The organism is Amycolatopsis alba DSM 44262 (assembly GCF_000384215.1).
Taxonomy (GTDB): domain Bacteria; phylum Actinomycetota; class Actinomycetes; order Mycobacteriales; family Pseudonocardiaceae; genus Amycolatopsis; species Amycolatopsis alba.
In genome coordinates this window covers 5,003,608-5,118,950 of the sequence record NZ_KB913032.1, presented here as the reverse complement: position 1 = coordinate 5,118,950, position 115,343 = coordinate 5,003,608, and the positions used below count along the sequence as shown (strand labels likewise).

General features: G+C 66.9%; 101 protein-coding genes, 2 tRNA genes, 3 rRNA genes and 1 other RNA gene (1 of these 107 running past the window's edge). 48 read left to right on the top strand and 59 right to left on the bottom strand.

Features of this window, described 5'->3' with window-relative positions; genetic code table 11:
* Positions 1–130 precede the first annotated feature (130 nt).
* A complete protein-coding gene (locus AMYAL_RS49320; RefSeq protein WP_020633912.1) occupies positions 131–304 on the bottom strand; it encodes a hypothetical protein in 174 nt (57 codons plus the stop codon).
* A gap of 380 nt (positions 305–684) precedes the next feature.
* On the opposite strand from AMYAL_RS49320, the gene AMYAL_RS46065 reads away from it, so the two are divergent.
* Together AMYAL_RS46065 and AMYAL_RS0124555 are read left to right on the top strand one after the other, a co-directional pair.
* Entirely contained in the window at positions 685–1,269 is a 585-nt protein-coding gene (locus tag AMYAL_RS46065; protein WP_020633911.1) for a hypothetical protein, read from the top strand.
* The gene (locus AMYAL_RS0124555; RefSeq protein ID WP_020633910.1) at positions 1,259–1,582 is read left to right on the top strand and encodes a hypothetical protein; all 324 of its coding nucleotides are present in this window, start codon (positions 1,259–1,261) and stop codon (positions 1,580–1,582) included. The genes AMYAL_RS46065 and AMYAL_RS0124555 overlap by 11 nt, the downstream gene beginning before the upstream one ends.
* A 6-nt stretch (positions 1,583–1,588) precedes the next feature.
* Here AMYAL_RS0124555 and AMYAL_RS0124550 read toward each other — a convergent pair whose 3' ends face one another.
* On the bottom strand, positions 1,589–2,047 hold the full coding sequence (locus AMYAL_RS0124550) for a hypothetical protein (RefSeq protein WP_020633909.1): 459 nt from the start codon (positions 2,045–2,047) through the stop codon (positions 1,589–1,591).
* A 155-nt stretch (positions 2,048–2,202) separates the two neighbouring features.
* Between AMYAL_RS0124550 and AMYAL_RS0124545 the strand changes: the two genes are divergently transcribed.
* The gene (locus AMYAL_RS0124545) at positions 2,203–3,099 is read left to right on the top strand and encodes an ABC transporter ATP-binding protein (RefSeq protein WP_020633908.1); all 897 of its coding nucleotides are present in this window, start codon (positions 2,203–2,205) and stop codon (positions 3,097–3,099) included.
* The gene (locus AMYAL_RS0124540; RefSeq protein WP_020633907.1) at positions 3,089–3,913 is read left to right on the top strand and encodes an ABC transporter permease; all 825 of its coding nucleotides are present in this window, start codon (positions 3,089–3,091) and stop codon (positions 3,911–3,913) included. The genes AMYAL_RS0124545 and AMYAL_RS0124540 overlap by 11 nt, the downstream gene beginning before the upstream one ends.
* Positions 3,914–3,972: 59 nt before the next feature.
* Here AMYAL_RS0124540 and AMYAL_RS0124535 read toward each other — a convergent pair whose 3' ends face one another.
* Genes AMYAL_RS0124535 through AMYAL_RS0124525 form a run of 3 tightly spaced genes read right to left on the bottom strand, consistent with a single transcriptional unit; the run spans position 3,973 to position 6,028 of the window.
* The gene (locus AMYAL_RS0124535; RefSeq protein ID WP_020633906.1) at positions 3,973–4,830 is read right to left on the bottom strand and encodes an oxidoreductase; all 858 of its coding nucleotides are present in this window, start codon (positions 4,828–4,830) and stop codon (positions 3,973–3,975) included.
* Positions 4,827–5,585, bottom strand: coding sequence for a TetR/AcrR family transcriptional regulator (locus AMYAL_RS46060; protein ID WP_020633905.1), 759 nt, complete (start codon positions 5,583–5,585; stop codon positions 4,827–4,829). Before AMYAL_RS46060 ends, AMYAL_RS0124535 begins: the two co-directional genes overlap by 4 nt.
* Before the next feature lie 29 nt (positions 5,586–5,614).
* Positions 5,615–6,028: a PGPGW domain-containing protein gene (locus AMYAL_RS0124525; RefSeq protein ID WP_020633904.1), complete on the bottom strand. Its 414-nt coding sequence runs from the start codon at positions 6,026–6,028 to the stop codon at positions 5,615–5,617.
* A 147-nt stretch (positions 6,029–6,175) separates the two neighbouring features.
* On the opposite strand from AMYAL_RS0124525, the gene AMYAL_RS46055 reads away from it, so the two are divergent.
* Both AMYAL_RS46055 and AMYAL_RS0124515 read left to right on the top strand, forming a co-directional pair.
* Complete coding sequence (locus AMYAL_RS46055; RefSeq protein ID WP_020633903.1) at positions 6,176–7,405, top strand: MFS transporter; 1,230 nt, start codon at positions 6,176–6,178, stop codon at positions 7,403–7,405.
* Positions 7,405–7,746, top strand: a complete 342-nt coding sequence (locus AMYAL_RS0124515) for a YciI family protein (RefSeq protein ID WP_020633902.1) — start codon at positions 7,405–7,407, stop codon at positions 7,744–7,746. Before AMYAL_RS46055 ends, AMYAL_RS0124515 begins: the two co-directional genes overlap by 1 nt.
* Before the next feature lie 117 nt (positions 7,747–7,863).
* On the opposite strand, the gene AMYAL_RS0124510 is transcribed toward AMYAL_RS0124515, so the two are convergent.
* Both AMYAL_RS0124510 and AMYAL_RS0124505 read right to left on the bottom strand, forming a co-directional pair.
* Positions 7,864–8,442: an FMN reductase gene (locus AMYAL_RS0124510; RefSeq protein WP_020633901.1), complete on the bottom strand. Its 579-nt coding sequence runs from the start codon at positions 8,440–8,442 to the stop codon at positions 7,864–7,866.
* Positions 8,439–9,515 (bottom strand): LLM class flavin-dependent oxidoreductase, encoded by a 1,077-nt coding sequence (locus tag AMYAL_RS0124505; protein ID WP_020633900.1) that lies wholly within the window; start codon positions 9,513–9,515, stop codon positions 8,439–8,441. Before AMYAL_RS0124505 ends, AMYAL_RS0124510 begins: the two co-directional genes overlap by 4 nt.
* Before the next feature lie 134 nt (positions 9,516–9,649).
* Here AMYAL_RS0124505 and AMYAL_RS0124500 point away from each other — a divergent pair, with 134 nt between their 5' ends.
* Positions 9,650–11,074 (top strand): glycoside hydrolase family 76 protein, encoded by a 1,425-nt coding sequence (locus AMYAL_RS0124500; RefSeq protein ID WP_020633899.1) that lies wholly within the window; start codon positions 9,650–9,652, stop codon positions 11,072–11,074.
* On the opposite strand, the gene AMYAL_RS0124495 is transcribed toward AMYAL_RS0124500, so the two are convergent.
* Positions 11,058–11,951, bottom strand: a complete 894-nt coding sequence (locus AMYAL_RS0124495) for a hypothetical protein (protein ID WP_245193022.1) — start codon at positions 11,949–11,951, stop codon at positions 11,058–11,060. The two genes, AMYAL_RS0124500 and AMYAL_RS0124495, sit on opposite strands and share 17 nt — an antisense overlap.
* 349 nt (positions 11,952–12,300) lie before the next feature.
* Between AMYAL_RS0124495 and AMYAL_RS0124490 the strand changes: the two genes are divergently transcribed.
* The 6 genes from AMYAL_RS0124490 (at position 12,301) to AMYAL_RS0124465 (ending at position 21,679) form a co-directional block, all read left to right on the top strand.
* On the top strand, positions 12,301–14,352 hold the full coding sequence (locus AMYAL_RS0124490) for a DNA gyrase/topoisomerase IV subunit B (RefSeq protein ID WP_020633897.1): 2,052 nt from the start codon (positions 12,301–12,303) through the stop codon (positions 14,350–14,352).
* A 29-nt stretch (positions 14,353–14,381) separates the two neighbouring features.
* Complete coding sequence (locus tag AMYAL_RS0124485; RefSeq protein ID WP_020633896.1) at positions 14,382–16,868, top strand: DNA gyrase/topoisomerase IV subunit A; 2,487 nt, start codon at positions 14,382–14,384, stop codon at positions 16,866–16,868.
* Positions 16,869–17,290: 422 nt separating this feature from the next.
* The gene (locus AMYAL_RS0124480) at positions 17,291–18,298 is read left to right on the top strand and encodes an FkbO/Hyg5 family chorismatase (RefSeq protein WP_026467404.1); all 1,008 of its coding nucleotides are present in this window, start codon (positions 17,291–17,293) and stop codon (positions 18,296–18,298) included.
* Complete coding sequence (locus tag AMYAL_RS0124475) at positions 18,295–19,752, top strand: class I adenylate-forming enzyme family protein (protein ID WP_026467403.1); 1,458 nt, start codon at positions 18,295–18,297, stop codon at positions 19,750–19,752. The genes AMYAL_RS0124480 and AMYAL_RS0124475 overlap by 4 nt, the downstream gene beginning before the upstream one ends.
* Positions 19,749–20,645, top strand: a complete 897-nt coding sequence (locus tag AMYAL_RS0124470) for a DMT family transporter (protein WP_020633893.1) — start codon at positions 19,749–19,751, stop codon at positions 20,643–20,645. The genes AMYAL_RS0124475 and AMYAL_RS0124470 overlap by 4 nt, the downstream gene beginning before the upstream one ends.
* Entirely contained in the window at positions 20,642–21,679 is a 1,038-nt protein-coding gene (locus AMYAL_RS0124465) for a 3-deoxy-7-phosphoheptulonate synthase (protein ID WP_020633892.1), read from the top strand. The genes AMYAL_RS0124470 and AMYAL_RS0124465 overlap by 4 nt, the downstream gene beginning before the upstream one ends.
* Before the next feature lie 50 nt (positions 21,680–21,729).
* Here AMYAL_RS0124465 and AMYAL_RS0124460 read toward each other — a convergent pair whose 3' ends face one another.
* The 5 genes from AMYAL_RS0124460 to AMYAL_RS0124440 are packed head-to-tail and all read right to left on the bottom strand — an operon-like array spanning position 21,730 to position 26,303.
* Positions 21,730–22,938, bottom strand: coding sequence for an acyl-CoA dehydrogenase family protein (locus AMYAL_RS0124460; RefSeq protein ID WP_020633891.1), 1,209 nt, complete (start codon positions 22,936–22,938; stop codon positions 21,730–21,732).
* The gene (locus AMYAL_RS0124455) at positions 22,935–23,804 is read right to left on the bottom strand and encodes an SDR family oxidoreductase (protein ID WP_020633890.1); all 870 of its coding nucleotides are present in this window, start codon (positions 23,802–23,804) and stop codon (positions 22,935–22,937) included. Before AMYAL_RS0124455 ends, AMYAL_RS0124460 begins: the two co-directional genes overlap by 4 nt.
* An 11-nt stretch (positions 23,805–23,815) precedes the next feature.
* Positions 23,816–24,661: a MaoC/PaaZ C-terminal domain-containing protein gene (locus AMYAL_RS0124450; RefSeq protein WP_020633889.1), complete on the bottom strand. Its 846-nt coding sequence runs from the start codon at positions 24,659–24,661 to the stop codon at positions 23,816–23,818.
* Entirely contained in the window at positions 24,658–25,089 is a 432-nt protein-coding gene (locus AMYAL_RS0124445; RefSeq protein WP_020633888.1) for a type II toxin-antitoxin system Rv0910 family toxin, read from the bottom strand. Before AMYAL_RS0124445 ends, AMYAL_RS0124450 begins: the two co-directional genes overlap by 4 nt.
* A 20-nt stretch (positions 25,090–25,109) precedes the next feature.
* Complete coding sequence (locus AMYAL_RS0124440) at positions 25,110–26,303, bottom strand: thiolase C-terminal domain-containing protein (protein ID WP_020633887.1); 1,194 nt, start codon at positions 26,301–26,303, stop codon at positions 25,110–25,112.
* A gap of 181 nt (positions 26,304–26,484) precedes the next feature.
* Here AMYAL_RS0124440 and AMYAL_RS0124435 point away from each other — a divergent pair, with 181 nt between their 5' ends.
* Together AMYAL_RS0124435 and AMYAL_RS0124430 are read left to right on the top strand one after the other, a co-directional pair.
* On the top strand, positions 26,485–27,435 hold the full coding sequence (locus tag AMYAL_RS0124435) for a hypothetical protein (protein WP_245193019.1): 951 nt from the start codon (positions 26,485–26,487) through the stop codon (positions 27,433–27,435).
* A 9-nt stretch (positions 27,436–27,444) separates the two neighbouring features.
* A complete protein-coding gene (locus tag AMYAL_RS0124430; RefSeq protein WP_020633885.1) occupies positions 27,445–28,152 on the top strand; it encodes an RraA family protein in 708 nt (235 codons plus the stop codon).
* 132 nt (positions 28,153–28,284) lie between these two features.
* Here AMYAL_RS0124430 and AMYAL_RS0124425 read toward each other — a convergent pair whose 3' ends face one another.
* Positions 28,285–29,100, bottom strand: coding sequence for a ThuA domain-containing protein (locus AMYAL_RS0124425; RefSeq protein WP_020633884.1), 816 nt, complete (start codon positions 29,098–29,100; stop codon positions 28,285–28,287).
* 3 nt (positions 29,101–29,103) lie between these two features.
* Positions 29,104–30,933: a glycoside hydrolase family 3 protein gene (locus tag AMYAL_RS0124420; protein ID WP_020633883.1), complete on the bottom strand. Its 1,830-nt coding sequence runs from the start codon at positions 30,931–30,933 to the stop codon at positions 29,104–29,106.
* Between the two features lie 132 nt (positions 30,934–31,065).
* Between AMYAL_RS0124420 and AMYAL_RS0124415 the strand changes: the two genes are divergently transcribed.
* Positions 31,066–31,944 carry a LysR family transcriptional regulator gene (locus tag AMYAL_RS0124415; RefSeq protein WP_020633882.1) on the top strand — a complete coding sequence of 293 codons (879 nt, stop codon included), beginning with the start codon at positions 31,066–31,068 and terminating at the stop codon, positions 31,942–31,944.
* Positions 31,945–32,015: 71 nt separating this feature from the next.
* Here AMYAL_RS0124415 and AMYAL_RS0124410 read toward each other — a convergent pair whose 3' ends face one another.
* A complete protein-coding gene (locus tag AMYAL_RS0124410; protein ID WP_026467401.1) occupies positions 32,016–32,810 on the bottom strand; it encodes a DsbA family protein in 795 nt (264 codons plus the stop codon).
* A 2-nt stretch (positions 32,811–32,812) separates the two neighbouring features.
* Positions 32,813–33,301: a MauE/DoxX family redox-associated membrane protein gene (locus AMYAL_RS0124405; RefSeq protein ID WP_020633880.1), complete on the bottom strand. Its 489-nt coding sequence runs from the start codon at positions 33,299–33,301 to the stop codon at positions 32,813–32,815.
* Positions 33,302–33,392: 91 nt separating this feature from the next.
* On the opposite strand from AMYAL_RS0124405, the gene AMYAL_RS0124400 reads away from it, so the two are divergent.
* On the top strand, positions 33,393–34,223 hold the full coding sequence (locus tag AMYAL_RS0124400; RefSeq protein WP_020633879.1) for a glutamate ABC transporter substrate-binding protein: 831 nt from the start codon (positions 33,393–33,395) through the stop codon (positions 34,221–34,223).
* Positions 34,220–36,610, top strand: a complete 2,391-nt coding sequence (gene hrpB, locus AMYAL_RS0124395) for an ATP-dependent helicase HrpB (protein WP_020633878.1) — start codon at positions 34,220–34,222, stop codon at positions 36,608–36,610. The genes AMYAL_RS0124400 and hrpB overlap by 4 nt, the downstream gene beginning before the upstream one ends.
* A gap of 4 nt (positions 36,611–36,614) precedes the next feature.
* Here the strand turns inward: hrpB and AMYAL_RS0124390 are convergent, their stop codons facing one another.
* Positions 36,615–37,403 (bottom strand): ion transporter, encoded by a 789-nt coding sequence (locus tag AMYAL_RS0124390; protein ID WP_020633877.1) that lies wholly within the window; start codon positions 37,401–37,403, stop codon positions 36,615–36,617.
* Positions 37,404–37,537: 134 nt separating this feature from the next.
* Here AMYAL_RS0124390 and AMYAL_RS0124385 point away from each other — a divergent pair, with 134 nt between their 5' ends.
* From AMYAL_RS0124385 to AMYAL_RS0124375, 3 genes are read left to right on the top strand one after another with little or no spacing between them, the layout of a single operon-like run.
* Positions 37,538–38,455 carry an ABC transporter ATP-binding protein gene (locus tag AMYAL_RS0124385; protein WP_020633876.1) on the top strand — a complete coding sequence of 306 codons (918 nt, stop codon included), beginning with the start codon at positions 37,538–37,540 and terminating at the stop codon, positions 38,453–38,455.
* Positions 38,452–39,495 carry an alpha/beta hydrolase family protein gene (locus AMYAL_RS0124380; RefSeq protein ID WP_020633875.1) on the top strand — a complete coding sequence of 348 codons (1,044 nt, stop codon included), beginning with the start codon at positions 38,452–38,454 and terminating at the stop codon, positions 39,493–39,495. The genes AMYAL_RS0124385 and AMYAL_RS0124380 overlap by 4 nt, the downstream gene beginning before the upstream one ends.
* Positions 39,492–40,238, top strand: coding sequence for an ABC transporter permease (locus AMYAL_RS0124375; RefSeq protein WP_026467400.1), 747 nt, complete (start codon positions 39,492–39,494; stop codon positions 40,236–40,238). The genes AMYAL_RS0124380 and AMYAL_RS0124375 overlap by 4 nt, the downstream gene beginning before the upstream one ends.
* Positions 40,239–40,468: 230 nt before the next feature.
* On the opposite strand, the gene AMYAL_RS0124370 is transcribed toward AMYAL_RS0124375, so the two are convergent.
* Positions 40,469–41,014 (bottom strand): TetR/AcrR family transcriptional regulator, encoded by a 546-nt coding sequence (locus tag AMYAL_RS0124370; RefSeq protein ID WP_020633873.1) that lies wholly within the window; start codon positions 41,012–41,014, stop codon positions 40,469–40,471.
* Positions 41,015–41,057: 43 nt separating this feature from the next.
* Here AMYAL_RS0124370 and AMYAL_RS0124365 point away from each other — a divergent pair, with 43 nt between their 5' ends.
* Positions 41,058–42,179 (top strand): FAD-dependent monooxygenase, encoded by a 1,122-nt coding sequence (locus AMYAL_RS0124365; RefSeq protein ID WP_020633872.1) that lies wholly within the window; start codon positions 41,058–41,060, stop codon positions 42,177–42,179.
* Here AMYAL_RS0124365 and AMYAL_RS0124360 read toward each other — a convergent pair.
* Both AMYAL_RS0124360 and AMYAL_RS0124355 read right to left on the bottom strand, forming a co-directional pair.
* Positions 42,124–42,798, bottom strand: a complete 675-nt coding sequence (locus AMYAL_RS0124360) for a response regulator transcription factor (protein ID WP_020633871.1) — start codon at positions 42,796–42,798, stop codon at positions 42,124–42,126. The genes AMYAL_RS0124365 and AMYAL_RS0124360 overlap by 56 nt on opposite strands.
* Complete coding sequence (locus AMYAL_RS0124355) at positions 42,773–44,377, bottom strand: sensor histidine kinase (protein ID WP_020633870.1); 1,605 nt, start codon at positions 44,375–44,377, stop codon at positions 42,773–42,775. The genes AMYAL_RS0124360 and AMYAL_RS0124355 overlap by 26 nt, the downstream gene beginning before the upstream one ends.
* 125 nt (positions 44,378–44,502) lie before the next feature.
* Here AMYAL_RS0124355 and AMYAL_RS0124350 point away from each other — a divergent pair, with 125 nt between their 5' ends.
* Positions 44,503–44,712, top strand: a complete 210-nt coding sequence (locus AMYAL_RS0124350) for a hypothetical protein (RefSeq protein WP_005168441.1) — start codon at positions 44,503–44,505, stop codon at positions 44,710–44,712.
* A complete protein-coding gene (locus AMYAL_RS0124345) occupies positions 44,709–45,467 on the top strand; it encodes a hypothetical protein (protein ID WP_020633869.1) in 759 nt (252 codons plus the stop codon). The genes AMYAL_RS0124350 and AMYAL_RS0124345 overlap by 4 nt, the downstream gene beginning before the upstream one ends.
* Positions 45,468–45,492: 25 nt before the next feature.
* Here AMYAL_RS0124345 and hutI read toward each other — a convergent pair whose 3' ends face one another.
* Genes hutI through hutH form a run of 5 tightly spaced genes read right to left on the bottom strand, consistent with a single transcriptional unit; the run spans position 45,493 to position 52,324 of the window.
* Positions 45,493–46,659: an imidazolonepropionase gene (hutI, locus tag AMYAL_RS0124340; RefSeq protein ID WP_020633868.1), complete on the bottom strand. Its 1,167-nt coding sequence runs from the start codon at positions 46,657–46,659 to the stop codon at positions 45,493–45,495.
* Positions 46,647–47,951, bottom strand: a complete 1,305-nt coding sequence (locus AMYAL_RS0124335) for a formimidoylglutamate deiminase (RefSeq protein WP_020633867.1) — start codon at positions 47,949–47,951, stop codon at positions 46,647–46,649. The genes hutI and AMYAL_RS0124335 overlap by 13 nt, the downstream gene beginning before the upstream one ends.
* A complete protein-coding gene (locus AMYAL_RS0124330) occupies positions 47,948–49,144 on the bottom strand; it encodes an allantoate amidohydrolase (protein ID WP_020633866.1) in 1,197 nt (398 codons plus the stop codon). Before AMYAL_RS0124330 ends, AMYAL_RS0124335 begins: the two co-directional genes overlap by 4 nt.
* On the bottom strand, positions 49,141–50,793 hold the full coding sequence (gene hutU, locus AMYAL_RS0124325) for a urocanate hydratase (protein WP_020633865.1): 1,653 nt from the start codon (positions 50,791–50,793) through the stop codon (positions 49,141–49,143). The genes AMYAL_RS0124330 and hutU overlap by 4 nt, the downstream gene beginning before the upstream one ends.
* Before the next feature lie 4 nt (positions 50,794–50,797).
* Positions 50,798–52,324 carry a histidine ammonia-lyase gene (gene hutH / locus AMYAL_RS0124320; protein ID WP_020633864.1) on the bottom strand — a complete coding sequence of 509 codons (1,527 nt, stop codon included), beginning with the start codon at positions 52,322–52,324 and terminating at the stop codon, positions 50,798–50,800.
* Between the two features lie 175 nt (positions 52,325–52,499).
* Here hutH and AMYAL_RS0124315 point away from each other — a divergent pair, with 175 nt between their 5' ends.
* On the top strand, positions 52,500–53,285 hold the full coding sequence (locus AMYAL_RS0124315; RefSeq protein WP_020633863.1) for an IclR family transcriptional regulator: 786 nt from the start codon (positions 52,500–52,502) through the stop codon (positions 53,283–53,285).
* On the opposite strand, the gene AMYAL_RS49315 is transcribed toward AMYAL_RS0124315, so the two are convergent.
* A complete protein-coding gene (locus AMYAL_RS49315) occupies positions 53,273–53,488 on the bottom strand; it encodes a hypothetical protein (RefSeq protein WP_037345970.1) in 216 nt (71 codons plus the stop codon). The two genes, AMYAL_RS0124315 and AMYAL_RS49315, sit on opposite strands and share 13 nt — an antisense overlap.
* An 878-nt stretch (positions 53,489–54,366) precedes the next feature.
* On the opposite strand from AMYAL_RS49315, the gene AMYAL_RS0124305 reads away from it, so the two are divergent.
* The 6 genes from AMYAL_RS0124305 (at position 54,367) to AMYAL_RS0124285 (ending at position 62,449) form a co-directional block, all read left to right on the top strand.
* Positions 54,367–55,863 carry an ATP-binding protein gene (locus AMYAL_RS0124305; RefSeq protein WP_020633861.1) on the top strand — a complete coding sequence of 499 codons (1,497 nt, stop codon included), beginning with the start codon at positions 54,367–54,369 and terminating at the stop codon, positions 55,861–55,863.
* A complete protein-coding gene (locus AMYAL_RS46050; RefSeq protein ID WP_020633860.1) occupies positions 55,860–56,855 on the top strand; it encodes a PD-(D/E)XK motif protein in 996 nt (331 codons plus the stop codon). Before AMYAL_RS0124305 ends, AMYAL_RS46050 begins: the two co-directional genes overlap by 4 nt.
* A 2-nt stretch (positions 56,856–56,857) precedes the next feature.
* Entirely contained in the window at positions 56,858–59,731 is a 2,874-nt protein-coding gene (locus AMYAL_RS0124295) for a Z1 domain-containing protein (protein ID WP_143267743.1), read from the top strand.
* Between the two features lie 91 nt (positions 59,732–59,822).
* On the top strand, positions 59,823–61,097 hold the full coding sequence (locus AMYAL_RS0124290) for a DNA cytosine methyltransferase (protein ID WP_051137544.1): 1,275 nt from the start codon (positions 59,823–59,825) through the stop codon (positions 61,095–61,097).
* Positions 61,067–61,840 (top strand): DNA mismatch endonuclease Vsr, encoded by a 774-nt coding sequence (gene vsr, locus AMYAL_RS50975; protein ID WP_342364864.1) that lies wholly within the window; start codon positions 61,067–61,069, stop codon positions 61,838–61,840. Before AMYAL_RS0124290 ends, vsr begins: the two co-directional genes overlap by 31 nt.
* Before the next feature lie 9 nt (positions 61,841–61,849).
* The gene (locus tag AMYAL_RS0124285) at positions 61,850–62,449 is read left to right on the top strand and encodes a hypothetical protein (RefSeq protein ID WP_063712243.1); all 600 of its coding nucleotides are present in this window, start codon (positions 61,850–61,852) and stop codon (positions 62,447–62,449) included.
* A gap of 157 nt (positions 62,450–62,606) precedes the next feature.
* Here AMYAL_RS0124285 and ssrA read toward each other — a convergent pair.
* Positions 62,607–62,979, bottom strand: a transfer-messenger RNA (tmRNA) gene (gene ssrA, locus AMYAL_RS48210).
* Between the two features lie 156 nt (positions 62,980–63,135).
* On the opposite strand from ssrA, the gene AMYAL_RS0124280 reads away from it, so the two are divergent.
* From AMYAL_RS0124280 to AMYAL_RS0124260, 5 genes are all read left to right on the top strand, one after another.
* Positions 63,136–63,831 (top strand): sensor domain-containing protein, encoded by a 696-nt coding sequence (locus tag AMYAL_RS0124280; RefSeq protein WP_020633856.1) that lies wholly within the window; start codon positions 63,136–63,138, stop codon positions 63,829–63,831.
* Positions 63,828–64,967, top strand: a complete 1,140-nt coding sequence (locus AMYAL_RS0124275; protein WP_020633855.1) for a sensor histidine kinase — start codon at positions 63,828–63,830, stop codon at positions 64,965–64,967. The genes AMYAL_RS0124280 and AMYAL_RS0124275 overlap by 4 nt, the downstream gene beginning before the upstream one ends.
* A 52-nt stretch (positions 64,968–65,019) precedes the next feature.
* The gene (locus AMYAL_RS0124270) at positions 65,020–65,661 is read left to right on the top strand and encodes a response regulator transcription factor (protein ID WP_020633854.1); all 642 of its coding nucleotides are present in this window, start codon (positions 65,020–65,022) and stop codon (positions 65,659–65,661) included.
* An 82-nt stretch (positions 65,662–65,743) separates the two neighbouring features.
* A complete protein-coding gene (locus AMYAL_RS0124265) occupies positions 65,744–65,995 on the top strand; it encodes a hypothetical protein (RefSeq protein WP_020633853.1) in 252 nt (83 codons plus the stop codon).
* A gap of 93 nt (positions 65,996–66,088) precedes the next feature.
* Positions 66,089–67,414: an acyltransferase family protein gene (locus AMYAL_RS0124260; protein ID WP_020633852.1), complete on the top strand. Its 1,326-nt coding sequence runs from the start codon at positions 66,089–66,091 to the stop codon at positions 67,412–67,414.
* On the opposite strand, the gene AMYAL_RS0124255 is transcribed toward AMYAL_RS0124260, so the two are convergent.
* The 8 genes from AMYAL_RS0124255 to AMYAL_RS0124220 all read right to left on the bottom strand — a co-directional run bounded on the left by AMYAL_RS0124255 (position 67,404) and on the right by AMYAL_RS0124220 (position 73,302).
* Positions 67,404–68,300, bottom strand: a complete 897-nt coding sequence (locus tag AMYAL_RS0124255; RefSeq protein WP_020633851.1) for an amidohydrolase family protein — start codon at positions 68,298–68,300, stop codon at positions 67,404–67,406. The two genes, AMYAL_RS0124260 and AMYAL_RS0124255, sit on opposite strands and share 11 nt — an antisense overlap.
* Positions 68,297–68,779 (bottom strand): SsrA-binding protein SmpB, encoded by a 483-nt coding sequence (smpB, locus tag AMYAL_RS0124250; RefSeq protein ID WP_020633850.1) that lies wholly within the window; start codon positions 68,777–68,779, stop codon positions 68,297–68,299. The genes AMYAL_RS0124255 and smpB overlap by 4 nt, the downstream gene beginning before the upstream one ends.
* 52 nt (positions 68,780–68,831) lie before the next feature.
* On the bottom strand, positions 68,832–69,725 hold the full coding sequence (gene ftsX / locus AMYAL_RS0124245) for a permease-like cell division protein FtsX (protein ID WP_020633849.1): 894 nt from the start codon (positions 69,723–69,725) through the stop codon (positions 68,832–68,834).
* Positions 69,726–69,776: 51 nt separating this feature from the next.
* Positions 69,777–70,466, bottom strand: a complete 690-nt coding sequence (ftsE, locus tag AMYAL_RS0124240; protein WP_005168409.1) for a cell division ATP-binding protein FtsE — start codon at positions 70,464–70,466, stop codon at positions 69,777–69,779.
* Positions 70,467–70,601: 135 nt separating this feature from the next.
* Positions 70,602–71,705, bottom strand: coding sequence for a peptide chain release factor 2 (gene prfB / locus AMYAL_RS0124235; RefSeq protein ID WP_020633848.1), 1,104 nt, complete (start codon positions 71,703–71,705; stop codon positions 70,602–70,604).
* A 66-nt stretch (positions 71,706–71,771) separates the two neighbouring features.
* The gene (locus AMYAL_RS0124230; protein ID WP_020633847.1) at positions 71,772–72,272 is read right to left on the bottom strand and encodes a PadR family transcriptional regulator; all 501 of its coding nucleotides are present in this window, start codon (positions 72,270–72,272) and stop codon (positions 71,772–71,774) included.
* A 279-nt stretch (positions 72,273–72,551) separates the two neighbouring features.
* A tRNA-Met gene (locus AMYAL_RS0124225) sits at positions 72,552–72,625 on the bottom strand.
* 83 nt (positions 72,626–72,708) lie between these two features.
* Positions 72,709–73,302 carry a TetR family transcriptional regulator gene (locus tag AMYAL_RS0124220; RefSeq protein WP_020633846.1) on the bottom strand — a complete coding sequence of 198 codons (594 nt, stop codon included), beginning with the start codon at positions 73,300–73,302 and terminating at the stop codon, positions 72,709–72,711.
* A 93-nt stretch (positions 73,303–73,395) separates the two neighbouring features.
* On the opposite strand from AMYAL_RS0124220, the gene AMYAL_RS0124215 reads away from it, so the two are divergent.
* On the top strand, positions 73,396–74,853 hold the full coding sequence (locus AMYAL_RS0124215; RefSeq protein WP_020633845.1) for an FAD-dependent monooxygenase: 1,458 nt from the start codon (positions 73,396–73,398) through the stop codon (positions 74,851–74,853).
* Positions 74,854–75,088: 235 nt separating this feature from the next.
* On the opposite strand, the gene AMYAL_RS0124210 is transcribed toward AMYAL_RS0124215, so the two are convergent.
* Positions 75,089–75,162 (bottom strand) — tRNA-Met (locus AMYAL_RS0124210).
* 67 nt (positions 75,163–75,229) lie between these two features.
* Complete coding sequence (locus AMYAL_RS0124205) at positions 75,230–78,223, bottom strand: UPF0182 family protein (RefSeq protein ID WP_039794101.1); 2,994 nt, start codon at positions 78,221–78,223, stop codon at positions 75,230–75,232.
* A 156-nt stretch (positions 78,224–78,379) separates the two neighbouring features.
* Here AMYAL_RS0124205 and AMYAL_RS0124200 point away from each other — a divergent pair, with 156 nt between their 5' ends.
* Complete coding sequence (locus AMYAL_RS0124200; protein ID WP_020633843.1) at positions 78,380–78,928, top strand: PPA1309 family protein; 549 nt, start codon at positions 78,380–78,382, stop codon at positions 78,926–78,928.
* A gap of 126 nt (positions 78,929–79,054) precedes the next feature.
* Here AMYAL_RS0124200 and AMYAL_RS0124195 read toward each other — a convergent pair whose 3' ends face one another.
* Positions 79,055–80,059, bottom strand: a complete 1,005-nt coding sequence (locus tag AMYAL_RS0124195; RefSeq protein ID WP_209447319.1) for a YlbL family protein — start codon at positions 80,057–80,059, stop codon at positions 79,055–79,057.
* Between the two features lie 203 nt (positions 80,060–80,262).
* On the opposite strand from AMYAL_RS0124195, the gene AMYAL_RS0124190 reads away from it, so the two are divergent.
* Positions 80,263–81,612, top strand: a complete 1,350-nt coding sequence (locus tag AMYAL_RS0124190; RefSeq protein WP_020633841.1) for a zinc-dependent metalloprotease — start codon at positions 80,263–80,265, stop codon at positions 81,610–81,612.
* Positions 81,613–81,618: 6 nt separating this feature from the next.
* Here AMYAL_RS0124190 and AMYAL_RS0124185 read toward each other — a convergent pair whose 3' ends face one another.
* Positions 81,619–82,182 (bottom strand): M48 family metallopeptidase, encoded by a 564-nt coding sequence (locus AMYAL_RS0124185; RefSeq protein ID WP_020633840.1) that lies wholly within the window; start codon positions 82,180–82,182, stop codon positions 81,619–81,621.
* A gap of 163 nt (positions 82,183–82,345) precedes the next feature.
* Here AMYAL_RS0124185 and AMYAL_RS0124180 point away from each other — a divergent pair, with 163 nt between their 5' ends.
* From AMYAL_RS0124180 to AMYAL_RS0124170, 3 genes are all read left to right on the top strand, one after another.
* Positions 82,346–83,380, top strand: a complete 1,035-nt coding sequence (locus AMYAL_RS0124180; protein ID WP_020633839.1) for a hypothetical protein — start codon at positions 82,346–82,348, stop codon at positions 83,378–83,380.
* A 77-nt stretch (positions 83,381–83,457) separates the two neighbouring features.
* Complete coding sequence (locus tag AMYAL_RS0124175; protein WP_020633838.1) at positions 83,458–84,798, top strand: ABC1 kinase family protein; 1,341 nt, start codon at positions 83,458–83,460, stop codon at positions 84,796–84,798.
* A gap of 142 nt (positions 84,799–84,940) precedes the next feature.
* A complete protein-coding gene (locus tag AMYAL_RS0124170) occupies positions 84,941–85,852 on the top strand; it encodes a hypothetical protein (RefSeq protein ID WP_020633837.1) in 912 nt (303 codons plus the stop codon).
* 5 nt (positions 85,853–85,857) lie between these two features.
* On the opposite strand, the gene AMYAL_RS0124165 is transcribed toward AMYAL_RS0124170, so the two are convergent.
* From AMYAL_RS0124165 to AMYAL_RS0124140, 6 genes are all read right to left on the bottom strand, one after another.
* Positions 85,858–86,037, bottom strand: a complete 180-nt coding sequence (locus AMYAL_RS0124165; protein WP_020633836.1) for a hypothetical protein — start codon at positions 86,035–86,037, stop codon at positions 85,858–85,860.
* On the bottom strand, positions 86,034–86,903 hold the full coding sequence (locus AMYAL_RS0124160) for a class I SAM-dependent methyltransferase (protein WP_026467397.1): 870 nt from the start codon (positions 86,901–86,903) through the stop codon (positions 86,034–86,036). The genes AMYAL_RS0124165 and AMYAL_RS0124160 overlap by 4 nt, the downstream gene beginning before the upstream one ends.
* Positions 86,904–87,006: 103 nt before the next feature.
* Positions 87,007–87,264 (bottom strand): hypothetical protein, encoded by a 258-nt coding sequence (locus tag AMYAL_RS0124155; RefSeq protein WP_020633834.1) that lies wholly within the window; start codon positions 87,262–87,264, stop codon positions 87,007–87,009.
* Entirely contained in the window at positions 87,261–87,644 is a 384-nt protein-coding gene (locus AMYAL_RS0124150; protein ID WP_020633833.1) for a WhiB family transcriptional regulator, read from the bottom strand. Before AMYAL_RS0124150 ends, AMYAL_RS0124155 begins: the two co-directional genes overlap by 4 nt.
* Positions 87,645–87,812: 168 nt before the next feature.
* On the bottom strand, positions 87,813–88,079 hold the full coding sequence (locus AMYAL_RS0124145) for a hypothetical protein (protein ID WP_020633832.1): 267 nt from the start codon (positions 88,077–88,079) through the stop codon (positions 87,813–87,815).
* 216 nt (positions 88,080–88,295) lie between these two features.
* A complete protein-coding gene (locus tag AMYAL_RS0124140) occupies positions 88,296–90,383 on the bottom strand; it encodes an ATP-dependent DNA helicase UvrD2 (RefSeq protein ID WP_026467396.1) in 2,088 nt (695 codons plus the stop codon).
* 63 nt (positions 90,384–90,446) lie between these two features.
* Here AMYAL_RS0124140 and AMYAL_RS0124135 point away from each other — a divergent pair, with 63 nt between their 5' ends.
* Together AMYAL_RS0124135 and AMYAL_RS0124130 are read left to right on the top strand one after the other, a co-directional pair.
* Positions 90,447–91,175 carry a DUF4191 domain-containing protein gene (locus tag AMYAL_RS0124135; protein WP_020633830.1) on the top strand — a complete coding sequence of 243 codons (729 nt, stop codon included), beginning with the start codon at positions 90,447–90,449 and terminating at the stop codon, positions 91,173–91,175.
* A gap of 304 nt (positions 91,176–91,479) precedes the next feature.
* Positions 91,480–92,235, top strand: coding sequence for a hypothetical protein (locus tag AMYAL_RS0124130; protein ID WP_245193017.1), 756 nt, complete (start codon positions 91,480–91,482; stop codon positions 92,233–92,235).
* Between the two features lie 67 nt (positions 92,236–92,302).
* Here AMYAL_RS0124130 and AMYAL_RS0124125 read toward each other — a convergent pair whose 3' ends face one another.
* Positions 92,303–92,788 (bottom strand): RDD family protein, encoded by a 486-nt coding sequence (locus tag AMYAL_RS0124125; protein ID WP_245193015.1) that lies wholly within the window; start codon positions 92,786–92,788, stop codon positions 92,303–92,305.
* Positions 92,789–92,960: 172 nt separating this feature from the next.
* Between AMYAL_RS0124125 and glnA (AMYAL_RS0124120) the strand changes: the two genes are divergently transcribed.
* Positions 92,961–94,385 carry a type I glutamate--ammonia ligase gene (gene glnA / locus AMYAL_RS0124120; RefSeq protein ID WP_026467394.1) on the top strand — a complete coding sequence of 475 codons (1,425 nt, stop codon included), beginning with the start codon at positions 92,961–92,963 and terminating at the stop codon, positions 94,383–94,385.
* An 88-nt stretch (positions 94,386–94,473) separates the two neighbouring features.
* On the opposite strand, the gene AMYAL_RS0124115 is transcribed toward glnA (AMYAL_RS0124120), so the two are convergent.
* The 5 genes from AMYAL_RS0124115 to AMYAL_RS0124095 all read right to left on the bottom strand — a co-directional run bounded on the left by AMYAL_RS0124115 (position 94,474) and on the right by AMYAL_RS0124095 (position 100,634).
* Positions 94,474–94,908 (bottom strand): acyl-CoA thioesterase, encoded by a 435-nt coding sequence (locus AMYAL_RS0124115; protein WP_020633826.1) that lies wholly within the window; start codon positions 94,906–94,908, stop codon positions 94,474–94,476.
* Between the two features lie 130 nt (positions 94,909–95,038).
* Entirely contained in the window at positions 95,039–98,011 is a 2,973-nt protein-coding gene (locus tag AMYAL_RS0124110; protein WP_020633825.1) for a bifunctional [glutamine synthetase] adenylyltransferase/[glutamine synthetase]-adenylyl-L-tyrosine phosphorylase, read from the bottom strand.
* Between the two features lie 108 nt (positions 98,012–98,119).
* Positions 98,120–99,238 (bottom strand): inorganic phosphate transporter, encoded by a 1,119-nt coding sequence (locus tag AMYAL_RS0124105; protein ID WP_020633824.1) that lies wholly within the window; start codon positions 99,236–99,238, stop codon positions 98,120–98,122.
* Between the two features lie 106 nt (positions 99,239–99,344).
* Positions 99,345–100,100: a type 1 glutamine amidotransferase gene (locus tag AMYAL_RS0124100; RefSeq protein WP_026467392.1), complete on the bottom strand. Its 756-nt coding sequence runs from the start codon at positions 100,098–100,100 to the stop codon at positions 99,345–99,347.
* An 87-nt stretch (positions 100,101–100,187) separates the two neighbouring features.
* The gene (locus AMYAL_RS0124095; protein ID WP_020633822.1) at positions 100,188–100,634 is read right to left on the bottom strand and encodes a rhodanese-like domain-containing protein; all 447 of its coding nucleotides are present in this window, start codon (positions 100,632–100,634) and stop codon (positions 100,188–100,190) included.
* 107 nt (positions 100,635–100,741) lie between these two features.
* Here AMYAL_RS0124095 and AMYAL_RS0124090 point away from each other — a divergent pair, with 107 nt between their 5' ends.
* On the top strand, positions 100,742–101,188 hold the full coding sequence (locus AMYAL_RS0124090; protein WP_020633821.1) for an Lrp/AsnC family transcriptional regulator: 447 nt from the start codon (positions 100,742–100,744) through the stop codon (positions 101,186–101,188).
* Between the two features lie 125 nt (positions 101,189–101,313).
* Here the strand turns inward: AMYAL_RS0124090 and rrf are convergent.
* The 6 genes from rrf to AMYAL_RS0124060 all read right to left on the bottom strand — a co-directional run bounded on the left by rrf (position 101,314) and on the right by AMYAL_RS0124060 (position 111,140).
* A 5S ribosomal RNA gene (gene rrf, locus AMYAL_RS0124085) occupies positions 101,314–101,430 on the bottom strand.
* An 84-nt stretch (positions 101,431–101,514) separates the two neighbouring features.
* Positions 101,515–104,651: ribosomal RNA gene (locus tag AMYAL_RS0124080) — 23S ribosomal RNA — on the bottom strand.
* 318 nt (positions 104,652–104,969) lie between these two features.
* A 16S ribosomal RNA gene (locus AMYAL_RS0124075) occupies positions 104,970–106,486 on the bottom strand.
* Together the 16S, 23S and 5S rRNA genes form the textbook arrangement of a ribosomal RNA operon.
* Positions 106,487–106,885: 399 nt before the next feature.
* Positions 106,886–108,448, bottom strand: a complete 1,563-nt coding sequence (locus tag AMYAL_RS0124070; protein ID WP_020633820.1) for an amidase — start codon at positions 108,446–108,448, stop codon at positions 106,886–106,888.
* Positions 108,449–108,462: 14 nt separating this feature from the next.
* Positions 108,463–109,806: a type I glutamate--ammonia ligase gene (gene glnA / locus AMYAL_RS0124065; RefSeq protein WP_005168007.1), complete on the bottom strand. Its 1,344-nt coding sequence runs from the start codon at positions 109,804–109,806 to the stop codon at positions 108,463–108,465.
* 50 nt (positions 109,807–109,856) lie between these two features.
* A complete protein-coding gene (locus tag AMYAL_RS0124060) occupies positions 109,857–111,140 on the bottom strand; it encodes an MFS transporter (RefSeq protein WP_020633819.1) in 1,284 nt (427 codons plus the stop codon).
* A gap of 89 nt (positions 111,141–111,229) precedes the next feature.
* Here AMYAL_RS0124060 and AMYAL_RS0124055 point away from each other — a divergent pair, with 89 nt between their 5' ends.
* Entirely contained in the window at positions 111,230–111,898 is a 669-nt protein-coding gene (locus tag AMYAL_RS0124055) for an LppX_LprAFG lipoprotein (protein ID WP_020633818.1), read from the top strand.
* Between the two features lie 121 nt (positions 111,899–112,019).
* On the opposite strand, the gene AMYAL_RS0124050 is transcribed toward AMYAL_RS0124055, so the two are convergent.
* Positions 112,020–113,591, bottom strand: coding sequence for an alpha/beta hydrolase (locus AMYAL_RS0124050; protein WP_209447318.1), 1,572 nt, complete (start codon positions 113,589–113,591; stop codon positions 112,020–112,022).
* Between the two features lie 149 nt (positions 113,592–113,740).
* Between AMYAL_RS0124050 and secA2 the strand changes: the two genes are divergently transcribed.
* Positions 113,741–115,343, top strand: partial view of an accessory Sec system translocase SecA2 gene (gene secA2, locus AMYAL_RS0124045; RefSeq protein WP_020633816.1) — the 5' portion only. The gene runs 725 nt beyond the window's last position; only the first 1,603 of its 2,328 coding nucleotides appear in the window; it begins with the start codon at positions 113,741–113,743; the stop codon falls past the right edge of the window.

Genomic DNA, 115,343 nt, shown 5'->3' with positions numbered 1-115,343 from the left:
TCGGGCCTCACGGATGACCTCGGGATGCTTCAACTCAATCACAACCACTGAACTATGACAACACACGCAGTAGCCGGAAGAAGCCCGGCCGCCGAACAGTTCTGCGGCCGGACCTCCTTCGAATCCCGGATCAGGGAGTCGGCGGCGGGCTCTGTACACAGCCGCCCGAACATTCCAGCAGCTTGTCACGGTAGTGATCACAGTCCGGGCTGTGCTGGTGTTCTCCCTGGTCGGGCTTGGGCTGAGCCGGGTCGACCGGCTCCTCCTCACCGATGGGGTCCTTGACGTCCGTAGGCGTCGACATTCGACGATCTCCTCCCCTGCTGATCTTTCTTTGTCGTACCAGGCAGCCCAAGAAACGCCGGGCCCCCTCTGTTCACAGGCCCTCTTCCTGCGAACGGGGCAATAGTGCCACAACGGAGCAGTGATCGGGAGTTTTTACCTACACTGAGTCATCGGCGGCACCCAAAAGAGGGACGCCTGGTTAGCGAGCCTCACGACCTGTGCCGAATGGCCGACAAGCGCTTGCACCTCTCTTCCGGACAGCGGCGAACGCGACCAGTTCACTGCGCCATCCGGCCTAAGATCCAGAACTTCTTGTGACACAAGGGTTTCCGCGCACAAAGGCCGGGGAACTCACGGCCCGTCGGGGGATGACCGGCAAGAAATCCGGAGGAGATAACGATGTCCACGTGGTTGGTCATCATCATCGTCGTCGCCGCGGTCCTGGTAGTGGGCGCGGCCGCTTGGTTCGTCATCGCGGGACAGCGCAGGCGGCGGTTGCGGGAGACGTTCGGGCCCGAATACGACCGGGCCGTCAAGGAACACGAAAGCCCGAGGGAAGCCGAACGTGAGCTTTCGTCACGGGTGAAACGCCATTCGGATCTCGACATCCGGCCGCTGCCCGCGACCACCAAGGACCGCTACGCCCAGGAATGGGCGCTGATCCAGGAGCAGTTCGTCGACCGCCCGGCAGGCGCCGTCGTCGAGGCGGACCGGATGCTGGTCTCCTTGATGGCCGAGCGCGGATACCCCACCGAAGGGTACGACCAGCAGCTCGCGGATCTGTCCGTCCGGCACGCGAACGCGTTGCGGCATTACCGCGCCGGACACGAAACACTGGAAATCCACAAGGAATCCGAAATGTCCACGGAGGACATGCGCGAGGCTATGAAGCACTACCGCGCGGTGTTCGAAGATCTGTTGACCGAAGGAGTGAAGAACGATGGAAAGCAGGCCTCTGGAAACCGAGGACTTGGTGATCGCTGAACCCGTCACGGACGAGCCCGCTCCGGAAGAGTCCTCCGAGGACGGTGAGCACACCCTGTTCGGCGGCGGCGACGTCGAACGGTTCCGCGACAGCTGGCAGGGCGTCCAGGCGGCCTTTGTGGACGATCCGCGGCGAGCGGTCAAGGAGGCCGACGAACTCGTCGCCGCCGTGATCCAGAATCTGGCGTCGACCTTCGCGGACCACAAGAAGGAACTGGAATCCGCCTGGAGCCAAGGCGAACCGGCCACCGAAGACCTCCGGATCGCGCTGCGCCGCTACCGGTCGTTCTTCAACCAGCTGCTGAGGGCGTAGCCGTCTTCAAGCACCGGTGGTCGAACCGGGCCGCACGATCATCAAGACCGTCACCACGGCCCAGAGCAGGTTGAACATCCCGGTGTACATCGCGACGCGGCCCGCCGTGACCGGTTCCGTCGGCGGCTCGGCGTCGAGCGCCGCGAGGATGGCGTTCTGCCCCGGCAGCACCACCAGCGCCAGCACGCCGGCGGCCGCGGCGGTGAGCGCGATCGACACGATCACCCACCCGTCGCCGAACACCCGCATGCTCCCCGCCGTCGCCAGCCCGAAGAACGGCACCGCCAGCCCGAAAATCGCGTAGACGCGGCAAATCCGGTTCACCATGCGAAGCACGGACAGACCGGAACCCGGTTCGGCGAACGCCTTACGGGCGGCGGCGGGGAACATGCCGGCCGCGACGGTGACCGGGCCGATCGCGATGACGGCGGCGAGGACGTGGAGGATCAGGAGAACTTTCGACACGCCGCCGAGCCTATGATCACCACCCCGACGTCCGACACAGGTGTTTTCGACGGATGTCACAGGATTCCGGCCAGGCGCTACGTCCGGCGACGTACGCCGAGTGCCGCCTGGGAACGGATGTGGCGAGGGCCTCTCGCGAGACACCATTCGTCACCATGAACCTTCCTGTGGACACAGACGAACTCACGAAACGGTATGGCGAGCACCTCGCCGTCGACCGGATGAAACTGACCGTTCTGCCCGGCGAGGTCTACGGCTTCCTCGGCCCGAACGGCGCGGGCAAGACGACGACGCTGCGGATGCTGCTGGGCCTGGTCCGGCCGACTTCCGGCAGCGTGCGGCTGTTCGGCGGGCCACCCGGCGACCTCGACGGGGTCGGCGCGCTGATCGAATCTCCGGGGTTCTACCCGTACCTGTCCGGCGCGGACAATCTCAAGGTGCTGGCCCGCTACAGCGGAACGGATCCGCTCCGGGTCGGCGAGGTGCTCGCGATGGTCGACCTCGCCGATCGCGGCAAGGACCGGTACTCGACCTACTCCCTCGGCATGAAGCAGCGGCTGGGGGTCGCCGCGGCGCTGCTGAAGGATCCGCGGCTGCTGATCCTCGACGAGCCGACCAACGGGCTCGACCCGGCGGGGATGGCCGACATGCGCGTACTGATCCGGCGGCTCGGCGCGGAAGGCTGCACCGTGCTGCTGTCGAGCCATCTGCTGGGCGAAGTCCAGCAGATCTGCGACCGGGTCGGCGTCGTCTCCCGCGGCAGGCTGGTCGCGGAGAACACGGTGGCCGAACTCCGCGGCGGCACGGTGCTGCATGTCGAGACCGACGAGAACCTGCGGGCAGCCGATCTGGTGCGGCGCTGGATCGGCGCCGAGAACGTGCGAGTGGGCGGAACCGGGCTCGATCTGACCGTCGACCCGGAACGCGCGTCGTGGCTGAACCGCGAACTGGTCACGGAAGGGATCGCGGTGCGCGAACTGCACGTCCGAGAACGGGATCTGGAGCAGGTCTTCTTCGAGCTCACCGGAGAGGTGGCAAGTCATGTGGGGTAGCTGCACCGCCGAGCTGGCGAAACTCGTCCGGCGCCCGGCGAACTGGTTCATGCTGGGGATCGCGGTCGTGCTCGGCCTGACCTTCACCTATCTGCTGCCGCTCGCGGGCGCCGCGGGGTCGTCGAGCGGGGCGCCCGGCACGGATCGCGGGCTGGCCTCGACCATGCCGTCGAACCTGGTCGGCAACTCGATCGGCGGGCTGCCGGTGTTCCTCGGCGCGATCATGCTCGTGATCGGGGTGCTGGCCGTCGGCACCGAATACGGCTGGGGCACGTGGAAGACCGTGCTGACACAGGGTCCCTCGCGACTGACCGTCTACAGTGGAAAGTTGTTCGCGCTCGCCGTCGCGACCCTGACCGTCGTGCTGACGAGCTTCGCGACCGGCGCCGTCACGAGCGCGATCATCGCCTCCTCGGAGGGCGAGCCGATGAACTGGCCGTCGTCCGGCTCGCTGCTGACGGGAATCGGCGCGGGCTGGCTGATCGCGATGACCTGGGCGTCGTTCGGCGCGGTGCTCGCCGTCGCGATGCGCGGGGTGGCGCTGCCGATCGGGCTCGGCCTGGTGTGGCTGCTGGTCGTCCAGAACCTGCTGTTCGGGGTCGCGGCCCCGCTGCTGGACTGGGTCGACACCCTGCAGCGGGCGCTGCCGGGGGCCAACGCCGGTTCGCTGGCCGCGTCACTCGGCGCCTCCGGTGGGACGCCGGGGATCGGGGAACTCGTCGGCGTCTCCCAGGCGACGCTGGTGGTGGCCGGGTACCTGGTGGTCTTCGCCGTTCTCGGTGGCTGGCTGCTCCGGCGCCGGGATGTCCTCTGAAAGTCCGTGAAGGCCTCCTTCCCTACCTTGAGAGTAGGGAAGGAGGCCTTCACGGATCGCTAGGCGAGAGCGTCGAGGTCCGCGACGACGTCGGCGGGCAGTTTCAGGTCCGCGGCGGCGATGTTCTCGCGCAGGTGCTGCGGCGACGACGTGCCAGGGATCAGCAGGATGTTCGGCGACCGCTGGAGCAGCCACGCGAGCGCGACCTGCATCGGCGTCGCGTCGACACGGCGGGCGCAGTCGTCGAGCACGCCGGACTGCAGCGGGGTGAACCCGCCGAGCGGGAAGTACGGCACGAACGGGATGTTGATGGCCGCGAGCGCGTCGAGCAGGCCGTCATTGGCGCGGTTCGCGACGTTGTACTCGTTCTGCACGCAGACGACCGGCGCGATGGAACGGGCTTCCTTGACCTGCTCCGCCGAGACGTGGCTGAGGCCGAGGTGCCGGATCAGGCCCTGCTGCCGGAGTTCGGCGAGGACCTCGAACGGCTCGGTGATCGACACCGGGATCGGGAAGACGCCGTGCTCCCCCGCGAGCCGCAGGTTGACGACGTCGAGCACGTCGACGCCGAGGTTGCGCAGGTTGTCGTGGACCGCGGAGGTGAGCTCCTCACGCGAGAGCGCCGCGGGCCAGCCCTTGTCCGGCGTCCGCTTCGCGCCGACCTTCGTGACGATGTGCAGGCTGTCCGAGTACGGGTGCAGCGCCTCGCGGATCAGCTCGTTGGTCGCGTGTGGGCCGTAGAAGTCGCTGGTGTCGATATGAGTCACGCCCAGCTCGACGGCCTCGCGGAGGACGGCGATCGCGGTGTCGCGGTCGCTCGGCGGCCCCCAGATGCCGGGGCCGGACAGCCGCATGGCGCCGTAGCCCATCCGGCTCACGGTGAGATCGCCGAGGGTGTGGGTGCCGCCTGGGCTCATGATCGCTCCTTGTACGAGTGGGTTCCGCTCACCTTATGCAGCTCGGGCCGGTCCTGCGCGTGCGGGAAGGGAGCAAGGGACCTTTGCTCTCGCCCATGGCTCTGACCTGCGCGAACGACCAGGCCGACCAGCTGGTTCGCCAGTCCCTCGGTCAGCCCGTCGACGAACATCTCGCGGCCGGCTGGCGCTCCCCGTTCGGCCAGGACCGTCGCCACGGCCTCGCCAGGGTTCGCGTAGGGCCACAGTCCCGCGACAAGGATGAAGACGGCCTTCGCGAAATGCTGAGCCGCTTCGGCGCCCAACGGGACGCGGGCGCGGACGAGGTCGGCGAGCCGTTCGGTCCGTTCACCGGCCTGGGTCTTGAACGTCCTGGCGGTCTCCACGGAGATGTTGCGTTCGAGCACGGCGGCCATGGTGCTGATCAGCTCGCACAGCAGCCGCTGCCGCGAGATCGACTTCGCGATGACCGTCGCGACGTGCTCGTGATCGGCGTCCTCAAGCGCGCCCAGCTCGCCTTCGAGCTCGTCGAGCCACGCGACCCAGACCGAGTCGAGGACCTCCAGGAAGATCGCCTCACGGCTGTCGAAGTACCGAAGCACGTTCGACTTCGCCAGACCGACACGGTCACTCAGTTCGCGCAGGCTGATCCGGGAGACGGGCCGCTCGGCCAGGAGTTCACGCGCCACCCCGAGGATCGCCGTGCGCCGGGCCTCCACCTGTTCCGGCCGCCGCGCGCGCTGGAAGTCGGGGGACACGCGCCGCACGGTACCAGACCACCCGGCTGTTATTCGGCGTTGGCGGCCCTCCTGGCCTGCACCCGCTTGTAGCTCCAGATCAGCAGGGCGAACAGGATCAGCCCGGACAGGATCAGGCTCGAACCGGTGCTCCAGCCGGCGAGCGGCAGTCCGGGCACGACGCCCCAGACGACCCCCGCGGCCAGCAGGCCCAGCCCGGCCAGCACCGAACCCGCGATCCGCAGCGGAGACGAAACGCTGTCCTCGGCCGCCTTCATCGCCCTGTCGCGGATGGGGTCGACGTACTTCTCCACCGCCGGGAACTCCGAAGCCAGCACGAGCAGCCCCGCGAGCACCAGCAGCAGACCCGGTCCCGGCAGCACGAGGAGCGCGATGCCGACCAGCAGGAGAATGCCGCCCGCGACCAGGATCAGCGCCTGTTTCACGGGTTTTCCGATGCCCACGTCTTCTCCTCGCCGTCGTTCTTCGGACCGATTGTGCCGGGAACGCGCTGGTCCCGCCTGATCTGAAAACTCTCGGCCGGACCTGTCGGTTCCCGGCGAAGCCGTTCGTCGGTGGGGTGAACCACCCACCGAAGGACGGAGGCACGCATGCACCCCGACCCGCGCCGATGGCGAGCGCTGGCCCTGCTCTGCACGGCCAACTTCATGGTCATCCTCGACTCGCAGATCGTCGTGCTCGCGGTGCCGTCGATCGAGCGGGACCTCGGATTCGACGGCGGCGGGACACACTGGGTGCTCAGCGCGTACCTGCTGAGTTTCGGCCTCCTGCTCCTGCCGGGCGGTCGCGCCGCGGATCTGCTCGGCCGCCGCCGGACGTTCTCGGCAGGCACCGCGTTGTTCCTGCTCTCCTCGCTGTGGTGCGGGTTCGCGTGGAGCGACGACGTGCTGATCGCCGCACGGGTCCTCCAGGGGATTTCGGCGGCGCTGATGGCACCTAGCGCGCTCGCGCTGGTGATGACGACGTTCACCGACGACGGCGAACGCACCAAGGCACTCGCCGCGTGGTCGGGCGTCGGCGGCTTCGGCGCCACGGCCGCGCTGCTCATCGGCGGGACGTTGACGCGGGCGTTCGGCTGGGAGTGGGTGTTCTTCCTGAACGTCCCGGTCGCGCTCGTCCTGCTCGCGGCCACCCCGGTCCTGCTCACGGAAAGCCGTGACGTGTCACGCCGCGGGGCGCCGCTGGTCCCGCTGCGGATCTTCTCGTCGCGGATGCTCACCGGCGGCAACCTGGTGATGCTCACCAGCGCGATGGGCGCGTTCGCGGTCTCGTACCTGATCTCGCGCTACGCGCAGGAGGTGCTCGGTTATTCGCCGCTGCTGTTCGGCGTCGCGACGGCGGTGCTGCCGGTGATGGCGGTCTTCGGAGCCTACGGCGGACAGGCGCTGATCCCCAGGATCGGCGTCCGGGGCCTGGCCGTCGCGGGCACGGTCCTGCTGGGCGCCGGTTGCCTGGCGCTGGCCGGTGTCTCGCCGGACGGCGCCTACCTGACCGATCTCCTGCCCGGTCTCGCCGCGTTCGGCCTCGGGCTGGGCGCGGCCACGGTCGCCGGGCCGATGGCCGCGCTGGGCGGCGTCGACGCCGGGGACACCGGGCTCGCGTCCGGGATCACCACCGCCGCCTTCCAGCTCGGCGGCGCGTTCGGCGTCTCGGTAGCCTCGGCCGTGTCGGCGGCCGTCACCGGCACCGCGACGTCGGCGGAAGCCGTGACCGGCGGTTTCCGCGTGGGATTCGTGACAGCCGCCTGCTTCGCGGTACTGGGCCTGGCAATCGCTCTTTCGGCGCTGCGGCCCGGAAAAGCCCTGGTGTTGGAGGACTGATGCGCTACATGTTGCTGATCTGCGGGAACCCTCATCCCGGCGCGGACGGCTGCGACGACCCGCTCGACGAAAAGACGCAGGCGTGGGTCGACGAGATGACCGCTCGGGGGGTGCGGCTGTCCGGCAGCAGGCTCCGGTCGACGGCCACCGCGACCACCGTGCGGCACCGCGACGGCGACCTGCTCGTCTCGGACGGGCCGTTCGCGGAGACGAAGGAACAGATCCTCGGCTACGACCTGATCGAGTGCGCCGACCTCGACGAGGCGATCGAGGTCGCGTCGAAGCATCCGGTCACGAAGTTCGCGACCATCGAGATCCGGCCGATCTGGCCGACCCCCTGACGCCCTTTGCTCGGTCCGTGAAGGCCTCCTTGAGGGACTCTGAGTCCCTCAAGGAGGCCTTCACGGACTTGCACCCTAGGGACCCAGCGCAGGTGATAGCAAAGGTCCCTTGCTCCCTCACCCACCGGCCAGCAGCTGCTCGAAAGGCACGAAACCGCTGGCAGGAGGGATGGCAGGCGAGGACGAAAGCCGCGAAGCGAACTCCCGCCCGGCCCGCGAAGCCCGCGCGTCGAGATCCCCCGGAGAAGCCCAGTCCGACGAAGCCGCGTACACCGCCGTCGCGACAGGCTCGGCGCGAAGGTAGGCGAAGAGCGGACGCAGTGCGAAGTCGAGCACCAGCGAGTGCCGTTCGGTTCCGCCGGTGGCACCGATCAGCACCGGCTTCCCGTCGAGCGTCTTCTGCTCCAGCACGTCGAAGAACGACTTGAACAGCCCGCTGTACGAAGCGGTGAACACCGGTGTCACGGCGATCAGGCCGTCCGCGGCGGTCACCGTGTCGATGGCCGCGCGCAGGGCCGGGGAAGGAAACCCGGTCAGCATGTTCTTCGTGACGTCGATGGCGAGATCGCGAAGTTCGATCACCTCGATCTTCACGTCCGGCAGCGCGGACGCGGTCGCCGCGGCCAGTTTGTCCGCGAGCAACCGCGTCGAGGACGGCTGGCTCAACCCCGCGGTCACGACAGCGATCGTCGTCATACCGTCACCCCCGACAGAAGCGAAGCGTGCGTAGGCGCCTCAGGCACGTGAGAAGGACGAAGCGAGTCAAGTTCCTTACGCAGCACCGGGATCACGTGCTCACCCAAGAGGTCGAGCTGTTCCAGGACGGTCTTCAGCGGCAGCCCCGCGTGGTCCATCAGGAACAGCTGACGCTGGTAGTCGCCGAAGTGCTCGCGGAAGCTCAGCGTCTTGTCGATCACCTCTTGCGGGCTGCCGACGGTCAGCGGCGTCTGCTCGGTGAACTCCTCCAGCGACGGCCCGTGCCCGTACACCGGCGCGTTGTCGAAGTACGGCCGGAACTCCCGCACCGCGTCCTGCGACTTCGGCCGCAGGAACACCTGTCCGCCGAGGCCGACGATCGCCTGGTCGGCCTTGCCGTGCCCGTAGTGCTCGTACCGCTCGCGGTACAGGTTGATCAGCGACTGGAAGTGCTCCTTCGGCCAGAAGATGTGGTTCGCGAAGAACCCGTCGCCGTAGTAGGCGGCCTGTTCCGCGATCTCCGGGCTGCGGATCGAGCCGTGCCAGACGAACGGCGGGACCCCGTCGAGCGGCCGCGGGGTCGAGGTGAACTCCTGCAGCGGCGTCCGGAACTTGCCGGACCAGCTCACCACGTCCTCACGCCACAACCGGTGCAGCAGGTGGTAGTTCTCGATGGCGAGCGGGATGCCCTGCCGGATGTCCTGCCCGAACCACGGGTACACCGGGCCGGTGTTGCCGCGGCCCATCATCAGGTCGACGCGGCCGTCGGCGAGGTGCTGCAGCATCGCGAAGTCCTCGGCGATCTTCACCGGGTCGTTCGTGGTGATCAGCGTGGTCGAGGTGGAAAGGATGAGTTTCGACGTCTGCGCGGCGATGTACCCGAGCATCGTCGTCGGCGACGAAGGAACGAAGGGCGGGTTGTGGTGCTCGCCGGTCGCGAAGACGTCGAGGCCGACCTCTTCGGCCTTGAGCGCGATCCGCACCATCGCCTTGATCCGCTCGTACTCGCTGGGCGCCTCCCCGGTGGTCGGGTCGGTCGTCACATCGCCCACCGTGAAGATTCCGAACTGCATGACCTGCTCCTATGCCGGGTTGTTATTGCTTGAGCGTTCAACCTCACGCGCGCAAGAAGTATTCCAGACCATCGACGCGAGCCGAAAGGGTGACTTGATCGGCCCGGAAAGTGGCCGCCCCCACACTCGGATCCATGTGGATCGCTTCCCTGCTTGTGACAACGTTGACATTCGCTCTCACACCGGCCACCACCACTCCCGAACCCACCGTCTCGGCGACGATCTGCGCCCAGTACTGCGACAGCCGCGATCCCGCGCTGGCCGTCGGCGACAGAAGGCCCAATACGGCGACGGTCTGGGGCCGCGGTATCACGCTGCACCTCTCCGACGGCGACGACATGGGCTGGGGCGACATCGCCGACGGCGACCCCGGCGACGAGGTCTGGCTGGACCGCTCTTTCGACGGCGGCCGCACCTGGTCCGGCGACAGCCGGATCGGGAACACGAAGATCCCCGCCGGGCAGCGCGGCTGGCGGACCCTGATGTACAACGTGGACGACCCCGGCACCCACCGTTTCGGCGCCCTGCGCGCCTGCGGGAAGGCGGGCAACCGGCCGGAAATCGCCTGCACGCCGTGGTTCCGCACCACCGTCGCCGCGAACACCCGCGCCGAAGCCGCGGCCACCGCGCTCATGCAGTTCTACGACGGCGGCACCGGGCTCTGGCAGACCACGGGCTGGTGGAACTCGGCGAACGCGCTCACCGCGATCCTCGACTACAGCACCCGCACCGGCTCGCAGAACTACCGCCATGCCATCGCCAACACCTTCGATCGCAACCGCGGCAACAACTTCACGAACGAATACATCGACGACACCGGCTGGTGGGCGCTCGCCTGGATCCGCGCCTACGACCTGACCAAGGACCGCCGCTACCTCGACACCGCCGTCATCGCGGCGAACTACATGTACTCCTACCGCGACGGGACCTGCGGCGGCGGGCTCTGGTGGTCGACGGCGAAGACGTACAAGAACGCGGTCACCAACGAGCTGTACGTCAAGGTCGCCGCGTCACTGCACAACCGGCTCCCCGGCGACACCATGCAGCTGGCCAGGGCACGCGAGGTCTGGGACTGGTTCCGCGCGAGCGGCATGATCAACGGGAACGACCTGGTCAACGACGGGCTGAACTCCTCGTGCGCCAACAACGGGCAGGCCGTCTGGAGTTACAACCAGGGCATCGTCCTCGGCGCACTGGTCGAACTGGGCCGCGCGACCGGTGACGCCGCCCTGCTCACCCGCGCCCGTCAGCTCGCGGACGCGTCGACGACGACCTCGCTGCTTCACACGAACGGGATCCTGCGCGACCCGTGCGAGTCCGGTGACTGCGGGGCCGACGGACCGTCCTTCAAAGGCGCGTACGCCCGTGGTCTCGGCGAGCTGGACCGGGCACTGCCCGGCAGGCCGTACCGCGCTTACCTGACCCGCCAGGCGAATTCGACGATCGCGAACAACCGCACGTCGCTCGATCAGCACGGCCTGCGCTGGGCGGGACCGGCCGACAAGATCGACGCCGCCCGTCAGCACAGCGCGCTGGAGGTCCTCACGGCAGCCCTCTGAGCACCGGATCCGGGACGTGCAGCCAGGCGCGGACCTCGGTCTCCTTCTCGTGCACGAGCACCTGCCGGTAGCTCATCGTGTCGAGACCGGGGCCGCCCTGGTCCTGGACGTCCTCGTGGAACCGGTCCGAGACCAGCACGACCACGGGCGAGCCGTCCGGCGCCTCGGTCAGCGCGTCCCGCAGCACCCGTGAATCGAGCAGCCGGGCCAGCAGCACCTTCGGCCGCCCCGTCACGCCGTATTCGTCGAGCGTGATCTCGCCTGCGTGGACAGCCACGCGCACCCGGATCCGCAGCTCGGGCGCGGTCACCACGTTGTGCCGGGCCAGGTCCGCGGTGAGCCGGGACAGAAGCGGGTACAGCAGCCTGAACTTCGGGAACTGCGGCGGGACGACCACGATCATCCCGTCCCCGGTGTCCCGTTTCAGGCAGACCTCCCAGGCGATCCCGCTGCTCTCGAAAGCGTTCTCCAGCAGGCCGAAGAGCATCCGCCGGACCTGGACGAAGATCTCGCTGCTGCGCCCGACCTTGCCGAATCCGGCGATGTCGATCGAGAACAGCCCGCAGTGCATACCGGTCTCCACCCAGACCGTCGGCGGCGGATAGAGGATCTTCTTCCGCAGGAGGGCGAGGTGCACACAGGACACGGTGACGAACAGGATCGTGCCGAAGAACCACAGGAAGCCGAACGCGATCTCCGTGTTGTCCGCGTCGCCCGCCTGCGCGAGCGAGTAGAGCATCAGGCAGGACACCACCGCGTAGGCCAGCACCCACAGCCACACGACCGGACGGCGCAACCGCAGCGCGGCGTGCACGAACGGCAACGGCGCGAGCACGCCGAGCGACGCGACGACCGCCACGAAGTACCAGAGACTCACGACGCGCTGCACGGTCGAGGCGCGCGTGGGACCGAGTCCGACGACCACTTGCTTCCCCCCGTCACCCTGTGACACCGGAAACGATAACGCCTCATCAGAGGCGCGAGGAAGGTGTCCCGGTGACAGGTGAACCGGCAGGCAGGCGGCCGGGACGATACGAGCGTTCACTGACGGTCAGCGGAAGAGCGCGGTCGGATGACAGGGCGTGGCCACGAACAGGTGTTCGCCACACCGAGGGCGCTCGAGAAGAGTAACTGTCGGAGGGGACGGATATCCTCCAGTACGGTGTCGCGTTGAACGCCACCGTCACGAGCCAGTTCGCGAGCCACGACTCCAGGAGAAGTACCCAGTGACTGCTGAGACCCTGTACGGGGCCGACGACCTGACGCATCTCGAGGGTCTGGAAGCGGTCCGCAAGCGTCCCGGAATGTACATCGGCTCCACCGACAGCCGCGGCATCAACCACCTGTTTTCCGAGGTCGTCGACAACTCGACCGATGAAGGTGTGGCGGGTCACGCCGCGAAGATCGTGGTCACCCTGCACGCCGACGGCAGCGTCCAGGTCGACGACGACGGCCGCGGCATCCCCACCGGGACGCACGCGAAATCCGGTTTGTCCGGTGTCGAGCTGGTGCTGACGAGGCTGCACGCCGGCGGCAAGTTCGGCGGCTCGGGCTATAAGACCTCCGGCGGCCTGCACGGTGTCGGCGCTTCGGCGGTGAACGCGCTCTCGCACCGCTTCGACGTCACAGTGAAGCAAGAGGGCAAGGTCCACCAGATGTCGTTCGCGCACGGCGTGCCCGGCGTCTTCGACGGCCCCGGCCCGAAGGCCAAGTTCACCCGCAGGTCCGGGCTGAACATCACCGGGAAGATGAAGCGCGGCGAGCGTTCCGGCACGTCGATCCGGTATTGGTACGACTCCCGCTACTTCGAGACGGGCGCCGTGCTCGACGTCGAAGGCGTCCGCGCCAAGATGCGCAACACCGCGTTCCTGGTCCCCGGTGTCACGTATGTGCTGCGCACCGCCGTCGACGACGCGATCAGCGAAGAGACCTTCCACTTCCCCAACGGCCTCGCCGACATGGTCGACTTCCTCGCCCCCAGCGGCGAGAAACCCGTCTGCGGCACGCTGATCATCAAGGGCGAGGGCACCTACAAGGAGAACGCGGCCGACGCGAGCGGCGTCATGCAGTCCAATGTGGAGCGGCACGCGGAGATCGAGGTCGCGCTCCGCTGGGGCACCGGCTACGAGCGCACGGTGGAGACCTTCACCAACACCATCCGCAACGTGCACGGCGGCACGCATCGCCGCGGTTTCGACCGTGCGGTGCTGAAGTCCTTGCAGGACGCCATTTCCAAAACCCGCGGGCTGCTCAAGCCCAAGGAGGACATGCCGACGGTCGAGGACGTGCTCGAAGGCATGACGGCGGTCGTCCACGTCCGGCTGCCGGAGCCGCAGTTCACCTCGCAGACCAAGGACGAGCTGTCCACCGCCGGGATCACCCGTGTCATCCAGGGCATCGTCGACAAGCACATCCGGTCCTGGACCGAAGAGCGCAAGACCAAGTCCGAGGCGAAGATCGTGCTGCAGAAGGTGGTCGACGCGGCACGCGTCCGGCTCACCCAGAAGCAGCAGAAGGACGCCGCCCGGCGCAAGACCGCGCTCGAGGGCGCGGCCATGCCGCCGAAGCTGGTCGACTGCCGCACCACCGGCGTCTCCCGCAGTGAACTGTTCCTCGTCGAGGGTGACAGCGCGCTCGGTTCGGCGCGGATGGCGCGCGTGTCGGAGTACCAGGCACTGCTCCCCCTGCGCGGCAAGATACTCAACGTCCAGAAGGCGTCGCTCGGCGACACCTTGAAGAACGCCGAGATCGCCTCGATCGTGCAGGTGCTCGGCGCGGGCAGCGGACGCACGTTCGACCTCACGACCATGCGCTACGGCCGGGTGATCCTGATGGCCGACGCCGATGTCGACGGTTCGCACATCCGGACGCTGCTGATCACGCTGTTCGCCAAGTACATGCGGCCGGTGATCGAGGACGGCAGGCTCTACGCCGCGATGCCGCCGCTGCACAAACTGGTCACCAAGGGCCGCAACCCGGAGACCCACTTCACCTTCACCCAGAAGGAGATGGAGACCAAGTTCGCCGCGCTGGAACGCGCGGGCAAGCAGATCGTCACGCCGGTGCCGCGGTTCAAGGGCCTCGGCGAGATGGACGCCGACGAACTGTGGGACACCACCATGAACCCCGCCACCCGCTCGGTCCGCCGGATCACCCTCGACGACGCCGAAGCCGCGGAGAACGCGCTCGAACTGTTGATGGGCGAGAAGGTCGAACCGCGCCGCAACTGGCTGGTCGCCTCTTCCGACCGGGTCGACCGCGAAGCCATCGACGCCTGATTTCGTTGCTATTCAAGGAGCTTTGAGCAATGGCACGCCGTAAGGGCACCACCACCAAGGTCGACCCGTCAGCGTTCGACCGGCCCGGCGCGAACGTCTTCGACAACTCGCTGAAGACGGAGATCGAGGATTCGTACCTGGAGTACGCCTACTCCGTCATCCACTCGCGGGCGCTCCCGGACGCGCGGGACGGGTTGAAGCCGGTACACCGCCGGATCATGTACTCGATGAACGAGAACGGCTACCGGCCGACACACGCGTACGTGAAGTCGTCCCGCGTGGTCGGCGACGTGATGGGCAAGTACCACCCGCACGGTGACACGGCGATCTACGACGCCATGGTCCGGCTCGCGCAGGACTTCTCGCTCAACGTCCCGCTGGTCGACGGGCACGGCAACTTCGGCTCCCCCGACGACGGCCCGGCCGCCTCGCGGTACACCGAGGCGCGGCTGTCCCCGGAAGCGATGCTGCTGGTCGGCGAACTCGGCGAGGACACCGTCGACTTCCGACCGAACTACGACGGTTCGCTCGAAGAGCCGTCCGTGCTACCTGCGGCTTTCCCGAACCTGCTGGTCAACGGCACTTCCGGGATCGCGGTCGGGATGGCGACCAATATGATCCCGCACAACCTCACCGAGGTCATCGGGGCGGCGCGGTGGCTGATCAACCACCCGAACGCCACCCTCGACAAGCTGATGGAGTTCGTCCCCGGCCCCGACCTGCCGACCGGTGGTTCGCTGCTGGGCCTGGACGAGGTCCGCCGCGCCTACGAGACCGGCCGCGGCGTGGTGCGCATGCGCGCCAGCGCCGAGACCGGGCCGCTCGAAGGCAGCCGCGGCCGTCAGGCGATCACCGTCACCGAACTGCCGTACGGCGTCGGGCCGGAGAAGGTGATCGAGAAGATCACCGACGAGGTCAACAAGTCCAAGCGGCTCACCGGCATCGCCGACGTCAAGGACCTCACCGACCGCGAGAACGGCACGCGGCTGGTCATCGAATGCAAGGTCGGCGTGAACCCGCAGGCGCTGCTGGCGGATCTGTACCGCCTGACGCCGCTGGAGCAGTCCTTCGGCATCAACAACCTGGTGCTGGTGGACGGGCAGCCGCAGACGCTGGGGCTCAAGGCGCTGCTGGAAGTTTTCCTCAGCCACCGCTACGAGGTCGTCACCCGCCGCACGCGGTACCGCCGCCGCAAGCGCGAAGAGCGCCTGCACCTGGTCGAAGGCCTGCTGGCCGCCTTGCTCAACATCGACAAGGTGATCAAGCTGATCCGCGAGAGCGAGAACGCCGCGGCCGCCAAGGACGGCCTGATGACGCGGTTCAAACTCTCGGAGATCCAGGCGACGTACATCCTCGACACGCCGCTGCGGCGGCTCACGAAGTACGACCGGATCGAGCTCGAAGCCGAGCAGGACAAGCTGCGCGCGGAGATCGCCGAGCTGTCGAAGATCCTCGACGACGAGTCGGTGCTGAAGAAGGTCGTCTCGGCCGAGCTGGCCAAGGTCGCCAAGGACTCCCCCGCCGAACGCCGCACCGCGCTGATCGACGGCGACCTCAAGGAGGTCCTCGCCGCGTCGAAGCCGTCGGGTCCGCTGGAGGTCACCGACGACCCGTGCCAGGTGATCCTTTCGGCCACCGGGCTGGTCGCGCGGACGGCCGCGGAATCAGAGGAGGCGTCGGAAGTGCGGCGCCGCAACGGCCGCGTCAAACACGACTCGGTGTCCGCCGTCGTGCATTCGACCGCGCGCGGTCAGGTCCTGCTGGTGACCAACCGCGGCCGCGCGTTCAAGACCGACGTGCTGCCGCTGCCGGTGCTGCCCGAACAAGCGGGCACCGTGTCGCTGCGCGGCGGGATGGCCGCGAAGGAACTGGTACCGCTGGAGAAGGGCGAGCGCGTCATCGGCCTTGCCCCGCTCGGAGAGCAGGCCGCCGGCTCCCCTGGCCTGGCGCTCGGCACGAAACACGGCGTCGTGAAGGTGTGCGCGCCGGAATGGCCGGTCCGCTCGGACGAGTTCGACGTGATCAGCCTGAAGGACGGCGACGAGGTCGTCGGCGCCACCTGGCTCACCGACGGCGACGAGACGCTGGCCTTCTTGTCGTCCGAAGCGTCACTGCTGCGCTATGCCGCTTCGCTGGTGCGGCCGCAGGGTCTCAAGGGCGGTGGCATGGCCGGGATGGTCGTGCGCGGCGAGGCGGAAGTGGTCTTCTTCGGCGCGATCCGGACCGATGACGCCGAGCACGGCGAGCCGATGGTCGTCACCGCGACCGGCGCGAGCGTGAAGGTGACGCCGTTCAGCGAGTACCCGGCCAAGGGCCGCGCGACCGGCGGTGTCCGCGCCCAGCGCTTCCTCAAGGGCGAGACACGGCTGGTCGTCGGCTGGATCGGCCCGCGCCCGGCAGGCGCCGCCCGCAACGGCGACCCGGTGGAACTGCCGGAGGTCGACGTGCGGCGCGACGGCTCCGGCCACGCCCACCCCGGCCCCGAGGTCGTCGGTCACCTCATCGAACGCGACTGATTCGACCACCTCGGATCACCTCAGCCCCCTGACTCGCGCCTGGCGAGTCAGGGGGTTTTCCTGTGCCGGACGGCCATCTGCCTGCGGATGGCGTAAGACACGAGGGCACTTTGTGCACCCCTAAGGGGCAAGCCGCCGGCTTTCGCTCACTTGAGCGCCCCGGCCACGAAACGTTTTCGGCATCGACCCCTCGGTCTCGTTGCCGAAAACGTAGGGATCTCCCGCACCGAAGCCCGAGAAACTCATCCGTGCTCCGGCGTCCCGGTATTTCAAGAGTCCAATCGGGCGATTCCCATTTTCGCCGTTTACAGTTGACCTTGCGGCCGGGCTGCGGATAGATTTCCGATCGGCCCGCTCGGCCCGGATATTCACGCAATGACGCGAACCGCAGGGCCGCGATTCTTGTACTGAGGGGAATTCGGATGTCGAGTTTTGTCGACCTGCTCAACTCGCCGAGGGAAACACGGCCGAACATAAAATTCGAGCAACCAGGAGAACAAGCGGACAGCCAGCACGTTCTTGCCCGCGTCGCATTCGAAAAGAATGGGTTCGCCCCTGAATTGCACAAGGGCGTACCGACGGTGGGCGTACCGATGACCACGGAGACCGAGCCGGGATTCCACGAGGTTTTCGCCGCTTCGGGTCCGGTCGTGGCAGGCCGGGAAGGCGGCCTGGTCTACGCCGTGGACGGCCGCCATCTGTTCTGTTCCATCCAGGTCACCGAACGCGACGTCTATCGCGACGCGGCCCGGATCGCCTACGACTCCGCCTTCGAACTCGCCACCCGTCTCGGCTATCCGAACATCCTCCGCATGTGGAACCTGGTCGGCGGCATCATCGACGACAACGCGGACGGCGTGGAGATCTACCGCGACTTCTGCGCGGGACGGTCCGAAGCCTTCGCCTTGTGGTCGGGCAGGATCCTCCACATCCCGGCGGCGACCGGGATCGGCACCCGAGGCAACGGCGTGTACCTGTACTTCATCTCCGGACGCGCCGACGCCGAGGTCCACCACCTGGAAAACCCCCGGCAGACTCCCGCCTACCACTATCCGGAAAGCTACGGCCCCAAGGCGCCGAGCTTCGCGCGAGCCACCTTCGCCGACGGAATCCTGTACATTTCCGGGACCGCGAGCATTATCGGCGACGAAACAGTGCACAAGGGAAACATCTCGGGTCAGGTCGATGTCACCCTGGAAAACATCACGACACTGATCAGCACGGAAAATCTGGGGAAAGTCCGCGCGGAAGGCGGCTACACCCTTCGCGACCTCGACCTGATCAAGGTTTACGTCAGCCGCCCCGAAGACATCCCGTTCGTCCGCTCGCGGTGCGAGGAAGTCTTTTCCCCCGACGCACGGGTCGTCTATCTGAACGTCGACATCTGCCGCCCCGATCTGCTCGTCGAAATCGAGGCGATAGTCCAATGAATCTGGCCTCTCACCTTGCCACCCTCGCCGACGAAAAAGGCTGGTCAGGACGAACGGCCTACCGTACCGGCGATGTGACGGTGTCTTACGCGGAACTGTATGCCGGTTCGGCACGATTCGCCGGCGGGCTGGCCGCACGCGGGGTGAAGGCGGGAGACCGCGTCCTGCTGCTGCTGCCCGACAGTGTCGAACTCGTGCAGGCCGTCCTCGGCACGATCCGGCTGGGCGCCGTGGCGATCCCGGTCAACACCTTCATTCACGAGACGGCCATCCGGCGCGCGGTCGAAACCGCGGGTGCTTTCCTGGTCATCGCGGAACCGGGGACACCCGGCCTCGACCAGGTCGCCCCGGTCGCTCCCGCACAACTCGCCTGCCATGAGCCGAAAACCGGGTACTTCCCGGCTCACGCGGACACGCCGGCGTTCGCCTTCTTCACCTCCGGCACGACCGGGACCCCCCGGCTCTGCTTCCACACCCATGGTGACCCGGAGGTCTACGACCAGGCCATCGGCTCGGTGGTGGACCTCGCGCCGGAGGACGTCACCCTTTCCGTGTCGCGGATGTACTTCTCCTACGGATTCGGCAATTCCATCCTCTTGCCGCTGCTTCGCGGGGGTTCGACGGTACTCAGCCGGGAGCGGCTCACCGAATCCGCGGCCTTGGAGCTGATCACGCGGCATCGGGTTTCGGTCCTTTATGGACAGCCGAGCTTCTACGCCCGGCTGCTCCAGCACCCCTTCACCGCGGCACTCCGCGGCCTGAAGCTGGCGCTGGTCGCCGGTGAACCGCTGCCCGAAAGCGTCGAAACCACGCTCCGCGAAACGCTCGGGGCGAGATTCCTCAACATCTTCGGCACCACTGAAATAGGACACGCCTTGATCGCGAACACCCTGTCCTCGCACCGGGACGGCACCATCGGCCGGATCCTTCCGCCGTACCGCATGCGGATCGTCGACCGGCTGCGCCGCGAGGTGGCGGCCGGGGTGGAGGGGAAGCTGGAGGTTCGCGGCCCGACGATCGCACCCGGCGTCCCTCGCGGCTCCGACACCCCGCTGCGGACGCCGGACGACTGGTACGTGACCGGCGACGCCGCCACTGTCGACCCCGACGGCTTCGTCCGCTTGCACGGCCGTCTGGACGACATCGAGATCGTCGGCGGGCAGAACGTGCATCCCGCCGAGATCGAAGATCTCCTGGTGAGCCACCCCGCCGTCCGCGCGGCCGGTGTCTGTTCGGTACGCCGCGAGTCCTCCACGACTTCACTTCGCGCCCACGTCGAACTCGACGAGGGTGCCGAGCCGGAGCAGGTGATCGCCGAGATCGGCTCCCTGACCCAGAAGCACCTGAGCTGGTACGAGATCCCGGAGGACATCATCGTCGTCGAATCCCTTCCCCGCACCCCGGTCGGCAAGCTGGACCGCCGGGCGCTCCGGACGCTGGCGGCGGTCCGATGAGCACCCGGACCGAGGTCGAGACCGGGGTCGACGTCAAGGCCGTCGCCGCGATCGCCGTCACGCTGGTGCTGTGGGCATCAGCCTTCGTCGGCATCCGCTTCGCCGGTGCGCACTACGAGCCTGGCTCGCTCGCCTTGGGCAGGCTGCTGGTGGGCGCGCTCGCCTTGGGGGCGATCGCGGTGGTCAAGCGCACTCCGCTCCCGCCACGCAAGGCCTGGCCCGGCATAGCCGGTGCCGGTGTCTTCTGGTTCGGCCTGTACATGGTCGCGCTGAACTGGGGCGAGCGCTATACCGACGCGGGGACGGCGTCGCTGCTGGTCGGGATCGGCCCGGTGTTCGCCGCGATCCTCGCCGGGATCGTCCTGAAGGAAGGACTGCCCCTCCCCCTGGTGATCGGGCTGGTCGTCGCTTTCGGCGGCGCGGCGATCGTGGGACTCTCCTCGCAGCACGGCTCCTCCAGCGCCCTCGGCGTCGCGCTCTGTCTGCTGGCGGCGGCGGGTTACGCGGTGGGAGTGGTCTCACAGAAACCGGCTTTGAATCACGCCACCGCGTTGCAGGCCACGACCTTCGGTTGTGTCGTCGGTGCCGTCGCCTGCCTTCCGTTCAGCGGTCAGCTGATCCACGATGTGGCCACCGCGCCGGCGTCGGCCACCTGGTCGGTCGTCTACCTGGGGCTGCTGCCCACCGCGCTCGCGTTCTACACCTGGGCATACGCGTTGTCCCGGACACCGGCGGGCAAGCTCGGCGTGACCACCTATGTGGTCCCGGTGATCGTGATCGCGCTGTCCTGGCTTTTCCTCGACGAGGTACCCACGCTGCTCGCCATCCTCGGCGGGGCTCTTTGCCTTGCCGGAGTCGGCGTTTCCCGGACCAAGAAACGGAGAGCGCAGTGACCACGATCCCCGGCTACGAACTGTTGCCGAGTCCAGCGGAACTGGCCGACGAACATCCCGTTCCAGCCCGGCTCGTCGACCAGATCCGGGAACACCGCTCGGAAATCACCGACGTGCTCAACGGCAGCGACGGACGGGTGCTGGCCGTTGTCGGCCCGTGCTCCGTCCACGACCCGGTCGCGGTCATCGACTACGCCGAACGGCTGGCGAAGTCGGCCGAACCGTTGAAGGACCACTTGCTCGTCGTGCTCCGGGCATACCTGGAAAAGCCGCGGACCGCCGTCGGCTGGAAAGGTTTGCTCCACGATCCCTGGCTCGACGGCTCCGAAGACATCGCCGGCGGCCTGCGCGTGGGCCGCCGATTCCTGATCATGGCCGCGGAGAGCGGGCTGCCGCTGGCGGGGGAGTTCGTCGAGCCGATGCTCGCCCCTTACCTGAGCGATCTCCTCAGCTACGGTGCCATCGGGGCCCGGACGGTGGCCAGCCAGTCGCACCGGGAGCTCGCGTCCCAGCTGCCGATGCCGATCGGGATCAAGAACGGTCTCGACGGTGACCTGTCGGTCGCCACCGCCGCGATTCACTGCGCCCGCACCGCGCAGCGGCACCCGGCCGTGAGCGAACACGGCGCTCTTGTCGTGCGAAGTTCGCCCGGCAACCCGACGGCGCACCTGATCCTCCGTGGCACCTCGGCCGGGACCAACTACGACCCGGAGACCGTGGACGCGGCCATCGAGGGGTTACGCGCCACGAAGTCCTTGGACCGTGTCGTCGTGGACGCGTCGCACGGCAACTCCCGCAAGGACCACCGCCGCCAGCCCGGCGTCATCGCCGACATCGCGGGCCGGATCGCCTGCGGTGAGAGGGGAATCGCGGGGGTCATGATGGAGTCGTTCCTCGAAGAGGGACGACAGGACCACCCGGCGCCCTATGGGGTGAGCATCACCGACGCCTGCCTCGACCTGAGCAGCACCATGTCGGTGCTGGAGTCGCTCGCCGACTCCGTGCGGATGGGCCGGTCGGTCGTCCTCGGGTGACGTGTCGTGAGAGGTCCCCGTGGGATTCCGTTCCACGGGGACCCTCACCTTCACCGGCCCAGCAGGCCTTTCGCGATATGCGTCACCTGGATCTCGTTGCTTCCCGCGTAGATCATCAGCGACTTCGCGTCCCGCGCCAGCTGCTCCACCCGGTACTCCGCCATGTACCCGTTCCCGCCGAACAGCTGCACGGCCTCCATCGCGACCTCGGTGGCCGCCTCGGACGAGTACAGCTTCATCGCCGAAGCCTCGGCCAGCGTCGGCATCTTGCCCGCGCGCAGCGTCTCGATCAGCTGGAACACCATGTTCTGCACGTTGATCCGCGCGACCTCCATCTTCGCCAGCTTGAGCTGGATCAGCTGGAACCGCCCGATCTCCTGGCCCCACAGCTTCCGGTTCTTCGCGTAGTCCACGCACAGCCGGTGACACTCGTTGATGATCCCGAGCGCCAGCGCCGCGACCCCGATCCGCTCGACGGCGAAGCCCGACTTCACCTCGGCCTTGCTGTCGCCGTCGCGGCCGGTCTCGGACTCGCCGAGCAGCCTGTCCCGCCCGAGCCGGACGTCGCTGAAGAACAGCTCGCCGGTCGGCGACGACATCATGCCCATCTTCTTGAACGGCTTGCCCTGCGTGAGCCCCGGCATGCCCTTGTCCAGCACGAACGTCAGCACCTTGCGGTCGCGGACCGCCGAGCCGTCGTCCAGCTTCGCGTAGACGATGATCGTGTCGGCGTACGGACCGTTGGTGATGAACGTCTTCTGTCCATTGAGGACATACTCGTCACCGTCGCGCCGCACCGACGTCTTCATCCCGCCGAAAGCGTCCGAGCCGGAGTCGGGTTCGGTGATCGCCCACGCGCCGACCTTCTCGAACGTCGCGAGCTCGGGCAGCCAACGTTCCTTCTGCGCCTGCGTGCCCTTGGTCAGGATGGTCTGCGCGGTCAGCCCGATGCTCACACCGAGCGAGGCGACGATACCGAGGCTGACCCCGGCCAGTTCGCTCACCGCGATGAGCGCCATCGCCTCCTGCCCGCCGAAAGCCAGGCTCCCGCCGCCGGAGCCACGCTCCTTGGACAGCAGTTTCGTCACCGATTCCCGCGCGAGCGCGTCGATGCCGAAGGAGGCGAACATCTTGCGGATGAGGTCGTACGGCGGCAGCGTCCCGCTTTCCAGCGCGTCCAGCTGCGGCCGGATCTCCTTGTCGACGAACTCGCGGATCGCGTCCCGGATCAGCAGTTCGGTCTCGGACCACTCGATCACGGCAGCCTCGCGGCGATGTCGTCGATTTCCCAGGCTTCCTCGGTTTCGATCACCTTGACGTCGTGCCAGCCCGCGAGTTCCGAGATCGCGCCGCCCTGCACCGCGAACACCTTGCCGGTGAGCGGGCACTTCTCGGTGGCGAGGTAGGCCACCAGCGGCGAGATGTTCGCCGGGGAGAACGCGTCGAACTCCCCTTCCTCGACCTCTTGGGCGAAGATCGCGCCCATCCCCGGCGTCGCCAGCGTGAGCCTGGTGCGTGCGATCGGCGCGATCGCGTTGACCCGCACGCCGTACCGCTCCAGTTCCTCGGCTGCCACCAGCGTCAACGCGGCGATCCCCGCTTTCGCCGCGCCGTAGTTCGCCTGCCCCGCGTTCGGCAGCGTGACCCCGGACGCCGAGGCGGTGTTGATCACCGAACCCGCGACCGGTTCACCGGCCTTGCTCGCCGTCTTCCAGTACGCGGCCGCGTGCCGCAGCACCGCCGCGTGCCCCTTGAGGTGCACGGCGATCACCGAATCCCACTGGGATTCCTCAAGTCCGGCAAGGAAAGCATCGCGCAGGATCCCCGCGTTGTTCACGACGACGTCGAGCCTGCCGAACTCGCCCACCGCCTGCGCGACCAGCTCCTCGGCGCCCGCCCAGTCGGCGACGTTCGCCGTGTTGGCCACGGCCTTCCCGCCCGCCGCGCGGATCTCGTCGACGACCTCCTGCGCCGGGCCGACATCGGCCCCGCTGCCGTCGTTCGCCCCGCCGAGGTCGTTGACCACGACGCTCGCGCCCTCCCGCGCGAACAGCAGCGCGTGCTCGCGGCCGATCCCGCGTCCGGCGCCGGTGATGACGGCGACGCGCCCGTCGAGTGCTCCCATGGCTTTTGCTCCTACTCCGCGAATTCCGCGAGGCCGTCCTTGATCACGACGGTCTCGCCGACGGTGGTTTCGAACGCGTAGCTCCCGGCGCCCGCGCGCCAGATGTGCGTGGTCAGGTCCTGGCCGGGCAGCACCGGCTTGGCGAACCGGACGGCGAACCGCTTCAGTTTGTCCACATCGGACCCGGCGACCTCGGTGAGCAGGGCCCACGACGTGAAGGCCATGGTGCACAGGCCGTGCGCGATGATCCCCGGCAGTCCCGAATCCTTCGCGACCTCTTCGTCGAGATGGATCGGCATCGGATCACCGGCGGCGGGCGCGTAGCGGTACGTCTGGTCGTCGTCGACGTGCTGGTTCACCTTCGCCACCGGCGCCTGCGAGCGCAGCGCGTCGTCGAACTTGTGCTCCGGACCGAGTTCACCGCGCGTCTCGCCGGTGTCGAACCCGCGCACGAACAAGGTCACGTACTGCTCGTTGACCAGGTCGCCGTCCTCGGTCCGGCATTCGAGGTGGATGGTGCCGCGCGTGCCGTTCGGCAGGCCTTCGTAGCCGGTCATGCGTGCCCGCGACACGAGTTTGTCGCCGGGCCGGATCGGCCGGTGGAACCGGAATTCCTGTTCCCCGTGCACGATCCGGCCGAACAGCCCGACCGGGACGACCTCGAGCGCGGGTTCCATCAGCGACTCGAACACCGGCACGATCGCGAACACGGGGCTCGCGACGTCCCCGGCGAGATGCGCCGGGATCGGGTCGTTGGTGGCCTTCGCGTAGTCGATGAGGCGCTCGCGGGTCACCTCGAACCGGGACTCGTCGGTCCACTTGCCGAGCCCGCCGGGATCGAACCGCTCGTCGGTCACGCGACCAGCGCCTTGAAGTTCTTCAGCGACGCGTCGAGGTTCTTCTTGCCGTCCTTCTCGACGGCCTTGCCGAGCGCGCCGACGATCATCTGACCGGCGAACTCCGCGTCGATACTGGCGAGCGAACCGTCTCCGGACGCCTGCACGGAAAGCTCGAACTTGACCTTCACCCCGGCCATCCCGGTCCCGGAGATCGCCAGCTTCGACGGCGCCTCGAACTCGTCGACGGTCCAGGTGATCGTGTTCGGCATCCCGAGCATCGTGACGACCTCGGAAGCCTGCGCGCCTTTGGAGAACTCGGCCGGGACCTCGCCCTTCCACTTGGTGTGGATGGTCAGCCACTTCTCGAAGTTGTTGGGGTTGGAGAACTCCGCCCAGACCTTGCCGGGGGCCGCGGGGAGTTCGACGGAGGCACTGATCTTGCCCATGGTTGTTCCTTTCGGTGAGATCAGCGCTCGGCGCGCTGGTAGGCGGTGACGACGGCGGCGCCGCCGAGTCCGATGTTGTGCTGGAGTGCGGCTTCGACGCCGTCGACCTGGCGTTTGTCTGCGGTGCCGCGCAGCTGCCAGGTCAGCTCGGCGCACTGCGCGAGGCCGGTGGCGCCGAGCGGGTGGCCCTTGGAGATCAGCCCGCCGGAGGGGTTGACGACCCACTTGCCGCCGTAGGTGGTGTCCCCGGAGTCGACGAGCTTCCCGGCTTCCCCTTCGGCACAGAGCCCGAGCGCTTCGTAGAGCAGGAGCTCGTTGGCGGAGAAGCAGTCGTGCAGCTCGATGACCTGGAAGTCCTCCGCGCCGAGCCCGGCCTGGTCGTACACCTGGCGGGCAGCCTGGACGTTCATGTCGTAGCCGATGATGTTCTTCGCGGTGCCGTCGAAGGTACTGGCGAAGTCGGTGGTCATCGCCTGCCCGACGACCTCGACGGCCTGACCGGCGAGCCCGTGCGAGTCCACAAAGGACTCGCTGGCGAGGATCGCCGCTCCGGAGCCGTCCGAGGTCGGGGAGCACTGGAGCTTGGTGAGCGGGTCGTAGATCATCCGCGAGTCGAGGATGTCCTGCAGCGAATAGCTTTCCTGGAACTGCGCGTACGGGTTGTTCACCGAGTGCCGGTGGTTCTTCTCGCCGATCTTGGCGAAATGCTCGGCCGTGGTGCCGTAGGTCTTCATGTGCTCGCGGCCCGCCGCGCCGAACATCCACGGCGCGGGCGGGAAGAGCACTTCGGAAATCTCCGCGAGAGCCTGGAGGTGCCTGCCCATCGGCTGCTCGCGGTCGTCGTAGGTCGAGCCGAGCGAACCCGGCTGCATCTTCTCGAACCCGAGCGCGAGCGCGCAGTCCGCGCGGCCGCCGCGGATCGCTTCCGCGGCCAGGTACAGCGCGGTCGACCCGGTCGAGCAGTTGTTGTTGACGTTGACCACCGGGATCCCGGTCATGCCCAGCTCGTAGACCGCGCGCTGCCCCGAGGTCGACTCGCCGTAGACGTAGCCGACGTAGGCCTGCTTCACCTCGTCGAAGGAGATCCCGGCGTCTTCGAGCGCCTTGGTCCCCGACTCCCTGGCCATCTGCGGGTAGTCCCAGTCCTCGCGGCGTCCGGGTTTCTCGAACTTCGTCATGCCCACGCCGACGACGTACACCTTGTTGGCCACCACGACGCTCCTTGTCGTTGCCGGGTCGCTGCTGAACCTGAAGATACAGACAGGACTGTATTTATCAACCCCTTACATACAATCCTGAACGGATGTTACTTACGGCACGCTGAGTGTCAGGTGACGCAGACGAGCGGTCCGCACCCCCGTTAAACAGGGAGAACACCACTCACAGGGGGTTTCGATGAGAAGAACGAGCTTGGTCCTGGCCGCCACCGTCGCCGCCGGGCTGCTGTCGACGGGCACCGCGTCGGCGAGCGACTGGACGATGAGCTACCTGCCGTTGCCGCCCGGCGGCAGCGGCACCGCACGGGTGGCAGGCACGAACGGCGCCGGGGGTTACGCGGGGACCGCCGACGGGAGGCTGGTCACCTGGAACGGCGGGACCGTCGTGGACCACGGCGTCCCGGACGGCTACACCAGGGTCGAAGCGGCGGACGAGAACGCGTCGGGTTCCGTCCTCGGCAGCGCCGTCTACTACTCGGAAGGGAGCCACTACCCCGGCAAGCACGCCTTCGCCTTCGAGAACGGCGAGTTCCAGTTCCTGGGCAAGGTTCCGGGCTACTACAACTCGCAGGCCCTCGGCACGAACGACCGCGGCGACGTCGTCGGCACGGTGTTCAACGACATCCGCTATGGCTCCACAGCTGCTTTCTGGCCGTCCGGCGACCGCGAGCACCCGGTGAAGCTGGACGTCCCGCCGTTGCTCTCCCCCGTCGACATCGACCAGGACGGCACCATCCTGCTGAACGAGCAGTTCGGCGGTACCTGGCTCTGGAAGGACGGGGTGCTGCGGCAACTCGTCCTCCCGGACGGCCTCCGCGAATCACGCGGGATCGCGATCCGGAACGGGAAGGTGCTGGCCTCGACGCAGCTGGGCGATCGGCTCTGGACGGCGTTCGACACCTCCCAGGAGGTACCGAGCGGCATGTCCACCATGGCACTCAACGGGTCCGGCCTGGTCACGGGATGGGTTTCGCCGAGGATCCCCACGGCGTGGTCTCCGGGTGACCCGGTGACGGCGCTCCCCTCACCTGGCAACGCGTACGGCACCGTCGTGGGCGAGAACGGCGAGATCGCCGGAACGCTGGAGAGCGGCATCGACGGCATCCCCGTGGTGTGGCGCCGTGGCTAAAGTCGGGATATGGATCCCGAAGAGCTTCGGCAGCGGTTCGCCCTGCTGACCACCGCGCATCTGACCGACGGCTGCGTCCGCGCCGGCGTCCCGGTCCGGTGCGCGCCCGCCGGCACGCACGCGGTCGTGCCCGGCAGCCGGGTCGCCGGGCGGGTGACCCCCGCCCGGCACGTCGGCAGCGTCGACGTCTTCCTGGAGGCGTACGAGATCGCGAACCCCGGCGATGTCCTCGTCGTCGACAACCGCGGCAGGCTCGACGAAAGCTGCGTCGGAGACCTCGCCGTCCTCGAAGCCGAAGCGGCCGGGCTGAGCGGCGTGGTCATCTGGGGGCTGCACCGCGACACCGGCGACATCAAGAAGATCGGGCTGCCGGTGTTCAGCCTCGGCTCGATCCCGACCGGCCCGCTGTCGGTCTCGGCCCGCCCGGACGGCGCGCTCGATTCGGCCGTCGTCGGCGAGTGGACGGTGACGCGGGAGGATTTCGTGTTCGGCGACGAGGACGGGGTCCTGTTCGTCCTGGCCGACCGGGCGGACGAGGTCCTGGACCGCGCCGAGGCCATCCGCGACACCGAACGGCTCCAGGCCGAGCGGATCCGCTCCGGAGAGTCCCTTCGCGAGCAGGTCCGCTTCGCGGACTTCCTCGCGGAGCGCGCGAAGTCGCCTTCGCTGACGTTCCGGGAGCACCTGCGCGCGGTCGGCGGCGCCATCGAGGAGTAGCAAGGGACCTTTGCTATCACCTGAGGGCTCGGGTGCGTGGGTGCGTGGGTCAATCCGTGAAGGCCTCCTTGAGGGACTCAGAGTCCCTCAAGGAGGCCTTCACGGACTTACGTGCCCTGCCCGGCGCCGTGCTTACGAGGTCTTCGCGCCGCCGAGCCACAGCAGGCCGTCGACGGTGAAGCGGTTCTGCACCTCACTCGCGAAGGTCGACGACAGCGGCTGGTTCGTCTCGTAGTTCATCTTGTTGTGGCCGAAGTTGGCGTACAGCATCTTGTACTTGTTGTTGGTCCAGAGGATCGGGTAATACCCGCTGTACCAGGACTGATTCGGGTCGGTCCCGAGCGGGAAGCTCACCGGGTCCACCGACGCGAGGATCTTGATGTCCGGGTTCTTGCGCAGGTCGTTGTTCCAGGCATACCACTCGCTCACCGAAGAGGTGAACGTCGCGGGCAGCCGCGTGGTCGACGGATGCGGCTTGTTCTCCACCTTCAGCGTCGCCGTCGTCGGCCCCCAGGTGTTGGACTTGAAGCCGCCCGTGCCGAGGAACCTGTTGTGGTACCAGTCCCAAGCAGACGGGTTGGTATTGAAGGCCGCCACATGGAACCCGAAGAACGCGCCGCCCGCGTTCATGTACCGCTCGAAGCCCGAGCGCTGCGCCGAGGTCTGCGGCAGGTCGTCAAGGAACAGCACGACCTGGTACTGCGAGGGCTGCAGCGAGTTCAGCTGGTTCCAGTTGTTGGTCGCCGTGTAGCTGAAGTTGTTCTGCGACGCGGTTTTCGGGAACCACTGGTTGGCTTCCTTGACGAAACTGATGTGCGCCGCGTCGTAGGTCCCGTTGTAGAACGCCAGCACCTTGAACGCGGGTGCCGCTTGCGCCGTCACCGGGGCCAGTGCCAACGCGAGACACGAAACGAACAGCAGAGCGAGCCGGACCGCGAATCTCCTCATACCTCACCACCCATGCCGATAGCGAAGGCCGAACCCGAACGGGAACAGCCCGGACTTTCCATCGCCGACGTTGATCGGCTGCTGGTCAGCACTGCGCATCCATGTCACCGGCAACCTGCCGGTCGGGTTGTAGTCGCCGAAGAGCACGTCCGCGACGCCTTGGCCTTCCGAACCGGGCAGCCACGACGCGATCAGCCCGTCCCACGACGGCAACTGCCCGGCGATGTCCAGCGGCCGCCCCGAAACGAGCACCACAACGGTCGGGACGCCACTGTCCTGAAGCCGCTTCAAGGTCGCCAGGTCTTCGGCGTCGAGCCCCATTCCCTCCGGCTTGTCACCGCGGCCTTCGGCGTACGGCGTCTCCCCGACCACCGCGACCGCGACGTCGTAGGACTTGTCGATCCCGTTCGCGTCCTTGTCGAAGGTGACCGTGGACGAAGGTTTCGCGGTGTGCCGGATCCCTTGCAGGATGGTCGTTCCCTCGGTGACCGGGCCGCTCTTGCCCTGCCAGCCGACCGTCCAGCCGCCGCTCTGATTGCCGATGTCGTCGGCGCTCTTGCCCGCGACGAAGATCCGGTTGCGCGACTTGTCCAGCGGCAGCACCCGGTTCTCGTTCTTCAGCAGCACCTGCGATGCGCGGACGGCCTTCCGCGCGAGGGCGCGGTGTTCGTCGCTGCCGATGGTCTTGATGAACCGGCGGTCGGTCAGCGGCCGTTCGAACAGGCCGAGCTCGAACTTCTTCGTGAGGATGCGCCGGTTCGCGTCGTCGATCCGCGCCTGCGTGACCCGTCCGGCGAGTACTTCGGCCTTCAGCGTGTCCATGAACTTCCGGTATTCGAAGGGCACCATGACCATGTCGATGCCGGCGTTGATCGACGCGGTGACCTCGGCCGGGGTGAAACCGGGTTGCCGGTCGATCTGGTCGATGCCGTTGTAGTCCGAGATGACGATGCCGGAGAACTTCAGTTCACCCTTGAGCACGTCGTTGATCAAGTAGGAACCGGCGTGCATCTTGAGGCCGTTCCAGCTGCTGTAGGAGATCATCACCGAACCGACGCCACGGCGGACGGCCTCGCGGAACGGCGGCAGGTGCACCGCGCGGAGTTCGGCTTCGCTGATGTCGGTCTCGCCTTGGTCGTCGCCACCGGTCGTGCCGCCGTCGCCGATGTAGTGCTTCGCGGTCGCGAGGACCGAGCCCGGCGCGGACAGCGAACGGCCCTGCATACCGTCGATGGCCGTCGTCATCGCGGAGGCGATTTCCGGTACCTCGCCGAAGGATTCGTACGTCCGACCCCACCGGTCGTTGCGCGCGACGCACAGGCACGGCGCGAAATTCCAGTCGATGCCGGTGCCCGACACCTCTTCGGCGGTCGCGCGGCCGATCTTCTCGACCAGCGCGGGATCGCGTGTCGCGCCGAGGCCGATGTTGTGCGGGAAGACCGTCGCGCCGTAGAGCCCGTTGTGGCCGTGGACGGCGTCGACGCCGTAGATCAGCGGGATGCCGAGCCGGGTGGCGAGTGCTTCCTTCTGGAAGCCGTCGTACATGTCGGCCCAGGTGGACGCGTTGTTCGGGGTCGGCTGGGAACTGCCTCCGGAGAGCAGGGAGCCGAGCATTCCCTTGGTGACGTCGCCGGGCGCCTTGATGCCGAGGCGTTCGGCCTGCGTCATCTGGCCGATCTTCTCGTCGAGGGTCATCCGCGACAGCAGATCGGCCACGCGGACCTTCACCGGCCGCCAGGCGTCCCGGTACGCGGGGCCGTTTCCGGCCAGTGCCGGGGTGTGCGACCCCAGCAGGAGCGCGGCGGCCAGTATCCCCAGGGTGAATCTCCGCATCCGGGTCCTCCTCGACACACGGGGCGTAAGTTCAAGGCTTGAATTAACGCATGACGAAGATCCATGGTCTAGACCTGCGAAAAAGACGGTTCCCGCTGACCGACATCGGGCCGGATCGATAACCTGGGGATTATGGAACTGCGGGATATCGAGATCTTCCTGGCGCTGGCCGACGAACTGCATTTCGGCCGCACCGCGGACCGGCTGCACGTCTCGCAGGCACGGGTGAGCCAGTCGATCAAACAGGTGGAGCGCCGGATCGGCGCGCCGCTGTTCGCCCGCACCAGCAGGCGGGTCCGGCTCACGCCGATCGGCGAACGGCTGCGGGACGACCTCGGCCCCGCTTACCGCGCGCTGTACGAAGGCATCGATCGCGCGGTCGCGGCCGGACGCGGGATCGGCGGCGTGCTGCGGCTGGGCTTCGAGGCACCCGGCGTCGCCGATCTGACCGAAGACCTGCTGGACCGCTTCCGCCGGCGCTATCCCGACACGGAACTGCTCATCCGGGAGGCAGACTTCGCCGACCCGTTCGCGATGCTGCGCTCGGGTGAGATCGACGTCCTGGTGACCCTGCTCCCGGCCGACGACCCCGAACTCACGACCGGACCGGCCGTGTACACCGAACCGATGGTGCTCGCGGTGTCGTCGAAACACCCTTTCGCGCGACGGAAGTCAGTCACCCTGGACGACCTCGCCCGCGACACCGTGCTTCGCGCGGCGCATCCGCCGGAGCCGTACTGGATCGAGGAACCACGGCAGTGGCTGACGCCTGCCGGGCACCCCGTGACGCGAGGAAAGCCCTTCGCGACGTTCCAGGAACTGCTCGCCGCGATCGCCACCGGCGCCGGCATCTGCCCGCTCGCGGCGCACGCGCAGGAGTACTTCAGCCACCCGCGAATCCGCTTCGTGCCCTTCGCCGGTTCGCCCGACGTCGAGTGGGGCCTCGTCTGGCCGCGCTCCGCCGAGACAGCCCGTGTACAGGCCTTCGCGGCCGTCGCTTCGCTCCCCTGACCCCGAACAACATGAAGGCCCCCTTCCTGTACCTAGGCGCAAGGAAGGGGGCCTTCATGTACTTGGGCGTGCTAGCCGAGGGTCTTCGTCACCCAGTCCTGTTCGAGCTTCACGACCTGACCGTTGTAAGTGACGGTCGGCGTACCGAAGCCGGCGCCCTGCCCGAAGTCCTGCTGCAGCGACGGGTCCGTGGAGATCTTCTTGTACGCGTCCTGGATCTGCTGCTCGTAGACGCCGGTGTTGATCGCCGTCGCGAAGGCCGGGTCGGTGATCCCGACGTCCTGCCCGAGTTTGATCAGCTGCGTCTTGTCGAACCCGCGCGCGCCCTCCTGCGGCTGGTCCTTGAACAGCGCGTCGTGGAAGGCGAGGAACTTGCCCGCGTCGGCCGCGGCGAGCGAGGCGTTGGCCGAGTCCAGCGAGTAACCCGGCGGGTCGGAACGCTGGTTGAGCATCGGGAGCATGTGGTACCGGATCGCCAGCGTCCCGTTGTTCACCTGCTCGTGGAGCTTGTCCTTGAACGTCTCTTCGAACTGCTTGCAGATCGGGCAGAGGAAGTCGGCGTAGACGTCGATGGTCTTCGTGGCCTCGGGCTTGCCCGCGGTCACGACGGCCCCGTCGCGCTTCTCGACGACACCGGGCGCCCAGGTGCCCGTCTGTGCCGCGATGTCCTTGCCCTCGGTGGAGTTCTTGCTGGACGTCGTCCAGATCACGCCACCGATCACCAGCGCGGCGAGCACGACCACCGCGACGGTGATCGCGACGACCTTCTTCTTGTCTCCGCTCGCGACGCCCCTGGCCTGCGCCACCGAGCGCGCCGCCGTCTGCTCCTGCTTGCGTTTCCGAGCGTTGCGCTCAGCTCCACCCACGATTATTCGTTCCCTTCAGCGATACCCACATAGTCGTCGTCGGCGGGGCCCCCGGAGTTCCCGAGCCAGCCGTCCACCGACAGCCAGGTCCGCGGCCGCACGATCAGCCAGACACCGAGCAGCGCGAACCCGAGGTCCCTGGCGATCTCCTGCGGATACTGCGTCTGATCCGCGGCGATCTGACCGCCACCGCCGAAGCAGCCGCAGTCGATGCTCAGTCCGCGCGCCCAGGATTGGGCGATCGCGGCGATGAGCACAGCGAGCAGCAGCACCGACAGCATCGACGCCCAGCGGGTCACGAACCCGGCGAGCAGGAGCAGGCCGAGCGCCAGTTCGGCGATCGGCATCCCGATCGCGACAGGGCGCACGAGCCCGTCCGGCAGGACGTCGAAAGCCTGCACCGCGATGTAGGTCTGTCCCGGATCGCTGATCTTCAGCGCTCCGGAAACCAACCAGACGGCGGCCAGTCCGAGCCGGGCGAGTGTGCCCACGGCGTCGAGTACGACTTGGGGCGGTCTACGCACGGGCTTAGGCTAGCCGCCAACCCTGAGAACAACGTGAGGCGGCGGACGGAGGCACCCGATGAGGGGACGCGCCCTGCTGGTGGCCTGCTTGATGCTGGTCACAGCGGCGGCGGCCTGCGGCAAAGAGGCCGGCCCGTCGGATTCACTGGTCGCGCGCGCCGTCGCGCTCAACGAACTCACCATCGGCATCCGCTTCGACCAGCCGGGGCTCTCCCAGCGGACGGTCGACGGCCGGTACGTCGGCTTCGACGTCGACGTGGCGAAGTACATCGCGAGCGAACTGGGCGTCGACGAAGATCACATCACCTGGCACGACAGCAGGCCCTCGTCACGCGAGACGGACATCACCTCGGGGATCACCGATCTGATGGTGGCGACCTATTCGATCACCGAGAAACGCAAACAGACCGTCGCTTTCGCCGGGCCTTATTTCGACGTCGGCCAGGACCTGCTCGTGCGTCTCCGGTCGACCGACATCACCGGTCCCGAGAACCTCAACGGCCGCAAGCTGTGCGCCGTGGGCGGCACCACCTCGGCCGAGCAGGTGCGCGACAAGTTCGCCCAGGCCGTCCAGCTCATCGAGTACCCGCGCTACCAGGATTGCGTCACCGCGCTCCTCGCCGGGCAGGTGGACGCGGTCACCACCGACGACGTCATCCTGGCCGGATACGTGGCGCAGAACCCGGAGTTGCTGAGGGTCGTCGGCAAGCCGTTCTCGAAGGAGAAATACGGTGTCGGCCTGCGCAAGGACGACATCGAAGGGCGGGCGGCGGTGGCCAAGGCCATCCAGAAGATGATCTCGTCCGGCGAATGGCTGGACTCGCTGAACCGCAACATCGGCCCGTCCGGCTACCGGATCCCGCCTCCGCCGCAGGTCACCGAGCAGTGACCCTTCCCGATCTGCCGGTTCGCGCCGTCCTGCCCGAACTCGAAGCCGCTCTCGACGCCCATGGCACCGCGGTCCTCGTCGCGCCCCCCGGAACCGGTAAGACCACGCTGGTGCCGCTCGCGCTGGACAACGGCGAGGGCCGGGTGATCGTCGCCGAACCGAGGCGGCTGGCCGCGCGCGCCGCGGCGGCACGGATGGCGTCGCTGCTGGGCGAACGGGTCGGTGAGACGGTCGGCTATTCGGTGCGCGGAGATCGGAAGGTGTCTTCTTCGACGCGGATCGAAGTGGTCACCTCGGGGCTGCTGGTCCGCCGCGTGCAGAACGATCCCGAACTGGCCGGGGTTTCGACCGTCCTGCTCGACGAATGCCACGAACGCCATCTCGACGCGGATCTGCTGCTCGCACTGCTGCTCGACGTCCGCGCCGGGCTGCGGGACGACCTGCGCCTGCTCGCGACCTCCGCCACCGTGGCCGCCGGACGGCTGGCGGCCCTCCTCGGTGACGCGCCGGTGATCACCGCGCGGGCCCGGACCTATCCGGTCGACGTCTCGTACTCCCCGGCGGCGCGCGGCGAGCGGATCGAAGCGACCGTGGTCCGCGCGATCCACAAAGCACTGTCCGAAGGGGACGGTGACGTGCTCGCTTTCCTGCCGGGAGCCGGTGAGATCGCCAGGGTGAGCGGACTGCTCAACGGCCTGGACGCCGACGTGCTGCCGTTGCACGGGCGGCTTTCGGCGGCGAGCCAGGACGACGCGCTGCGCCCGCGCGCCCGCCGCCGGGTGGTGCTGTCGACGTCGGTCGCCGAGTCCAGCCTGACCGTGCCGGGGGTGCGCGCCGTGGTGGACTGCGGGCTGTCGCGGGTGCCCCGTGTCGATCACCGGCGCGGCCTGCCGGGACTGGCGACGGTCCGGGTTTCGGCTGCCGTCGCGGAACAGCGCGCGGGCCGCGCCGGACGTGAGGCGCCGGGACGCGCCTACCGGTGCTGGGCGGCGCACGAGCAGGGTTCCCTGCCCGCGTACCCCGAACCCGAGATCAGGACGGCGGAACTGGCGCGGTTCGCGCTCGAACTCGCGTGCTGGTCCACTCCGGACGGTTCCGGCCTCTCCTGGTGGGATCCGCCGGGCGAGGGCGCGCTTGCCGCCGGTCGCGCGTTGCTGACCACGCTCGGAGCGACCGCGGAAGACGGGACGGTGACCGAACGCGGCCGGAAGATGGCCGGGCTGGGCCTGCATCCGCGACTGGCACGGGCGTTGCTGGACGGCGCGGCGCGGACCAACGCGCGTTCGGCGGCCGAGATCGTCGCGCTGCTGGACAGCGGCGGCACGCTGACCGATCTCGAAGCCGAGCTACGGCGGGTGCGGGGCGACGAGCGGTGGAAGTCCGAGGTGCGACGGCTCGCGAAGCTGGTGCCCGACGGTGGCGGCAAACCTGATCCGGCGCTGGTCGTGGCGCTGGCACATCCCGAACGGCTCGCGCGGCGGCGCTCCGCGGGGACGCCGGTGTACCTGATGGCCGGTGGGACCGCGGCGGAACTGCCGCGCGGCAGCGGGCTCGCCGACGTCGAATGGCTGGCGGTGGCCGAAGCGACCCGTGATCCCGGCCGCGCGCAGGGCATCATCCGGCTGGCCGCGCCCGCCGACGAGGCCCTCGCCGTCCGCGCGGCGCCGAATCTCGTTTCGGCGGTGGACGAAGTGCGCTGGTCTTCGGGCGATGTCGTGGCGCGTTCGGTGCGGAAGCTCGGGGCGATCGTGCTGTCGGAGAAACCGTTGCGCTCGCCCGCGCCGGACGCGATCCGCGCCGCGCTGCTGGACGGCTTGCGCGCCGAAGGGCTCGGCCTGCTGCGGTGGTCGGAAGACGGGCGACGGCTGCGCGAACGGCTGTCCTTCCTGCATCGGGTACTGGGCGCGCCTTGGCCCGCGGTCTCCGACGCCGCCTTGCTGTCCACTTTGGACACCTGGCTCGACTTCGGCCCGGCGCGCCGCCGGTCGGACCTTGCCTCGCTGGACGCGGGCGCCGCGCTGCGCGGACTCCTGCCCTGGCCGGAAGCGTCGCGTCTGGACGAGCTGGCGCCGGACCGGCTGGAGGTACCGTCGGGTTCGCGGATCCGGGTCGACTATTCGGGTGAGCAGCCGGTGCTGGCCGTGAAACTGCAGGAGACCTTCGGCTGGCTCGCGACGCCCGAGCTGGCGGGCGTGCCCGTCGTGCTGCACCTGCTCTCCCCCGCCGGGCGGCCCGCCGCGGTCACCGCCGATCTGGAGTCGTTCTGGCGCAACGGTTACGCCGCCGTGCGCGCCGATCTGCGCGGCCGCTACCCGAAACACCCCTGGCCGGAAGAGCCGCTGAGCGCCGCCCCCACCCGGCGGACCACGCGGCGCGGCGGGCCGTGACCGGTCAGTCCATCAGCTGGTGCTGAGGCCGGGTCGGCAGCTGCGACGCCAGCTCCTCGTCGTCCTCCCGCTCGTTCAGTCCCAGCTGCACCGCGTTCCGGATCTGCTCGCGGTTCTCCCGCACCACATGGGCGAAGAACTCATCGATCCGGGGATCCGTCAGCACCTCGAGGATCACGCGCATCGCGGTGTCGATCACCGAGCGCACCACCTCGTCGTGGAACGGCAGCTTCGAAAGCCGCCCCGCCTGCGGATCGCTCTTGAGCTTCTCGGCGATGATCCCCCGCAGCAGAGTCTGGTTCTCGCCGAGTGAGCGCGCGAGGTTCTGCGGGTAGTTCCCGGTTTCCACCACCTTGACGACCTCGTCGAGCACCGCGATCGTGATCGGCTTCTTGATCGCCAGCACTATCGGCCGCGAAAGCCGTTCGACCAGCCGCTGCGTGAACCGCTCCCCGAACGCGCGGTCCGCCGTGCGCGCGAGCCGGACGAGCACGGCCAGGATCCGCAGCAGCCGGAATCCGCGCAACGCCGGATGCGCGATGGGGATCATGCCGAGGATTTCGTACCAGTTGCGCAGCGGGAACCACTTCTCCCAGCCGTGGCGTCGCCACCGCCACAGGAATTCCAGCGCGAAGATCCCGCACACCGTCGTGTCGATGACGAAGACGGTGTGCGCCGTCTTCTCCGAATGCGGGAAGAACGTCACGTAGACGAGCAGCCCGACGGAGAACACGGCGAGGACGAGCATCACCAGGTCGAGCGGATTCACGCGCCGTTGTTCGCGGGTGGTCATGGCGCCGATTCTGCCTTTCCGCCGTGACTCGTGCCGAGCGGCACCTGCCGAAAGTAAGGGATGGCCGATGACTTCGGGGCACTGTCCGCGAGTGCCCCCGCACTGAAGACTTCCGGTACACGAAGGAGGGCGCGATGATCACGCTTCGAGGACTCACGAAGCGCTACGGCGAGAAGACGGTGGTCGACGGGCTGACCTTCGCCGTCGAGCCGGGCAAGGTGACCGGTTTCCTCGGTCCCAACGGCGCGGGCAAGTCGACGACCATGCGGATGACGCTCGGCCTCGACGCGCCGAGCGCGGGCGAGGTCCACATCGACGGCAAGAGGTACGAGGATCTGCGGCACCCGCTGCGCGAGGTCGGCGCACTGCTGGAGGCCAAGGCCTTGCACCCCGGCCGGAGCGCGGGCAAGCACCTGCTGGCGATGGCGCGCAGCAATGGGCTTCCGGACAGCCGGGTGGACGAGGTGCTCGCGACGGTCGGGCTCACCGACGTCGCGGGCAAACGGGCCGGGACGTTCTCCCTCGGCATGGGGCAGCGGCTCGGCATCGCCGGTGCGCTGCTGGGCGACCCGCGCGTGCTGATGTTCGACGAGCCGGTCAACGGCCTCGACCCGGACGGTGTCCGCTGGGTGCGGCACCTGATGCGGTCGCTCGCGGAGGAGGGCCGCACGGTGTTCGTGTCGAGCCATCTGATGAGCGAAATGCAGCTGACCGCCGACAGGCTGGTCATCATCGGCAAGGGAAAACTGCTCGCCGACGCCCCGGTCGACGAATTCATCGCGGGCAACTCGCGGACGTCGGTCGCGGTGCGGGTGCCCGTTCCCGCCGAACAGCGCGCGCTGGAACAGCGGCTGCGCGCTCTCGGCGCGACCACGGAAACCGATCAGGACGCCCTGATCGTGCACGACCTTCCCGTGCACCGCGTCGGAGACGCCGTGCACGAACTGGGGATCCGCGTGCACGAACTCGCCGAACGCACGGCGTCACTCGAACAGGCCTACATGGAACTGACCGCGTCGTCGGTCGAATACGGAACGGGAGTAGCGGCATGAAGTCCTTCCTGGTCATCGCGGCGGTGGTCGCCGGTCTGCTGGGGGTACCGGCGGTCGCGTCGGCCGCCCCGTCGGCACCGGCTTTGTCGCTGCCCGCGCCGGACGGCCCGCTCCCGATCGGGCTGCGCACCCTGCACCTCACCGACCAGCAGCGCGCCGACCCTTGGGTGCCCGAGAAGCGGCGCGAGCTGATGGTCAACGTCTGGTACCCGGCCGTCCCGATCGGGCGCGCGCCGCTGTACATGACGACGGCGGAGTCCGCGGCGGCCGTCGCCGGGCGGAAACTCGACCTGCCGCCGGACGCGCTGAGCAAGGTCCGGGTCCACTCGAAGGAGAACGCGCCTTCGCTGCCGGGACGGCGTCCGCTGGTGGTGCTGTCGCCGGGTGCGGGCAACAACCGGATCACCCTCACTTCGGTGGCGGAACACCTTGCTTCACAGGGTTTCGTGGTCGCCGGGATCGACCACGCCTACGAAGCCTGGGCGACGGAGTTCCCCGACGGCCTGCGCCAGTGTGTCGCTTGTGGACAGCAGCCCGACCCTTGGCCCGCCGCGATCGCGAACCGCGCGATCGACACGTCGTTCGTCGTCGACACCCTGCTGAAGGACCGGCGCTGGTCGATCGACGCCGGGAAGATCGGGATGGCCGGTCACTCGGCGGGCGGTTCGGCGACCGCCGCCGCGATGGTCGCGGACCGGCGGATCAAGGCGGGCGTGAACGTCGACGGCCCGTTCTTCGGCACCGTCTCACTCGACCGGCCGTTCCTGCTGCTGACCAGCCCGACCGGCGAGAAGTACTACCGCGATTCCTGGACGGCGACCTGGCCTCGGCTCACCGGGCCCAAGAAGGACTTCCTGGTCAAGGACAGTGGTCACTCGTCGGTGACCGACGCGGCGATCCTGGTCGACCAGCTGGGGCTACGACAGCACATGCCGCCTGCCGAGGTCGAGAACCAGTACGGCTCGATCGATTCGGTGAAGGCGCTGAAGTTCTTCCGCGATGAGCTGACCGGCTTCTTCAAGCAGTGGAGCGCCCGGTGAACGCGGTCTCTTCGGAGTGGACGAAGTTCTGGTCGGTCCGGTCGACCTGGTGGTGCCTGATCAGCGGTGTCCTGTTGATGCTCGCCTACTCCGGCGCGGTGGGCCTTGCCGCGAACGCGGGCGTCGAACGCTCGATGGCCCCGCACGCCGTGGTGACCGGGGCGGCTTTCTACCTCACCCAGTTCGCCGTGGTCGCGCTGGCGACGCTGGTCATCACGAGCGAGTACGCCAGCGGCAGCATCCGCTCGACGTTGCAGTGGGTCCCGGCGCGGAACCGGGTCCTCGCGGCGAAGTCTGCCGTCCTGGTGCCGGTGCTGTTCGGCTACGGCGTCCTGAACACGCTCCTCGGCGTGGCGATCTCGGCGCCGCTGATCCCGGAGCGGGATTCGTCGGTGGGCGAGGTTCTCGCGACCTCGGCGGGCATGGGCGGCTACTTCGCGCTGCTGGGGCTGCTGTGTCTCGGTCTGGGGACGGCGCTGCGGAGCACGGCGGGGACGATCGTGACCGTGTTCGTGCTGCTGGTGATGATCCCGATGTTCGCCGGATCGCTGGGCGGCGAAGACGCCGTGAACTACTTCCCCGGCTTCGCGGGCGTCAACGCGATGCTCAACTCCGGGGAGCCGAACCCGGTCTTCGGCGGCGTCGCGCCCTACGCGCGCTGGGTCGGCATCGCGCTCTGCACGGCTTGGGCGGCGGCCGGTCTCGCCGCCGGTTCCACCGTCCTGCGGCGCCGCGACGCCTGAGCGGGAAGCAAGGGACCTTTGCTATCGCCTGCTCCCTGAACCGCCCCGAGCATGTCGCGAAAGCCACTTTCAGGACATCTGATGTCCCGAAAGTGGCTTTCGCGACACCCGTTCCAGGACCCGGCAGCCCAGGCGCCGCGATCGCCCCCCTCGGCCCAAGCAGGCGACAGCAAAGGTCCCTTGCTCTCTTTCCGCTGGTCAGCGCCCCACGCGAGAGCAAAGGTCCCCCGCTACCCCGCCACCCCGAGCCCCGCCAGCACCTCCCGCGCCCCCGCCGTCAGCTCAGCCGGCCCAGGCGGCCGCAGCGACCCAGTCCCGGCCAGCGCGTCGAAGATCGTCCCGTCCAGCCAAGCGACGAGCACCCGCGCGTGCCGCTCCGGTTCCGCCGATCCGCGAGCGGCCAGCACCTCGGCGCACCGCCGCCGGATGATCAGCCCGCCGCGGTCATAGGCCTCGCGCAACTCCGGCCGCCGCGTCGCCTCCAGCGCGAACTCGTAGCGCGCGAGCATCCGCGTCCGCCCGCTCGTGATCGCCGCGTGAGCGAACCCCGCCACATATTCGGCCAGCTGTCCGGGCGCCGGATCCAGGGTGACGTCGTCGAGTTCGACCATCCGCGAGATCGCCAGCTCCAGCAGCGCCGCCCGCGTCCGCGCGTAGTACGAGGTCGACCCCGACGGCAGCCCGGCGAACTTGTCGACAGCGCGATGCGTCAGCCCCCGCATTCCTTCGGCCGCGATGACCTCGATGGCCGCGTCCCCGATCGTCGCCTTTCGCACTCTACAAGTGTAGTAGTACTCTACAGATGTAGAGGAGGTCGACATGCGCAAAGCGATCGTGGTCGGCGGAGGAATCGGCGGACTGACAGCCGCCATCGGACTGCACGGCATCGGCTGGGAGGTCACCGTCCTGGAACGAGCCCCGGAGCTCACCGCGGTCGGCGCCGGCATCTCCCTGTGGCCGAACGCCCTGCGCTCACTCGAAACACTGGACGTCCACCTCGGCAACCTGCGGGAACAGTCGTCTGGCGGCCTCCACGACCGGCAAGGCCGCCGCATCACCCGGTGGGACGCCGAGGCGTTCCGCCGTCATCACGGCCGCCCGCTCGCCGCTATCCACCGCGCCGACCTCGTCGGCGCGCTCCGCGAAGCCCTGCCCGCCGGCTGCGTCCGCACCGGTACCGAGGTCACCGGCCTCGACGATCTCGACGCGGACGTCATCGTCGCCGCCGACGGAATCCACAGCGGACTCCGGAAGCAGCTGTGGCCGCGGCATCCCGAACCGGTCTACAGCGGCAGCACCGCCTTCCGCGCGGTGACCACCCTTCCCCGCCATGTCGAGCTCAGCACAAGCTGGGACGACGGTGCCGAGATCGGCGTGATCCCGTTGCACGACGGCCAGGTCTACTGGTGGGCGAGCTACGTCACCGAAGCGGGAATCCGCCAGGAAGACCCGAAGTCGTATCTGAGAAACCGCTTCGGCGGCTGGCACGACCCCATTCCCGCGCTCATCGACGCGACCGCGCCCCAGACGCTGCTGCACCACGACCTCTACCTGCTCGGCACTCCCCTGCCCTCATATGTGAAGGGCCGCGTCGCCCTCCTCGGCGACGCGGCCCACGCGATGCCGCCGTTCCTCGGCCAAGGCGGCTGCCAGGCGATCGAAGACGCCGTCGTCCTCGCCGCCGCGCTCAGCATCACCGAAGACATCGACATGGCGTTGAAGAGCTACGACGAGCAACGCCGCCCACGCAGTCAGGGCGTCGTCAAGGCCTCGGTCCAGGCCGGGAAAGTAGGGCCACAGCTGCGCAATCCGCTCGCCGTGGCCGTCCGCAACGGCGTGTTCCGCCTGCTTCCCGGCGCGCTCACCGCACGGATCGGCGCCGGCGTCAGCGGCTGGACTCCTCCCGTTCCCCGCCGACCAGTCCCGCCTCGTACGCCGTGATCGCCGCCTGCACCCGGTTCCGGGCACCGAGCCGGTTGAGGATCGTGCTCACGTAAGCCTTCACGGTGCCCTCGACGACGAACAGCTTCGCCGCGATGTCCGCATTGGACAGTCCGGAACCCAGCAGCGCCAGCACTTCCTGCTCACGCGGCGTCAGTTTGCCGATCAGCGCCTTCGCCTCTTCGGCACGGGAAACCTGGTTGCCCGAGAACCGGGCGATGACCCGTTGAGCGACCTTCGGTGAGAGGAAGGCCGCTCCACCGGCGACAGCGTGGATCCCGGCGAGCAGTTCGCGCGGATCACCGGACTTCAGCAGGAAGCCGCTCGCGCCGAGCCCCAGCGCGCGCTCGATGTAGGCGTCTTCACCGAACGTGGTCAGCATGATCACGCCGATCTCCGGCAGCAGCCGCCGGATCTCCTCGGCGGCCTTGAGCCCGTCCATGACCGGCATCCGGATGTCCAGCAGCACGACATCCGGCCTGGTCGCGCGCACCTGCTCGATGGCGGCACTGCCGTTCTCGGCCTCCGCGACCACTTCGATCCCCGCGTCCGCCGCCAGGATCGCCGACACTCCGGCGCGGATCATCGCCTCGTCATCGGCCAGCACCACCCGGATCATCCGGGTTCCCCCTTTGCTCGTCTTCACTGATCAAGTCCTTCGACACGAGTTTCCCGCCGGTGAAGCACAGCCGATAGGCCTCGTAGTCCAAGTTGAACACGGTGCGCTCGGTGCCGTAGTACTCGCATGTCGCTCCGGCAGGCACCGGCGGTTCCACCACGCGTGGCCGCGCGATCCGCTGCCCGCCGGGCAGGACGGCCGCGATCTCGGCCCGCGTCTGGCCCGGCCGCAGGCGCTCGTAGTCCGCGCCGACGAGTACGGAGCGGTACCACTGGACGAGGAACACGCTCCCGCTGATCGCGACCACCACGCCGAAGAGCCCGATCGGCACGACGATCGCCTGGATCAGGCTGCGCCGGACGTCACGCCGGGCGCGTTCCAGTTCCCTGGCCGAAATCGACTGTCCGACCTCGGCGTCCATCGCCGCCTGGCTCTCCGGCGATTCCTCCGACGGCGCCGCGTCGTGCGGCAAGGTCGCGCTGACCTCGAATCCGCCGTCGTGGGGGCCCGCCCGCAAGGTCCCGCCGACCAGCCGGACCCGCTCGCGAAGGCCGATCAACCCGCGTTTGCCCGAAGTCCTTCCCGGCAGCGGCCCCGCGGGGGGCGGGGCGTTGGTGACCACGACGTCCGTCCGCCCCGTCGAACGCACGACCCGGACGGTGACGGCGGCACCGGGCGCGTGCTTCACCACGTTCGTGACCGATTCCTGGACCACGCGATAGGCGGCGCGGTCGACCATCCGCGGTTCACCGTCCACCGGGCCGTCCACGGAGGAATCGATCAGCACGCCCGAGGCTCGGGCGCGGTCGAGCAGGTCGTCGATGCTCTCGTGCACCGGTTCGGTCGGCGCGTCGTCCTCGCGCAGGACGCCGATGATCTCGCGCAGCCGCTCGGTCGCCGTCGCGGCGCTCTGCCGCAGCTCGCCCGCGGCCTGCTGCTGAGGCTCGTCGAGCCCGCCCGCGACCTCCAGCGCCGCCGCGCGCACCGCGATGAGGCTCAGCTCGTGACCCAGTGAGTCGTGCATGTCGCTGGCGATCCGGGTGCGCTCGCGCAGCCGCGCACGGTCGGCGACGAGCCGCTGACGGCTCTCCATCTCCTCCGCGCGGCGCCAGCCGTCGCGCGCCATGTCTTCACGCTGCCGGATGTACCGGCCCATCAGCCACGGCGTCACCGACGCGAAGACCAGCACTCCGAGCAGGGCACCCCAGGACGCGAACCCGTCCTTGCTCCACGCCAGCGCGACGGGGACCGCGACCACGGAAACGACGGTGAAGAGGCGCAACATCGGCTTCGCGACCGGCTGCCGGTACCCGGCGAGGTAGCTCACCGCGACCAGCACGAACCCTTCCCAGATCGGCACCCGGCCACCGAAGCTGCCCATGACGACGAAGCTGGCGACCATCGCGATCCCGAGTGAGACCAGCGGATACCGGCGTGACAGGGCGATCGCGGCCGTGGTCGCGGTGAGCCCGGCGAGCAGTTCCCACTTCCGCGTGCTGGATCCGGCGTCGATGACCACCCAGCCGCAGAGCCCGAGCCACAGGGCGACGTCCATGATCAGCCGTCGCGCGCGCCGCACAGGCTCCTCCACGTCTTTCACAGGCCTGGACGCTACAAGTCGCGTTGAGCCGTCCGCCATGGACGAAAGTAAAGGTCCCCCGATCATCGGGTCTCCGCCGGATTCATGAGGCATGATGATCGACCATGGCCGAGCGCACACTCACCGGCCAGCTAGGCGGTCCTGTCCCGGCAGGCATCGAAGCGCTGGCCGACAACGAAAAACAGGACCTCTCCGACGCGTTGCGCGATGCGCGCCACCGCCAGGCCAAAGCCTTGGCCGAAGCGGGCGAAGAGGGCCTGAAGTACGTACCCGCGCTTCTGCGCGGCACCATCCGCAAGGTGGTGGGCCTGTGACCACCGAAAACTTCGCTTCGCAGGCGGAGATCCTCAAACTCGCCCGTGTCCTCGGCACCACCCCTGAGCGACTGTCCTACCTGGAGAACGTGGACGCGGCCGAGCTCCAGACGTTCCGCGAGCAGGTCACGAACACCCTGTTCGACGCCAACCGCGCCGCTCTCGAGCGGATGGCGATGGCGAGCAAGCTCGTCCCGAGCCCGATCCTCGCGAAGATCGCCGAGAAGGTCTTCGGCCCGCTTCTGTGCGCGCGGATCGCCGGGCTCGTGGACGTCTCCCGTGGCGTTGACGTCGCGAAGCGACTGAAGCCGCAGTTCCTGTCCGACGTCGCGGCCGAACTGGACCCGCGCCGGGCGAGCGCGATCATCGCGCGCATCCCGCTCGACACCGTCGTCGCGGTCGCCGGGGAACTGGTGCGCCGCGAGGACTGGATCACCGTCGGCCGGTTCGTCGGCCACCTTCCCGATCCGACAGTGCGAAGGGCCCTCGGCGTCATCGGCGACGAAGCGCTGATCCGGATCGCGTTCGTCCTCGACGACAAGAGCCGGATCGATCACGTCCTCGGGCTGCTCTCCGAAGCCCGGTTCCGCGGCCTCCTGCAGGTCGCGGCCGCCGACGAGGACCTGTGGGCGCCGGTGCTCGACCTGCTCACCCATCTGAGCGAGAAGCGCGTCGAGCAGTGGTCCCACTTGCTCGACGAACTCCCGCCCGCACTTCGCGAACGCGTCGAGGAGACCCTCGACCAAGCCTCCTGACCGCAGGGGGAGCAAGGGACCTTTGCTATCGCTTTGCCGCGAAACCGCAGGTCAGAAGCTCCCCGCGTCGCCACACAGCGGCCGTCAGCGGCACTCCGGGCCGGTACGCGAGATGCGTCGTCGAAGGTGCCTCCAGCACCTGAAGGTCAGCACGCGCTCCAGGCCGCACGAAGCCGACATCGTCACGCCGAAGCGCGCGAGCGCCGCCCGCCGTCGCCGACCACACTGCCTCGTCGATCGTCATCCGCATCTGCAGCACCGCGGTCGTGACGCAGAACGCCATCGACGTCGTGTACGAACTGCCAGGGTTCGCGTTGCTGGCCAGCGCGACCGTCGCCCCCGCGTCCAGCAGCCGCCGCGCCGGCGCCAACGGCTGGCGAGTCGACAGGTCACACGCGGGCAGCAAGGTCGCGACGGTCTCCGAAGCGGCGAGAGCCTCTAGGTCCGCTTCGCTCAGGTACGTGCAATGGTCGACACTCGCCGCGCCCAGCTCGACCGCGAGCCGAACTCCCGGCCCCTCCCCGAGCTGGTTCCCGTGCACCCGCAGCCCGAGCCCGCGTTCCCGCGCCGCCTTCAGCACCCGCCCGGACTGCGCCTCGTCGAACGCGCCGGTCTCACAGAACACATCCGCCCACCGCACGAGCGGAGCCACGGCATCGAGCATGTCGCCGCACACCAGGTCCACATACGACTCCGCGTCCGCACCCGGCGGCACCAGATGCGCGCCGAGGAACGTGACCTCGTCGGCGACGGCAGCGGCGATCCGCGCCGAACGCACCTCGTCTTCGACGTTGAGCCCGTACCCGGTCTTCGTCTCCAGACACGTCGTGCCCTGCTTCGCCGCCTCGTCGACGTGACGCCGCAAGTTCGCCGCCAGCTCCTCGTCGGAAGCCGCCCGCGTCGCATTGACGGTGACCGCGATCCCTCCGGCGCTGTAGGCCTTCCCGGCCATCCGCGCTTCGAACTCGGCGGTGCGGTCCCCGGCGAACACCAGGTGTGTGTGGCTGTCCACCCAGCCGGGCAGCACCGCACGGCCGTCGACGTCGATCCGCTCGTCCGCGTCGGGCGCGTCCGCCGCCGGGCCGACCCACGCGATCGCTTCGCCGTCGACGACGACCGCCGCGTCGCGGAGCTTGCCCAGCTCGGCGTCGTTCGTGGTGAGCTCGCCGATACCCGTGATCAGGACTGCCACAATGCCTCGATCTCCTTGGCCAAGACCGTTTCCGGCCGGTCGATCAGCTGATGCACGCCACCGCGGACGATCTCCCGCCCGGCGACCACGACATCCCGGACATCCGCGCCGGAAGCCGCGAAGACAACACCTGACGGCTCGATCCCGGCGGTCCGCACCGACCCGAGGCCGACCGTGACCAGGTCCGCGCCCGCTCCCGGAGCCAGTTCGCCGACTTCGTCCCAGCCGACCGCGCCGTGATCGGTCGCCGCCCCGAGCAGTTCCTCCGCGGTGAACCGGCCGCGCTGCTCGCTGGCGAGCCGCTCGTTCAGTTCCAGTGCTCTGGTCTCCTCGAACGCGTCGACGACCGCATTGCTGTCGCTGCCGAGGGACAGCCGCACCCCCGCGTCCAGCAGAGTGCGCGCCGGGCCGATCCCGTCGCCGAGATCCCGCTCGGTCGTCGGGCAGAAACAAGCACGGCTTCGCGCCTCACCGAGCCATTTGATGTCGCCCGCTGTCAGGTGCGTCGCGTGCACCGCGGTGAGCCGATCGGTGAGTACTCCGTTGTCCCAGAGCAGCCCCGTCGGAGTCCAGTGATAGGCCGCCATGCACTGTTCGTTCTCGGCCCGCTGCTCGGAAAGGTGGATGTGCAGCGGCCGATCCTCGGGCGTCCCGTTGTCCACTTCGGACAGTTGATCCTCGGGAACGGCACGCACCGAATGGATCGCGCCGCCCACCCGGAACGTCTCCCCCTCACGCATTTCGCCGACTCGTTGCGCCCACTTCGCAGCGGAACCGTCGGAGAAGCGCTGCTGCACCTCGTCCGGCTCGACGCCGATGCCACCCGCCAGGTAGCACGTGTCGAGGAGAGTGAGCCGGATCCCGGCGTCCGCGGCGGCCTGCCGCAGCGCCTCACCCATCGCGTTCGGCTCGGCGTAAGGCTTTCCGCCCGGCGCGTGGTGCAGGTAGTGGAACTCGCCGACACTCGTGTAGCCGGCCAGCACCATCTCGGCGTAGACCCCGCGCGCCAGACGATGGTACGAATCCGGATCCAGCCGGGACGCGAGCGAGTACATCCGCTCGCGCCACGTCCAGAACGTCCCGCGATCGTGATGCGTCCGGCCGCGAAGCGCACGATGGAACGCGTGCGAATGCCCGTTGGCGAATCCCGGCAAGGTCAGTCCATTCAGGACGGTCCCTGCACGAGGCGCGTTCGCTGTCACGGAGGTGATCTTCCCGCCGTCGACCTCGATCCGGACGGCATCGGCTATCCCGTCCGGCAGCCAGGCCCGTTCACACCAGTATGTCGTCATGCCGCCAGTTTCTCCAGGACGTCCGCGAGCGCACGGGCGCCGTGATCGACGTCCTCCGCTTCCGAGAACTCCTCCGGGGAGTGACTGATCCCGGTCGGATTGCGCACGTAAAGCATCCCGGACGGAACGAATCCGGCGAGGATCGCCGCGTCGTGCCCGGCCCCGGTCGGCAGCTCCGGCGGTCCGCCCAGCCAGGTGCCCAGGTCGCGGCGCAGCGCGTCGTCGAAGATCACGTCGTCGGAGTACGACTCCCTGGTCACCTCGACGCGGCAACCCTCCTGCCCAGCCGCATCTTCGGCCAGTTTTGCGATCTCCGCGACCAGTTCGGGCGTATTCGTACCAGGCACCCGCGCGTCCAGCCAGAGGTCCACAGTGGACGCGATGACGTTGGTCCCGCCGGGGACCGGCACGAGCCTGCCGACCGTGGCCCTGGCGTCGGAAGTCGCCTTCGCCAGTTTCCGCACGGCAAGGACGGTCTCGGCCGCCGGGATCATCGGGTCCCGGCGATCGCCGATCAGCGTCGCACCGGCGTGGTTTCCCTGTCCCTGGAAGGAGAATCGCCACCGTCCGTGTGCGATCACCGTATTGCCGACGGCGACCGGTGAACCGAGGTCGATCAGCCCGCGCCCCTGCTCGACATGCAGTTCGAGGAACCGCCCGATCAGGCCGAGCCGTTCGGAGTCGCGGCCGACGCGTTCGGGATCGAGGCCGGATTTCGCCGCCGCTTCCGCGAACGTGACGCCGTCGGGGTCACGCAGGCCACGCGCCTTGTCCGCGTCGATGGTCCCGGTCAGCAGCCGCGAGCCGAGGCACGGCACGCCGAAGCGGCCGCCTTCCTCCTCGGCGAAGACCACGACGGCGAACGGCTTGGCGGGGCGGAATCCCTTGGCCTGCAAGATCTCCACCGCGTCGAGCGCGCTCGCGACCCCGAGCGGGCCGTCGAAGGCGCCACCGCCGGGAACCGAGTCGAGATGGCTCCCGGTGACGACCGCGTCCGGGCCGGGGGTGCCCCACCAGGCCCAGATGTTGCCGTTGCGATCGGTCTCGACCCCGAGTCCCAGCCGTCCGGCGCGTTCGACGAACCACGCGCGCAGCTCGGTTTCGGCCGCGTCGAAGGCATGGCGGGAGTAGCCGCCGCGCTTCGGGTCGCGGCCGACGTCCGAGATCTGCGCCAGCAGTGAGGACGCGGTCACTCGGCGTCCCGCATCGGCACGCGCACACCGCGTTCGTCGGCGACGTCGGCGGCGCGGTCGTAGCCGGCGTCGACGTGCCGGATGACGCCCATGCCAGGGTCGTTGGTGAGCACGCGCTCGAGTTTCTGCGCGGCCAGCAGGGTTCCGTCGGCGACGCTGACCTGGCCCGCGTGGATGGAGCGGCCCATGCCGACCCCGCCACCGTGGTGGATCGACACCCAGCTGGCTCCCGAGGAGGTGTTGACCAGCGCGTTCAGCAACGGCCAGTCGGCGATCGCGTCGGAGCCGTCGGCCATGCCCTCGGTCTCGCGGTACGGCGAGGCCACACTGCCCGAGTCGAGGTGGTCGCGGCCGATGACGACCGGCGCCTTCAGCTCACCGCTGGCGACCATCTCGTTGAACCGCAGGCCCGCGAGGTGCCGCTCGCCGTAGCCGAGCCAGCAGATCCGCGACGGAAGGCCCTGGAAGGCGACGCGTTCACCGGCCAGTTTGATCCAGCGCGCGAGGGATTCGTTCTCCGGGAACAGTTCCAGCATCGCGCGGTCGGTGGCCGCGATGTCCTCGGGGTCGCCCGACAGCGCCGCCCAGCGGAACGGGCCGTTGCCCTCGCAGAACAGCGGGCGGATGTAGGCGGGCACGAATCCAGGGAAGTCGAACGCGCGCTCGCAGCCGCCGAGTTTCGCCTCGCCGCGCAGCGAGTTGCCGTAGTCGAAGACCTCGGCGCCCTTGTCGAGGAAGCCGAGCATCGCTTCGACGTGCTCCGCCATCGACTCACGGGCGCGTTCGGTGAACTCGTCGGGCTTCTTGTCCGCGTAATCCTGCCACTCGTCGACGCCGACACCCTTGGGCAGGTAGGAAAGCGGGTCGTGCGCGGAGGTCTGATCGGTGACGATGTCGACCTCGACACCGCGGCGCAGCAGCTCCGGCAGCACCTCGGCCGCGTTCCCGACGACACCGACGGACAGCGCGCGCTTCTCCTTCTTGGCGGCCTCCACCCGGCGGATCGCGTCATCGAGGTCGTCGGCGACCTCGTCGAGGTAGCGGGTCTCGACGCGGCGGTGGGCACGCTGAGGGTCGCATTCGATGACGAGCGCGACGCCGTCGTTCATCGTGACGGCCAGCGGCTGCGCGCCGCCCATGCCACCGAGGCCGGCGGTGACGGTGAGCGTGCCCTTGAGGCTGCCACCGAAGCGCTTCTTGGCGACAGCGGCGAAGGTTTCGTAGGTGCCCTGCAGGATTCCCTGCGTGCCGATGTAGATCCAGGACCCCGCGGTCATCTGGCCGTACATGGTCAGGCCCTGTGCTTCCAGGCGGCGGAATTCCGGCCAGGTCGCCCAGTCGCCGACGAGGTTGGAGTTCGCGATGAGCACGCGCGGCGCCCATTCGTGCGTGCGGAACACGCCGACCGGCTTGCCGGACTGGACGAGCAGCGTCTCGTCAGCTTCCAAAGTGGTCAGTTCGCGGGTGATCGCGTCGAAGCTGGCCCAGTTGCGGGCGGCCTTGCCGGTGCCGCCGTAGACGACGAGGTCCTCCGGGCGCTCGGCGACCTCGGGGTCGAGGTTGTTGTGGAACATCCGCAACGCGGCTTCGGTCTGCCAGTTCTTCGCGGTGAGCGTGGTGCCTCGGGCGGCACGGACCGTGCGGGTCATGGGCTCAGACCTCCAGTTGGGCCGCGGCGAGGACGGCACCCGACGCGACGAGTTCTTCGGCGGCGGCGATCTCCGGCGCCAGGTGACGGTCGGGGCCGGGGCCCTCGACCTTGGTGCGGACGAGATCCCGGACCCGGCCGGTGACCGGCGACGGGACCAGGGGCGCGCGCATGTCGAGTGCCCGCGCGGCGGTGAGCAGTTCGATGGCGAGGACGGTGTTGAGGCCCTCGACGGCCTTGCGCAGCTTGCGCGCGGCGGACCAGCCCATGGAGACGTGGTCCTCCTGCATGGCGCTGCTCGGGATCGAGTCGACCGACGCCGGCACGGCGAGGCGCTTGAGCTCGCTGACCACGGCGGCCTGCGTGTACTGGGCGATCATGTGGCCGGAATCGACGCCGGGATCGAACGCGAGGAACGGCGGCAGACCGTGCGAGCGGGCCTTGTCGAGCATCCGGTCGGTGCGGCGCTCGGCGATGCTGGCGACGTCCGCGAGCGGGATGGCAAGGAAGTCGAGCACGTACGCGACCGGGGCGCCGTGGAAGTTGCCGTTCGACTCGACGCGGCCGTCGGACAGCACGACCGGGTTGTCGACGGCGGAATGGAGTTCACGCTCGGCGACGAGTTCGGCGTGCGTGAGGCTGTCCCGTGCGCCGCCGTGCACCTGCGGCGAGCAGCGCAGCGAGTACGCGTCCTGGACGCGGTTGCAGTCCGGGCCGCGGTGACTCTCGACGATCTTCGAGTCCTGAAGCGCCGTCCACATGCGCTGGGCGCTCCGTGCCTGTCCGGGGTGCGGGCGCAGGGCCTGGAGGTCGGCGGCGAAGGCGCGGTCGGTGCCGAGGAGCGCTTCGACGCTCATCGCCGCGGTGATGTCAGCCGTGTCAAGAAGCTTGCGCAGGTCGGCAGCAGCCAGCAGGAGCATGCCGAGCATGCCGTCGGTCCCGTTCGTGAGGGCGAGGCCCTCCTTCTCCGCGAGAACGACCGGCTCGATCCCGGCGTGCTTCAGCGCGACGCCGGCCTGGACGACTTCGCCGTTGTACTCGACTTCGCCCTCCCCCATCAGCGCGAGTGCGACAGCGGCCAGAGGCGCGAGATCGCCGGAGCAGCCGAGGGAGCCGTACTCGTGAACGAGCGGAGTGATTCCGGCGTTGAGCAGGGCCGCAAGCGCTTGCGCGGTCCCCGGACGGACGCCGGTGTACCCACTGGTGAGGGTGCGGAGCCGCAGCAGCATCAGCGCGCGCACGACCTCGGTCTCGACGACCGGGCCCGCGCCCGCCGCGTGCGACCGGATCAGCGACCGCTGCAACGCGGTGCGGCTCTCCAGCGGGATGTGCCTGGTGGCGAGCGCACCGAAGCCCGTCGAAACGCCATACGTCGGCGTCTCGGCGTGGGCGAGGTTGTCGATGTGCTGACGCGTCGCGGCGAGGTTCTTCTCAGCGGCTTCGCTGACCGCGACGGGCGAGTGGTCACGGGCGACCGCGACGACCTGTTCGGGCCGAAGCGGTTCGGACCCCAGAAGTACGGTTTCCGGCATAGCCCCATTGGACAACGCCATGCCCGCTGGCAGGCGACCCCAACCGGTGGTTGTGTCTGGTATCCAAGACACACCCGGCGATAGCAGGGGACCTTTGCTATCGCTTGTCTCAACGTTGAGAGAAGCGATAGCAAAGGTCCCCTGCTCCCCCAGGTCGGGAGAACAGGAGGTCAGCATGGGCGAGAGCAGTGAAGTCCCAGCTCTGCGACGCGGCCTCGGCATCCTTCGCGCGCTCGCCGCCCGGCCGGGCCCGGTGTCGGCGGCCGCGATCGCGCGCGAACTCGGCCTCCCGCGCTCGACGACCTATCATCTGCTCGCCGAACTGGAGGCCGCCGGTTTCGTGGCACACCTGCCCGCCGAGCGCCGGTACGGCCTCGGCATCGCCGCGTTCGAGCTCGGCTCGGCCTACCTGCGGCACGATCCGCTGGAACGGCTCGCCGTCCCGCTGCTGCGCAAACTCGCCGATCGGGTGGGCCACACCGCGCATCTCGGCGTGCTGCACGGTAACGAGTCGCTCTACCTGGTCAAAGAGCGCCCCACGCGCCCGGAAACCCTGGTCACCGAGGTCGGCGTCCGGCTTCCGGGGCAGCTCACGGCGTCAGGCAGGGCGATGCTGCGGCACCTGCCGTCGCCGCACGTGCGCGCGCTCTTCCCGGCCGCGTCGGCGTTCGTCCTGCGCACCGGCCGCGGCCCGCGCACCCTCGCCGAACTGCGCCGCACACTGAACGCGGAGGGCAGGCTCGGCTGGGCGGTCGAAGACGGCCACGTCACCGAAGGGTTCGCTTCGGTGGCCTGCCCGGTCTTCGACCACGGTGGCCGGCCGATGGCCGCGATCAGCGTGACCCTCCGCCACCTCTGCCCAGGGACTGAGGGCTGCGAGGAAACTTGGCCTGAACTGGCCGAAGAGGTCCGTCTGACCGCGGCCGAACTGACTACCCGGATCGGGGGTCAGGTGCGCTGAGCGTGCTTCTTCTGGACTCCTTCGAGCCCGAGCATGGCCAGCAGTTCCGCACAGTCGATGGCGTCCGAGGCGTGCCCGGCGACGGTCCTTGCGGCTCTGCCGTTCTGCAGGGTGAGGCGGACTTCTTCCTCCGCGCGCACACCGGCCATCCGGCTCTGGTCTTCTGCGGGGTCGGGACGACTGGAATGCCTAGCCCAGGTCATCTGCCACCTTCTTCCGGCCCTCCGGCGACTCGGGGTCGGTTCGTTAGAGGGCCATGGTCGGACACCCAGCATGACATCCCACTCAACCAAGATCACCATTGCGGGTGAATCGAGATGAAAATGACCTTGATCTAGCTACTCTCCGTGATTGAGCGGGTCGCCCAAAAGCTCGCCGGACACACCTAGGCCGGAACAACATCCCTATCCTCCGCGTGATTTCACGGCGCACCGATTCTGTCAGCGATGATCCCGCATTCCGACCGACGATCACGTTCGGCGATACGTCCACCTCGGACAACAAGTACGCCCGCTCTCCGGCCATCGCACGGCAGCCAGGATCACGCCGGACGGCAGCCGACCAGACACGCGAACTCGCCGCCCCTCGCACTTAGCCGGCGAAACATCGTGGCCAAGGCGGACCTGAGCTGCCGGCACATACACGGCCGCATACTCTTGGGCCTCTCCTAATTATTTCGCCAACAGGCCCATCTGTGTATCGAAAAGAATCGACAGAGCAAGTCGAAGCGTGTTCCTCTGACGCCACACGGAACAGTCCCGATATGAGGCGATGCGCGTCATGCGCACAACACGACTCGGCGGATAGCGACTCTCGACCGGGTCGCGAGCCGGCCAGACCGATCGACCAGCTTAGCCCTACTCCAGGCCTCGGGTGGACTTGACACGACCACCCCGCCAGCCTCGGCTCGCCCACTTGCCTTGCCGAGCCATATCGGCAGCTCAGAGCAGTCGCATACGACCTCGCCCACGAACCGAAAGTGCGGACACCTTCACGGGACTACCCTGGGGCTGTAACACGGTTGCCGATTTGGCCTATTAGGTGCGGTAAGAAGACCATAAGAGGGGGATACCAAGTGACGATGGCCGAATGGGCCGCGAGCGTGCCCACGGACGGGTCCGTCGAGCTCCCGCCAGACCCGCGGACAATGGAAGCCATCGGGCGCAATCACTCGTTCGAGACCGCCCTTGCCGACCTGGTCGACAACTCCGTCGATGCGGACGCGACTCATGTACTGATCCGGTTCGTTCGCGATCAAGGTCGCCTTTGCTCGCTGTACGTCGTGGACAACGGGCACGGGATCGGTCCGGAACGGATAGACGAAGCGATGACCGTCGGAGGCCGCCGGGCCTATGGTGAGGCGGACCTCGGCTGGTTTGGACTGGGCCTCAAGGCTGCCTCTTTCAGTCAGGCGAATCAGCTGACTCTGCTCTCCCGAGCGAAGGAAGCACCTGCGGTTGGGCGCCGCTGGAGAATCGATGACGCCAAGACCCGCTTTCTCTGCGACACCGTCCCGGAGTCCTTCGCCGAGCACGAGCTCGAGCAGGATCGCGGGCTCCCCGACACGGGAAGCGGCACGATCGTGCGCTGGGACCAGGTCGGTGGCTTCCCCGCCACTGACAACGAGTCTCACGTTGAGCGGTTCGTCTCACAGAAGGTCGTCGACGCCTCCAACCACCTCGGACTCGTGTTCCACCGCATCATCGAGAGTGGCCGCGTCACGATCGTCTTCGATGTCCAGGACGCGCGCTCCACCTCACCCAGCTCGCCGATCGAGGTGGAGTCGATCAACCCCTTCGACTACCACCGCACAGGTGCCACGGGGTTTCCGAAAGACCTCAAGGCCGCCGGCGACCGCTCGTTGACATTCCGGTGCCACATCTGGCCCCCACGTTCGACGGCACGTCAGTTCAAACTCGGGGGCCGTCCCGCTGACCACCAGGGAATGTACTTCTACCGCCGAGACCGTCTCCTGCAGCCTGGCGGGTGGGAAGGAGTGCACGCCCCGCATCCCAAGCTTCAGCTGGCCAGGGTCGAGGTCGAGATCGACCGTGATGCCGAAGCTTTGCTTCGGATGAATCCGGAGAAGTCGAGAGTCCAAGTACGTCCCGAGTTCAGCCATGCCTGCGAATCGGCCAGGGCCGAAGACGGGACCTCGTTCAGCGATTACTTCGCTCAAGCGGTGCGGGTCTACGAAGCAGGCAACAAGCGCCGTAAGACGCGAAAGCCGATGATTCGCCCAGGGAGGGGCTTCAGCCCTGGCCTCCGGGACACCATCGATGCGGAGATCGAGGCACTCGGCGCGGACCCTGTTGACATTCGCTGGCGTGATTTCGATGATGACCGATTCTTCGACATAGACCGTACGGAACAGACGATTTGGCTCAACAAGCGGTACCGGAAGATGTTGCTCGGCGACCGCCACGCGGGCCTCAACGACCTGCCTCTCCTCAAGACCATGATCTATCTGCTCATGGAGGACGTCTTCCAGGGCGACTATCTCGGATCACGTGACAAGGACAACATCGAGCTCTGGAAGTCGCTGCTGACCACCGCTGTGCGCGCGGAGCGACGATGACCGCGACGCCGAATCCTGACCGCCACCTCGCCCCCGCTCTCCTCAATCGTGTGCTCACCGAGGGAATGCCTTACCTGAAGCCGATCGAGGGTGACCCACTCGTGTGGCTTTTTGTGACGCCTTCGGAGGGGCACCTGGGTCTGCGGGTGCACAGTCCGGAATCCGACCGCGCTCCCGCCACAGGACTTCAGCACGTCGTGAGCCGCTTGACTCACCAGGATGTCGGCCGCTGTTTCGAAGTGGTGGTCACGGTCCCCAGACTGTTTCAGGCGGCCTATCCACTCCTGTGTTCGGTCGCCGACCATGTCCAGATCGACAGGTTGTGGCCTGAAGATGCGCTGAAGCTCACCCTTCGCGAATTCGCCATGCTACTCAGAAGAGAGGAGGTCTTTCCCAAAGAAAGGGAGATCGGCCTGTTCGGTGAACTGCTCAGCCTCGCGGGACTTGTCCGCGCAGAAGGTGTGTCCACCGCGCTAGCCAGTTGGCGCGGACCGGCTAGGGAAGAGCATGACTTCGGCCTTCCTGCTGACGACGTGGAGATCAAGACGACCAGCGGGGAGCGGCGCACTCATTGGGTCGAGTCGCTGAATCAGCTTGTCCCCACCGGTAGCCGATCGCTGTGGCTGGTATCTCACCAACTCACTCAGGCGGGGGCCCGAACCGGGCTCCGGCTAGGGGAATTGGTCGAGCGGGTGCGGGACCTTGTCGGCGCGGGCGCCAAGCGCGACGACCTGGAAGCGGGCCTGGGCTCGTGGGGATGGAGCGACGATATGGCCGAGCGCTGCGAGACCCGATGGACACGACGGACTCCTTCCGCGCTGTATGCGATAGATGACCGATTCCCGCGGCTGGTTCCGGAGTCGCTCAAGAACGCGGAAGTCGCGCTCAACCGGCTCGTCGAGGTCCGCTATCGCATCGACCTGACAGGGCTCGTCCCCGTCACGGCTCCCACCTCGACACTTATTGCCACACTCGGCTCCGAGGAGAAATGACGATGTCTGACGCCCTGGCGAAGTCCTATCTAGCCGCGCTGGACGCTATGAACCGCAGCGGCCCCAGGAACTTGCGACGCAACGCCCTGGCACAGGCCGACGAGTTCGGGAGTGGCACCGATATATCCGACGCGGCTTTGCGTTCCTATCTCGGCACGTCGTCGCCCTCGGATGACGAGTTGCGCAACGAGCTTCACATCAAGCTCGCCAAGTGGGACAGCGCCCGAATCGAAGACGGTGAATGGACGGCGGGCACGACGGCCAACACCCCGCAACGGCGAGCCGTGATTCTCGCCAAGCTCGGCGTCGATGTGGAAACCGCGCGCCTGTTCGATGTGATGTTCCCCATCCATGCCGGAGACGGCACGGTGGTGATCGCCAAGGAATGGGATCCCTGGTACAGCGAAGACCTCATCCGGACCAGGGACTTCTATTGGAGCCACTATGCCGATCACTTGCGCAACCAGCGCGGATGGGACGAACACGCGATCGCCAGCTTGCATAACGCGACGCGTCACGTCGTGGAGCGACTCAGCGAGCCGACCCGCGCGGAACCGTATCAGGCCAAGGGATTGGTGGTCGGGTACGTGCAGAGTGGCAAGACGGCGAACTTCACCGGTGTCATCGCCAAAGCGGTCGACGCGGGCTACCGACTGATCATCGTGCTGACCGGTACGACCAACATGCTGCGCGAGCAAACCCAGCGCCGGGTGGATATGGAGCTCGTCGGACGCGAGAACATCCTGCGAGGAGTGGACACGGAAAGCGCAGAGGCGCTGTCCGCGGTCGACTACCAGGACGATGACGATTGGCTCAAAGGCAGGTTCGTCGAGCACGGGTGTCGGCCCGCCGACGTCGGCAAACCCGATATTCATCGGATGACCACCCGGTTGTTCGATTATCAAAGCCTCCGCCAAGGAATCTCGGCCCTCGACTTCGAACAACGAGACCGGACGAAGCCACTAAACCACGTCGAGAATCTGCTCTCCGCCGATGCGAGACTGATGATCGTCAAGAAAAACAAGGGAGTTCTTGCCAAACTCGTCAAGGATCTCAAGCGGATAACAGCACGGCTGCATCAGATCCCCGCTTTGATCATCGATGACGAATCGGACCAGGCATCGGTAAACACGACCAACCGCAAACAGCGGCAGGCCGGCAAGGCCAAACGGACCGCGATCAACGCTTTGATTTCCGAATTGCTGGGGATGCTCCCGCGCTGCCAATATGTCGGCTACACGGCCACGCCGTTCGCGAACGTGTTCATCGACCCAGGGGACGCTCAGGACATCTTTCCCAAAGACTTCCTGATCTCATTGGAGCGCCCGCCCGGTTACATGGGGGCGGAGGACTTCCATGATCTGGACTCTGACATCCCGCCTGAGGATCAGACTGTCGAGAACTCCAACGAAAACGCTCACATACGCTCTGTCGATGACTCTGAGCTCGACCGGGATTTGCGCCGTGCGATCGACTTCTTCGTCCTCGCCGGAGCGGTGAAGCTCTATCGCGAGGCACACGGCCACCCGGAGTTCAAACACCACACGATGTTGGTGCACGAAGCGATGCACACCGACACTCACCGGGAGACAGCTCTCCAGATCAAGAAGATCTGGGAGGAAGCTGGTTACTTCTCCACCACCAGCCACCCGAGACTGCGCGCCCTGTTCGAGAACGACTTGCTCCCTGTGTCCTCTGTCCGGGCCGAGGGTCAGGCGACTCCCGCGTCCTTCGAAGACCTCGCTCGCTACATCGGGACGGTCGCACGCCGGACCAGCCCCAGCAAGAACCCTGTGCTGGTGGTCAACAGCGACCAGGACATCGAACAGGACGAAGTGGACTTCGACCGCCATCCCGTATGGCGGATCTTGGTCGGGGGTAACAAGCTGGCTCGCGGCTTCACCGTCGAGGGCCTTACGGTCTCCTACTACGTCCGAACAACGCAGAACGCCGACTCACTGATGCAGATGGGGCGCTGGTTCGGCTTCCGCAAAGGCTACCGGGATCTGGTCCGGCTGTTCGTCACGGACAAGCTCAGGGATGCGTTCGAATCGATTTGCCTGGATGAGCGCAGCTTCCGCGAGGAACTCGCGGCATACGCCGACACCGACGAGAACGGCAGGCCGATTTGCACCCCGGCCGAGGTGCCGCCGTTGGTGAGCAGTCACGGGCTCAGGCCGACGGCGGCGTCGAAGATGTACAACGCGGTCCTAGTCGAACGGCGCACAGGCAGCAAGGAACCCAGCTCCGGCTACCCGACGATGCGGGAGAAGGACGCGCTGGAACGCAACGTCGACGCCTGTGTACCGCTGCTGGCAGCCGCATCCGACCGAACCAGCTTCTCCGACAAGGGGGGCTCGTCATTCGACGCCTTCGTCGGCACTGTGAGCCACACCGACATGGTTGCCGTCCTGAGCAAGTTGACCTGGGCGAATCCGATGACCTTCAAACCAGACCTCGTGTGGATCAGCCGTCTGGGACCGGACGTGATCACGGATTGGCGTGTCGTCGTCCCGCAGCAGCGGAAGGGCAGGCGAGCCGTGTTACGTGGCCAGCAGGCGATAAGTCTGCATGGGCGTGCCGTGGACGACAACGAACGCATCCGAGGCAACTCGACAAGTGCCCACCGGAGCGCGGTCGACGCCCTCGCAGTCGGCAGCACTACGGGCAAGATGATCCTGTACCCGATGGTGGACAAGAATGTGAAGGTACTTGCCGGACACGTGGAGACCGATCCCTCGGGCGTCGTTATGGCGATCGTCCTCAGGCTTCCGGGCGGCGCGACGAAGAACCTCGGCGTCCTGCAATGGCAGACTGTCGATTCCAACAAGCCCTCATACGCGCTCGTCGATGAGCACGAGGCGTCCAGGCAGTGATCGCCTGCTCGACATGGCCGTGTTACTCGACATCGAGCGCCGAGCGGTGCGCTAGGCTTTGCCAGTTACCTCAGCACACAGTGGAGACGAGATGGCAGACCGGACCTCGGTGGAACTATTCGCCGGGGGTGGAGGGTTGGCCATGGCCGTGCACAGGGCAGGCTTCCGGCCACTCTTGCTCAATGAGTTCGCCCGACACGCTTGCGACACGCTGGAGGCGAACGGAGCGAAACCTCGCGGTGAGGATGAATGGGTTCCGGAGCTCGGCCAACCGTGGCCGCTAGTGGCCGGGGACGTGCAGAAGCTTCGGCTGACCTACTTGAACGGCAGGGTCGATGTGCTCGCCGGAGGCCCGCCCTGTCAACCGTTCAGCCTGGGCGGAGTAGCCAAGGGGGACGAGGATCGGCGCAACATGTTCCCTGAACTGTTCCGCGCCATCCGGGAGATCCAGCCAAAGGCCGTCATCTGTGAGAATGTGCGCGGCTTGCTGAGGCCGTCGTTCAAACCTTACTTCGAATATATCCTGCGTGAGCTCAGCCTGCCGTTCCTGGAGCGGGACCCCGATTCGAACTGGGAAACCCACGACGCCGTCCTGCGAGAGACCGACCTCGCCTCAGTCGACCCGACCAAACGCTACGACGTGGTCATGACTCCGGTCAACGCTGCGGACTATGGCGTTCCCCAAATCCGCAACCGGGTGATCATCGCGGCCTTCCGCGCGGATCTCGGTGTGAACCTCGACAGGTTCCGAGACCTTGTTCGCCCCACCCACTCGGAAGCCGCGCTCTTCAGGTCGATCCGCGACGGGCACTACTGGGAGCGGCATCCCGACGTACCCAAGCACGTGCGCGACCGCGTAGAGGCGACTCTGCCGGGAACGATTCCCGTGGATGAACTGTCGCCATGGCGGACGCTACGTGACGCTGTGAACGGCGATGGCGACAACGGGCCATTGCCAAAGATCCCTTGGAATCGCCTCGACCGGCGGGAGTACCACGTGGGTGGTTTCACTGACCACGTCGGGTGGCCAGACGCTCGGATCTACCCCGGTCACACTCCGAACGTTATGGACAGGCCGGCCAAGACCGTCAAAGCGGGGGTGCACGGCGTGCCCGGCGGCGAGTCCGTACTTCTCACCGATGAACGTGTCAAGGACGAGACAGACCCCAGCGGCTACCGCTACCGCCACCGGTATATGACCGTCCGTGAGACCGCGCGAGTCATGACCTTTCCCGACGACTGGAAACTCAGCGGGCCACGTGGCGAGAAGATGCGCCAACTGGGTAACGCGGTGCCGGTCCTGCTCGGGCAGGTGTTCGCCGAGGCGGTAGCCGGATGCCTGGACGAGGCAGTGTCGGCACAGTGATCATGGCGGACCGGGCGTGGAAGGCGCCGACAGGGCGCACCCCGGCCGAGACAACCGCCGAGCAGGACCGCGCGGCGGGTGGCAGGAAAGGCCGTATGGTCGATCTTGGTGCCAGCCGCTACGCCAGGGCATCGGTCGATCTGAGGCTCAACCGGACCGCGACAGAGGTGCTGGCACGCCTACGCTGGTCAGACGGCGGGAAGGCGCATACGCATGAGCTTGGCCAAGTGTCGCGATCGACCCGTGCTCGTAATCTTTCCGAAGGATGGACCATCGCACGTAACTCCGGGCTAGTCACAACGGAGCGGTTGCCGAGCGGGTCATGGGCGTCATCAGCAGGAGCGCGAGCATCGATGCGAGGCAATCGCAGCCGCGACACAGAGCCCGAATTGGCACTACGAAGGCTGCTGCATCGACGAGGCCTACGTTATCGAGTATCCGCCCGTCCGATCGTGGGCTCGCGCCGGACAGCGGACATCCTCTTCCCAAAGGCCAAGGTGGCGGTATTCGTGGATGGCTGCTTCTGGCACGGTTGCCCGGAGCATCACCGACCTTCGTCCGTGAACTCGACTTTCTGGCGAGACAAGATCGAACAGAACCGCAAACGTGACGCTGACACTACAGCCCAGCTGAACACCGCAGGTTGGACAGTGATCAGGGCGTGGGAGCACGAAGACCCGGCGACGACCGCAGACCTGGTCGAAGCCGCGGTGCGGATACGGACGTCGAGAGCTGACGGCTAGGAGGGGCGGATGTCCAAACCAAAGCTTCCGAGTGATCTAAGAGAGAAGGTCTGCCGAGAGCTTTATCGCCAGGTCCACGTCTTGGACTGGGATTCGATGAGTGACCAGCAAAAGACCGAGCAGTATTCACTGTGGGTAGACGATCCCGCGATCGGCGGCGAGCTGGCCGACCACTTCACCGCCGAGGGAATGCGAGTTTGGTTGAAGGACGGCCCGATGAAGGAGTACGCCCGCGCTCTCGAAGGCGTCGGTTCCTACGCGGGCTACGCGATGAAGCGGTTCGTCGACATCGGTGAAACGATCCGTGAGGCGCTGGGGCCGGAGTGGCGAACCGTACCCGGAACGCTCGCGGAAAAGCCGATGCATGTCAACATAACAAACGGCCCCACCACACGGTATGTCTGTTGGGGCCAGCCTCACACGTTCCGCGACCTCCTGTGGGCGGCGGTCCGTCAGGCCATCGTAACGCCGACGACCCCCCTGATCGCGATCACGATGCGCGAGGACAGGTCGGCGAGCGAGGATGACCAGGCCTTCCAGGACAAGGTCGCCGCTCATTGCAGGCTGGATCTGATTCGGGTCACCCGTCGGCTGGTCGACAAGAACTGATCAGACCAGGACACCTGGTATCGGTCCTATCGCCTGGAGCCGGACGGCTGCCCCAACGCTGGCAGGAGAGCAGGGGACCTTTGCTATCGCCTCGCCACCGCGCCAGGTCCTGGCAACGAAAACGGCGAGTGCTCTGTACGAGCACTCGCCGTCTATCCGGTGGAGGTGCCGGGAATTGAACCCGGGTCCTCTGGCGTATCAACAGGGCTTCTCCGTGCGCAGTCCGCTATGTCTCTACTTGGCCCCTTCAGTCACGCGAACAAGCTGAAGTGACGAGCCCAGCCACTGTTTGATTCCCAACCACACCCCGCAGCCGAGTGTGGCGGTAAGCCTCCTAGCTGATGCCGGTGACCGGGTCGGAGGCGACCCCGGACCGACAGAGTTGCTCTACTGCTTAGGCAGCAAGAGCGAACTCGCGCTGGCTCTTAGGCTCGGCGCTTATTGGTTTGCGATGACGCTTACGGTGGTCTCTCGCCTGCACCGGCACGCTTCTCCTGAATCAACGTCCAAAGTCGAAACCGTTCACCCCCTTGGTGGGAACACAACCTCTACATCATAACCCGGTCGGCAACCGGGTTAATCCCGCAGGTGGGGCTAGCCCCACCTGGGAGATGCCCGTGGGCACCATGTCAGCGGACGGCCCCGAGCGCGATGCTTGTGTCCTCGAACCGGAGAGGAGCACGACCATGAGTTCGCTAGCGGCCGAGCGGGAGCTGAGCAGGTCCGATCCGTCGTTCGGCGGCTCGCTCGCCTACCTGCTGATGAACCTGCCGATGGGCATCGTGGCGTTCGCGCTCCTGATGGCGTTCATCTGGGCGGGAATCGGCACGGCGGTCGTCTGGATCGGGTTGCCCATCCTCGCGCTGGTGATCCTGGCGGTCCGCGGCGCGGCCCGGATGGAGCGCGCCAGGGTGTACGCGCTGCTCGACCGCTACATCGACCTGCCGTACCTCCCGCTGCCCGCCGCCGGCCAGTCCGTGCGGTGGAAGGCACGGCTGAAGGACGGTTCGACCTGGCGCGACCTCGGCTACTTCTTCCTGCTCTTCCCGCTCGGGGTCATCGAGTTCGTGCTGGTCGCGGTGTTCTGGTCGACCAGTCTCGGCCTCGCGGGCCTGCCGATCTACTACCGCTTCCTGCCGGGCGGCGAGTACCGCTTCCCGAACTGGGACGTCCCGTGGTTCACCGTCGACTCGACGGTCTCGGCGTTGCCCTGGGCGGCTCTCGGCGTGTTGTGCGTCGCGCTGTCGGTAGCGTTGACGAAAGCGCTGGCCGGGATGCATGCCCGGCTGGCGACGGCGTTGCTCGGCCCGACCCGCGCCCAGCGCCGCCGCCTGGAGGATTCATGGGGCGAGGTTCCGACGATGAGCACGGTGCAGGGATGACGATCGACCAGCAGGTACACCAGGTGGGGATCCCGCGGCCGCGGCCGTTGCGGTCGATCGTCTACATGTTCGTCAGCTTCATCTTCCGGCTGCTCCAGTTCATTTTGATCATCGTCGGCCTGGCGGTCGGCATCGGGACGGCGGTGGTGTGGATCGGCTTCCCGATCCTGATGGCCACGACCAACTTCATCCGCTGGTCCGGCGACCGGGAGCGGGGCTGGGCGCGGAAGATGCTCGAAACCCCGCTCGAGCCGGTCGAGCGCCTCCCCGTCGAAGGGCTTTCGCTGGTCAAGCGCTGGCTGACCCGGCTGACCGACCCGACGACGTGGCGCGACCTCGCCTACCTGATGGTGGCGTTCCCGCTGGCCTGCGTGGAGTTCCCGATCGCGATCGCGTCGATCGTGCTGCTGCCGATGGCGATCTGGGTGACCCCGTGGATCGGGTGGCTGCACGGCAACCTGGCGTACTCGCTACTCGGCCCGAACCGCACCCGGAAACTGGAGCAGAAGGCCGAACACCTGCAGGCATCGCGGGCTCGTGGTGTCGACGCCGCCGAGGCCGAACGCCGCCGCATCGAACGCGACCTGCACGACGGCGCCCAGCAGCGCCTGGTCGCGGTCGCGATGAGCCTGGGCCGCGCGAAGTCGAAGTTCGACCAGGACCCGGACGCCGTACGCGAACTGATCGACGAAGCGCACCTCGACGCCAAGCTGGCGGTGTCGGAACTGCGCGATCTCGCACGGGGCATCTACCCGGCCGTGCTCGGCGACCGCGGCCTCGACGCCGCGTTGTCCGCGCAGGCCGCGAAATCACCGATCCACGTCGACGTCGAGGTGACCGTCGAACCGCGACCGCCCGCCGCGGTCGAGACGACGGCGTACTTCATCGTCGGCGAGACGCTGACGAACATCGCGAAGCACTCGGGCGCGACCGAAGCGGGCGTGAAGGTGTGGCGCACCGACTCGATGGTGATCGTCGAAATCACCGACAACGGGCACGGCGGCGCCGAAGTACGGCCAGGTGGCGGCCTCGCCGGGCTCGCCGACCGCGCGGCCACGATCGACGGCGTGATCACCGTCGTCAGCCCGCCGGGTGGCCCGACCGTGATTCGCGCGGACCTGCCGTGCCAGTGGTGACCCGTTCGTGAGTGAATAGGCCCTGCCGTTCACTCACGAACCTGGGGGCAGGATGCGGGTCGTCATCGCCGAAGACGCTGTGCTGTTGCGCGCGGGGGTGATCCGACTGCTCGCCGACGAGAACATCGAGACCGTCGCCGCCGTGGACAACGGCGACGACCTGCTGGGCGCGGTCAAGGAGCACCGGCCGGATCTCGCGATCGTCGACGTGCGGATGCCGCCCACCTTCACCGACGAAGGCCTGCGCGCGGCGCTGGGTGCCCGTGAGGCCATCCCCGGTCTGCCCGTTCTCGTGCTTTCCCAGTACGTCGAAGAGAGTTACGCCGTCGAGCTGCTGTCCGGCGGCGCGGGCGGTGTCGGTTACCTGCTCAAGGAACGCGTCGCCGACGTCGGAGACTTCCTCGACGCGGTCAAACGTGTCGCCGCCGGCGGTACGGCCATCGACCCGGACGTCATCGCGCAGCTGATGGCCCGAGGCCGCAAGAACCCCCTCGACGCGCTCACCGCCCGCGAATCCGAGGTACTCGGCCTGATGGCGCAGGGCTTGTCGAACACCGCGATCGCGAACTCGCTCGTCGTCTCGCACGGCGCGGTCGAGAAGCACATCGGCAACATCTTCTCGAAGCTCGGTCTCGAAGCGAGTTCGGTGGAACACCGCCGGGTCCGCGCGGTGCTCACTTACTTAGGACGCTGAAGTAGCTCTTGGTGGCGAAGCCGTCACTCACCTAACATGGGCAGACTGTTGGTGAGTGAGGAGTCGAAACCGAGGAGGACCCATGACCGACCGGCCCTCCCATCGCGCCCGTTTCTTCGGCGGGCCCCTCGACGGTCGTGTCCAGGAACTCGGTGACACCGAACCGATCGCGGGCACCGTCCTCAAACACGTCCATCTGCACGACGGGCCGAAGATCGAAACCCGTTACGAACTCGGGCGCGCCGAGGACGACTGCTGGGAGTTCCGGCTGTGTTCGGCGCCGATCCCGGAGCCCGCGCCGCGGCCAGAGCCCGAACCCGACGGTGTGGGGTAGGGAAAACTCCACCTTCGACGGGCGAAAACAGGAAGACCGATACGGCGGTGCGCACCGCTGTTTTCGAAGCCCTGAAGCACCAGGCTCTTTTTCATGCACACAAGCGGGAAACAGGGCCGGGACAGGTTCCTGGACATCGTCCGAGCGGTCGCGATCCTCGCGGTCGTCGTCCAGCACTGGGGTATGCCGGTGCTCTCCTACGCCGACGGGAAGCTGTCCACCGGGAACGCGCTCGCGACGCCTGGCTGGTGGGTCGTCACCTGGCTTTCGCAGGTCATGCCTCTCGTCTTTTTCGCGGGCGGCGCGGCGAACCTGATCTCCCTGTCCCGCGCGGAAAGTTCCCGCTCCTGGCTCGCGGCCCGCCTCAAGCGGCTGATGATCCCGGTGCTGCCGCTGGTGGCCGTCTGGCTGTTCGTCCCGGACATCCTGCGCGGGATGGGCATCCCGGAGCAGCCACTGCAGGTCGGTGGCGCGATCGCCGCCCAGCTGCTGTGGTTCCTGGCCGTGTACGTGCTCACCGTGCTGCTCACCCCGATGCTGGCCGCGGCGCACCGCCGCTGGGGTCTCAAGGTCCCGATCGTGATGCTCGCCGCCGCCGTGCTCGTCGACGTCGCCCGCTTCAACGACCTCGGCCTGATCGGTTTCGCGAACGCCGTCTTCGTCTGGATGGCCGTGCACCAGCTCGGTTTCCACTACACACAGGGCCGACTCGGGTCGCTGAGCCGCAATGCCGCGCTGGGCATGGCAAGTATCGGATTCGGGATCACCGCGCTGATGGTCGCCTTCGGCCCGTACCCGGCCAGCATGATCGGCATGCCGGGCGCCCCGGTGTCGAACATGAGCCCGCCGACCGTGCTGCTCGCCTTCCTCGCGATCGGCCAGATCGGGCTCCTGCTGGCCTTCAAACCGCAGCTGAACGCCTTTGCCGCCCGACCGAACCTCGACGCCGCCCTGAAGTGGATCGGCCCGCGGTTCATGAGTGTCTACCTGTGGCACATGCCGGCGCTGATCGTCGTGTCCGGTATCGCGGTCTACGGCCTGGGGTACGAAACGCCCGAACCGGGTTCCGTGCTGTGGCTGACGATGCTCCCGGCCTGGCTCGGCGCCTGCGGGATGGTGCTTCTCGGTCTCCTGCGGCTCTTCGCCCGCTTCGAAACGCAGGCGTCCGGCCCGGCCTCGACCGCTCAGACGCCTCAGCTCGTCCTGGCCGGACTGGCGATCGCCGGCGGTCTGCTCGGGCTGGCCGCGCACGGTTTCGCGCCGCTGAGCGACGGTATCGCGCAGGGCCCGGTCCCGTGGGTGGCGCTGGCGACGGGTGGATTCCTTCTGGCGGGCAAGCAGATCCCGGTCACGGACCTGGGAGCGCGACTGCTCGGCCGGGCGGTCTCCGTCACCGAGGTGGCGCAGCTCAAACGCTGAGCAGCTTCGCGGGGGTGTCGTGCAGCACCGCCCGCAGAAAAGGCTCACCCAGGCGATCGTCGGCTGCCCAGCCGGCGATCGCCTGCAGCTGTGTGGCGTAGGAGTACGGGATGTTGGGGAAGTCGGTGCCGAGCACGACGCGATCCGGGAACTGCGCCAGCAGATCCGTCCAGTCCGGCGGGAGCGGGTTGCCGCGCAGGGTGAACTCCACCCCGACCATGGTGGTGTCGAGGTACACGCGCGGATACTTCCGGGCCAGCTCGAACGCGAAATCGATCTCCGGCATGCCTGCGTGCGCGAGCACCAGGGTCAGGTTCGGATGCCGCACGAGGATCTCTTCGAACAACCGTAGCCCGGTGTAGGCGCCCTTCAACGGACCGTGTCCACAGTGGACGACCACCGGGACACCCGCGTCCGCCAGCGCGCCCCAGACGCCGTCCAGCAGCTCGTCACGCGGGTCGTAGGCGCCGACCTGGACGTGCGCCTTGAAACAGCGGGCGCCGGCGCGCAGCGCGTTGTCCACAACGGACAGTGCGGACGGTTCCGGATAGAACGTGCCGGTCGGCACGGCGTCCGGGACGCGTTCGGCGAACTCCAGCGCCCAGGACGTCAGCCATTCGGCCATCCCCGGCTTGTGCGGATAGACCAGCGGCGCGAACCTGCGCACGCCGAACGAGCGCAGGGTTTCGACGCGCTCTTCCTCCGACGTGCGGTAATACACCGGCCAGGCCATGCCGTAGTGCTCCTCGGCCTGGTCGAAATAGGCCCACACCTTGTCCATGACCGGCTTCGGCAGGAAGTGCAGGTGCAGGTCCACGAGCCCGTCGATGCCCAGCGCCGAGATCCACTCGGGGATCTCGGCGTCCGAGGCTGGCCCGTGGATCAATCGTTGTACCGGCCCTTCAGCGCCCGGCCCATGGCCCGGCTGATGGTGCGGTCCGCGTCCCGCTTGGCGATGTCCTGACGCTTGTCGTAGGACTTCTTGCCCTTCGCCAGCGCGATCTCGACCTTGACCTTGCCGTCCTTGAAGTACATCGCCAGCGGGACCAGCGAGAGCCCGCTCTCCTTGGTCTTGCCGATGAGCTTCTCGATCTCCTGGCGGTGCAGCAGCAGTTTCCGGGTGCGCCGCGGCGTGTGGTTCGTCCAGGTGCCCTGCACGTACTCCGGGATGTGCACGTTGCGCAGCCAGACTTCGCCGTCGTCCACCGTGGCGAACGCGTCGGCGAGTGATGCCCGTCCTTCACGCAGGCTCTTCACCTCGGTACCGACGAGCACGAGACCGGCTTCGTAGGTGTCGAGGATGGAGTAATCGTGGCGAGCCTTGCGGTTCGACACGATCACCTTGTGTCCACGTTCCTTGGGCATAGTGGCGACTCTACGTGAGTTTCTGTGTTCGGGCAGGTGGTTATCGGGGCGGCTAGTGGCGCACGTACAGGCGCAGCGTCACATAGCCGGTGATCGCCGAAATGATGACCGAGACGGCGAGCAGGATCGGCGCCACCGGGAACAGCAATTCGAGCATGCCGACCGCGGGGAACACGTCACCGGTGAGCACCAGGTCGAGCAACAGCACCTTGGTGAGCACGAGGAAGACGATCCCGATGATCGCACCGACAAGGCCGGCGACCACCGCCTCCAGGAGGAACGGCAGCTGCGTGTACCACCGGGTCGCGCCGACCAGCCGCATGATGCCGACCTCGGTGCGCCGGGTGAACGCCGACACCTGGATCGTGTTGGCGATCAGCAGCAGCGCGGCGATGGCCATGATCAGCGCGGCGCCGAACGCCAGGTTCCGCACACCGTTGAGCGCGTTGAACACGCGGTCCAGTGCCTTCTGCTGGTCGTCGACCTTGCTGACGCCGGGTTTGCCGGTGTACTCCTGGATGATCGCCTGGCTGCGCTCGGGGTTCTTCAGCTTGACGTGGAGCGACGCGGGCAGCGCCTCCGGGCCGGTCAGCGCGAGCAGTTCCGGCTGGCTCTCGAACATCTTCTTGAACCGCTCGTAGGACTGCTCGCGGTTCTCGAACACGACCGACTCGACGCCGTCGTTGGCCTGCAGGTCCTGGCGCAGCGACTGGCAGGCCGACTGCGAGCAGTTCGGGTCACCCGAGCTGATGTCGTTGACCAGATAGACCGAAACCTCGACGTCGGCGAGGAAGTTGGCCTTCATCTTGTCGATCGTTCCGACGGCCAGCAGACCGAAGCCGAGCATGGCGAGGGAGACCGCGGTGGTGAGGACCATCGCGATGGTCATCGTGACGTTCCGGCGCAAGCCGGTGACTACCTCGCTGAAGACGAAACTGGCGCGCATCGGGGTTGATGTCCCTTGGAAGTCGTGGGTTACGGAAGAGGGCGGGGCCGGTCAGCGGCCGATGCCGTAGACGCCTCGGGCGTCGTCACGGATGACCTTGCCGAGCTGAAGCTCGACGACCCTGCGCCGCATCGAGTCCACGATCGAATGGTCGTGGGTGGCCATCAGCACCGTCGTGCCGGTGCGGTTGATCCGCTCCAGCAGCAACATGATGTCCTGGCTGGTGTCGGGGTCCAGGTTCCCGGTCGGTTCGTCGGCGAGCAGCACGAGCGGGCGGTTCACGAACGCGCGGGCGATCGCGACACGCTGCTGCTCACCACCGGACAGTTCGTTGGGGAGGCGGTCGGCCTTGCCGTCGAGGCCGACGAGTTCGAGAACCTCGGGCACGACCTTGCGGATCGTGGGACGCGGCTTGCCGATGACTTCGAGCGCGAAGGCGACGTTCTCGGCGACCGTCTTGTTCGACAGCAGCCGGAAGTCCTGGAAGACGCAGCCGATGGTCTGCCGCAGCCGCGGCACCCGGCGACGGGCGAGCTTGGCGACGTCGAAGTTGGAGACCATGACGCGACCCTTGCTCGGCACCTCTTCGCGCAGCAGGAGACGCAGGAAGGTCGACTTGCCGGATCCCGAGGGACCGATCAGGAAGACGAACTCACCTTTGTCGATCTCGACCGACACCCTTTCGAGGGCGGGACGGGTCGAGGTCTTGTAGACCTTGGAAACCTCTTCGAGCCGGATCACGGTTCGGCATACTACCCATGCCCGTCGTTAAGCCGGGGTAGCCCGGTCCCGGCGGCCAAGCGAGCAAGGGACCTTTGCTGTCACTCTCTCCCGGAGAGTGACAGCAAAGGTCCCTTGCTGTCTCACGCTGGGTTGTTACGCGGCTCCGGACTGCTTGCGCCAGCGGATGCCCGCCTCCAGGAAACCGTCGATCTCGCCGTCGAGCACGGACGACGGGTTGCCGACCTCGAACTCGGTCCGCAGGTCCTTGACCATCTGGTACGGGTGCAGCACGTAGGAGCGCATCTGGTTGCCCCAGCTGGAGCCGCCGTCCTTGAGCGCGTCCATCTCGGCGCGCTCTTCTTCCTTCTTCCGCAGCAGCAGCCGCGCCTGGAGCACCTTCATCGCGGCGGCCTTGTTCTGCAGCTGCGACTTTTCGTTCTGACACGAAACGACCACACCGGTCGGGATGTGCGTGATCCGCACCGCCGAGTCCGTCGTGTTGACGCTCTGGCCACCGGGGCCGGACGAGCGGTACACGTCGACGCGGATGTCCTTCTCGGGGATGTCGACGTGGTCGACCTCCTCGACCTCGGGCATCACCTCGACGTGCGCGAAGGAGGTCTGGCGACGGCTCTGGTTGTCGAAGGGCGAGATGCGCACCAGCCGGTGCGTGCCCTGCTCGACCGAGAGCGTGCCGTAGACGTAGGGCGCGGTCACCTTGAACGTGGCCGACTTGATGCCCGCCTCTTCGGCGTAGGAGATGTCGTAGACGTCCGTCGGGTAGTTGTGCCGCTCCGCCCACCGCAGGTACATCCGGAGCAGCATCTCGGCCCAGTCGGCCGCGTCGACGCCGCCCGCTTCGGACCGGATGGTGACCACGGCGTTCCGCGGGTCGTACTCACCCGACAGCAACGTGCGGACCTCGAGCCCGTCGATGTCCTTCGTGAGCGCCGTGAGCTCGGACTCGGACTCGGCCACACTGGCGGAGTCGCCCTCGGCCTCGGCCAGTTCATAGAGGACACCCAGGTCGTCGAGCCGCTGCCGCAGCTCGGAAATGCGTCGCAGCTCACTCTGCCGATGGGACAACTGGCTGGTGACCTTCTGCGCCGCTTCGGGGTCGTCCCAGAGGTTCGGGCTGGACGCCTGTTCCTCCAGCTCGGCCACCTGGGCACGCAGCGCGTCCAGGTCCATCACCGACTCGATCTGTGTCAGCTTGCCGGTCAGGTCCTTCAGGGCCGCATCGAACTCATCACTCACGTCGGACAAGGTTACGGCAAAACCCACGACCGGTTGCGGGGAACCGGTCGTGGGTACCTGTCCGGGTCAGGACTGGGGGATGGAATCCAGCAGTTTCAGTGCCGCTTTCGCCTGCGCCTGCGCGAACTCGGCGACCGCCTTGGCGTACGGGCCGTCGGCCCCCTTGGTGGCGGCCTTGGCCTCGTCGAGCTGCTGGGTGTAGCTGGCGCGCGCCGACTCGAGCAGAGTCGAGCGCTGCTTCACCGTCAGCGAGCCGGCGTGCACGAGACGCAGGATCAGCGGGCTGCGGAGGTGGTCAGGACCGGCTTCGGAGGACAGCCACGTCTTGAACGCCTTCTTGCCCGCCGCGGTGATGAGGTACTGCTGGCTCGACCGCGGACCCTGCTTGCCGAGGCGGACGAGGCCCTCCTTCGACAAGGCGGGGAGCTCCCGGTACACCTGGCTGCGGGTCACGCTGAAGAAGGCGCCGAAACGCTCACCCGCCCCCGCGACCAGTTGCCCGCCCGTGGCGGGACCGTCGTGGAGAAGACCGAGCAGTGCGGCGGCTGTTGCATTCAATTCGGACACGCTCTCTACGGTCCCACTTTTCGGAACCTGTGTCCACTGTGGTCAGCACATCTGTCCATTGTGGCTAGTGATATGCGCTCATTCGGCCCAACGCACTACGCCTGTCCACAATGGACCGAACACGCTACGCAACCGGCTTCGGCCACGGACAGCGGTACGCGTCCCCCGCCCCGACCAACGGCGGCGAGTGATCGACCCGGAGGGCACACGGCCACGAAACCGGAAAAAGAAGAAGCGCGGATCTGCGATTTCCGCAGATCCGCGCTTCCTTTTTTCTCGTAGCGGGGACAGGATTTGAACCTGCGACCTCTGGGTTATGAGCCCAGCGAGCTACCGAGCTGCTCCACCCCGCGTCGTTGTGTTAATAGATTACACGGGGGCGAAACCGGGTTTCAGGGGGGTACCCCTAACTTCTCAAAGCGCCCCTGACCTGCCTTTATGACGAGACTTTGTCATCCAGCCACGCGAAGACGCCGTTGAGCACCATGGTCAGCCCGTCACCGAATCTGCCCTCGATGTCCTCGTCGAGGGCCCACCCCGCTGCCGTGAGGTCATAACGCGGGTCCCGTTCGCCCGGAACCGGATAAACGGCCTGTTCTTCGATCGTGAAGCCGACGACGTAGCTGTAAACGGTGAAGAACGCTCGTCCAGCCAGGTACGGTTCGAGCCCGGCATCGACGCGCCCTTGAAGCGGATTGCCGACGATCAGGCTCTCGTCGGTCATGAAGGTGCCGGCGAAGACCTTTGCCCCGTCACGGTAAGCGAGCATCATCCGGCGCAAAGCCCGCGACGCCAGCTCAAGCGAGTCCCGCTCCCCCAAGCCTTCCGGCACGCGGCCCGGCATCGCGTCGGCGTACATCCGTGTCGCCATCTCGTCGAGCAGCTCTTGTTTGTTCTTCACATGCCAGTACAGCGCCGGCGCCTTGACGCCGAGCTCCTGTGCGATCAGGCGGAGCGTCAGCCCGTTGAGCCCGACGTCGTTGAGCAGCCGAAGCCCGGCGCGGACGATGTCCTGCCTGGTCAGACCCACTTTCAACCTTCTTTCCCGTGATCGAGGCTTGACAATTTAACGATGTTAAGGGCAGGCTGAGCGCAGGTCAATTTAACGTTGTTAAGGAGTGGTATGAACAACCTGGGGACGGACGTGGTCGTGGCCGGAGCGGGGCCGACCGGGCTGATGCTGGCCCACGAGCTCGCGCTCGCCGGCGTCGATGTCGTGGTACTGGAACGGCTTCCCGAGCGCACAGGACTGTCGAAAGCGCTGAACCTCCAGCCGCGCACCGCGGAAATGCTGGAACTGCGCGGACTTCTGCACGGCGCCGAGGAGCGTTCGTTCACGACGGTGCAGGACGGTCACTTCGCGATGATCCCCGTCGGCTACGACGGCTGGGACACCCGCTTCCCTTTCCAGCTGGGGATTCCGCAGGCTCAGGTCGAGGCCTACCTGGAGGAACAGCTTGCCACGCAAGGAACGAAGGTGCTGCGAGGCGCCGAAGTAATCGATTTCGTTCAGGACAAAGACTCTGTCTCTGTCCGGTACCGAACAAATGGTGGCGAAACCCGGCTACGCGCGAAGTTCCTCGTCGGCTGCGACGGAGGTCGAAGCGTTGTACGAAAAGGACTGGATGTGGACTTTCCCGGTGTAAACGGTGAAGGTTTCGGCATGGTCGCGGACGTCCTGTTCGACAAAATCCCTGACGGCGCGCAAAAACAGTGGCGAACGATGCGGAACGTCGGCGGGGCGACAGGTGACACCACGTTCAAAGGCCTGATTCCGTTGGGAGAACCGGGGCTTTACCGCTTCGTGTACGGCGACAGGGCCTCGCGGCCCGCGGATATCCGGTCCGCCGTCTCGCATGACGAAGTCCGGCGCGCCTTGCTCGAGTCGTACGGCGACTCCGCGACGGTGTCGGAAATCCGGTGGGCGTCACAGTTTTCCGATGCCGCGCGACAAGCGGAGCACTACCGCGTCGGGCGGGTACTGCTGGCGGGCGATGCCGCGCACATCCATTTCCCCGCCGGCGGTCAGGGCCTGAACCTGGGTGTGCAGGACGCCATGAACCTGGGCTGGAAGCTCGCCGCGACCGTGCGTGGCTGGGCCGGTGACGACCTGCTCGACACGTACGAGGCCGAGCGGCACCCTGTCGGCGCTCAAGTACTGCACAACGTCGCCGCTCAGACAGGGCTGATTCCGCGGTCTCACGAGTCTCGCGCGCTTCGCGCCGTTTTCGCCGATCTGGCGGCGCTGCCCGAGGTGAGCCGGCACCTGTCGGGCATGGTCTCCGGTCTCGGGATCCGCTACGCGACCTACGGGACGTCGCATCCGGCGCTCGGCTCGCGGCTGACCGACCAGGATGTCGCCACCGAGGCCGGCCCGCTTCGTCCCAGCACGCTCTTTCACAACGGTGACTTCGTGCTCCTGACGACCAGTCCGGCCCACACCGACGCCGCCAGGGCTCAGGCCCGCTCACCGCGCCTGACGACCCAACTGGTCACGTCCCTGCCGTGGCCGTCCACGGACGCCGTCCTCTACCGCCCCGACGGCTACGCCTGCTGGGTCACCCCCACCCCGACGCGATAGCAAAGGTCCCCCGCTACCGCCCCGCGATACCAAAGGTCCCCCGCTACCCGCCGCCACTCGGCGCGATACCAAAGGTCCCTTGCTACCACCGCAACCCCCAAACACCACGCACCGACCACTCGGGGGGTCCAGGGGGCGGAGCCCTCCCTGGCGGGGGTCCGGGGGTTCGACCCCCGGAGACAAAACGAAGGAGGCCCGGTCTGCGCAATCCGCAGACACGGGCCTCCCACCTCTGTAGCGGGGACAGGATTTGAACCTGCGACCTCTGGGTTATGAGCCCAGCGAGCTACCGAGCTGCTCCACCCCGCGTTGTGACACCTACCTTACGCCTACGTTTCGAGCAGGCGCAAAGCAGGTGCCCCTTTGGTAAGCGACGTCACCCTCCGGGCTTGTTGGCGGGCGGCGCGCCACTCGCCGGCGGGCTCGCCTTGGCTGCCTCGTAGGCCCGGTAAGCGACATCGAGTGCGGCGAGGGCGGCACCTTGATCCGCGTAGTTGCCCGACTGCTGGGCCGCCTTGTACTTGGCCCAGGCGTCATGCATCTCACCGGCGGCCTTTTCGAGCGCCGGGTTGCCACTGACGGGCGGTTGCGGCGTCGTCGTGCCCGGCGGCGGCGGCGTCGTGGTTCCGGGAGTGCCACCGGTCTGAGGCGGTGTGACCCCGGATCCGGTGCCCGCACCGAAGACCTGATCGAGCGCTTCGTTGAGCGTCGGCGCGAAGCCGATCTTCGTGCCGTAGGAGACCAGGACTCGGGCCAGCTGCGGATAGCTCAGCTGGTTCCGTTGCCGGATGTAGACCGGTTCCACATAGAGGAAGCCGTTGGCGACGGGCAGGGTGATCAGGTTTCCGTAGGTGACCGTGACGTTCGGGTTGTTGAACAGTGTCCGGTCCTGCGCGACCCGCGGGTCACTTTGGAATCTGTTCTGGACCTGGACGGGTCCGTCCACCTGGGTCGCGCCACTAGCTCCTGTCGGCAGTCTCAGGACCCGCATTCGCCCGTAGTCTTCGGGATCGGACGATACCGACATCCAGGCTGCCAGATACTGCCGTTGGAGACCGGTCAGTGAACTGGTGAGCTGGAACCGCGACTTGGCGTCTCCCGGCGCGGTGGCCAGGACGTAGTAGCCGGGCTGGTTGGCGATACCGGAGGCGGACGCGTTCACTCCGCCTTCCTGCGTCGGGTCCTGGGGGACACTCCAGAAGGCCTGCTGAGCGTAGAACTCGGCGGGGTTGTTCACGTGGTACTTCGACAGGAGTTCCCGCTGCACCTTGAAGAGATCTTCGGGGTAGCGGAAGTGTGACCGCAGGTCCGGGGAGATCTCAGTGCTCGGCTTGACCAGTCCGGGGAAGACCTTCTTCCAGGCGTTCAGCACCGGCTCGTTGTCCTCGACCCCGTACAGGGTCACGGTGCCGTCGAACGCGTCGACGGTGGCCTTGACCGAGTTGCGGATGTAGTTGATCGAAGAGTTCGCCTGGCGGGTCGTGCCGCTGAGCGAGTCGTTGGTGGCCTGGCCGAGCTGGGTCTGCTGGGCGTACGGGAAGTTGTTCATCGTCGTGTAGCCGTCGACGATCCAGATGATCTTGCCGTTGACGACCGCCGGGTACGGGTCGCCGTCGAGAGTCAGCCACGGGGCAGCCTTCGCGACACGCTCCCGCGGCTCGCGGTTGAACATGATCTTGGATCCGTCGCCAATGGCGTCGGAGAAGAGAATGTTCCGCTCGCCGTACTCTGCGGCAAAGACGAGCCGGTTGAACCAGTTGTCGATCGGCACGCCGCCGGAACCCTTGTAGATGTAACCGCGGTCGACCGCGGTGTCGTACTCGCCGGGCGCCTGTCCCGCCTTGCCGCCGACGATCGCGTACGCGGCGTCGGTCGCGAGCTCGCCGTAGTAGATACGGGGCTCGTCCACCTTGATACCGGGCTTGTTCGGGTCGGACGACCCGGCGCCCGCCGGGTTCTGGGTGTCGCTGGTGGTGGCGATCGGGTAGCCACCGTCGGAGTTGGCGTCCTTCAGTGCACGGTCGATCGTGTTGGCCGGCGCGGCGACGAAGCCGTTTCCGTGCGTGTAGACGAGGTGCTTGTTGATCCAGTTCGTCTGATTGCCGGTGAGGCCTTCGGTCTTGATTTCCTTGGCCGCGACGATGTAGTCCTGCGTGACACCGTTGAGGGTGTAGCGGTCGATGTCCAGCTTGGACGGGAAGCCGTAGAAGTTCTCACGGCCGACGCGCTGGGTGAACGTGTCGCTGAGGATGTTCGGGTCGAGGAGCCGGATGTTCGGGACAGTCCCCTTGTCCGCCTTGATCTCCGCGGAGGTCGCCTCGGATTTGCCGGTGTAGTCCTGGTATTCGACATTGGTCAGGCCGAACGCCTGACGTGTCGCATCCATGTTGCGCTGGATCGACGCCGACTCTTTCTCGTTGGCGTTGGGCTTCACGGAGAACTGGTCGAGCACCGCGGGCCACGCGACACCGACGAGCACGTTCGACAGGATCAGCAGCACCAAAGCGATCGCGGGCAGCTGCAGGTTGCGCAGGAACGCCCCGGCGAAGAACGCGACGGCACAGATCACCGAGATGCACAGAAGGATCAGCTTCGCGGGCAGGACCGCGTTCAAGTCGGTATAGGTCGCACCGACGAACAGCGGGGCTCCCCGATCGGACAGCAGCAGGTTGTAGCGGTCGAAGAAGTACTCGACCGCCTTCAACAGCACGAAGATGCCGATGGTGATGGCAAGCTGGGCGCGGGTCGGGCCGGCGAGCTGGCCGCCCTTGCCCGCGAGCCGGATACCGCCGAAGACGTAGTGCGAGATCAGCGCACCGAAGAACGCGATGACGACCGCGATGAACAGCCAGCCCAGGAGCCAGTTGTAGAACGGCAGGTCAAAGGCGTAGAAGCCGACGTCGTTGCCGAACTCGGGATCGGTCTGACCGAACGGCGTGCCGTTCAGGAACAACTGCACGACCTGCCAGTCACTCTGCGCGGACGCGCCGGCGATGAGCCCGGTGAGCACCGGGATGCCGATGCCGAACAGGCGGATCCGGCCGACGATCGCGGACCGATAGCGCGCGAGCGGGTCGTCGTTGCCGGAAACCGGCACGAAGACGGGCCTGGACCGGTACGCGATCATCAGGCTGATCGCGAGCGCACCCCCCACCAAAAGCCCGACCGCGAAGAACAAGACGACACGGGTGATCAGCACCGTGCTGAACACCGTCCGGGCACCGACCTCGCCGAACCACAACCAGTCGACGTAGGTGTCCAGCAGTCTCGCGCCCAGCAGCAGGGCCAGAATGACTACGGCGGCGATGATGAGCAGTATCCGGCTGCGCCGGGACAGCTTCGGCAGGCTCACGGGGGGCCGAGTGGCCACTGCACACGCTCCTGGTTTGGTGAACTTTTCGCAGGGGCGCGCGTACCGCATGCGGCCCCTGATGCTCTAACTCTACGGATGCCGTCAGAAGTTCCCGGAACCCGCCCAAACCGGACTCGGAAGGCCGCTGCCCCGACCGCCTGGAACGATGTGCCAATGGCACCGAGTGAGCAGCAGGGCGTGGCCGGCCTGGCCCGTGAAGTCGAGGAGTTCGTCGCCTCCGGAGGATGGGATCAGCCGCCGCAGTTGTTCGCGCTGGTCCCGACCGCGGCACTGCTGGACGAGCAGCCCGAACTGGCCGGGCAACTCGACGCGTCGGCCCCGCTGACGCCGGTCGCCCAGGAGTCGCTGCCGGGTGGCGATCTGGGTGAGGCGCTGGCGCAGATCGCGTGGCCCGATCTGGTGCTGGGATGCGCGCTCGCGCAGGAGATCATCGTGCTGCCGCCGGACGCCGAAGCCGAGCTTCCGGTCGTGCCCGAGACCGACGCCGAACGCCTGCGTCAAGCGGCCGCTGACCACCCGCGACGTACCGAGGCCCGGCTCGTGGCCGCTGTGCTGCGGGATGGCGCCGGAGCGTGCGTCATGCGGCTTCGCGGTGCCGGGCAGCCCGAAGAACCCGGTGACGTCCCCGTCGACGAGATCATCGAGAACCCGGAGCTGGCCCCCAACCTGCTCGAAGCCCTGAAGGCGACCCTGCTCCCCTGACCTGCAAAAAGAGAGCAAGGGACCTTTGCTATCGCCTGCCCCAGTACGCACGCTGGGCGATACCAAAGGTCCCTTGCTCTCTTCAGACCCGCAGGCGATAGCAAAGGTCCCTTGCTCCCCCAGCCGTCAGCAGGAGGCGGTGGGCCGTCCCGCCTTGAGGTTTTCGAGCTGCGCGATCGCCTCGTCCAGCGTGGATACCTTGATCAGGTTCAGGCCATCGGGTGCGGCGGTCTTCGCCTCGGCACAGTTGTGCGCGGGCACGAGGAAGTCGGTGGCACCGGCTTCACGTGCGCCGACCACCTTGAACGAGATGCCGCCGATCGCGCCGACGACGCCCTTTTCCGAGATTTCACCCGTCCCGGCGATGTGCCTGCCACCGGCGAGGTCGCCGGGTTCCATCTTGTCGACGACCGCGAGCGCGAACATCAGGCCTGCCGACGGGCCGCCGACGTCCTGAAGCGAGATCTTCACATCGAAAGGAACATCGGCGCGGTCCACCGCGGTCAGGCCCATGAAGCCTTCCGGACCATCGGGCCGCTGCGCGAGCGTGAGCGGCACGGTGCGTTCTGCCTGCCCGTCGGATTTGAACGTGATCTGGACGGTCTGCCCTGGCTTCGTCCCGTTCAGCGCGGCCCGCACATCGGTCGCCTCGGCGACCGTCTTCCCGTTGACCACCAGAAGCCGGTCACCAGGGGCGAGCACCTTGTCCGCCGGACTGCCGGAGACGATCGTCTTCGCGAGCACCTTCACAGGGAACTTGCGCCGCAGCGCCGCGACCTGGGCAGCGGTCTGCGAGTCCTGCAGCTGCTGGATGTTCTCCTGACGGACCTGCTCATTGGTCTCGCCCGGCTTGAAATACTCCTCGCGCGGAGCCAGCGCGTACCGGCCGCTCGCCCAGAGCCCGAGCGCGTTGAACAGCGTGATGCCGCCATCGCGCAGGGAGACCGTCGTCATCCGCAGCTCGCCGGAGGTCTGGAAGATCTCATGCCCGTTGACCTGGATCACCGGCTGTCCGGCGGCGTCCTTGCCGAGGGTGTCGTAGGTCGGGCCGGGGCTGATCGCCACGTATGGCACCGGGATGAAGAACCCGACCAGCGCGAACGCGACGAACAACGCACCGCTGACCAGCAGGGTCCAGCCTCGCCGGGTCAGCCGCCGTTCGGAGCGGTCCTGGTCACTCGCGGAGCCCGCACGGCTCCGCGTTGCTGTGGTCTGCTCCGAGGGCTCAGTCACGCGTGACAGCGTACGGTGACGGTGTTCGCTTCTCGGTGAAGGCCACGCTCATCACTCCACTTGACGAGCTCCGCGTCCCAGGACCCGCGTACGGTGGTGCCATGAGCAAACCCCCGTTCGGCTTCGGACCGCCCGATCCCGACAAACGAGGCGAGAACGAGCCGTCGGATTCCGGCGGCCAGCCCTCCGGCGCCGAGGCCTTCAATCAGCTCGGTCAGATGCTCAGCCAGCTGGGCCAGATGCTCAGCCAGGCCGGCAGCTCGACCGGGCCGGTCAACTACGACCTGGCGAAACAGATCGCGTTGCAGAACCTCAGCAGCAGCGACAGCGGCGACGTCAAGCTCGGCTTTTCGTCATCAAGTGGCGGCGACTCGAACACAGCCGTCCGTGACGCCGCCCACCTCGCCGAGCTGTGGCTCGACGCCGCGACGATCCTGCCCGCCGGAGCTACGACGACCGTCGCGTGGTCCGCGCGTACCTGGGTCGAGAAGACCCTGCCTACCTGGCAGCGCCTCTGCGACCCCGTCGCCCAGCAGGTCTCGGGCGCCTGGGTCCAGGCACTGCCTGACGAGGCCAAGCAGGCCGCCGGCCCGCTGCTGTCGATGATGGGGCAGATGGGCGGGATGGCCTTCGGCTCCCAGCTCGGTAACGCCCTGGCTCAGTTGGCTTCCGAAGTGCTCACCTCCACCGAGGTCGGCCTGCCGCTCGGCCCCGCGGCCACCTCCGCGCTCTTGCCGGCGAACATCGAGAAGTTCACCGAGGGCCTGGAGCTGCCGACCAGCGAGGTGCTGGTCTTCATCGCCGCGCGCGAGGCCGCCCACCAACGGCTGTTCGCGCACGTTCCCTGGCTGCGGCAGCGTCTGCTGGCCACGGTCGAGGAGTTCGCGAGCGGGATCTCCGTCGACACCTCGGCGCTGGAACAGCTCGCGGGCCAGATCGACCCGTCGAACCCGGCCAGCATCGAAGAGGCCATGTCCTCCGGTCTGCTCGAGCCCCAGACCTCGCCCGAGCAGAAGGCGGCCCTGAACCGGCTGGAGACCCTGCTCGCGCTGGTCGAAGGCTGGGTCGACGTCGTGGTCGCCGAGGCCATCGGCGACCGCCTCCCTGGCGCGGACGCGCTCCGGGAGACGCTGCGCCGCCGCCGTGCCACGGGTGGCCCGGCCGAGCAGACCTTCGCCACCTTGGTCGGGCTCGAGCTCCGGCCCAGGCGGATGCGAGCGGCTTCCGCACTGTGGAAGCTGGTCGGCGACCAGCACGGCATCGAGAAGCGGGACGGCCTCTGGTCGCACCCCGACCTCATGCCGACCGCCGGAGATCTCGACGAGCCGCTGGACTTCGCCGAACGTCTCGGCGATGGCGAGTCGACCCTCGAAGGCATCGACCCGATCGCCGAGATCGAACGCACCGAGCGCGAGAAGAACAAGCCCAAGGACGACGAAGACAAGAGCTGAGGCACGTCAGTCCTCCGCCGCGATGCCCCATCCGGCGGCGGAGGACAAGCCCTCCAGATAGCCGATGGCGCGCTCGGTCTTGGGATAACGGCGAACGAGCTCCCAGAACGCCGCGTTGTGCCCTGGTTCCTTCAAATGTGCGAGTTCGTGCACGAGGACGTAGTCCAGCACCCATGCCGGCACCCGGCGCAGGCGATCACTGACCCTGATCGTCGCGTCGACCGGCGTGCAGGACGCCCACCTCGTGCGCATCGGCGGCACCCAGCGAACGCTCGCGGGTATCGCCTTTCCGTCCAGAAACTTCGCCGAGAGCACGGCGCAGCGCGCCAGCAGCGCCTCGTCCGAGGCCTTCGGCGGTGCGGCCTGCCTCGGCCCCTTGCGCAGCAGTTTGCGCTGCATCTCGGCTACCCAGTGCTTCTCCTCGGCCCGTGTCATCCGGGCAGGGATCAGCACGACGAGGGTGTCCTCGTCCCAGTACGCGGTGACGGTCCGATGACGGCGTTGGCTACGCCGTACCTCGACCTTGTGTTCGGGAGTGTCCGACGGATTCGTCGTGTCCCGGCTCCTCAATGAGGGCGTCCGTGCTTCGACCACTCGACCACGGTAAGGCCAGTCACCGACAACTCCGAGGGCCGAAAGGTCACAGCCTCGAGTTGTCCACAACGGGGCCAACCTGTGGATAACTCGCGTCTTTCTTGGCGTCCGGCGGGCGGACCGGTGCGATCCTGCGATCATGAACCTGCGCGAACCGGATCTGCGATCGATCATCCTGCCCGCCTTCCCGGCCCTGCTTCCCGGCCTGGATGTGCTGGAACGCGGAAACGGCGAGATCCAGATCGGCCTCGACCCCGCACACGCCGTGGTGATCGCCGGAGTCGCCACCGAGGTGGCCGAAGCGCTCCGTGAACTGGACGGAAAACGGGCCGCCGACGACATCGTGCTCGCGCAGAGCGAACATGACGAACAGCTGCGGGACCTGATGACGGACCTGACGGCCAGGGGACTCGTGACCGACGCGGGGGAACCACAGCGGCATCCCGTACCGAAGCCGGAGACGGGCCTCTGGTCGCTTCGTGCCCGCCACCATCACGCGGCCATGACGGCGCGCCGCAAGCGCACCGCGGTGGCGATCCACGGCGACGGCAGGCTGGCTGTGGCCATCGCCGTCCTGCTCGCCAACGGCGGAGTCGGGCACATCGACGTCCGGGCGTCGGGCACGGTCCGCGAACGTGATCTGGGCTCTGGCTACACGGAGGCCGAAATCGGCATGCAACGCCGGGACGCGATGGTTCAGGTGGTGCACCGCACCGGGCCGGACACGTCGACCTCCCGGCTCTACTCGGACCGCCGGCCGGAACTCGCGCTGCTCACCGACGCCGTGGTGCCTGCGCCAGAGGTGGTCGAGGAACTCTTCCGGAACGGGATCAGCCACCTGCCGGTCCGCGTCCGGGACGGGATCGGCATCGTCGGGCCGCTGGTGGTGCCCGGCCGCAGCAGCTGCCTGCGCTGCGCCGACCTGCACCGCGCCGGGCGTGACGAGTCCTGGCCGAGGGTGGCGAGCCAGCTCGCGGGACGTGTCCAGCAGCCGGACCTCGGCGCCGTGCAAGCGTGTGCCGCGCTGGCCGCCGCACAGGCGCTCCGGCTGCTCTCACCCAGCGACAAGGCACCGCCCGCGTGGAACGCCACCCTGGAGATCGACTTCTTCGACGGGGCGATCCGTCATCGCGACTGGCCGCCGCACTCCGGATGCGGATGCGGCGCCCGGTGATACCGCGAGCGACGTAGCCCACACGCACGCCCCCAACAGGCTGCGCAAGCGGAGTGAATCAAGGCAGAATCGCGAAGGTGACCGACTCCCGCAACGCCGAGGACCGAGATGCAGCCATCCCCCGCAACGGGGCAGCGCGAACGGCGAAGCTGGCCAGTATCCCGCTCGGCATAGCGGGCCGGGCGGTCGGAGGCTGGGGCAGGCGGCTGACCGGGCAGAGTGCCGAAGAGGTCAACGCGACACTGTCCGCCAAGGCCGCGGAGCAGCTCTTCGAGGTCCTAGGCACGCTCAAGGGCGGCGCGATGAAGTTCGGCCAGGCGCTGAGTGTCTTCGAAGCCGCGGTGCCCGACGAGATGGCAAAGCCCTATCGCGAGGCCCTGACGAAGCTCCAGGCCGCGGCGCCGCCCATGCCCACCCGGCAGACCCACCGTGTCCTCGCCGAGCAGCTGGGGCGTACCTGGCGGCAGCGGTTCGCGGCCTTCGACGACGCACCGGCCGCGTCCGCGAGCATCGGCCAGGTCCACCGCGCGACCTGGCACGACGGCCGCGAAGTCGCCGTCAAGGTGCAATACCCCGGTGCCGATGACGCGTTGCGGAGCGACCTTCGACAGCTCCAGCGTTTCAGCAGGTTGTTCCAGGCCTTCGTGCCGGGGACCGAGGTGAAACCGCTCCTGGCGGAACTCGCCGAGCGGATGCACGAGGAGCTCGACTACCAGGCGGAAGCCCAGAACCAGCGCGCTTTCGTGAAGGCGTTCGAAGGCGTCCACGGGTTCCTGATCCCACGGGTGGTCGCCAGCGCGCCAAAGGTCGTCGTCACGGAGTGGGTCACCGGCACTCCGCTGTCGAAGATCATCGCCGGCGGCGACAAAGAGGCGCGAGACCGAGCAGGCCGCCTGCTCACCGAGTTCCACTACTCGTCGCCGGAACGGGCACGGCTCCTGCATTCGGACCCGCATCCCGGCAACTTCATGCTGACCGCCGACGGCAGGCTGTGCGTGATCGACTTCGGCGGAGTGTCCCGGTTGCCCGAAGGGATTCCGCAGCACCTCGGCGAGATGACCAGGCTGGCGCTCGACGGCGAGTCCTCGAAGCTCATGCGGCTGCTCAGGGAATCCGGCTTCATCCGGGCCGACGCGGATCTGCAGGCCGATGACGTGCTCGCCTACCTTGCGCCGTTCACCGAACCGCTGGCGGGCGACACGTTCCACTTCACCCGGCGGTGGATGCAGCGGCAGGCGGGCCGGGTCGGCGACACCCGCGGCCGGGATTTCCGGATCGGCCGCTCACTCAACCTGCCGCCCGAGTACCTGATGATCCACCGGGTGACCGCCGGGTCGACCGGCATCCTCTGTCAGCTCGACGCGGAGATCCCCGCCCGCGCGATCGTCGAACGGTGGCAGCCGGGCTTCGCGGCCTGAGAAGTTATCCACAGGGAACGGTGCGGCTGAGCCAAAAACGTGGTCGTCCGGGCGAGTTGTCCACAACCTCGCGAAAGTGGTTCCACCCGGACGGCCCAACGGTCATCCTCGATTCATGGCCACTACACGAAGCGCCCGGCTTGTGGCGCTCAGTAACACCAGCGAATCCGGGATCGTCACCAACCGAGAGCTGCGGAAGGCGGGCGTCACCGCGCGTTACGCCGCGAAGCTCTGCGGTCCGGGCGGTCCTTGGCGAAGGCTGATGCCGGGTGTGATCCTTTTGCGCGACTCCGCGCCCACCCGGCTTCAGCTGCTACAAGCCGCTGTCGCACGGTTCGGGCCGGAGGTGGTGGTGACAGGTGCGGACGCGCTTCGCGCGCGTGGCGTCGACTGCCCGGTGACGCGGGAGGTCCACCTCCTGGTCCCTGACTATCGACGCGCCCCGGCGGAGCCCGGCATGTTGCCCCGAAGAACCACGCGGATGCCGCCGCCGACCTTGATCGACGGTGTCCCGTTCGCCCCGCCTGCCCGTGCGGCGCTGGACCTGGCCAGGTTGGAGCTCGATCCCGCGCGGATCGACGAGCTGATCTCGCTACCGCTGTACTGGGGTCTGTGCACGCTCGAAGAACTCACGGACGAGCTCGATTCCGGTAACCGGCGAGGCTCCGCGGCGGTCCGTGCTGCTCTGCGACGCGTCGATCCCGAAGAGAGCTACGCACACGGGCTGGCGAAGAAGGTCCTCAGCGGCTGTCCGCTGCCCTCACCGTCGTGGAACACGACGATCTGCGACCGGCGAGGGCATCCCATCGGCGCTGCCGACGCCTGGTGGGACGACATCGGCTTGGCGTGGCAATTCCGCGCTCCGAAACGCGGCATCGCGGATTTTCACCCGCTGGCGCTCACCGCGACCGGCACGGTGCTGGTCCGCTGCACCATCGACCAGCTGAAGAAGGTCCCGTTGGAAGTCGCGGCCGAGCTCGTCAGGGCGTTCGCCGAAGCAGCACGGACGCCGCGACCGAAGGTCCGCACGATCGGCCGGATCGATGCCGCCTGAGGGACTCACCAGTACTCGTCCGGCAGCTTTCCCTCGATGTCGCGGGTGTGGCGGCGGGCGCAGGCAGGGCACATCCAGCGCACGACATTCTTCTCACGAGTGGAAACCCAGGCGAGTGTCTGCGCGGGCTCCTCGTCCGCGCCGCGGATCCGACCGCACAGCGAGCAGCCGGCCTTGTCGCTCACGGCCGCCGGCCGCAGTGGATCGTCTTCGCCCCTTGCAAGAACAGGTCCTTGCGTGCGCCGAGGAAGGCCGAGCTCGCCGGATCCACCAAGGCGGCCGCGGTCTCGTGGTCGTCGCTGCTCAGGAGGTCTCCTGCCACCTCGGCCAGCCAGGTCACCCGCTCGATGATGAACTCGCGCAGCAGCTCCGGCCCAGGCGCCGGGTGATGGACGAGCGCCCCGAAGGAGCTGACTTCGGTCAGGCCGGCTCGTTGGAGCGCGATGTTCCAGCCGTAGGGCATGGAGACCGAACCCGGAATACCTGCCCGTATCTCGGCGAACCACTCTCCTCGCGCGGCGAGCAGCCTCTCCTCGAGCCCAGGCCTGCCGATGCCGAGGTCCCAGGGGAGACAGTTGAAGTCCAGGCCGCCCTCGGAGATGGCGACCAGCCCGCCGGGGCGGGCGAGACGGGCAAGGGTATCGACAGCCGCCTGCTGATCGGGCAGGTGATGGACCACTCGTGAAGCCCAGACCAGGTCGGCGGGAGGGAGTTTGGCAGGCAACCCGTCGTCGGCCACGTCGGCATGGATCGTCTCGACAGTGGCGTTGTCCCCTGCGGCCGCGCTGACCACACGGTGCGCTTCGGCCAGCAGGTGCTCGGTCGCGTCGACAAGCACGATCCTGGCGCCGACGGAGGCGAGTTCCTCGGCGAAAAGCACACTCATCCCGCCTGCACCACAGCCGACGTCAAGGATGGTCGGCCCGTCCGGCATGCCATCCAGCAGCCGCCGGGCAGCCGCCCGCATCGGCTCGGCGTCGAGAGCTTCTGCCATGCGAAGCGATCGAAGCCGGTCAGCCCAGTCGATGTCGTCATGCGTGTGTACGGCCATTCCCCCAGTGAACACCACGCCAAGCCGCACCACGCCCCAAAGGGGAGCGGGGGACCTTTGCTATCGCGCGGCGATAGCAAAGGTCCCCCGCTCCCCCGAGTGGTCAGGCCTGAAGGCGCTCGGCGCGCCGGGTCGCCCAGCGGGCGACCTTGGTCCACCTGCGCGCGGCCCGTGGACCGCTCCGAGCCCGCTGTGCGCGGACTCCTTCCTCGAGGTCTCGTATTCGGGCCCTGGACAGTTCTTCATAAAGCAACATTTCGCTGGTCTCCTCGACCTTGATCTCGTTCAACTTGGTCGGCGTGACGGTTCGGTAGCCCGTCCGCGCCTCGAAATCCCTGGTGGTGATGAGTTCGACGGTCATGCCGCAGCGCTCCGCTCGACCTTGCGCGCGACGGGACGCGCCTCGGTGACGGGCTCGACGACAGGGTTCTTCCGGGGGCGGCCACGGGGCCGCTTCCGCGCGACGACAACGCCACGCTCGAAGATTTCGCCACCCCAGACACCCCACGGCTCACGCCGTGAAAGGGCGCCCGCGAGGCAGGCGGAACGGACCGGGCAGTCCGCGCAGAACGCCTTCGCTCGCTCGAGCTCTGCCGGCGACTCGGCGAACCAAAGGTCCGCGTCACCCGAACGGCAGGGAAGCATCGACTCAGGCGAGTCGATGGCGTCGAGCAGGTCGATGACGCCGGCGTCGGCGAAAGGCAGGGCCTCCCCCGGCGCGAAAGCTATGGCCGATGACATAAGTGCACTCCTCTGTCCCGTAACGGATTTCGTACTGACGGTGGAACTGGACAACGCTGAACCCCAATTAGGTTGTGCAGCCAACTTGTTTGTGCAGCAAAAAACACGAAGGCCGCGGATCCGGTAACCCGGTTCCGCGGCCTTCGTGAGCCTCTGGTCCTGACTAGGTCAGGAACTTCGCTCCCGTATGGACAACGGAACACGGAACTGCTTGATAACCGGCAGATCGACGCCGCCATTCACGTACGCCCCACCCAAGGCGGCGGCGTGCGTGAAGGTCTCGTCGGCGGCGATCCAGCTCAGGTCAAACCGCTGGGTGCCGCGGGCGGCGAGGATGCTCACGGGCATGAAGGTGCCCTGGCGCTGAGCCTGCGGGACTTCCGCGACGCAGGACAGACGGGTGCCAGGGTTCGTGAGCATCATCTTGATCGTCATTTCACCGGCACCACCTTTCTCTGTCGCACGCGAACCGCCCTGCGGTCTACGCTGTGTTGTAGATGTTCTTCCCCAGTCCGGGCGCTCCCGCCCGGGTACCTGCAGGTTATTGCCCTTGGCCGCGCCGGGGCAACTTATTTTCCAGAAAATCCGTCGAAGTTGCGAAGATCGGCTCTGAGCAGCAGGTTCGCCGCGTGGATCATGCCCGGAACGCGGTCAAGACTCCACGGAAGCCCGCACGACATCGAGAACCTCTGCCCCGAAGCGTTCCAGCTTCGTCGCGCCGATCCCGGAGATGGCACATAACGCTGTGTCATCGGTCGGCCGCTGCTCGGCGATGGCGACCAGAGTCGCGTCGGTGAAGACGACGAAAGCGGGCACCTTCAACTCACGCGAGCGTTCCCCTCGCCAGGACTTCAGCTTCTCGAGCAACTGCTCATCCACATTGGACGGGCAACGGGAGCAGCGCCCCAGCTTGATGTCCAGGGTCTCCAGCAACGGCCCTCCACACAATCGGCACCGCGCCTTGTTACCGGACTGCTTCGGCTGCTGCGCTCGCGCGACCCTCGCCGCCGGGTGGTCCTCGGGGATCAGACCGTAGAGGAAACGGCTGCGTCGCCGATTGCGTCGATTTCCCGACGTCCTGGCCAAGGCCCACGACAGCGAGAGGTGCTCTCGTGCTCGGGTGACGCCGACGTAGAACAGGCGCCGCTCTTCTTCGATGGCCGAGTCGTCACCGTCGGCGTGGAGGATCGGCATGGTCCCCTCGGCGAGCCCGACAAGGAACACGGCGTCCCATTCGAGCCCCTTCGCCGCGTGGAGCGAGGCCAAGGTGATGCCTTCCACTGTCGGCGGATGCTGCGCGGTCGCCCGCTGTTCGAGCTCCGCCACGAACCGGGGCAGATCCACGTCGTCGACGGTGGAAGCCAGCTCCTCGGCTAGCTCGACGATCGACAGAAGCGCGTCCCACCGCTCTTTCGCCGCGCCTCCGGCAGGAGGCTGGTCCGTGAGTCCTACCTTCGCGAGTACGGAGCGAACCCGTGTCACCAGCTCGCCGGTGTCGGCGTCGGTCGACGCCATTCGCAACGCGGACATCGCCTGCCTGACCTCGGTCCTGGCGAAGAACCGCTCGCCACCGCGGACCAGGTACGGGATGCCCACCTCCGCCAGTGCTTGCTCATAGGCTTCCGACTGGGCATTGACGCGGTAGAGCACAGCGATCTCGCTGGCCGCGACTCCGCCGTCGAGCAGGTCACGGATCCTGCGCGCGACAGCGGCGGCCTCAGCGGTCTCGTCGTCATACTCGGCGAAACGCGGGACAGGTCCTGAAGGACGTTGACCGACGAGTTTCAGCCTCGACCCGGCTGGACGGCCACGTGCGGCCCCGATCACCTGATTGGCGAGAGCCACGACCTCCGGAGTCGAGCGGTAATCCCGCTCGAGCCGCACGACCGTCGCCTCGGGGAACCTCCGCGTGAACTCCAGCAGCGGCCGGGGCGAGGCGCCACCGAACGAATAGATGGTCTGGTTCGCGTCGCCGACGACGGTCAAGTCGTCGCGGCCGCCGAGCCACGCGTCGAGCAGCCGTTGTTGCAGCGGAGTGACGTCCTGATACTCGTCGACGACGAAGCAGCGGTAGCGCTCGCGAAACTCCTGGGCCACCACCGTGTGCTCCTCGAGGACGGCGGTGGTGTGCAGGAGCAGGTCGTCGAAATCGAGGACTTGCGCGGTGTTCTTGACCTTCTCGTAGTTGCGGTAGACCTCCGCGACCTGCGACGCGGGAGCGGGTGTGTCCCGCTGAGTACGCGCGGCGACGGCCGGGTAGTCGTCCGGCGATACCAAAGAGGCCTTGCTCCACTCGATCTCGCTGGCGAGGTCACGCAGGAGTTCCGTCTCAGTGCCGAGACCTGCCTTGTTGGCGGCTTGGCTGACGTAACGGAACTTGTTCTCAAGCAGGTCCCAAGGCCGGTCCCCGACTACCTGGGGCCAGAAATACCGAAGCTGGCGGCGAGCGGCCGCGTGGAAGGTGAGCGCCTGAGCGGCGTCGACACCCAGCCCCCGAAGGCGTGCGCGCATCTCGCCCGCCGCACGGGTCGTGAAGGTGACCGCGAGGACCTGACCAGCAGATACATGCCCGGAACGGACCAGGTGAGCGATGCGATGCGTGATCGTCCGGGTCTTGCCAGTCCCCGCTCCCGCGAGGACGCAGACCGGCCCCCTCGGCGCGCAGGCGGCAGCGCGTTGCTCGGGATCGAGCCCATCGAGCAGGCCTGGACGACTCTTCGGGGACGATGCGCTAACCACGCCCCGATCCTCGCAGAGGGCCCGACGGGATCGACGCAGGGCACGCGGCCGTATCCTGGTCACATGGCGGGAAAGCAGGACAAGGAAGCAGCGAAGCTGGCCAAGAAGGAGAAGCGTGCTGCGAGCAAGGCTCGCCGCGGGCAGATCTTCGAGGCCTTCAAGATGCAGCGCAAGGAAGACAAGGCGCTCATCCCCTGGATGGCCGGATCGCTCCTGGTCATCACCGGTGTCGTGTTCGGCATCGGGTTCATCTTCGACGTCCACTGGGTCGTGCTGCCGCTGGGCATCCTGCTCGGCGCACTCGCCGCTGTGATCATCTTCGGCAGGCGGGTCCAGAAGACCGTGTACTCGAAGGCCGACGGGCAGCCGGGCGCCGCTGCCTGGGCGCTCGAGAACATGCGAGGCCGCTGGAAGGTGACGCCGACCGTTGCGGCCACGACCCAGCTCGACGCCGTGCACCGGGTGCTCGGTGGTCCGGGTGTCGTGCTCGTCGCCGAGGGCGCGCCGCACCGCGTGAAGTCCCTGCTCGCGCAGGAGAAGAAGCGTGTGTCCCGCTTGATCGGTGAGACCCCGATCTACAACGTGATCATCGGGAACGAAGACCAGCAGGTGCCGCTTAAAAAGCTGCAGGGCTACCTCATGAAGCTCCCTCGCAACCTGAAGCCCGCGCAGGTCGACGCTCTGGAAGCGAAGCTCGCCGCCCTCGGCAACCGCGGAGCCGCGATGCCCAAGGGCCCGATGCCTGCCGGCGCGAAGATGCGCAACGTCCAGCGCACCATCCGTCGCCGCTGACCAAAAGAGAATCAGGGGTCCTTTGCTATCGCCGCGCGGCGATAGCAAAGGACCCCTGATTCGTCTGCGAGCAAAAACTGTCGGTGGGTGGTCGCATGATCACTGTGTGGACGGAACCTCAGGCGCCTTGCAGAGGGCGCTGGCAGCGATGTTCCCGGACGGCGTGGCCGCTCGGGCGGAACTTGTCGCCCTGGGGCACTCCCATTCCTGGATCTCCCGCCGTTGCCGTGAAGGCGGCCCGTGGCGACGCCCGATTCCCGGCGTCATCCTCCTGACCAGCGCCACGCCGACCAGGCGTCAACTCATGAAGGTCGCGCTGACCCACGCGGGCCAGGAAGCGATGCTCACCGGAGTCCAGGCAGCCAGGCTCTACGGAGTCCGAAACCTTCCACCGGAAAGACGGGCCCACGCCTTGATCCCCCACCGGAGCAAGGTCGCCACCTGGGGATTCGCCGTCGTCGAACGAACGATCCACCTGCCGGAGCCTGTAGAGATCGACGGGATTCCGGTAGCTCCACTCGCCAGGGCTCTGATCGACGCGGCTCGGCGCATGGACGAACTCCAGGCCGTCAAAGCAATGATTCACGACGCGGTCCATCGCGGGCTCTGCACTCCAGAGGAACTTCGTGACGAGTTGGCGCAGGCCAGCACGATCGGCTCGGCACTCCCCCGGATCGTCGTCGATGCCCTCCAGGATGGCGTCGACTCCGCCGTGGACCAATGGCTGGAGACCATGCTTGAGCGCAGCGGCTTGCCAAGGCCAACCCGAGGGGCTGAGCTACGGACCTCGGACGGAGAGGTCATCGGAGTCGCCGACGCCTGGTGGCCGAAGGTCGGCGTCGCCATCCAGATCCGCTACGACGAAGTAGCTCTCGAACCGGACAAGCCCTCCGAGATGTCCGCGCTGGTCGCCGGCGGCCTCATCGTCATCCAGGTGAGTCCGGCGCGACTACGTGATGAGCCGCTGGTAGTGATCCAGGAGCTGCGAGCGGCTCACCGTCGTGCTCGGCAACGACCGCCTCCGGATCTCGGCAGCGCGCCTGCGACACCGGCCGCCTGACCGCCGCCGGCAATAGGGCCGCCGCCGCCCTCAGCGGAAGCAAAGGTCCCTTGCTTCCCTCTCGGGGTCATCGCATACGGATGACGACGGTCCCGGTCAGCCGGTCGAGCCAGCTTCGGCCGTCGATGTTGCGGATCGCGGCCGGAATGACCACGAAGGTCAGTGCCGCCCGCACGACTGCACGCCACACTCCGACCATTTGCGAGCCGTCGAGCCTGGCTACACGAACTCCGACCACCGCCATGCCAGGGGTGAACCCGAAGAAGGCAGCGGGGATGGCGGTGATTGCCGCCCAGACGCCCACTGACCAGAGGTTGAACGTCTGCATGACGGCCGGATCCTGAAGGCTGGGCGTCACGAAGAGTGTGGTGACAAGCGAGGCGAGTACCAAATCGATGATCAGCCCGAGGAGACGTGCCCCACCGCCCGCCACCGAGCCGACACCCGATTGGGGCAAGCCGAGTCGCTCACCGCGCCACCGCTGCGTACCCTCGCCACCGGCCGTCGTTCCATCCCCGGCTCCGGGTAGCCATTCTCCGGTCCATCTCGCCACCCATCCAGGGTATGCCGGTGGCGCGGGACACATTCGCCCTGGTCGGCTACCCGATATCGCCGCCCCGTTAACACCGGCGAAACATACGGGTGACGGTCGGGCAACACCGCGCTCTTAGCGTGAGCCGAAGAGAGTACTGCCGCCGGCAACGAACGAGAAGGAGTCACCGAGGGTGCCCACTACTCCAGACGACATTCAGCGCCTTATCGCCGACGAGAACGTAGAGGTCGTTGACGTCAGGTTCTGCGACCTGCCCGGCGTTATGCAGCACTTCACCGTTCCGGCGAAGGCGTTCAACGAAGAAGCCTACGAAGAAGGCCTGGCCTTCGACGGCTCCTCGGTGCGTGGTTTCCAGTCGATCCACGAATCCGACATGCTGCTCCTCCCGGACCCCGAGACTGCGCGCATCGACCCGTTCCGCAAGGCGAAGACGCTCTCGCTGAACTTCTTCGTGCACGACCCGTTCACCCGCGAGGCGTACAGCCGTGACCCGCGCAACATCGCGCGCAAGGCCGAGCAGTACATCGCCGAGTACGGCGTCGCGGACAACGTGTTCTTCGGCCCGGAGGCCGAGTTCTACATCTTCGACTCGATCCGGTTCGATTCCGCCGAGCACGCCTCGTTCCACGAGATCGACTCCGTCGAAGGCTGGTGGAACACCGGTGCCGACGTGCCGGGCGGCAACCAGGGTTACAAGACGAAGTTCAAGGGCGGCTACTTCCCGGTGCCGCCGGTTGACCACTTCGCCGACCTTCGTGACGAGATCGTCCGTAAGCTGCAGGGCTCCGGTTTCGAGATCGAGCGCGCGCACCACGAGGTGGGCACCGCCGGTCAGACCGAGATCAACTACAAGTACAACACGCTGCTGCACGCTGCTGACGACCTGCAGCTGTTCAAGTACATCGTGAAGAACACCGTGTTCGCCGCCGGCAAGACCGCGACCTTCATGCCGAAGCCGCTCGCCGGGGACAACGGCTCGGGCATGCACTGCCACCAGTCGCTGTGGAAGGACGGCACGCCGCTGTTCCACGACGAGTCGGGTTACGCCGGCTTGTCCGACACCGCCCGTCACTACATCGGCGGTCTGCTCAAGCACGCGCCGAGCCTGCTGGCCTTCACCAACCCGACCGTCAACTCGTACCACCGGCTCGTGCCGGGCTTCGAGGCCCCGGTCAGCCTGGTGTACTCGCAGCGGAACCGGTCGGCTTGTGTCCGTATCCCCATCACGGGCAACAACCCGAAGGCCAAGCGCGCCGAGTTCCGGTGCCCGGACTCGTCCGGCAACCCGTACCTGGCGTTCTCGGCGATGATGATGGCGGGCCTCGACGGCATCAAGAACAAGATCGAGCCGCCGGAACCCATCGACAAGGACCTCTACGAGCTCCCGCCGGAGGAGGCCCAGAACGTCAAGCTCGTTCCTGGCGACCTCGGCGCGGTTCTCGACACGTTGGAGGCCGACCACGACTACCTGCTCGAAGGTGGCGTGTTCACCCCCGATGTGATCGACACGTGGATCTCCTACAAGCGTGAGAACGAGATCGACCCGCTGCGGCTGCGCCCGCACCCGTACGAGTTCTCGCTCTACTACGACGTGTGATCGTGCGGTAACAACACCGAGAGCACGCCGGTGGTGAGGTGCGGAATCGCCCTCACCACCGGCGTTTCTTTATGGCATGGGACGGCGGCTACTCCGAAGTGGAGAGAACCTTGAGATCGACGCCGGCTCGCTCGATACGGCCGCGGGGATCGTCCACCAGCTTGCGCCGCTCGAGGTCCATCAGCCCCAAGGTGCATGTGATTTCCGCGGACAAGGTGCCATCGACTTTGTAGATGTTCGAGTCCATGTGGAACGTCTTGCCGGTACCGAACTTGGCGTCACAGGTCACGTCGACGACATCTCCGGCCCGGAGCTCGCGCCTGAACACGATGTGGGACTCAAGCAGCACAAAAGCAAGATTCGCGTCTCGCATGCCCGAGTTGAGGCCACCGGCGAGCTCCATCAGCTCGAGTCTGGAGACCTCGCCGTACGAGTGGTAAACAGCGTGGTTCAGATGGCCAAGAGTGTCCAGCTCGTAGTGCCGCACCTTGATCCGGGTGCGAAATGGTTCGCGCACAGTCACCGGTCCACTGTAAGCGCCGCTCTCCGGCTGCGACGCCGAGTGTGAGCAAGGGACCTTTGCTGTCGTCTCATCCACACCCGCGGCAAGCGATAGCAAAGGTCCCTTGCTCTCCTCTTGCAGGTCAGAGGGGTCAGCCCTGGTAGAAGAGGGTCTCCACGACCGCATGAGCACGTCGCGTCGTCCGCCGGTAGGCATCGAGGAACTCGCCTGGATCGTCATCGGCCGAGTAGCCGAGCACCCGCGCGACCGCTGCAAGATCTCGCCCGGAGCTGGGGATCTCGTCGACTGCCTTGCCCCGGACCAACATCCCGGCATTCCGGACACGCGTCGCCAGTAGCCACGCCTCGCTCAGGGATTCGATCTCGGCAGGCTCGGCGAGCCCCGCCTCCGCGGCGGCCTTCAGCGCATCGATCGTCGAGGTGGTCCGCAGCCCGGCAACTTCATGTCCGTGACGCAGTTGCATGAGCTGCACAGTCCACTCCACGTCGGCGAGCCCTCCGCGCCCGAGCTTCGTGTGCCGTGTCGGGTCAGCGCCCTTGGGCATGCGTTCCGTCTCCACCCGCGCCTTGATTCGCCTGATCTCACGCACTCGAACCGCGTCAAGACCCGCCTGCGGGTAGCGAATGGGGTCGATCATCTCGATGAATCGCGCACCGAGGTCGTCGTCACCGGCGATGAACCGCGCCCGGAGCAGTGCCTGCGATTCCCAGACCTCTGCCCACCGCCCGTAGTAGCTGCGGTAGGACTCAAGGGTCCGCACCAGCGGACCGCTCCGCCCCTCCGGACGGAGATCGGCGTCGACGACCAACGCCGGGTCGGGGCTCGGCGCCCCGAGGATCTTGCGCACCATCTCGGCGACAGAGGAAGCGAACTTCGCTGCTTCGGAGTCCGACACACCTTCGGCCGGCTCGCATACGAAGAGAACGTCCGCATCGGACCCGTAGCCGAGTTCGGCCCCGCCCAGACGCCCCATGCCGATGACGGCGATCCTCGCGGGCGTCTGGCCGAGCTCTGCCTGACGCTGGCGAAAAGCAGCGGCCAAGGCACCTTGCAACACGGCGACCCAGACACTCGACAACGCTTCGCAGACCGCAGGTACGTCAAGCAACCCCAATAAGTCTGCTGATGCGATCCGCAGCATCTCGTGCCGTCGGAGCGATCTCGCGGCCGTGACCGCGGCGTTCAAACCCGGCTGACGTCGCACCGCGGCTCGCAGCGAAGTGGCCACTTCTGCCGGGGTGCGACCAGCCAAGCGCGCTGGATCACTGAGCAGCTGCAGGACTTCCGGTGCCCTCGCCAGCAGGTCGGGCACCAGCCGCGACGTGCCCAGCAAGAAGGCGAGCCGTTCGACAACAGCACCCTCGTCACGAAGGACTCTGAGGTACCAGGGCGTTTCCTCGAGCGCTTCCGAGACCTTCCGGTAGGACAGAAGCCCGCGGTCAGGGTCCGGGGTGTCAGCGAGAAGGTCCAGCAAGACCGGCAGCAGGGCCTGCTGGATGGCCGCCCGACGTGACATTCCCGCGGTCAGCGCCTTGATGTGCTGAAGGGCTCCGTCCGGCGCGGCATAGCCGAGCGCGGCGAGACGGCTCTCTGCCTGTTTCGTAGTCAGCCGCAGCGCCTCGGTCGGCACGTTCGCGACCGATTGCAGCAGGGGCCGGTAGAAGAGTTTCTCGTGAAGACGTCGGATGCTCTGCAGGTGGCGGCGGAACTCCGCCAGCAGCACATCCCCTTCGCTCTTGCCCCGAGCGGGACGCACCCCGCTCGCCCTCGCGATCGTTCGCAGCTCGCTGGCGTCCGAAGCGGCAGGGAACAGGTGTGTACGCCGAAGCCGGCGAAGCTGGAGCCGATGCTCGATCGTCCGGAGGAACTCGTATGACGATCCGAGCTCCGCAGCGTCTTTTCGGCCGACGTACCCGCCTTCACCCAGCGCGGCGAGTGCGTCCATCGTGGACGGAGAACGCAGCTCCGCGTCGATCCGACCATGGACCAGCTGCAGCAATTGCACGGCGAACTCGACGTCGCGAAGGCCGCCACGTCCCAGCTTCAGCTCGCGCTCGGCGTGTGCTGACGGCACATGGCCTTCGACCCGCCGACGCATCTTCTGCACCTCAGGGACGAAATTCTCCCGATCGGCCGCCGCCCACACCTTCGGTGCGACCATCTCCGCGTACTGACGCCCGAGTTCGACGTCGCCTGCGACCGGCCGTGCTTTGAGCAGAGCCTGGAACTCCCAGGTCTTGGCCCACTTCTGGTAGTAGGCGGCATGTCCGTCGAGTGTGCGGACCAAAGCGCCCGCTTTGCCCTCTGGGCGCAACGCCGCATCGACCTCGAAGCAGGCCTTGCCGACCACGCGCATCATCGTGCTGGCAAGCCGCGTCGAGACCGACAGATCCCCGTCACCGACGAAGATGACATCCACGTCGCTCACGTAGTTCAGCTCGCGACCACCGCATTTACCCATCGCGATCACGGCCAGCCTGCCCTCGACATCAGCGCCCACCTCGGCTTCCGCGACCAGAAGCCCCACTGTCAGAGCGGCCTCGGCCAACGTGGTGAGCTGAGCTCCGATCTCGGCATAAGGCGGCTGGCGAAGGCCGGGCTCGACGAGGTGGCCAAGGTCGGCCGCTGCGATTCCGAGGATCAGCTCGCGGTACCCGGCACGAAGAGCCTGCTCCGCTTCGAGCCCTGTGAGCAGGTCTCCTTCCGACCGCAAATGGTCGAGGAGACGGGTCACATACTGATCCGGATCAGTGCTCTTGTCGCCTTGGAGAGTCTTCCAGCAGTCGGTGTTCGCGACCAGGAAGTCCGCGAGCGCACTCGACGTGCCCAAGACGCCCAGCATCCGGCCGCGGAAGGTCCGATTGGTGCGGAGCGCCTGGTCGAGCTCATTCCAGGCGGCCGGGTCGACTTCCCTGATTCGGTCGAGCCCGCTCAGGGCGAGATCGGGATCCGCCGCACGGGAAAGTGCTGACAACACGTCGGCGACGGTGCTGTCCGGGCCGGACTCGGTCCACCAACCGGCAGCACGCAGCTGCCCGTCGGCACGGGGGTCGGTGAAGCCGTATCTCGCCACGGAAGCGGTCGGCCTGGAGCGCTCAACCATCGGCCTCCACCGTAGTCGCACTCCCTCCTGTCACCAGACGGACGCGCAAGGGAGCAAGGGACCTTTGCTATCACCGGGCAGAGGTGATACCAAAGGTCCCTTGCTTCGCTAGGCGGCGATCCTGCCGACTTCCTGTTCAGGAACGGTCGGAGTGGGGCCGGTGAAGCTGCCGGCGTTGACGGGGCTGCGCCGCGAAAGCAGGTAGATACCGATGCCGACGGCCAGGCCCGCGACGCCGACGGCGATAGTGCCCACCGTGCCCGTCGAGGTCACGAGGCCAGCTGCGGCACCAACGATGGCCGCTGCCGGAAGCGTGAACAGCCAGGCGATCACCATGCGGCCGGCTGTGCGCCAGCGGACCGGGGACTCGTTTCTGCCCACGCCGGAGCCGACGATGCCGCCAGAGCAGACATGGGTCGTGGAGAGAGGAAAGCCGAAACTCGTCGAAGCCAAGATCACCGCCGCCGAACTGGTCTGCGCGGCGAAGCCCTGCGGACCATCGATGTCCGTCAGGCCCTTACCCAGTGTGTAGGTGATTCGCCAGCCGCCGAGGTACGTGCCGAGCGCCAGCGCCAACGCCGCACTGACGATCACCCACAGCGGCGGACCGGCCCCGGCGGGGAGGGTTCCGGCGGTGATCATCGTCAGTGTGATGACGCCCATGGTCTTCTGAGCGTCGTTCGTGCCATGGGCGAGCGACACCAGGGAAGCCGAGATGATCTGTCCGACTCGGAAGCCGGCCGTCCGGCCGCGACGGACGAAGATCCGGTAGACGAAGTACGTCACGATCATCGCGGCGAGACCCGCCAGGACCGGCGACAGAGCAGCGGGGACCAGCACCTTCTCGATGATCTTTCCGAAATGGACGGAGTCCGTTCCGGCCGACACCCAGGTGGCGCCGATCAGGCCGCCGAACAACGCGTGGGATGAGCTGGAAGGCAGTCCGATGAACCACGTGACCAGGTTCCATACGATCGCCCCGACCAGGCCGCCGAACACGATCGCCGGTCCGATCTTGGTGTCATCGACCAGTCCATTCGAGATGGTCTTGGCCACTTCGACCGACAGGAAGGCTCCGACCAGGTTCAGGACCGCGGAGATCGTCACCGCGACCTTGGGACGTAACGCTCCGGTGGCGATCGACGTCGCCATCGAGTTGGCCGTGTCATGGAAACCGTTTGTGAAATCGAAAACTAGGGCCGTGACGACGACGAGCACGACCAACACTGAGGGCTCCACCCCGACCTCCGAACCCTTTCGAAACTCCCTTCGCAAGGTACCTGACAGCCAGACAGGAGTGTTAACAACCCATACGTATTTGAGACATAAGTTGTTAAGCCATCGGCAATGTACGTTGACGTTCCGCAGCCGGAGCGAGGTCACCGGACACCAGTCGGACGAAGCGGTGCGCGAACGGCCGCCAGGTTTCGGTGATATCGGCATGCACCCGAACGAGGTTTTCCAGGGTCAGTACGTCCGGCCGGGTGAGTTCCGCCATTTCCGGCGACTGCCTTGCCCAGTCCAGGACCAGATCCGGTGTCGTCTCGATATGGAACTGGACACCGTAGGCACAACGGTCGAATCGAAAGGCTTGGTAGGCATACCGCGGGGAGGAAGCAAGAAGCTCGGCGCCGGCGGGCAGCCGGGTGATCGCGTCGTTGTGGAACTGCAGGACGTCCTGCATGAGGGGCAGGTCCGCGAACAGCGGATCGGTCCAGGCGGCGTCCTTCTTGGACACAAGCCCTGGGCCGACCTCGGGACCTTGATCGCCGGCGACGACAGTGCCGCCCAACGCCACCGCCAGGAGTTGACCGCCGAGGCAGATCGCGAGCGTCGGGATGCGCGCGCCCGCAGCCTTCGCAAGAAGCTTCCGGACGTCCGAGAGCCACGGATGAGCGGAGTCGTCGTTGGCACCCATCTCTCCGCCAAGACATACAACGCCCGCGTACCCATCAAGATCGACGGGGAGACTCTGACCGGGCGGCAACCTGATGTCGAGCTCAGCTCCTGCCTCGGTGAGCCAGTCGCCGAGAGGGCCGATCGGATCTGATTCATCTGGCTGGATGACGAGCAGTTTGGGAGCGGTCACCACCCCAGCCTACGACCGCCAAGAGATCAGGGGACCTTTGCTATCGCTCGGGGCGGCGCGATAGCAAAGGTCCCCTGATCTCGTTGGTCAGCAGGCGCAGCTTGGGGTGGGCGCGGAAGTGGACGTGAGGGCGTCCCGGTCAACGGGATAGCCTGCCGCCTGCCAGGCGGTGATGCCTCCTGACAGGCGTTTGACCTTGAAACCGAACTCCGCGAGCTTCAGGGCTCCCTTCGTCGCGGCATTGCAGTGGATGCTCTCGCAATAGCAGACATAGACGAGGTCACGGTCGAGCCGACTGACCGACTCGGGCGTCATGTCTCGGTACGGGAGATTGATCGCACCGGGGATGCGAGCCGACGCGAAGGCTTCGGGAGCGCGGGTCTCGACGATCACGTAGTCCTGCCAGGCTCCGGAGGTGAGGTCTTGGACAAGGTCATCGGGATCCACGTCGAGAGCGAGTTCGGCACGCAGGACCGCGGCCGCGGTCGCGCTGTCCAAGGCCGGAAACGTCAGTACGCGGGATTCGGTCGTCATGCCTCAATCCTCCCGATCAGTGATCGTCCACAACATCGGAGAATCCAGGTCCCGCCGACGGCTAGCCTGGAGATTCCTGGCAGGCACGACGATCGACCTGGAGTTCAGTGAACCTCGATGCTCTCGACTGGCAGCTGCTCGAACTGCTCCAGTCTGACGGCCGACTGACTTTCTCGGAGCTCGGCCGACGAGTATCGCTGTCGGCACCCGCGGTGACCGAGCGGATCCGGCGCCTTGAGGAGAAGGGGATCATCACCGGCTACTCGGCCAGCGTCGACTTGAAGAAGCTCGGGCTCCCGATCGAAGCGATGGTCCGGGCGAAGGTGCGCAGTCTCGACACCGCTCGCTTTCGTGAAGCCATCCTCGTACTGCCCCAGGTGCTCGACGCTGATCACGTCACGGGAGACGAGTGCTGGCTAGTGCGGGTTGCCTGCCGGAACACCGCGGAGTTGGAGGAGCTCGTAGAGCGGATGCAGCGTTATGGGGAGACGACGACCTCGCTGGTCTTCTCCTCGCCGGTCCGCCGACGCACAGTCGGCCGGCGGAGCGACTGAGCGATGCCTCGGTGACAGCAAGGGACCTTTGCTATCACCGAGCGGGTTTGGGTATGAAAAAAGGTCTGGGACCTGGGAAAACCTCTAGGGTTCTCGACCAGGTCCCAGACCTTGTTTCAATGTTAGTCCGGCGGTGTCCTACTCTCCCACAACCCTTCGGTTGCAGTACCATCGGCGCTGTCAGGCTTAGCTTCCGGGTTCGGAATGGGACCGGGCGTTTCCCTGACGCTATAACCACCGAAACACTGTGAAACAACCACTTCCACCAATACAAATTGGTGGTTGTGTGGTGTTTCAGAGCTGTAGAGTGGATGCGTAACATCTTTGTGGGCAAGTCCTCGGCCTATTAGTACCAGTCAACTCGACAACACATTACTGTGCTTCCATTTCTGGCCTATCAACCCAATGGTCTGTTGGGGGCCTTAACCCACATGGGGTGGGATACCTCATCTTGGAACAGGCTTCCCGCTTAGATGCCTTCAGCGGTTATCCCTTCCGAACGTGGCCAACCAGCCATGCCACTGGCGTGACAACTGGCATACCAGAGGTTCGTCCGTCCCGGTCCTCTCGTACTAGGGACAGCCTTCCTCAAGTATCCTACGCGCGCGGCGGATAGGGACCGAACTGTCTCACGACGTTCTAAACCCAGCTCGCGTGCCGCTTTAATGGGCGAACAGCCCAACCCTTGGGACCTACTCCGGCCCCAGGATGCGACGAGCCGACATCGAGGTGCCAAACCATGCCGTCGATATGGACTCTTGGGCAAGATCAGCCTGTTATCCCCGGGGTACCTTTTATCCGTTGAGCGACACCCCTTCCACCAGGTGGTGCCGGATCACTAGTCCCGACTTTCGTCCCTGCTCGACATGTCTGTCTCACAGTCAAGCTCCCTTGTGCACTTGCACTCAACACCTGATTGCCAACCAGGCTGAGGGAACCTTTGGGCGCCTCCGTTACTCTTTAGGAGGCAACCGCCCCAGTTAAACTACCCATCAGGCACTGTCCCTGAACCAGATCATGGTCCGAGGTTCAGATTCCCAATCCGACCAGAGTGGTATTTCAACAACGACTCCACCAACACTAGCGTGCCAGCTTCACAGTCTCCCACCTATCCTACACAAGCCGAACCGAAAACCAATACCAAACTATAGTAAAGGTCCCGGGGTCTTTCCGTCCTGCCGCGCGTAACGAGCATCTTTACTCGTAGTGCAATTTCGCCGGGCCTGTGGTTGAGACAGCCGGAAAGTCGTTACGCCATTCGTGCAGGTCGGAACTTACCCGACAAGGAATTTCGCTACCTTAGGATGGTTATAGTTACCACCGCCGTTTACTGGCGCTTAAATTCTCAGCTTCACCCCGAAGGGTTAACCGGTCCTCTTAACGTTCCAGCACCGGGCAGGCGTCAGTCCATATACATCGTCTTGCGACTTCGCATGGACCTGTGTTTTTAGTAAACAGTCGCTTTCCGCTGGTCTCTGCGGCCACCCACCCCTAGCCCGCGAAGGGCTTCAGAGTGTTTGGCCCCCCTTCTCCCGAAGTTACGGGGGCATTTTGCCGAGTTCCTTAACCACAGTTCACCCGATCGCCTTAGTATTCTCTACCTGACCACCTGTGTTGGTTTGGGGTACGGGCCGTGCACGCACTCGCTAGAGGCTTTTCTCGGCAGCATAGGATCACTCTACTTCACCTCAATCGGCTACGCATCACGTCTCAGCCTTAATGAATGGCGGATTTGCCTACCATTCGGCCTACACGCTTACACCAGTACTACCACTCACTGGCGGAGCTACCTTCCTGCGTCACCCCATCACTCGACTACTACGGAATCAGATCCCACGCTCCACACTCGCGCATTCACCCGAAGGCTTCAACACGAGGCTTTGGGTGGTTAGTATCAACCGCCTCATCCTGGGCGCACGTGCTCGGGTACGGGAATATCAACCCGTTATCCATCGACTACGCCTGTCGGCCTCGCCTTAGGTCCCGACTTACCCTGGGCGGATTAGCCTGGCCCAGGAACCCTTGGTCATCCGGCGGCAGAGTTTCTCACTCTGCATTCGCTACTCATGCCTGCATTCTCACTCCCGCACCCTCCACGACTGGCTTCCGCCGCCGCTTCCCTGGATGCAGGACGCTCCCCTACCCATCCACACGACTGGACACTCCCTCAAGGGAAGCATCGATCTGTATGTGTGAATGACACAGCTTCGGCGGTGTGCTTAAGCCCCGCTACATTGTCGGCGCAGGACCACTTGACCAGTGAGCTATTACGCACTCTTTCAAGGGTGGCTGCTTCTAAGCCAACCTCCTGGTTGTCTGGGCAATCCCACATCCTTTCCCACTGAGCACACACTTAGGGGCCTTAGCTGGTGTTCTGGGCTGTTTCCCTCTCGACGACGAAGCTTATCCCCCGCCGTCTCACTGCCACACTCTCACACCACGGTATTCGGAGTTTGGTTGATTTCGGTAACCCGGTAAGGCCCCTAGACCATCCAGTAGCTCTACCCCCGCGGTGAAACATGTGACGCTGCACCTAAATGCATTTCGGGGAGAACCAGCTATCACGGAGTTTGATTGGCCTTTCACCCCTACCCACAGCTCATCCCCTCAGTTTTCAACCTAAGTGGGTTCGGCCCTCCACGTCGTCTTACCGACGCTTCAGCCTGGCCATGGGTAGATCACTCCGCTTCGGGTCTAGACCACGCGACTATATTCGCCCTATTCAGACTCGCTTTCGCTACGGCTACCCCACACGGGTTAACCTCGCCACGCAGCACTAACTCGCAGGCTCATTCTTCAAAAGGCACGCCATCACCTCAACATCACAAGGATGTGCTCGGGCTCTGACGGCTTGTAGGCACACGGTTTCAGGTACTCTTTCACTCCCCTCCCGGGGTACTTTTCATCTTTCCCTCACGGTACTAGTCCGCTATCGGTCTTCAGGAAGTATTTAGGCTTACCGGGTGGTCCCGGCAGATTCACAGCAAATTCCACGAGCTCGCTGCTACTCGGGAACACCAGACAAACAATCCACAACGTGTTTTCGCGTACGGGACTCTCACCCACTCCGGTCGCCCATCCCAAGGCGTTCCACTAACACGCGCAATCATTCCGAGGACTGTCAGATCCTCGACGCTGGGTCCCACAACACCACACACACAACGCCTGACAGCTTGACATGTGCATGGTTTAGCCTCTTCCGCTTTCGCTCGCCACTACTCACGGAATCACGGTTGTTTTCTCTTCCTACGGGTACTGAGATGTTTCACTTCCCCGCGTTCCCTCCACACACCCTATATATTCAGATGCGGGTAACACCACATAACTGGTGCTGGGTTTCCCCATTCGGAAATCCTCGGATCACAGCTCGGTTGACAGCTCCCCGAGGCATATCGCAGCCTCCCACGTCCTTCATCGGCTCCTGAAGCCAAGACATCCACCATGTGCCCTTAATAACTTGACCACAAAGATGCTCGCATCCACTCTACAGTTCTCAAACACCACACCAGAAACAAACAACCAGGGTGTGAACCCCTCGGCGTGTTGCCTCAGGACCCAACAGCATGCCAGCGAACAATGCTTCCAACCTCCCAGGAGCACCCGTTCCACGCACCCGAAAGTGCAGTACTAGAGCGTCCCGGCAAAAGCCGGCGACACCATGACCAGTAGTTCCACAATTCCTTGAGCAACCCAGGCAGAAACACATTCGGTTTCTAGGCCCGAGCCACTCCACAGTCTTGGTCTCGGGTATCCCGAGGACTGTGGATGTGTTGCTCCTTAGAAAGGAGGTGATCCAGCCGCACCTTCCGGTACGGCTACCTTGTTACGACTTCGTCCCAATCGCCAGTCCCACCTTCGACCACTCCCCCCGCTTACGCGGTTGGGCCATGGGCTTCGGGTGTTACCGACTTTCATGACGTGACGGGCGGTGTGTACAAGGCCCGGGAACGTATTCACCGCAGCGTTGCTGATCTGCGATTACTAGCGACTCCGACTTCACGCAGTCGAGTTGCAGACTGCGATCCGAACTGAGACCGGCTTTAAGGGATTCGCTCCACCTCGCGGTATCGCAGCCCTCTGTACCAGCCATTGTAGCATGTGTGAAGCCCTGGACATAAGGGGCATGATGACTTGACGTCATCCCCACCTTCCTCCGAGTTGNCCCCGGCAGTCTCCCACGAGTCCCCGCCATGACGCGCTGGCAACGTAGGATAAGGGTTGCGCTCGTTGCGGGACTTAACCCAACATCTCACGACACGAGCTGACGACAGCCATGCACCACCTGTACACCAACCACAAGGGAAGCCCCATCTCTGGGGATGTCTGGCGCATGTCAAGCCCAGGTAAGGTTCTTCGCGTTGCATCGAATTAATCCACATGCTCCGCCGCTTGTGCGGGCCCCCGTCAATTCCTTTGAGTTTTAGCCTTGCGGCCGTACTCCCCAGGCGGGGCGCTTAATGCGTTAGCTACGGCACGGACAACGTGGATGTCGCCCACACCTAGCGCCCAACGTTTACAGCGTGGACTACCAGGGTATCTAATCCTGTTCGCTCCCCACGCTTTCGCTCCTCAGCGTCAGTATCGGCCCAGAGACCCGCCTTCGCCACCGGTGTTCCTCCTGATATCTGCGCATTTCACCGCTACACCAGGAATTCCAGTCTCCCCTACCGAACTCAAGTCTGCCCGTATCGCCCGCACGCTCCACGTTAAGCGTGGAGTTTTCACGAACGACGCGACAAACCGCCTACGAGCTCTTTACGCCCAATAATTCCGGACAACGCTCGCACCCTACGTATTACCGCGGCTGCTGGCACGTAGTTAGCCGGTGCTTCTTATCCAGGTACCGTCACTTGCGCTTCGTCCCTGGCGAAAGAGGTTTACAACCCGAAGGCCGTCATCCCTCACGCGGCGTCGCTGCATCAGGCTTTCGCCCATTGTGCAATATTCCCCACTGCTGCCTCCCGTAGGAGTCTGGGCCGTGTCTCAGTCCCAGTGTGGCCGGTCACCCTCTCAGGCCGGCTACCCGTCGTCGCCTTGGTAGGCCATTACCCCACCAACAAGCTGATAGGCCGCGGGCTCATCCTGTACCGCCAGAACTTTCAACCAACCCCCATGCGAAGGTCGGTGATATCCGGTATTAGACCCAGTTTCCCAGGCTTATCCCAAAGTACAGGGCAGATTGCCCACGTGTTACTCACCCGTTCGCCACTAATCCACCCGAAGGCTTCATCGTTCGACTTGCATGTGTTAAGCACGCCGCCAGCGTTCGTCCTGAGCCAGGATCAAACTCTCCAACAATGTCAAATTTGATCGAGGCAAAAATACTTGCTCTCAAAGGAACCTCAATACGAGGTTACATATACATAAGCTCTACTGGCTTAGTTCACTAGCACACTGTTGAGTTCTCAAGCAACACGCTTTGTTTCAAAGCGATATTCACAAGCTTTTTGGTCGAGCATGCCGAATCCTACGGTCTTAGTCGTAGGGGGTCGGCGGCCGCTCGTGGGCCGACGCTGAACGTTACCTGGTCCGGTTCGCGGTGTCAACCCGCTTGGCCCTGGTTCCTGGCCTGGGGCTTTTCGGCCCCGGTGGCCCGGTGTTCTTGGCGACGAAGAGAAGATTACATGCCCCGGAACCCCCCGAAAACAGGGGGGTCACTTAACGACATTGCCGCAGGTCAGCCGGTGTAAACCCCCGTCATCCGACGGTCTTCAGGTAGCGAGGCGGTTTGCGGGCGGGGACGACGCGTTCGAAGTCGGCCGCGTAGGAGAGCACTCGGGCGTCCGTCCACTGCCCCGCCATGAACGAAACCCCGACCGGGAGCTCGCCGACGAAGCCGGCGGGCACGGTCACCGCGGGGTAGCCCGCGACCGCGGCGGGCGTCGACGACGGGATCACGTCGTTGTCGCCGGTCTTGCAGTCGGTCTTCCAGGCGGGCGGGTTCGTGGGCGCGGCGATCGCGTCGAGGCGGTACTTGGCGAGGGTCTCGTCTATCGAGCGCTTCGCCAGGTCGGTCAGCTCGCGGCGGTTGGCCAGGTAGCCGGGATCGGACGGGCCGGGCGCGGCGAGTGCCTGTTCGAAGAGTTCCTGCCCGGCGAAGCAGGTCTGCTCCAGCGGGTCGGACCGGTTGTAGTCGATCAGCGCGGCTAGGTCGCGCGGGCCTTCGGGGCGCGTGGCCAGGTAGCGATCGATGTCCCGGTGGAACTCGGTGAGCAGTGCCGGGAACTCCAGTTCACCGAGCCTGGCCTGATAGGGCGGCGTCACCTCTACGACCTCGGCACCTGCTTTGACCAGCGAGTTCCTGGTTCGCGTCATCACCGTGTCGACGTCCGGGCCGAGTACCGGCAACCGCCAGAGCCCGATCCGGGAGCCCTTCAGTACGCCGGGCCGCAGGTGCGCGGCGTAGTCGGTCGGCTGGTTCGGCGGGTACGTGCCGGTTGCCGGGTCGCTCGGGTCGCGGCCCTGGAGCGCGGACAGAGTGAGCGCGACGTCGACGACGTGCCTGGCCATCGGGCCGGCGGTGTCCTGTTCGGCCGAGATCGGCACCACGCCGGTGCGGCTGACCAGGCCGAGGCTCGGTTTGTGCCCCACTGTCGAGGTCATCCCGGCCGGGCAGACGATCGAGCCGTCGGTCTCGCTGCCGATCGCGACCTGGGCGAGCGACGCGGCGACACCCGCGGCGGAGCCGGCGGATGACCCGCAGGGGTTGCGGTCGAGCACGTACGGGTTGTTCGTCTGTCCGCCGACGCCCGACCACCCGGAAGTGGGTTTCGCGGCGCGGAAGTTGGCCCATTCGGACAAGTTCGCCTTGCCGAGGACGACCGCGCCCGCGTCACGCAGACGGCGGATCAAGGTCGCGTCCTTCGCGGGCTTGCTGCGTAGTGCCCGCGAACCCGCCGTTGTCTGCTGGGAGCGGGTGCCGACGTTGTCCTTCACCAGGACCGGGATGCCGTCGAGGGGGCCGCGGGTCTTGCCCGCCCGGCGCCTGGAGTCGCTCTCGGCGGCTTGCGCGATCGCGGCCGGATTGACCGCGATGACCGCGTTCACCGTCCTGTCGACCTTGCGGATGCGATCGAGATAAGCCGAGGTCAGACCGACCGCGGTCAAGCGTCCGGAGGACATCCGGGACTGGAGCGAGGGGATGTCGGCGGCGTCGAGATCGAGGGGTTTTCCGCCCGCTGACGCCGGTGGCGCGGCACTCGCCGCGATGGCCGCGGCGACCAACGTCGTCAAAACTCCGAACACCGGCCGCCGCACCATCAGGTCTCCTTCGTCTAGAGAACCGGAAGCAGGGTCCGCAGCTCGTACGGGGTCACCGCGCTGCGGTAGTTATCCCATTCAACACGTTTGTTGCGGAGGAAGAAGTCGTAAACGTGCTCTCCGAGCGCTTCGGGTAGAAGTTCCGATTTTTCCATTTCGGCCAGCGCCTCGCCGAGGTTCTGCGGGAGCTGGGCGTATCCGGCCGCGCGGCGTTCGGCGTCCGAGAGCTGCCAGATGTTGTCCTCGGCGGGAGGCGGCAGCTCGTAGCCCTTCTCGATGCCCTTGAGGCCGGCGGCCAGTATCACCGAGTACGCCAGATAGGGGTTGCAGGCGGAGTCGAGCGTGCGGATCTCCACGCGGCGTGACGACGCCTTGCCCGGCGAGTACATCGGCACGCGAACCAGCGCGGAGCGGTTGGCTCGGCCCCATGAAACGGTCGTCGGGGCCTCGCTGCCGCTGATCAGCCGCTTGTAGGAGTTCACCCACTGGTTGGTGACCGCCGAGATCTCCTTCGCGTGGTGCAGCAGCCCCGCGACGAAGGCCTTGCCCGTCGCGGACAACTCGTACGGGTCTTCCGCGTCGTAGAAGGCGTTGCGATCACCCTCGAACAGGCTCACGTGGGTGTGCATGCCCGAACCCGGCTGGTTGGTGAACGGCTTCGGCATGAACGTCGCGCGGACACCTTGGGTGAGCGCGACCTCCTTGACGACGTAGCGGAAGGTCATCACGTTGTCGGCCATGGTCAGCGCGTCGGCGTACCGGAGGTCGATCTCCTGCTGGCCGGGCGCGCCCTCGTGGTGGCTGAACTCGACCGAGATCCCCATCGCCTCGAGTGTCTCGATGGCGTGGCGGCGGAAGTGCGTCGCGGTCGCGTGGCTGGCCTGGTCGAAGTACCCGCCGTTGTCCGCGGGCTCGGGCTCGCTGCCGTCGTCCGGCAGGCTGGCAAGCAGGAAGAACTCGATCTCGGGATGGACGTAGCAGGTGAAACCCGCTTCGGCCGCCTTCGAGAGCTGCCTGCGCAGGACGTGCCGGGGGTCCGCCCAGGACGGGGAGCCGTCCGGCATCGCGATGTCGCAGAACATGCGCGCCGAGTACGGGCCGCCGTCCGGGGTCTCCCACGGCAGGACCTGGAAGGTGGCCGGGTCGGGCTTCGCGACCATGTCGGACTCGTAGACGCGCGCGAAGCCTTCGATGGCCGATCCGTCGAAGCCGATCCCTTCGCTGAAGGCGCCCTCGAGCTCGGCGGGCGCCACCGCGACGGACTTGAGGAAGCCCAGCACATCCGTGAACCAAAGCCTGACGAAACGGATGTCGCGCTCTTCCAAGGTACGGAGCACGAACTCCTGCTGGCGATCCATGGCCGCACCCTAACGAGAACGTGTTAACGACATGTTTCGCGACGCGCCGATCAAGCGGAAGTGGTGGACGACCCCACCAGAACCGGCTCGGGCTTGGCGGCCTTGGCGATCGACAACGAGGCGACCGAGGCCAGCACCGCGAGGCCCGCGGCGATGTACCAAGCGAGCGCGTAGCTGCCGGAAGAGTCGCGGATCGCGCCGGCGCCGAAAGCCGCGAGACCGGCGCCGAGCTGGTGACTGGCGAAGACCCAGCCGAAGACGATCGGCCCGGCGGCGCCGTATTGGCGGACGCAGAGCGCGACCGTCGGCGGAACCGTCGCCACCCAGTCGAGGCCGTAGAAGACGATGAACGCCCACATGCTCGGTTCCACCGATCCGCTCAACAGCTGCGGGAGCAGGGCGAGCGAAACGCCGCGAAGGGCGTAGTAGACGCCGAGCAGGATGCGCGGGTCCACCCGGTCGGTGAGCCAGCCGGAGGCGATCGTGCCGGCGACGTCGAAGATCCCGACGAGGGCGAGCAGGCCGGCGGCGGTGGTCTGTGGCATGCCGTGGTCGTGCGCGGCGGGAACGAAGTGGGTGCTGACCAGGCCGTTCGTCGTGGCGCCGCAGATCGCGAAGCCGACGGCGAGCAACCAGAACGTCCTCGTGCGCGCTGCCGTGCCGAGGACGGACAGGGCGCGGCGGGCGGAACCACCCGCACGGGTGACGGGAGCGGCTTCGCCGGGTTCGGCGCCATAGGCGGTCGTCCCGACGTCGGACGGGTGATCGCGGACCACCAGGAGGACGACGGGGACGACGGCCAGCGCGGCGATGGCGATGACGAGCGACGCCGTCCGCCAGCCCTCGTCGATGGCGAGGTTCGCGACGATCGGGAGGAAGATCAGCTGGCCGGTGGCGCCCGCCGCGGTGAGGACGCCGGTGACGACGCCGCGGCTGCGGACGAACCAGCGGGCGGCGACCGTCGCGGCGAAACTCATCGCCATCGAGCCGGTGCCGACGCCGACCAGGACGCCCCAGCAGAGGATGAGCTGCCAGCTCGCGTTCATGAACACCGTGCCGCCCGCGCCGATCGCGACGACGCACAACGCCGTCGAGGCGACGCGACGCATGCCGAAGCGCTCCATGAGGGCTGCCGCGAAGGGCGAGAAGAGGCCGTAGAGGACGAGGTTCACGGAGACGGCCGACGCAATTGTCGCGCGCGACCAGCCGAACTCGTTGTGAAGCGGGTCGATGAGGACGCCGGGGGCCGCGCGGAAACCGGCGGCGGCGAGGAGGGCGATGAACGCGGCGGCGGCGACGAACCATGCGCGGTGGAGCCGGGTCTCAGGGTGCACGGGTACAGCGTCATCGTCGTCGGCTCCCGGCGGAAGCGGCCGGAAGGACACTGTGCGAAAGATTCGGGCCAAGGCCATAGGCTCAGGCCATGCGCTGCCGTCACCTCGTGCCGGCGCTGCTGCTCACGATCGGGCTCATCGGCGGCTGCGCGGGGTCGCCCGCGCTGCCACCTGCCCAGGAATTCGTGAGCGCGGCGGCCGACTCCCTCGTCTCGTTGCGCAGCGTGCGGTTCACGCTCGGGGTGAACGGCGTGGTCACCGGGCTGCCTGTGCGCGCGCTCGACGGCGATGTCAGTCTCGAGGATGGCGCCGTCGGTAATGCCGACCTGCAGGACGACTTCGAACGGGTGAAGGTCAAGTACCGGCTGTACGGCTCGGAGATCACGCTCAGCGGGCCTGACGGGGAACGGGTGGTTCCGGCTACGGAGCCCTACACACCGCAGGCGATGCTCGGGGCGGGCGGTGGGCTGCGGCGGCTGCTGACCGGGGCGACCGAGCTGCGCGGCGAGCGGTGGGAGCGGGTGCAGGACACCGACTCGTTCCGGATCGCCGCGAAGGTGCCGGCGGCGGTGATCGGCGGGATCGTGCCGGAGATCAAGTCGGACGTGTTCGTGAAGCTGTGGATTTCGAAGGACGAGCCGCGGCGGCTGGTGCGGGTGTGGCTGCAGGTGCCGCCGACGAGTCCGCAGGACTTCGCGGTGATGCTGGAGTTGGCGTTGACCAGGCATAACGCGGTGGTCGTCGGTGGCGGGCGATAGCAAAGGTCCCCTGCTCCCGCGTCGGCGGGAAATGCCTGGTCAGGGGCTACGGTGATAGCAAAGGTCCCTTGCTCCCCCGCGCTGGTGCGGCGGGGAGCAAGGGACCTTTGCTATCACCTGGTCACTTGGCGGTGCAGCGGGTGCCCTCGTCCGGCAGGGCACCGTTCACCAGGTAATCGATGCCGATCTTGTCGACGCACGAGACGCCCTGGAGGAACACCGTGTGCTGGTTGCCCTCGAACGTCAGCAAAGCTCCCTTGATCGCTTTCGCGAGGTTGACGCCCGCCTGGTAGGGGGTAGCCGGGTCGTTCGTCGTCGAGATGACCAGCGTCTTCGGCAGACCTTCGACGTTGGGCAGGTGCGGTTCCGAGGTGTTCGGCACCGGCCAGAAGGCGCAGGAATCGCGCGCCGCACCGTCCGGCTTGCCGTCGTCGAGGAACGGTGCCGCCTGCGCGTACCGCTTCTGCGCGTCGAGGAGCTTCGCCGGATCGGTGACTCTCGGGTCGTCGACGCAGCGGATCGCGACGAACGCGTCCTGCGTCGTCCCGTAGCGACCGTCGGCGCCCCGTTCGTTGTAGAGGTCGGCCAGCTTTTCCAGGCCGTCGCCTCGCTGCCGCTTCAGATCGTTGAGCGCCGAGTTCAGCGGTTCCCAGAGATCTTCCTGGTAGAGGGCCTGTATCACGCCTGTCGTCGCGTCCTCGTACGACAGTTTCCGGCCGTCACTGACCGGAACCGGGAAGTCGATCAGCGGCCGCACCAGGTCCTGGAACGCCTTCGTCACGCCGGCGGCGTCACGCCCCAGAGCGCAGTCCTCGCGCGCGGCGCACCAGTTCGAGAACTCCCCGAACGCCTTGCCGAAGCCCTGTCCCTGCGCGACCAGCGACTCCACCGCGTCCTGCTCAGGGTCGACGGCACCGTCGAGGACCAGCGCGCGGACGTTCGCGGGGAAGGCCTCCGCGTAGGCGGATCCGATCCGCGTCCCATAGGAGTAGCCGAGGTAGTTCAGCTTCTGTTCGCCGAGGACCGAACGCAGGATGTCCATGTCCTTGACGACGTCACGCGTACCCACGTTCGCGAGCATCGCGGGGCCGTGTTGGGTCCGCTCGGCGCATTTGGCGGCGAAGTCCTGGGACTCGGCCTCCTGCTTTTTCACTCCCTCGGGTGACCCGTCGGTCTCGCTGTCGTCCGCGCGATCCGCGTCGCGTTCGGCGTCGGTCAGGCAGCGGATCTGCGGTTCGCTCGCGCCGATGCCACGCGGGTCGAAACCGACCATGTCGAAGCGTTTGCCCAGCTCGTTCGTCGCCGTCCGGGAGGCGAGACCGGCCGCGGCTTCCATGCCGGAGGCGCCGGGGCCGCCGGGGTTGACCACGAGGGCCCCAATCCTTTCGTCGGTTTCCAGTGCCTTCCGGCGCAGCAGACCGAGGGTGATCGAGTCGCCTTCAGGCTTCGCGTAGTCGAGCGGGACGGTCAGCCGGGCGCACTGTGCGTCCTTCACTCGAAACGCCGCTTTTGCGTCACCGGATGTCGCGTAGGGTGCACAGTCGGCCCAGGTCAGACTCTGTCCGTAGAACTTCTCGAGTCCTGCGGGCACCGGTCCGGACGGAGCGTGCGACTCGGTGGCCGGAGGCGGCGGCTGGGTTCTACCCTCTCCCGACGAGCACGCGGCGACGGTGACCGCGAGCACACCGGACAACGTGATCGCGGCGAATCGACGGGCACGGGACCTGGCGCTGACATGAGTGGACACGGTTGGATCGTGCCATCGGCCGCGGAACTCGGCCGCACCACCACTGCGTTGGTGATACGGGTGCGGACGGCAGAAGAACAGACGGGAGCACAGGGGTGGCAGCACTGATCAGCCGGGTGGGCAAGAAGCTGCGCCGGATCATCCAGCGGCCGGGCAGCGTCGAGCTGACCCGCTACGAAGCGCTGCTGCCGGCCATCGAGAAGCTCGAGCCGGAGTTGGAGAAGCTCTCCGACGAGGAGCTGACAGAGCGGGCCGGCAAGCTTCGGGACGCGGCGTCCTTCGGTAACGAGCAGCTCATCGAGGTCTGCGCGCTCGGCCGCGAGGCCGCTCGGCGCGCCCTCGGCGAGCGCGCCTTCGACGTCCAGCTCCTGGGCACGATGGGCCTGCTCAGCGGGCACATCGTGCAGATGGAGACCGGTGAGGGCAAGACGCTGGCCGGTGCGCTGGCCGGTGCCGGGTACGCCCTGCGCGGCAAGCACGTCCACGTCGTCACGGTGAACGACTACCTCGCCCGCCGTGACGCGGAGTGGATGGGCCCGATCTACGACTTGCTCGGCGTCTCCGTCGGCTGGATCGAGCCCGCTCACACCCGCGACGAGCGCCGCGAGGCCTACGCGAAGGAAGTCACCTACGGCGCCGTCAGCGAGATCGGGTTCGACGTGCTGCGTGACCGCCTGGTCACCCACGAAGAGGACCTGGTCCAGCGGGAGCCCGAGGTGGCGATCGTCGACGAGGCGGACTCCGTGCTGGTCGACGAGGCCCGCGTGCCACTGGTGATGGCGGGGTCGATCGACCACACCGACGCCGACGAAGAGGTCGCGAACATCGTCCGGCGGCTGCGGCTCGGGCTGCACTACGAGACCGACGCCGACGGCCGCAACGCCTGGCTGACGAAGGCGGGCGCGTCGGTGGTCGAGAAGGCCCTCGGCGACGACATCAACCTCTACGACGACACCGGCTCGGACCGGCTGCCCGCGGTGAACGTGGCGCTGCACGCGCACGCGCTGCTCACCCGCGATGTCGACTACCTCGTGCGCGACGGCAAGGTGCAGCTGATCAACGCCGCGCGCGGCCGCGTCGCCGAACTGCAGCGCTGGCCGGACGGTCTCCAGGCCGCCGTCGAAGCGAAGGAGCAGGTCAAGGCGACCGACCGGGGCGAGATCCTCGACTCGATCACCGTGCAGGCGCTGCTCGCGCGTTATCCCGAGGTCGCGGGCATGACCGGTACCGCGGTCGCGGTCGCCGAGCAGCTGCGCGAGTTCTACAAGCTCGAGGTCGCGGTCATCCCGCCGAACACGCCGAACATCCGCGAAGACCAGGAGGACCGGATCTTCGGGTCGCCGTCGCAGAAGCTGCGGGCGATCGAAGAGGAGATCCGGCGGGTGCACGAGTCCGGGCGGCCGATCCTCGTCGGCACCCAGGACGTCGCCGAGTCCGAGGAGCTGGCCGAGAAGCTGGCGAAGGTCGACCTCGAATGTGTCGTGCTGAACGCGCGTAACGACGCCGAAGAAGCGGAGATCATCGCCGACGCCGGCAAGAAGGGCGCGGTCACCGTTTCGACCCAGATGGCCGGTCGAGGTACCGACATCCGGCTGGGCGGCAAGGACGGCGACGGCCGCGACGAGGTCGTCGAACTGGGTGGCCTGCACGTGATCGGCACCGCCCGCTACCCGTCGAGCAGGCTGGACGGCCAGCTGC

Coding starts and splice junctions, on each gene's coding strand:
- AMYAL_RS49320 (WP_020633912.1), bottom strand. CDS start 304: ATGTCGACGCCTACGGACGTCAAGGACCCCATCGGTGAGGAGGAGCCG.
- AMYAL_RS46065 (WP_020633911.1), top strand. CDS start 685: ATGTCCACGTGGTTGGTCATCATCATCGTCGTCGCCGCGGTCCTGGTA.
- AMYAL_RS0124545 (WP_020633908.1), top strand. CDS start 2,203: ATGAACCTTCCTGTGGACACAGACGAACTCACGAAACGGTATGGCGAG.
- AMYAL_RS0124540 (WP_020633907.1), top strand. CDS start 3,089: ATGTGGGGTAGCTGCACCGCCGAGCTGGCGAAACTCGTCCGGCGCCCG.
- AMYAL_RS0124535 (WP_020633906.1), bottom strand. CDS start 4,830: ATGAGCCCAGGCGGCACCCACACCCTCGGCGATCTCACCGTGAGCCGG.
- AMYAL_RS46055 (WP_020633903.1), top strand. CDS start 6,176: ATGCACCCCGACCCGCGCCGATGGCGAGCGCTGGCCCTGCTCTGCACG.
- AMYAL_RS0124515 (WP_020633902.1), top strand. CDS start 7,405: ATGCGCTACATGTTGCTGATCTGCGGGAACCCTCATCCCGGCGCGGAC.
- AMYAL_RS0124510 (WP_020633901.1), bottom strand. CDS start 8,442: ATGACGACGATCGCTGTCGTGACCGCGGGGTTGAGCCAGCCGTCCTCG.
- AMYAL_RS0124505 (WP_020633900.1), bottom strand. CDS start 9,515: ATGCAGTTCGGAATCTTCACGGTGGGCGATGTGACGACCGACCCGACC.
- AMYAL_RS0124500 (WP_020633899.1), top strand. CDS start 9,650: ATGTGGATCGCTTCCCTGCTTGTGACAACGTTGACATTCGCTCTCACA.
- AMYAL_RS0124485 (WP_020633896.1), top strand. CDS start 14,382: ATGGCACGCCGTAAGGGCACCACCACCAAGGTCGACCCGTCAGCGTTC.
- AMYAL_RS0124480 (WP_026467404.1), top strand. CDS start 17,291: ATGTCGAGTTTTGTCGACCTGCTCAACTCGCCGAGGGAAACACGGCCG.
- AMYAL_RS0124475 (WP_026467403.1), top strand. CDS start 18,295: ATGAATCTGGCCTCTCACCTTGCCACCCTCGCCGACGAAAAAGGCTGG.
- AMYAL_RS0124470 (WP_020633893.1), top strand. CDS start 19,749: ATGAGCACCCGGACCGAGGTCGAGACCGGGGTCGACGTCAAGGCCGTC.
- AMYAL_RS0124455 (WP_020633890.1), bottom strand. CDS start 23,804: ATGGGAGCACTCGACGGGCGCGTCGCCGTCATCACCGGCGCCGGACGC.
- AMYAL_RS0124445 (WP_020633888.1), bottom strand. CDS start 25,089: ATGGGCAAGATCAGTGCCTCCGTCGAACTCCCCGCGGCCCCCGGCAAG.
- AMYAL_RS0124435 (WP_245193019.1), top strand. CDS start 26,485: ATGAGAAGAACGAGCTTGGTCCTGGCCGCCACCGTCGCCGCCGGGCTG.
- AMYAL_RS0124430 (WP_020633885.1), top strand. CDS start 27,445: ATGGATCCCGAAGAGCTTCGGCAGCGGTTCGCCCTGCTGACCACCGCG.
- AMYAL_RS0124425 (WP_020633884.1), bottom strand. CDS start 29,100: ATGAGGAGATTCGCGGTCCGGCTCGCTCTGCTGTTCGTTTCGTGTCTC.
- AMYAL_RS0124420 (WP_020633883.1), bottom strand. CDS start 30,933: ATGCGGAGATTCACCCTGGGGATACTGGCCGCCGCGCTCCTGCTGGGG.
- AMYAL_RS0124415 (WP_020633882.1), top strand. CDS start 31,066: ATGGAACTGCGGGATATCGAGATCTTCCTGGCGCTGGCCGACGAACTG.
- AMYAL_RS0124400 (WP_020633879.1), top strand. CDS start 33,393: ATGAGGGGACGCGCCCTGCTGGTGGCCTGCTTGATGCTGGTCACAGCG.
- AMYAL_RS0124390 (WP_020633877.1), bottom strand. CDS start 37,403: ATGACCACCCGCGAACAACGGCGCGTGAATCCGCTCGACCTGGTGATG.
- AMYAL_RS0124385 (WP_020633876.1), top strand. CDS start 37,538: ATGATCACGCTTCGAGGACTCACGAAGCGCTACGGCGAGAAGACGGTG.
- AMYAL_RS0124380 (WP_020633875.1), top strand. CDS start 38,452: ATGAAGTCCTTCCTGGTCATCGCGGCGGTGGTCGCCGGTCTGCTGGGG.
- AMYAL_RS0124365 (WP_020633872.1), top strand. CDS start 41,058: ATGCGCAAAGCGATCGTGGTCGGCGGAGGAATCGGCGGACTGACAGCC.
- AMYAL_RS0124360 (WP_020633871.1), bottom strand. CDS start 42,798: ATGATCCGGGTGGTGCTGGCCGATGACGAGGCGATGATCCGCGCCGGA.
- AMYAL_RS0124350 (WP_005168441.1), top strand. CDS start 44,503: ATGGCCGAGCGCACACTCACCGGCCAGCTAGGCGGTCCTGTCCCGGCA.
- AMYAL_RS0124335 (WP_020633867.1), bottom strand. CDS start 47,951: ATGACGACATACTGGTGTGAACGGGCCTGGCTGCCGGACGGGATAGCC.
- hutU (WP_020633865.1), bottom strand. CDS start 50,793: ATGACCCGCACGGTCCGTGCCGCCCGAGGCACCACGCTCACCGCGAAG.
- hutH (WP_020633864.1), bottom strand. CDS start 52,324: ATGCCGGAAACCGTACTTCTGGGGTCCGAACCGCTTCGGCCCGAACAG.
- AMYAL_RS0124315 (WP_020633863.1), top strand. CDS start 52,500: ATGGGCGAGAGCAGTGAAGTCCCAGCTCTGCGACGCGGCCTCGGCATC.
- AMYAL_RS49315 (WP_037345970.1), bottom strand. CDS start 53,488: ATGACCTGGGCTAGGCATTCCAGTCGTCCCGACCCCGCAGAAGACCAG.
- AMYAL_RS0124305 (WP_020633861.1), top strand. CDS start 54,367: ATGGCCGAATGGGCCGCGAGCGTGCCCACGGACGGGTCCGTCGAGCTC.
- AMYAL_RS46050 (WP_020633860.1), top strand. CDS start 55,860: ATGACCGCGACGCCGAATCCTGACCGCCACCTCGCCCCCGCTCTCCTC.
- AMYAL_RS0124295 (WP_143267743.1), top strand. CDS start 56,858: ATGTCTGACGCCCTGGCGAAGTCCTATCTAGCCGCGCTGGACGCTATG.
- AMYAL_RS0124290 (WP_051137544.1), top strand. CDS start 59,823: ATGGCAGACCGGACCTCGGTGGAACTATTCGCCGGGGGTGGAGGGTTG.
- vsr (WP_342364864.1), top strand. CDS start 61,067: ATGCCTGGACGAGGCAGTGTCGGCACAGTGATCATGGCGGACCGGGCG.
- AMYAL_RS0124285 (WP_063712243.1), top strand. CDS start 61,850: ATGTCCAAACCAAAGCTTCCGAGTGATCTAAGAGAGAAGGTCTGCCGA.
- AMYAL_RS0124280 (WP_020633856.1), top strand. CDS start 63,136: ATGAGTTCGCTAGCGGCCGAGCGGGAGCTGAGCAGGTCCGATCCGTCG.
- AMYAL_RS0124275 (WP_020633855.1), top strand. CDS start 63,828: ATGACGATCGACCAGCAGGTACACCAGGTGGGGATCCCGCGGCCGCGG.
- AMYAL_RS0124270 (WP_020633854.1), top strand. CDS start 65,020: ATGCGGGTCGTCATCGCCGAAGACGCTGTGCTGTTGCGCGCGGGGGTG.
- AMYAL_RS0124265 (WP_020633853.1), top strand. CDS start 65,744: ATGACCGACCGGCCCTCCCATCGCGCCCGTTTCTTCGGCGGGCCCCTC.
- AMYAL_RS0124260 (WP_020633852.1), top strand. CDS start 66,089: ATGCACACAAGCGGGAAACAGGGCCGGGACAGGTTCCTGGACATCGTC.
- smpB (WP_020633850.1), bottom strand. CDS start 68,779: ATGCCCAAGGAACGTGGACACAAGGTGATCGTGTCGAACCGCAAGGCT.
- ftsX (WP_020633849.1), bottom strand. CDS start 69,725: ATGCGCGCCAGTTTCGTCTTCAGCGAGGTAGTCACCGGCTTGCGCCGG.
- AMYAL_RS0124215 (WP_020633845.1), top strand. CDS start 73,396: ATGAACAACCTGGGGACGGACGTGGTCGTGGCCGGAGCGGGGCCGACC.
- AMYAL_RS0124200 (WP_020633843.1), top strand. CDS start 78,380: ATGGCACCGAGTGAGCAGCAGGGCGTGGCCGGCCTGGCCCGTGAAGTC.
- AMYAL_RS0124190 (WP_020633841.1), top strand. CDS start 80,263: ATGAGCAAACCCCCGTTCGGCTTCGGACCGCCCGATCCCGACAAACGA.
- AMYAL_RS0124180 (WP_020633839.1), top strand. CDS start 82,346: ATGAACCTGCGCGAACCGGATCTGCGATCGATCATCCTGCCCGCCTTC.
- AMYAL_RS0124160 (WP_026467397.1), bottom strand. CDS start 86,903: ATGGCCGTACACACGCATGACGACATCGACTGGGCTGACCGGCTTCGA.
- AMYAL_RS0124155 (WP_020633834.1), bottom strand. CDS start 87,264: ATGACCGTCGAACTCATCACCACCAGGGATTTCGAGGCGCGGACGGGC.
- AMYAL_RS0124150 (WP_020633833.1), bottom strand. CDS start 87,644: ATGTCATCGGCCATAGCTTTCGCGCCGGGGGAGGCCCTGCCTTTCGCC.
- AMYAL_RS0124145 (WP_020633832.1), bottom strand. CDS start 88,079: ATGACGATCAAGATGATGCTCACGAACCCTGGCACCCGTCTGTCCTGC.
- AMYAL_RS0124135 (WP_020633830.1), top strand. CDS start 90,447: ATGGCGGGAAAGCAGGACAAGGAAGCAGCGAAGCTGGCCAAGAAGGAG.
- AMYAL_RS0124130 (WP_245193017.1), top strand. CDS start 91,480: ATGAAGGTCGCGCTGACCCACGCGGGCCAGGAAGCGATGCTCACCGGA.
- AMYAL_RS0124110 (WP_020633825.1), bottom strand. CDS start 98,011: ATGGTTGAGCGCTCCAGGCCGACCGCTTCCGTGGCGAGATACGGCTTC.
- AMYAL_RS0124095 (WP_020633822.1), bottom strand. CDS start 100,634: ATGACGACCGAATCCCGCGTACTGACGTTTCCGGCCTTGGACAGCGCG.
- AMYAL_RS0124070 (WP_020633820.1), bottom strand. CDS start 108,448: ATGGTGCGGCGGCCGGTGTTCGGAGTTTTGACGACGTTGGTCGCCGCG.
- glnA (WP_005168007.1), bottom strand. CDS start 109,806: ATGGATCGCCAGCAGGAGTTCGTGCTCCGTACCTTGGAAGAGCGCGAC.
- AMYAL_RS0124055 (WP_020633818.1), top strand. CDS start 111,230: ATGCGCTGCCGTCACCTCGTGCCGGCGCTGCTGCTCACGATCGGGCTC.